This is a genomic window from Kribbella steppae (assembly GCF_004342025.1).
GTDB classification, from domain to species: Bacteria; Actinomycetota; Actinomycetes; order Propionibacteriales; family Kribbellaceae; genus Kribbella; species Kribbella steppae.
Genome location: NZ_SLWN01000008.1, coordinates 1 through 110,069 on the forward strand (window position 1 = coordinate 1; position 110,069 = coordinate 110,069).

At 68.1% G+C, this 110,069-nt stretch carries 121 protein-coding genes and 1 riboswitch (1 of these 122 running past the window's edge); of the genes, 48 read left to right on the forward strand and 73 right to left on the reverse strand.

Translation table 11 applies throughout. The features are described 5' to 3' along the window. Positions 1-443: 443 nt before the first annotated feature. The gene (locus tag EV652_RS45840) at positions 444-1,139 is read right to left on the reverse strand and encodes a DUF433 domain-containing protein (RefSeq protein WP_132211323.1); all 696 of its coding nucleotides are present in this window, start codon (positions 1,137-1,139) and stop codon (positions 444-446) included. Between the two features lie 236 nt (positions 1,140-1,375). On the opposite strand from EV652_RS45840, the gene EV652_RS23195 reads away from it, so the two are divergent. From EV652_RS23195 to EV652_RS23205, 3 genes are all read left to right on the forward strand, one after another. Next, the gene (locus EV652_RS23195) at positions 1,376-1,912 is read left to right on the forward strand and encodes a DinB family protein (protein ID WP_132211324.1); all 537 of its coding nucleotides are present in this window, start codon (positions 1,376-1,378) and stop codon (positions 1,910-1,912) included. Next, a complete protein-coding gene (locus EV652_RS23200) occupies positions 1,909-2,409 on the forward strand; it encodes a DinB family protein (protein WP_132211325.1) in 501 nt (166 codons plus the stop codon). Before EV652_RS23195 ends, EV652_RS23200 begins: the two co-directional genes overlap by 4 nt. Positions 2,410-2,546: 137 nt before the next feature. Next, entirely contained in the window at positions 2,547-3,173 is a 627-nt protein-coding gene (locus tag EV652_RS23205; RefSeq protein WP_132211326.1) for a TetR/AcrR family transcriptional regulator, read from the forward strand. Here the strand turns inward: EV652_RS23205 and EV652_RS23210 are convergent. Then, positions 3,160-6,405: an ATP-binding protein gene (locus EV652_RS23210; protein WP_158441227.1), complete on the reverse strand. Its 3,246-nt coding sequence runs from the start codon at positions 6,403-6,405 to the stop codon at positions 3,160-3,162. The two genes, EV652_RS23205 and EV652_RS23210, sit on opposite strands and share 14 nt — an antisense overlap. 73 nt (positions 6,406-6,478) lie before the next feature. Between EV652_RS23210 and EV652_RS23215 the strand changes: the two genes are divergently transcribed. Then, positions 6,479-7,828: a serine hydrolase domain-containing protein gene (locus EV652_RS23215; RefSeq protein ID WP_132211328.1), complete on the forward strand. Its 1,350-nt coding sequence runs from the start codon at positions 6,479-6,481 to the stop codon at positions 7,826-7,828. 44 nt (positions 7,829-7,872) lie between these two features. On the opposite strand, the gene EV652_RS23220 is transcribed toward EV652_RS23215, so the two are convergent. The 4 genes from EV652_RS23220 to EV652_RS23235 form a co-directional block, all read right to left on the reverse strand. After that, entirely contained in the window at positions 7,873-8,688 is an 816-nt protein-coding gene (locus EV652_RS23220) for an ABC transporter permease (protein ID WP_132211329.1), read from the reverse strand. Continuing rightward, complete coding sequence (locus EV652_RS23225; protein ID WP_132211330.1) at positions 8,685-9,674, reverse strand: ATP-binding cassette domain-containing protein; 990 nt, start codon at positions 9,672-9,674, stop codon at positions 8,685-8,687. The genes EV652_RS23220 and EV652_RS23225 overlap by 4 nt, the downstream gene beginning before the upstream one ends. Before the next feature lie 99 nt (positions 9,675-9,773). Beyond that, positions 9,774-11,090: an MFS transporter gene (locus EV652_RS23230; RefSeq protein WP_132211331.1), complete on the reverse strand. Its 1,317-nt coding sequence runs from the start codon at positions 11,088-11,090 to the stop codon at positions 9,774-9,776. Beyond that, positions 11,087-11,812, reverse strand: coding sequence for a GntR family transcriptional regulator (locus EV652_RS23235; protein WP_242001944.1), 726 nt, complete (start codon positions 11,810-11,812; stop codon positions 11,087-11,089). The genes EV652_RS23230 and EV652_RS23235 overlap by 4 nt, the downstream gene beginning before the upstream one ends. Positions 11,813-12,093: 281 nt before the next feature. On the opposite strand from EV652_RS23235, the gene EV652_RS23240 reads away from it, so the two are divergent. Next, positions 12,094-13,524 carry a S8 family peptidase gene (locus EV652_RS23240; protein WP_132211332.1) on the forward strand — a complete coding sequence of 477 codons (1,431 nt, stop codon included), beginning with the start codon at positions 12,094-12,096 and terminating at the stop codon, positions 13,522-13,524. Between the two features lie 42 nt (positions 13,525-13,566). On the opposite strand, the gene EV652_RS23245 is transcribed toward EV652_RS23240, so the two are convergent. The 6 genes from EV652_RS23245 to EV652_RS44690 form a co-directional block, all read right to left on the reverse strand. Further along, entirely contained in the window at positions 13,567-14,400 is an 834-nt protein-coding gene (locus EV652_RS23245) for an EamA family transporter (RefSeq protein ID WP_199238359.1), read from the reverse strand. Positions 14,401-14,506: 106 nt separating this feature from the next. Beyond that, a complete protein-coding gene (locus EV652_RS23250) occupies positions 14,507-15,919 on the reverse strand; it encodes a dihydrolipoamide acetyltransferase family protein (protein ID WP_199238360.1) in 1,413 nt (470 codons plus the stop codon). Continuing rightward, positions 15,919-16,896, reverse strand: a complete 978-nt coding sequence (locus EV652_RS23255; protein WP_132211333.1) for an alpha-ketoacid dehydrogenase subunit beta — start codon at positions 16,894-16,896, stop codon at positions 15,919-15,921. The genes EV652_RS23250 and EV652_RS23255 overlap by 1 nt, the downstream gene beginning before the upstream one ends. Beyond that, entirely contained in the window at positions 16,896-18,062 is a 1,167-nt protein-coding gene (pdhA, locus tag EV652_RS23260; protein WP_132211334.1) for a pyruvate dehydrogenase (acetyl-transferring) E1 component subunit alpha, read from the reverse strand. Before pdhA ends, EV652_RS23255 begins: the two co-directional genes overlap by 1 nt. A 342-nt stretch (positions 18,063-18,404) precedes the next feature. Then, a complete protein-coding gene (locus EV652_RS44685) occupies positions 18,405-18,584 on the reverse strand; it encodes a phytase (protein ID WP_199238361.1) in 180 nt (59 codons plus the stop codon). Between the two features lie 20 nt (positions 18,585-18,604). Next, entirely contained in the window at positions 18,605-18,745 is a 141-nt protein-coding gene (locus EV652_RS44690) for a phytase (RefSeq protein ID WP_199238362.1), read from the reverse strand. A 154-nt stretch (positions 18,746-18,899) separates the two neighbouring features. On the opposite strand from EV652_RS44690, the gene EV652_RS23270 reads away from it, so the two are divergent. Together EV652_RS23270 and EV652_RS23275 are read left to right on the forward strand one after the other, a co-directional pair. After that, positions 18,900-19,844: an EamA family transporter gene (locus tag EV652_RS23270; RefSeq protein ID WP_132211335.1), complete on the forward strand. Its 945-nt coding sequence runs from the start codon at positions 18,900-18,902 to the stop codon at positions 19,842-19,844. Between the two features lie 480 nt (positions 19,845-20,324). Further along, complete coding sequence (locus EV652_RS23275; protein ID WP_132211336.1) at positions 20,325-20,927, forward strand: hypothetical protein; 603 nt, start codon at positions 20,325-20,327, stop codon at positions 20,925-20,927. Positions 20,928-21,089: 162 nt separating this feature from the next. On the opposite strand, the gene EV652_RS23280 is transcribed toward EV652_RS23275, so the two are convergent. Together EV652_RS23280 and hisC are read right to left on the reverse strand one after the other, a co-directional pair. Continuing rightward, positions 21,090-21,824 (reverse strand): SDR family NAD(P)-dependent oxidoreductase, encoded by a 735-nt coding sequence (locus EV652_RS23280; RefSeq protein ID WP_158441228.1) that lies wholly within the window; start codon positions 21,822-21,824, stop codon positions 21,090-21,092. Further along, positions 21,821-22,900: a histidinol-phosphate transaminase gene (gene hisC / locus EV652_RS23285; protein WP_132211338.1), complete on the reverse strand. Its 1,080-nt coding sequence runs from the start codon at positions 22,898-22,900 to the stop codon at positions 21,821-21,823. The genes EV652_RS23280 and hisC overlap by 4 nt, the downstream gene beginning before the upstream one ends. A 176-nt stretch (positions 22,901-23,076) precedes the next feature. Here hisC and EV652_RS23290 point away from each other — a divergent pair, with 176 nt between their 5' ends. Then, positions 23,077-23,949 carry a dimethylarginine dimethylaminohydrolase family protein gene (locus EV652_RS23290; protein ID WP_132211339.1) on the forward strand — a complete coding sequence of 291 codons (873 nt, stop codon included), beginning with the start codon at positions 23,077-23,079 and terminating at the stop codon, positions 23,947-23,949. Between the two features lie 3 nt (positions 23,950-23,952). On the opposite strand, the gene EV652_RS23295 is transcribed toward EV652_RS23290, so the two are convergent. Together EV652_RS23295 and EV652_RS23300 are read right to left on the reverse strand one after the other, a co-directional pair. Next, the gene (locus tag EV652_RS23295) at positions 23,953-24,555 is read right to left on the reverse strand and encodes a PEGA domain-containing protein (RefSeq protein ID WP_132211340.1); all 603 of its coding nucleotides are present in this window, start codon (positions 24,553-24,555) and stop codon (positions 23,953-23,955) included. After that, complete coding sequence (locus EV652_RS23300; protein ID WP_242001945.1) at positions 24,555-26,153, reverse strand: phage tail tip lysozyme; 1,599 nt, start codon at positions 26,151-26,153, stop codon at positions 24,555-24,557. The genes EV652_RS23295 and EV652_RS23300 overlap by 1 nt, the downstream gene beginning before the upstream one ends. Before the next feature lie 183 nt (positions 26,154-26,336). Here EV652_RS23300 and EV652_RS23305 point away from each other — a divergent pair, with 183 nt between their 5' ends. Then, complete coding sequence (locus EV652_RS23305; RefSeq protein WP_132211341.1) at positions 26,337-27,005, forward strand: GntR family transcriptional regulator; 669 nt, start codon at positions 26,337-26,339, stop codon at positions 27,003-27,005. A 26-nt stretch (positions 27,006-27,031) separates the two neighbouring features. On the opposite strand, the gene EV652_RS23310 is transcribed toward EV652_RS23305, so the two are convergent. From EV652_RS23310 to EV652_RS23345, 8 genes are read right to left on the reverse strand one after another with little or no spacing between them, the layout of a single operon-like run. Beyond that, positions 27,032-29,071, reverse strand: a complete 2,040-nt coding sequence (locus EV652_RS23310; protein WP_132211342.1) for a glucosidase family protein — start codon at positions 29,069-29,071, stop codon at positions 27,032-27,034. Then, positions 29,068-30,282 carry an enolase C-terminal domain-like protein gene (locus EV652_RS23315; RefSeq protein ID WP_132211343.1) on the reverse strand — a complete coding sequence of 405 codons (1,215 nt, stop codon included), beginning with the start codon at positions 30,280-30,282 and terminating at the stop codon, positions 29,068-29,070. Before EV652_RS23315 ends, EV652_RS23310 begins: the two co-directional genes overlap by 4 nt. After that, a complete protein-coding gene (locus EV652_RS23320; protein ID WP_132211344.1) occupies positions 30,279-31,037 on the reverse strand; it encodes an SDR family NAD(P)-dependent oxidoreductase in 759 nt (252 codons plus the stop codon). The genes EV652_RS23315 and EV652_RS23320 overlap by 4 nt, the downstream gene beginning before the upstream one ends. 9 nt (positions 31,038-31,046) lie before the next feature. After that, positions 31,047-31,871, reverse strand: a complete 825-nt coding sequence (locus tag EV652_RS23325) for a carbohydrate ABC transporter permease (protein ID WP_132211345.1) — start codon at positions 31,869-31,871, stop codon at positions 31,047-31,049. After that, on the reverse strand, positions 31,868-32,797 hold the full coding sequence (locus EV652_RS23330) for a carbohydrate ABC transporter permease (RefSeq protein WP_242001946.1): 930 nt from the start codon (positions 32,795-32,797) through the stop codon (positions 31,868-31,870). Before EV652_RS23330 ends, EV652_RS23325 begins: the two co-directional genes overlap by 4 nt. Continuing rightward, positions 32,794-34,083, reverse strand: a complete 1,290-nt coding sequence (locus EV652_RS23335) for an ABC transporter substrate-binding protein (RefSeq protein WP_199238363.1) — start codon at positions 34,081-34,083, stop codon at positions 32,794-32,796. Before EV652_RS23335 ends, EV652_RS23330 begins: the two co-directional genes overlap by 4 nt. A gap of 17 nt (positions 34,084-34,100) precedes the next feature. Beyond that, a complete protein-coding gene (locus tag EV652_RS23340; RefSeq protein WP_132211347.1) occupies positions 34,101-34,808 on the reverse strand; it encodes a FadR/GntR family transcriptional regulator in 708 nt (235 codons plus the stop codon). Next, positions 34,805-35,977, reverse strand: coding sequence for a DUF5005 domain-containing protein (locus EV652_RS23345; RefSeq protein ID WP_199238364.1), 1,173 nt, complete (start codon positions 35,975-35,977; stop codon positions 34,805-34,807). The genes EV652_RS23340 and EV652_RS23345 overlap by 4 nt, the downstream gene beginning before the upstream one ends. Positions 35,978-36,114: 137 nt before the next feature. On the opposite strand from EV652_RS23345, the gene EV652_RS23350 reads away from it, so the two are divergent. Then, positions 36,115-36,504, forward strand: a complete 390-nt coding sequence (locus EV652_RS23350) for a phage holin family protein (protein WP_132211348.1) — start codon at positions 36,115-36,117, stop codon at positions 36,502-36,504. Between the two features lies 1 nt (position 36,505). Then, the gene (locus EV652_RS23355) at positions 36,506-36,931 is read left to right on the forward strand and encodes a low molecular weight protein-tyrosine-phosphatase (RefSeq protein WP_132211349.1); all 426 of its coding nucleotides are present in this window, start codon (positions 36,506-36,508) and stop codon (positions 36,929-36,931) included. Positions 36,932-36,935: 4 nt separating this feature from the next. Here EV652_RS23355 and EV652_RS23360 read toward each other — a convergent pair whose 3' ends face one another. Together EV652_RS23360 and EV652_RS23365 are read right to left on the reverse strand one after the other, a co-directional pair. Then, the gene (locus EV652_RS23360) at positions 36,936-38,147 is read right to left on the reverse strand and encodes a pyrophosphate--fructose-6-phosphate 1-phosphotransferase (RefSeq protein ID WP_132211350.1); all 1,212 of its coding nucleotides are present in this window, start codon (positions 38,145-38,147) and stop codon (positions 36,936-36,938) included. Positions 38,148-38,320: 173 nt separating this feature from the next. After that, positions 38,321-38,782, reverse strand: coding sequence for an Lrp/AsnC family transcriptional regulator (locus tag EV652_RS23365; protein WP_132211351.1), 462 nt, complete (start codon positions 38,780-38,782; stop codon positions 38,321-38,323). A gap of 63 nt (positions 38,783-38,845) precedes the next feature. Between EV652_RS23365 and EV652_RS23370 the strand changes: the two genes are divergently transcribed. After that, positions 38,846-39,760 carry a DMT family transporter gene (locus tag EV652_RS23370; protein ID WP_132211352.1) on the forward strand — a complete coding sequence of 305 codons (915 nt, stop codon included), beginning with the start codon at positions 38,846-38,848 and terminating at the stop codon, positions 39,758-39,760. Here EV652_RS23370 and EV652_RS23375 read toward each other — a convergent pair. Continuing rightward, positions 39,695-40,675: an acetamidase/formamidase family protein gene (locus EV652_RS23375; protein WP_242001947.1), complete on the reverse strand. Its 981-nt coding sequence runs from the start codon at positions 40,673-40,675 to the stop codon at positions 39,695-39,697. The two genes, EV652_RS23370 and EV652_RS23375, sit on opposite strands and share 66 nt — an antisense overlap. A gap of 158 nt (positions 40,676-40,833) precedes the next feature. Here EV652_RS23375 and EV652_RS23380 point away from each other — a divergent pair, with 158 nt between their 5' ends. From EV652_RS23380 to EV652_RS23390, 3 genes are all read left to right on the forward strand, one after another. After that, positions 40,834-41,526 carry a response regulator transcription factor gene (locus EV652_RS23380; RefSeq protein WP_132211354.1) on the forward strand — a complete coding sequence of 231 codons (693 nt, stop codon included), beginning with the start codon at positions 40,834-40,836 and terminating at the stop codon, positions 41,524-41,526. After that, on the forward strand, positions 41,523-43,103 hold the full coding sequence (locus EV652_RS23385) for a sensor histidine kinase (RefSeq protein WP_242001948.1): 1,581 nt from the start codon (positions 41,523-41,525) through the stop codon (positions 43,101-43,103). The genes EV652_RS23380 and EV652_RS23385 overlap by 4 nt, the downstream gene beginning before the upstream one ends. 140 nt (positions 43,104-43,243) lie before the next feature. Continuing rightward, complete coding sequence (locus EV652_RS23390; RefSeq protein WP_132211355.1) at positions 43,244-44,677, forward strand: S1C family serine protease; 1,434 nt, start codon at positions 43,244-43,246, stop codon at positions 44,675-44,677. A gap of 88 nt (positions 44,678-44,765) precedes the next feature. On the opposite strand, the gene EV652_RS23395 is transcribed toward EV652_RS23390, so the two are convergent. Both EV652_RS23395 and EV652_RS23400 read right to left on the reverse strand, forming a co-directional pair. Further along, positions 44,766-45,554: a HEPN domain-containing protein gene (locus tag EV652_RS23395; RefSeq protein ID WP_132211356.1), complete on the reverse strand. Its 789-nt coding sequence runs from the start codon at positions 45,552-45,554 to the stop codon at positions 44,766-44,768. Between the two features lie 6 nt (positions 45,555-45,560). Next, positions 45,561-46,778, reverse strand: a complete 1,218-nt coding sequence (locus EV652_RS23400) for a DUF262 domain-containing protein (RefSeq protein ID WP_132211752.1) — start codon at positions 46,776-46,778, stop codon at positions 45,561-45,563. A gap of 68 nt (positions 46,779-46,846) precedes the next feature. Here EV652_RS23400 and EV652_RS23405 point away from each other — a divergent pair, with 68 nt between their 5' ends. After that, positions 46,847-47,050 carry a mycothiol transferase gene (locus tag EV652_RS23405; RefSeq protein WP_132211357.1) on the forward strand — a complete coding sequence of 68 codons (204 nt, stop codon included), beginning with the start codon at positions 46,847-46,849 and terminating at the stop codon, positions 47,048-47,050. Between the two features lie 11 nt (positions 47,051-47,061). Continuing rightward, positions 47,062-47,769 (forward strand): pirin family protein, encoded by a 708-nt coding sequence (locus EV652_RS23410; RefSeq protein WP_132211358.1) that lies wholly within the window; start codon positions 47,062-47,064, stop codon positions 47,767-47,769. Here EV652_RS23410 and EV652_RS23415 read toward each other — a convergent pair. After that, on the reverse strand, positions 47,766-48,098 hold the full coding sequence (locus EV652_RS23415) for an L-rhamnose mutarotase (RefSeq protein WP_132211359.1): 333 nt from the start codon (positions 48,096-48,098) through the stop codon (positions 47,766-47,768). The genes EV652_RS23410 and EV652_RS23415 overlap by 4 nt on opposite strands. Before the next feature lie 395 nt (positions 48,099-48,493). Here EV652_RS23415 and EV652_RS23420 point away from each other — a divergent pair, with 395 nt between their 5' ends. Then, positions 48,494-50,404 carry a penicillin-binding transpeptidase domain-containing protein gene (locus tag EV652_RS23420; RefSeq protein WP_132211360.1) on the forward strand — a complete coding sequence of 637 codons (1,911 nt, stop codon included), beginning with the start codon at positions 48,494-48,496 and terminating at the stop codon, positions 50,402-50,404. A gap of 41 nt (positions 50,405-50,445) precedes the next feature. Here the strand turns inward: EV652_RS23420 and EV652_RS23425 are convergent, their stop codons facing one another. Next, complete coding sequence (locus tag EV652_RS23425; RefSeq protein ID WP_132211361.1) at positions 50,446-51,786, reverse strand: FAD-binding oxidoreductase; 1,341 nt, start codon at positions 51,784-51,786, stop codon at positions 50,446-50,448. 229 nt (positions 51,787-52,015) lie between these two features. Here EV652_RS23425 and EV652_RS23430 point away from each other — a divergent pair, with 229 nt between their 5' ends. Continuing rightward, complete coding sequence (locus tag EV652_RS23430; protein ID WP_132211362.1) at positions 52,016-52,363, forward strand: TFIIB-type zinc ribbon-containing protein; 348 nt, start codon at positions 52,016-52,018, stop codon at positions 52,361-52,363. A gap of 27 nt (positions 52,364-52,390) precedes the next feature. On the opposite strand, the gene EV652_RS23435 is transcribed toward EV652_RS23430, so the two are convergent. After that, positions 52,391-52,582 (reverse strand): PaaI family thioesterase, encoded by a 192-nt coding sequence (locus EV652_RS23435; RefSeq protein WP_132211363.1) that lies wholly within the window; start codon positions 52,580-52,582, stop codon positions 52,391-52,393. Positions 52,583-52,615: 33 nt separating this feature from the next. Continuing rightward, on the reverse strand, positions 52,616-52,930 hold the full coding sequence (locus tag EV652_RS23440; protein ID WP_132211364.1) for a WhiB family transcriptional regulator: 315 nt from the start codon (positions 52,928-52,930) through the stop codon (positions 52,616-52,618). A 74-nt stretch (positions 52,931-53,004) separates the two neighbouring features. Here EV652_RS23440 and EV652_RS23445 point away from each other — a divergent pair, with 74 nt between their 5' ends. Beyond that, positions 53,005-53,469 carry a GNAT family N-acetyltransferase gene (locus EV652_RS23445; protein ID WP_132211365.1) on the forward strand — a complete coding sequence of 155 codons (465 nt, stop codon included), beginning with the start codon at positions 53,005-53,007 and terminating at the stop codon, positions 53,467-53,469. A gap of 55 nt (positions 53,470-53,524) precedes the next feature. Continuing rightward, positions 53,525-54,628: a DNA polymerase IV gene (locus tag EV652_RS23450; RefSeq protein ID WP_132211366.1), complete on the forward strand. Its 1,104-nt coding sequence runs from the start codon at positions 53,525-53,527 to the stop codon at positions 54,626-54,628. 41 nt (positions 54,629-54,669) lie between these two features. Here EV652_RS23450 and EV652_RS23455 read toward each other — a convergent pair whose 3' ends face one another. After that, a complete protein-coding gene (locus EV652_RS23455; protein WP_132211367.1) occupies positions 54,670-55,512 on the reverse strand; it encodes an SDR family oxidoreductase in 843 nt (280 codons plus the stop codon). A gap of 151 nt (positions 55,513-55,663) precedes the next feature. Between EV652_RS23455 and EV652_RS23460 the strand changes: the two genes are divergently transcribed. Continuing rightward, positions 55,664-56,590, forward strand: a complete 927-nt coding sequence (locus EV652_RS23460) for a helix-turn-helix domain-containing protein (RefSeq protein WP_132211368.1) — start codon at positions 55,664-55,666, stop codon at positions 56,588-56,590. Here the strand turns inward: EV652_RS23460 and EV652_RS23465 are convergent. Together EV652_RS23465 and EV652_RS23470 are read right to left on the reverse strand one after the other, a co-directional pair. Further along, the gene (locus EV652_RS23465; protein WP_132211369.1) at positions 56,578-57,417 is read right to left on the reverse strand and encodes an amidohydrolase family protein; all 840 of its coding nucleotides are present in this window, start codon (positions 57,415-57,417) and stop codon (positions 56,578-56,580) included. The two genes, EV652_RS23460 and EV652_RS23465, sit on opposite strands and share 13 nt — an antisense overlap. A 52-nt stretch (positions 57,418-57,469) precedes the next feature. Beyond that, the gene (locus tag EV652_RS23470) at positions 57,470-58,561 is read right to left on the reverse strand and encodes a mandelate racemase/muconate lactonizing enzyme family protein (RefSeq protein ID WP_242001950.1); all 1,092 of its coding nucleotides are present in this window, start codon (positions 58,559-58,561) and stop codon (positions 57,470-57,472) included. A gap of 106 nt (positions 58,562-58,667) precedes the next feature. Here EV652_RS23470 and EV652_RS23475 point away from each other — a divergent pair, with 106 nt between their 5' ends. Genes EV652_RS23475 through EV652_RS23490 form a run of 4 tightly spaced genes read left to right on the forward strand, consistent with a single transcriptional unit; the run spans position 58,668 to position 61,259 of the window. Then, entirely contained in the window at positions 58,668-59,363 is a 696-nt protein-coding gene (locus EV652_RS23475; protein WP_132211370.1) for a GntR family transcriptional regulator, read from the forward strand. A gap of 25 nt (positions 59,364-59,388) precedes the next feature. Further along, complete coding sequence (locus EV652_RS23480) at positions 59,389-60,240, forward strand: fumarylacetoacetate hydrolase family protein (RefSeq protein WP_132211371.1); 852 nt, start codon at positions 59,389-59,391, stop codon at positions 60,238-60,240. 37 nt (positions 60,241-60,277) lie between these two features. Continuing rightward, positions 60,278-60,871, forward strand: coding sequence for a class I SAM-dependent methyltransferase (locus EV652_RS23485; protein ID WP_199238366.1), 594 nt, complete (start codon positions 60,278-60,280; stop codon positions 60,869-60,871). Between the two features lie 10 nt (positions 60,872-60,881). Then, complete coding sequence (locus EV652_RS23490) at positions 60,882-61,259, forward strand: VOC family protein (protein ID WP_132211373.1); 378 nt, start codon at positions 60,882-60,884, stop codon at positions 61,257-61,259. On the opposite strand, the gene EV652_RS23495 is transcribed toward EV652_RS23490, so the two are convergent. The 4 genes from EV652_RS23495 to EV652_RS23510 all read right to left on the reverse strand — a co-directional run bounded on the left by EV652_RS23495 (position 61,260) and on the right by EV652_RS23510 (position 63,253). Further along, the gene (locus EV652_RS23495) at positions 61,260-61,643 is read right to left on the reverse strand and encodes a hypothetical protein (protein ID WP_132211374.1); all 384 of its coding nucleotides are present in this window, start codon (positions 61,641-61,643) and stop codon (positions 61,260-61,262) included. Between the two features lie 110 nt (positions 61,644-61,753). After that, on the reverse strand, positions 61,754-62,305 hold the full coding sequence (locus EV652_RS23500; RefSeq protein WP_132211375.1) for a histidine phosphatase family protein: 552 nt from the start codon (positions 62,303-62,305) through the stop codon (positions 61,754-61,756). After that, a complete protein-coding gene (locus tag EV652_RS23505) occupies positions 62,302-63,051 on the reverse strand; it encodes a CbtA family protein (protein ID WP_132211376.1) in 750 nt (249 codons plus the stop codon). Before EV652_RS23505 ends, EV652_RS23500 begins: the two co-directional genes overlap by 4 nt. Before the next feature lie 4 nt (positions 63,052-63,055). After that, complete coding sequence (locus tag EV652_RS23510) at positions 63,056-63,253, reverse strand: CbtB domain-containing protein (protein ID WP_132211377.1); 198 nt, start codon at positions 63,251-63,253, stop codon at positions 63,056-63,058. Positions 63,254-63,287: 34 nt separating this feature from the next. Further along, positions 63,288-63,425, reverse strand: a riboswitch (cobalamin riboswitch). Positions 63,426-63,508: 83 nt separating this feature from the next. On the opposite strand from EV652_RS23510, the gene EV652_RS23515 reads away from it, so the two are divergent. Continuing rightward, positions 63,509-64,150, forward strand: coding sequence for a LysE family translocator (locus EV652_RS23515; RefSeq protein WP_132211378.1), 642 nt, complete (start codon positions 63,509-63,511; stop codon positions 64,148-64,150). Here the strand turns inward: EV652_RS23515 and EV652_RS23520 are convergent. Both EV652_RS23520 and EV652_RS23525 read right to left on the reverse strand, forming a co-directional pair. Then, on the reverse strand, positions 64,131-65,513 hold the full coding sequence (locus tag EV652_RS23520; RefSeq protein WP_132211379.1) for an MFS transporter: 1,383 nt from the start codon (positions 65,511-65,513) through the stop codon (positions 64,131-64,133). The genes EV652_RS23515 and EV652_RS23520 overlap by 20 nt on opposite strands. 41 nt (positions 65,514-65,554) lie before the next feature. Then, positions 65,555-65,923, reverse strand: coding sequence for a DUF1304 domain-containing protein (locus EV652_RS23525; RefSeq protein WP_132211380.1), 369 nt, complete (start codon positions 65,921-65,923; stop codon positions 65,555-65,557). A 107-nt stretch (positions 65,924-66,030) separates the two neighbouring features. On the opposite strand from EV652_RS23525, the gene EV652_RS46210 reads away from it, so the two are divergent. Next, entirely contained in the window at positions 66,031-66,135 is a 105-nt protein-coding gene (locus EV652_RS46210; protein ID WP_199238367.1) for a CGNR zinc finger domain-containing protein, read from the forward strand. A gap of 17 nt (positions 66,136-66,152) precedes the next feature. On the opposite strand, the gene EV652_RS23535 is transcribed toward EV652_RS46210, so the two are convergent. Beyond that, positions 66,153-67,679 carry a DEAD/DEAH box helicase gene (locus EV652_RS23535; RefSeq protein WP_439649075.1) on the reverse strand — a complete coding sequence of 509 codons (1,527 nt, stop codon included), beginning with the start codon at positions 67,677-67,679 and terminating at the stop codon, positions 66,153-66,155. Positions 67,680-68,009: 330 nt separating this feature from the next. Between EV652_RS23535 and EV652_RS23540 the strand changes: the two genes are divergently transcribed. Next, entirely contained in the window at positions 68,010-68,522 is a 513-nt protein-coding gene (locus tag EV652_RS23540; RefSeq protein WP_132211381.1) for a DinB family protein, read from the forward strand. Here EV652_RS23540 and EV652_RS23545 read toward each other — a convergent pair whose 3' ends face one another. Genes EV652_RS23545 through EV652_RS23555 form a run of 3 tightly spaced genes read right to left on the reverse strand, consistent with a single transcriptional unit; the run spans position 68,523 to position 70,040 of the window. Then, the gene (locus tag EV652_RS23545; protein WP_132211382.1) at positions 68,523-69,191 is read right to left on the reverse strand and encodes a TetR family transcriptional regulator; all 669 of its coding nucleotides are present in this window, start codon (positions 69,189-69,191) and stop codon (positions 68,523-68,525) included. Next, positions 69,163-69,630 carry a thiol-disulfide oxidoreductase DCC family protein gene (locus EV652_RS23550; protein WP_132211383.1) on the reverse strand — a complete coding sequence of 156 codons (468 nt, stop codon included), beginning with the start codon at positions 69,628-69,630 and terminating at the stop codon, positions 69,163-69,165. The genes EV652_RS23545 and EV652_RS23550 overlap by 29 nt, the downstream gene beginning before the upstream one ends. 2 nt (positions 69,631-69,632) lie before the next feature. Further along, positions 69,633-70,040, reverse strand: a complete 408-nt coding sequence (locus EV652_RS23555; protein WP_199238368.1) for a hypothetical protein — start codon at positions 70,038-70,040, stop codon at positions 69,633-69,635. Between the two features lie 119 nt (positions 70,041-70,159). Between EV652_RS23555 and EV652_RS23560 the strand changes: the two genes are divergently transcribed. After that, on the forward strand, positions 70,160-70,525 hold the full coding sequence (locus EV652_RS23560; RefSeq protein ID WP_132211384.1) for a YybH family protein: 366 nt from the start codon (positions 70,160-70,162) through the stop codon (positions 70,523-70,525). 142 nt (positions 70,526-70,667) lie between these two features. Beyond that, positions 70,668-72,110 (forward strand): ankyrin repeat domain-containing protein, encoded by a 1,443-nt coding sequence (locus tag EV652_RS23565; RefSeq protein WP_132211385.1) that lies wholly within the window; start codon positions 70,668-70,670, stop codon positions 72,108-72,110. Here the strand turns inward: EV652_RS23565 and EV652_RS23570 are convergent. Then, positions 72,076-73,221: a calcium:cation antiporter gene (locus EV652_RS23570; protein WP_132211386.1), complete on the reverse strand. Its 1,146-nt coding sequence runs from the start codon at positions 73,219-73,221 to the stop codon at positions 72,076-72,078. The two genes, EV652_RS23565 and EV652_RS23570, sit on opposite strands and share 35 nt — an antisense overlap. A 72-nt stretch (positions 73,222-73,293) precedes the next feature. Between EV652_RS23570 and EV652_RS23575 the strand changes: the two genes are divergently transcribed. Both EV652_RS23575 and EV652_RS23580 read left to right on the forward strand, forming a co-directional pair. After that, positions 73,294-73,797 (forward strand): GNAT family N-acetyltransferase, encoded by a 504-nt coding sequence (locus EV652_RS23575; RefSeq protein ID WP_132211387.1) that lies wholly within the window; start codon positions 73,294-73,296, stop codon positions 73,795-73,797. Further along, positions 73,797-74,642 carry an SCO6745 family protein gene (locus EV652_RS23580; RefSeq protein ID WP_132211388.1) on the forward strand — a complete coding sequence of 282 codons (846 nt, stop codon included), beginning with the start codon at positions 73,797-73,799 and terminating at the stop codon, positions 74,640-74,642. Before EV652_RS23575 ends, EV652_RS23580 begins: the two co-directional genes overlap by 1 nt. Before the next feature lie 2 nt (positions 74,643-74,644). On the opposite strand, the gene EV652_RS23585 is transcribed toward EV652_RS23580, so the two are convergent. Continuing rightward, complete coding sequence (locus EV652_RS23585) at positions 74,645-75,532, reverse strand: LysR family transcriptional regulator ArgP (protein ID WP_132211389.1); 888 nt, start codon at positions 75,530-75,532, stop codon at positions 74,645-74,647. A gap of 74 nt (positions 75,533-75,606) precedes the next feature. Between EV652_RS23585 and EV652_RS23590 the strand changes: the two genes are divergently transcribed. The 3 genes from EV652_RS23590 to EV652_RS23600 all read left to right on the forward strand — a co-directional run bounded on the left by EV652_RS23590 (position 75,607) and on the right by EV652_RS23600 (position 78,188). Continuing rightward, entirely contained in the window at positions 75,607-76,203 is a 597-nt protein-coding gene (locus EV652_RS23590; protein WP_132211390.1) for a LysE/ArgO family amino acid transporter, read from the forward strand. Positions 76,204-76,404: 201 nt separating this feature from the next. Beyond that, positions 76,405-77,367, forward strand: a complete 963-nt coding sequence (locus tag EV652_RS23595) for an Abi family protein (RefSeq protein ID WP_158441229.1) — start codon at positions 76,405-76,407, stop codon at positions 77,365-77,367. A gap of 20 nt (positions 77,368-77,387) precedes the next feature. Further along, a complete protein-coding gene (locus tag EV652_RS23600) occupies positions 77,388-78,188 on the forward strand; it encodes an MBL fold metallo-hydrolase (RefSeq protein WP_132211392.1) in 801 nt (266 codons plus the stop codon). Here EV652_RS23600 and EV652_RS23605 read toward each other — a convergent pair. Next, positions 78,185-79,096 (reverse strand): SDR family oxidoreductase, encoded by a 912-nt coding sequence (locus tag EV652_RS23605; protein ID WP_132211393.1) that lies wholly within the window; start codon positions 79,094-79,096, stop codon positions 78,185-78,187. The genes EV652_RS23600 and EV652_RS23605 overlap by 4 nt on opposite strands. A 46-nt stretch (positions 79,097-79,142) precedes the next feature. Here EV652_RS23605 and EV652_RS23610 point away from each other — a divergent pair, with 46 nt between their 5' ends. Then, the gene (locus EV652_RS23610; protein ID WP_132211394.1) at positions 79,143-79,838 is read left to right on the forward strand and encodes a TetR/AcrR family transcriptional regulator; all 696 of its coding nucleotides are present in this window, start codon (positions 79,143-79,145) and stop codon (positions 79,836-79,838) included. On the opposite strand, the gene EV652_RS23615 is transcribed toward EV652_RS23610, so the two are convergent. From EV652_RS23615 to EV652_RS23625, 3 genes are all read right to left on the reverse strand, one after another. Then, positions 79,757-80,689, reverse strand: coding sequence for a DMT family transporter (locus EV652_RS23615; RefSeq protein WP_132211395.1), 933 nt, complete (start codon positions 80,687-80,689; stop codon positions 79,757-79,759). The genes EV652_RS23610 and EV652_RS23615 overlap by 82 nt on opposite strands. 10 nt (positions 80,690-80,699) lie before the next feature. Next, positions 80,700-81,926: an MFS transporter gene (locus tag EV652_RS23620; RefSeq protein WP_369410041.1), complete on the reverse strand. Its 1,227-nt coding sequence runs from the start codon at positions 81,924-81,926 to the stop codon at positions 80,700-80,702. A 61-nt stretch (positions 81,927-81,987) separates the two neighbouring features. Beyond that, positions 81,988-82,557 carry a DUF4865 family protein gene (locus EV652_RS23625; RefSeq protein WP_199238401.1) on the reverse strand — a complete coding sequence of 190 codons (570 nt, stop codon included), beginning with the start codon at positions 82,555-82,557 and terminating at the stop codon, positions 81,988-81,990. A gap of 98 nt (positions 82,558-82,655) precedes the next feature. Between EV652_RS23625 and EV652_RS23630 the strand changes: the two genes are divergently transcribed. Beyond that, complete coding sequence (locus tag EV652_RS23630; RefSeq protein WP_132211398.1) at positions 82,656-83,531, forward strand: hypothetical protein; 876 nt, start codon at positions 82,656-82,658, stop codon at positions 83,529-83,531. Here EV652_RS23630 and EV652_RS23635 read toward each other — a convergent pair. From EV652_RS23635 to EV652_RS23645, 4 genes are read right to left on the reverse strand one after another with little or no spacing between them, the layout of a single operon-like run. Then, on the reverse strand, positions 83,518-83,916 hold the full coding sequence (locus tag EV652_RS23635; RefSeq protein ID WP_132211399.1) for a GNAT family N-acetyltransferase: 399 nt from the start codon (positions 83,914-83,916) through the stop codon (positions 83,518-83,520). The two genes, EV652_RS23630 and EV652_RS23635, sit on opposite strands and share 14 nt — an antisense overlap. Beyond that, complete coding sequence (locus EV652_RS44115; protein ID WP_158441230.1) at positions 83,916-84,062, reverse strand: hypothetical protein; 147 nt, start codon at positions 84,060-84,062, stop codon at positions 83,916-83,918. The genes EV652_RS23635 and EV652_RS44115 overlap by 1 nt, the downstream gene beginning before the upstream one ends. Positions 84,063-84,103: 41 nt before the next feature. Continuing rightward, positions 84,104-85,090, reverse strand: a complete 987-nt coding sequence (locus EV652_RS23640; protein ID WP_242001952.1) for a pyridoxal-phosphate dependent enzyme — start codon at positions 85,088-85,090, stop codon at positions 84,104-84,106. Between the two features lie 3 nt (positions 85,091-85,093). Beyond that, the gene (locus EV652_RS23645) at positions 85,094-85,450 is read right to left on the reverse strand and encodes a helix-turn-helix domain-containing protein (protein WP_132211400.1); all 357 of its coding nucleotides are present in this window, start codon (positions 85,448-85,450) and stop codon (positions 85,094-85,096) included. A 126-nt stretch (positions 85,451-85,576) separates the two neighbouring features. On the opposite strand from EV652_RS23645, the gene EV652_RS23650 reads away from it, so the two are divergent. Then, entirely contained in the window at positions 85,577-86,155 is a 579-nt protein-coding gene (locus EV652_RS23650) for a ClpP family protease (RefSeq protein WP_132211401.1), read from the forward strand. 4 nt (positions 86,156-86,159) lie between these two features. On the opposite strand, the gene EV652_RS23655 is transcribed toward EV652_RS23650, so the two are convergent. After that, a complete protein-coding gene (locus EV652_RS23655) occupies positions 86,160-87,314 on the reverse strand; it encodes a trans-sulfuration enzyme family protein (RefSeq protein WP_132211402.1) in 1,155 nt (384 codons plus the stop codon). Between the two features lie 163 nt (positions 87,315-87,477). On the opposite strand from EV652_RS23655, the gene EV652_RS23660 reads away from it, so the two are divergent. Then, on the forward strand, positions 87,478-87,996 hold the full coding sequence (locus tag EV652_RS23660) for an Lrp/AsnC family transcriptional regulator (protein ID WP_132211403.1): 519 nt from the start codon (positions 87,478-87,480) through the stop codon (positions 87,994-87,996). Here the strand turns inward: EV652_RS23660 and EV652_RS23665 are convergent. From EV652_RS23665 to EV652_RS23675, 3 genes are read right to left on the reverse strand one after another with little or no spacing between them, the layout of a single operon-like run. Beyond that, a complete protein-coding gene (locus EV652_RS23665) occupies positions 87,983-89,002 on the reverse strand; it encodes an LLM class flavin-dependent oxidoreductase (RefSeq protein WP_242001953.1) in 1,020 nt (339 codons plus the stop codon). The two genes, EV652_RS23660 and EV652_RS23665, sit on opposite strands and share 14 nt — an antisense overlap. Positions 89,003-89,032: 30 nt before the next feature. Then, positions 89,033-89,560: an NADPH-dependent FMN reductase gene (locus EV652_RS23670; RefSeq protein ID WP_132211404.1), complete on the reverse strand. Its 528-nt coding sequence runs from the start codon at positions 89,558-89,560 to the stop codon at positions 89,033-89,035. A gap of 34 nt (positions 89,561-89,594) precedes the next feature. Then, positions 89,595-90,692: a M4 family metallopeptidase gene (locus EV652_RS23675; protein WP_132211405.1), complete on the reverse strand. Its 1,098-nt coding sequence runs from the start codon at positions 90,690-90,692 to the stop codon at positions 89,595-89,597. A 157-nt stretch (positions 90,693-90,849) separates the two neighbouring features. Here EV652_RS23675 and EV652_RS23680 point away from each other — a divergent pair, with 157 nt between their 5' ends. Continuing rightward, entirely contained in the window at positions 90,850-93,096 is a 2,247-nt protein-coding gene (locus EV652_RS23680) for a HelD family protein (protein ID WP_199238369.1), read from the forward strand. Here the strand turns inward: EV652_RS23680 and EV652_RS23685 are convergent. Continuing rightward, positions 93,093-93,665, reverse strand: a complete 573-nt coding sequence (locus tag EV652_RS23685) for a hypothetical protein (protein WP_132211407.1) — start codon at positions 93,663-93,665, stop codon at positions 93,093-93,095. The genes EV652_RS23680 and EV652_RS23685 overlap by 4 nt on opposite strands. Before the next feature lie 7 nt (positions 93,666-93,672). Further along, positions 93,673-95,424, reverse strand: coding sequence for a histidinol-phosphatase (locus EV652_RS23690; RefSeq protein WP_132211408.1), 1,752 nt, complete (start codon positions 95,422-95,424; stop codon positions 93,673-93,675). A 131-nt stretch (positions 95,425-95,555) separates the two neighbouring features. Between EV652_RS23690 and EV652_RS23695 the strand changes: the two genes are divergently transcribed. Next, complete coding sequence (locus tag EV652_RS23695) at positions 95,556-96,224, forward strand: excalibur calcium-binding domain-containing protein (protein ID WP_132211409.1); 669 nt, start codon at positions 95,556-95,558, stop codon at positions 96,222-96,224. Positions 96,225-96,436: 212 nt separating this feature from the next. Beyond that, positions 96,437-96,952: a M23 family metallopeptidase gene (locus EV652_RS23700; RefSeq protein ID WP_199238370.1), complete on the forward strand. Its 516-nt coding sequence runs from the start codon at positions 96,437-96,439 to the stop codon at positions 96,950-96,952. A gap of 42 nt (positions 96,953-96,994) precedes the next feature. Here EV652_RS23700 and EV652_RS23705 read toward each other — a convergent pair whose 3' ends face one another. The 6 genes from EV652_RS23705 to EV652_RS23730 are packed head-to-tail and all read right to left on the reverse strand — an operon-like array spanning position 96,995 to position 100,527. Continuing rightward, positions 96,995-97,414, reverse strand: coding sequence for a hypothetical protein (locus EV652_RS23705; RefSeq protein ID WP_132211410.1), 420 nt, complete (start codon positions 97,412-97,414; stop codon positions 96,995-96,997). After that, on the reverse strand, positions 97,411-98,043 hold the full coding sequence (locus EV652_RS23710; protein WP_132211411.1) for a nucleotidyltransferase domain-containing protein: 633 nt from the start codon (positions 98,041-98,043) through the stop codon (positions 97,411-97,413). Before EV652_RS23710 ends, EV652_RS23705 begins: the two co-directional genes overlap by 4 nt. Before the next feature lie 60 nt (positions 98,044-98,103). Then, a complete protein-coding gene (locus EV652_RS23715; RefSeq protein ID WP_132211412.1) occupies positions 98,104-99,063 on the reverse strand; it encodes a GNAT family N-acetyltransferase in 960 nt (319 codons plus the stop codon). A gap of 18 nt (positions 99,064-99,081) precedes the next feature. Next, a complete protein-coding gene (locus EV652_RS23720) occupies positions 99,082-99,438 on the reverse strand; it encodes a YciI family protein (RefSeq protein WP_132211413.1) in 357 nt (118 codons plus the stop codon). Next, positions 99,438-99,887 (reverse strand): YdeI/OmpD-associated family protein, encoded by a 450-nt coding sequence (locus EV652_RS23725; protein WP_132211414.1) that lies wholly within the window; start codon positions 99,885-99,887, stop codon positions 99,438-99,440. Before EV652_RS23725 ends, EV652_RS23720 begins: the two co-directional genes overlap by 1 nt. Beyond that, positions 99,871-100,527: a DUF998 domain-containing protein gene (locus EV652_RS23730; RefSeq protein WP_132211415.1), complete on the reverse strand. Its 657-nt coding sequence runs from the start codon at positions 100,525-100,527 to the stop codon at positions 99,871-99,873. Before EV652_RS23730 ends, EV652_RS23725 begins: the two co-directional genes overlap by 17 nt. Positions 100,528-100,586: 59 nt before the next feature. Here EV652_RS23730 and EV652_RS23735 point away from each other — a divergent pair, with 59 nt between their 5' ends. Beyond that, on the forward strand, positions 100,587-103,241 hold the full coding sequence (locus EV652_RS23735; RefSeq protein WP_132211416.1) for an alpha/beta fold hydrolase: 2,655 nt from the start codon (positions 100,587-100,589) through the stop codon (positions 103,239-103,241). Between the two features lie 57 nt (positions 103,242-103,298). Beyond that, the gene (locus EV652_RS23740) at positions 103,299-103,664 is read left to right on the forward strand and encodes a VOC family protein (RefSeq protein WP_132211417.1); all 366 of its coding nucleotides are present in this window, start codon (positions 103,299-103,301) and stop codon (positions 103,662-103,664) included. Positions 103,665-103,891: 227 nt separating this feature from the next. Here EV652_RS23740 and EV652_RS23745 read toward each other — a convergent pair whose 3' ends face one another. Both EV652_RS23745 and EV652_RS23750 read right to left on the reverse strand, forming a co-directional pair. Beyond that, the gene (locus tag EV652_RS23745; RefSeq protein WP_012924486.1) at positions 103,892-104,122 is read right to left on the reverse strand and encodes a hypothetical protein; all 231 of its coding nucleotides are present in this window, start codon (positions 104,120-104,122) and stop codon (positions 103,892-103,894) included. 199 nt (positions 104,123-104,321) lie between these two features. Further along, positions 104,322-105,089, reverse strand: a complete 768-nt coding sequence (locus EV652_RS23750) for an SDR family NAD(P)-dependent oxidoreductase (RefSeq protein WP_132211418.1) — start codon at positions 105,087-105,089, stop codon at positions 104,322-104,324. Positions 105,090-105,205: 116 nt separating this feature from the next. Between EV652_RS23750 and EV652_RS23755 the strand changes: the two genes are divergently transcribed. Beyond that, a complete protein-coding gene (locus tag EV652_RS23755) occupies positions 105,206-105,787 on the forward strand; it encodes a winged helix DNA-binding protein (RefSeq protein WP_132211419.1) in 582 nt (193 codons plus the stop codon). Between the two features lie 109 nt (positions 105,788-105,896). After that, a complete protein-coding gene (locus tag EV652_RS23760) occupies positions 105,897-106,262 on the forward strand; it encodes a VOC family protein (RefSeq protein WP_132211420.1) in 366 nt (121 codons plus the stop codon). Here EV652_RS23760 and EV652_RS23765 read toward each other — a convergent pair. After that, complete coding sequence (locus EV652_RS23765; RefSeq protein WP_242001954.1) at positions 106,253-107,050, reverse strand: DUF3152 domain-containing protein; 798 nt, start codon at positions 107,048-107,050, stop codon at positions 106,253-106,255. The genes EV652_RS23760 and EV652_RS23765 overlap by 10 nt on opposite strands. Positions 107,051-107,170: 120 nt before the next feature. Beyond that, the gene (locus EV652_RS23770; protein WP_132211421.1) at positions 107,171-107,650 is read right to left on the reverse strand and encodes a GNAT family N-acetyltransferase; all 480 of its coding nucleotides are present in this window, start codon (positions 107,648-107,650) and stop codon (positions 107,171-107,173) included. A gap of 94 nt (positions 107,651-107,744) precedes the next feature. Here EV652_RS23770 and EV652_RS23775 point away from each other — a divergent pair, with 94 nt between their 5' ends. Beyond that, complete coding sequence (locus EV652_RS23775; RefSeq protein WP_132211422.1) at positions 107,745-109,298, forward strand: LCP family glycopolymer transferase; 1,554 nt, start codon at positions 107,745-107,747, stop codon at positions 109,296-109,298. Between the two features lie 21 nt (positions 109,299-109,319). Here the strand turns inward: EV652_RS23775 and EV652_RS23780 are convergent, their stop codons facing one another. Continuing rightward, positions 109,320-110,069, reverse strand: the 3' portion of a protein-coding gene (locus EV652_RS23780; protein WP_132211423.1) for an SDR family NAD(P)-dependent oxidoreductase. 18 nt of this gene lie beyond the right edge of the window; the window shows 750 of its 768 coding nt (coding positions 19-768); the start codon falls outside the window, past its right edge; it ends in the stop codon at positions 109,320-109,322.

Here is a 110,069-nt window from a genome sequence, read left to right on the forward strand (position 1 = left end):
TCCTTCGAACACGTGTTCTATCTTAGGTCATTCCGAGGGATCGCCCAACTCCGTGAGGTCGCAGAATCCCTTATCCACAAGGGGAAACGTCACACAAGGACTGCATGCGTTGGATGGTAGGCGCAGCGGACCGTCGTCGGGGTGCACGGCTACCTGTGGGCCTTCCGAGGCGGCCGAGCGCTCCTCCCGGCTCTCCGGGATGTCGGATCTGGGATCGGCATGCAAGCCACTCCCTGACGGGGATGCTCGATCAGCGATAGGCCCGGTGTGGGCGGCCAGGGTCGGGACTCAGCGCGTGCTGGCGCGATGCAGGTTGGTTGCTGGTGTGGGTGCTCGGCAATGTCGACCGTCCGCTGGTGCATGGCGGTTACGCGGCGGTGGGTGGGGCTGGCGGGCGAGCTCGCGACGGCGGGGCGGGCGTAGCTGGCTGTGGGGTCGCCTGGCTAGTCCTGGGGCAGGGGTTCGGAGTGGGTTTGGGGGTGGCGGGTTCGGCGGAAGGCTGGGGGGCGGATGTGGGGGCGGACCAAGGCTTCTACCTCGAAGTCCTCGAGGGCGAACTTGGTGGCGAGTTCGCGGTACGACGTGCCTGAGCGGACCCCGTCCACCACGTCCTCGACGCGTACGTCGGAGCCGTCGACGAGAGGTTGGCCGGAGGAGCGTGAAGGATCCACGATCACGTCGATGTCGTGGTAGATGACAAGGCGAAGGGTCGCGGCGTAGCCGTCGTCGGACCAGCCGATCGCGGCCGAGCCGCGGCGCAGTACGCCGGGCAGACCGCCTTGGCTGTCGCGGATACGTTCCCAGCCCTGCTCTCGGCCCTCGGCGGCGATCTCGACGAGCAGGTCGCGCCCGTCATGGGCTAACCCGGACCAGGCGAGCGGGTAATGCCGACCAGCGCGGGATCGCAGTGCCACCGCGGCTTCGCCGATCGCTTGCAGCGACAGACCGGCGTACCGCAGTTGGCGGAGCATGTGCGTCTCGACCAGGCCGGCGAAGGTGATGGTCGGCTCACCACGGCCTCCGCTGCTGGCCTCGAGTGCACCCGACCGGAGCCAGTCGCCGAGCGTGGTGGCGGGTAGCCCAAGGTGAAGGGCTACGTCGGCACGCGTGTACAACGGCAGGTCGAACCGTGGATCCACGTCTCACCTCTTCGCGCGGTGCGGGCGCTGTGCTGACCACGAGCATGCCATTCCGAGGGTCGCAAAATCGGCTGTCCGGTGGGTGTTGTGCGTGTAGGGTTCTGGATGCCGGGCGGATCGACACCCCCGGCGGCGGAGAGGAGGTGAGCGCGATGTCGAGTCCGACAGTCGTGCTGCCCGTCCGCCGTACCCGCGGCTGAGACCGGGTGGCTCCAGCATTCACAGGAGCTTGAGAGATGACCGAAGTACACCGTCCGCCGCTGACCGCCGACGAGCGCACCCAGCTGACCGGATGGCTTGACCTGCAACGTTCCTTCGTCCGGATGAAGTGCGCGGGACTCTCCGAAGAAGATGCCCACCGCAAGGTTCTGCCGACCTCGCCGCTGATGACGATGGCGGGGCTGGTGGCGCATCTGCGCTGGAACGAGTACGCGTGGTTCCAGCTCAACCTGCTCGGCGTCCCTGACACCGGTCAGACCTCGTGGACCGAGGGCGGGCATCCGGACGCCGAGATGTTCGTCGACGACGTACCGCTGGCCCGACTGCTCGACGAGTACGACGCCGAGTGCGCCAGATCCAACGAGACGATCGCCCCGTTGTCGCTCGACGTCGTGGAGCAGGGACCGTACGCCGCCAAAGGCGAAGCGGCCTCACTGCGCTATGTCCTCTGCCACATGATCGAGGAGACCGCGCGCCATGTCGGTCATCTGGACATCATCCGGGAGATCGTCGACGGCAGGACCGGCTACGAACGCATGGAGGACCCCGCATGAGGCCGCCGTTGACCGCCGACGAGCGGACCCAGTTGATCGGCTGGCTCGATCACCAACGCTCGCTGGTCCGGCCGAAGTGCGAGGGGCTCAGCGAGATCGATGCCCACCGCAAGTTGTTGCCCACCTCACCACTGACGACGGTGGCCGGTCTGGTCGCACATCTGCGCTGGGTCGAGTACTCGTGGTTCCACTTCAACCTGGCCGGCGTCCCCGACACCGGTCAGACTCCGTGGACGAAGGACGGGCACGTGGACGCCGAGATGTTCGTCGACGACGTACCGCTGGCCCAACTCCTCGACGAGTACGACGCCGAGTGCGCGAGGTCGAACGAGATCGTTGCCGGATTCTCCCTGGACGACGTGGAACGTGCGGTCGTCCGGGACGCCGGTGCGGCCTCGGTGCGCTACATCCTCTGTCACATGATCGAGGAAACCGCACGCCACCTGGGGCACCTCGACATCATCCGGGAACTCCTCGACGGAGCCACCGGAGACTGAGCCTCACTCGTACCGGATGGTCTTCGCGCTGCGGAGACCATCCGGTACGTAAAGACGGCGCTAAGACCCGGCGACAGTAACGCCGAGTGGTGGATAGGATGTCCGACATCTGGCACGGGGTAGCGACAAGAGGTGCGATGAGGGAACCCTCTGTACGCCGTTATTCCGGGCGGTCAGTCGAGGAGTGGAAGGCTGCGCGACGCGAACGGTTGCTGGCTGCCGCGCTCGAGTTGTTCGGGACCGAGGGCTATCCGGCGACATCGGTGGAACGCCTGTGTACACAGGCGAAAGTGTCCACCCGGCACTTCTACCACGAGTTCCAGAACAAGGAAGCCGTGTTGCTCGCGGTGCACGCGCAGGTGATCGAGCTGGGCGTCCGCAGCACCGGCGACGCGCTGCGCCGGACCGCCGACCGGCCGGTGCGGGAGCGGATCGACGCGGCGGTCGACAGCTATCTGCGCACGATCATGGCGGACCTGCGCCGGGCCCGGATCTCGTTCGTCGAAGTGGTCGGTACCAGTCCCGCGGTCGAGGAACAGCGGATCGCGTTCCGGGAGCTGCTGATCGGCAGTGTGAAGGACCTCGGCGACACCGCGGTCGAGCGCGGTGAGATCAAGACCAAGGACTTCCGGTTCCTCGGGTTGTGCTTCTTCGGCGCCGTCAACACCGTCGTCTACGACTGGATGCTGGCCGATCCACGGCCGCCGGAAGAGACCGTCCAGCAGGCGTTGCGCGAGCTGGCCGTCCAGCTCATGACGAGCTGAACCGCTTACGCAGTTCGGCGACCGCCTCGTCCCGGGTCAGCGCCGCACCAGCGCCGTACGTCGTCTCGAACGCGTCCTCGCCCAGTACTTCGCGCAGCCGCTCGTAGGTCTTGCGGACATCGGCGTCCGCGACACTGCGCATCCCGCGCATGGCCGCTGCGAGTCCCAGTGTCCGCGCGGCCAGCTCGGTGTCACCGGACAGCAGGTCGACGTCCGCCGCGGCCTCGACGATGATCGAGGCCAGCGGCATGTCCTCGGTGCTCAGGCCGAGCTCCATCGCTTGCCGGCTCTGGCCCACCGCCTCGTCGAGCTCACCCCGGGCGACGCTCACCCGGCTCAGGTGGGACAGCATCATCGCCTGACCGTGCGGCGCCATCCGCTCGACCCTGAGGTCGAGCATCGAGTACGCGAGCTCAGCCAGTTCCTTTGCTTCGTCGAGCCGTCCGGTCCGAAGGGCGACCTTCGCCAGTCCCATGTGCGCCATCGCCTGGCCGTCGCGTGACCCGGTCTCCTCGGCCAGCCGCAACGCCCGCTGCAGGTCCGCGCGGGCACCGTCGAAGTCGCCCAGCTCGATCCGGCTGAGCGCACCCCCGCCGAGCAACTGCGACAGGCCCTCGGTGGTGCCGAGCTCCTCGAGCAGGCTGAGAGCCTCCTCCAGTGAGGCCAGCGCGCCCTCGTGATCGCCCCGGTTGGCCTGGTAGCTGGACAGTCCGCGCAGCGCCATCGACGTACCCCAGCGGTCGCCGATCGTCCGGAAGCCGTCGATCGCGACCGCCAGGTCGGCCGCCATCTGCTCGACCTCGCCTTCGTTCTCGCGGAACATCGCGGTCATCAACACGCCCAGGTTCCGGACCCACGGATCGGGGTGCCGGCGGGCCGTCCCGAGTTCGCGGAAGCAGGCGGCCTTGTCCCGTCGGATCGCCGCCCAGACCGCGTTCGTGAACAGGCCGACGCCGGACTCCGCCACCTGCGTGTGACGCCGGCTCAGCCAGCGGACCTGCGCCAGGCCGCGGGCCGCGCGGGCGAAGCTCTCGGTCGGGTCGTCGCCGCTGGACAACCTGCCGAGCGAGAGCAGCATCAGCGACGAGGCCCGGTCGAGCGGAGCACTCGGTCCCGGTACGTCGAGCGCCGCCTGCATCCACCCGACCGCCTCGGCGGGACGGCCGCTCATGTTCCAGTACTCGCCGAGCACCGAGACGAGCTGCACCGCGGTCCGGGCCGAGCCGGTGTCGATCGCCGTACGCAAGGCGTCGAGCAGGTTCTCGTTGTCCGCGGTCAGCCGGGCGATCCACTGGATCTGCTCGCCGGTGCGCAGCTTCGGCCGGGCCTGCCGGAGCAGTCGGCTGAAGTACATCGTGTGCGCGTGCCGGAAGCGCTCGTACTCACCAGACTCCTTCAGCTGCTCAGCGCCGTACGCCCGGACCGTCTCGAGCATGCGATAGCGCACCGACCGGTCGTCGGCCGCGGCCTCGACGAGCGATTTGTCGACAAGGGACGCCAGTACGCCGAGCACGGACTCGGACGGAAGGTTGTCGTCACTGCAGACCTGCTCGGCGGCTTCGAGCGTGGCGCCGCCGGAGAACAGCGACAACCGCCGGGCGACCGCCTGCTCCTCCGGATCGAGCAGCTCCCAGCTCCACTCCACGACCGCCCGCAGGGTCTGGTGCCGGGGCAACGCGGTCCGCGAACCGCTGGTCAGCAAGCGGAACCGGTCCGCCAGCCGGTCGACGATCTGCAACGGTGTGAGCGCCCGCAGGCGAGCGGCCGCCAGCTCGATCGCCAGCGGCATCCCGTCCAGTCGCCGGCAGATCTCGGCGACCGCATCGCGGTTGGCGTCGGTGAGTTTGAAGTCCGGTCGTACGGCGCGCGCCCGGTCGACGAACAGCTGCATCGCGGGGTACTCGTCGTCGATGCTGTCCTCGGGCGGCAACCCCAGCGGCCCGACCGGATGCAGGTGCTCGCCGGGAATGCTCAGCGGCTCGCGGCTGGTCGTCAGCACCCGCAGCCGCGGGCAGGCCGCGAGCATCGAGTCGACCAGGCCGGCGACCTCGTGGACCAGGTGCTCGCAGTTGTCGAGGACGAGCAGGACCCGGCGGTCCGCGATCACCTCGACCAGGCGCTCGGTCGCGGCCCGGCTGGTCGGGAAGTGCTTGGCGATTGTCGTCGCCGGCAGGCCGACGTACTCACTCGCGCCCAGCGCCGACAGCACCGCGGGCGCCACATCGGCCGCGTCACCGAGTGGTGCGAGCTCGACGAACCAGATCCCGTCGCCGCTCTGCTCCACCAACGACCGTCCGGTCTCGGTCGCCAGCCGAGTCTTCCCGGCGCCGCCCGGGCCGACCATCGTCACCAGGCGGGTCCCGTTGGTCAGCTGCCGCGCGAGCTCGGTCACGTCCTCCCGCCGCCCGACGAAGCTGGTCATCGGGGCACGCAGGTTGCTCCGCGGCATCGGGGCGGCCGGGGCCGACACGACGGTCGTGGCCGCGGGCGGATCCACCGAGTCACCCCGCAGTACGGCGATATGCAGATCACGAAGCCGCGTCCCCGGATCCGCGCCGAGCTCGTCGGCAAGGGTGCCGCGGACTCGCTCGTACGCCGCCAATGCCTCAGCTTGGCGGCCATCGGCGTTCAGGGCTCTGATCAGGAGCTCGTGCAGTCGCTCGCGGAGCGGGTGTACGGCGGCGAGGCGTTCGAGCTCGACGATGAGTTCGCGGGCGTGACCGCAGCTGACCGCGGCCTCGGCGAGGTGCTCGGTCGCGGCGAGTCTGAGCTCGGCCAGGCGGTCGGCCTCGATGGCGGCGAACGGCAGGTCGCGGAGGTCGGCGAGGGCGTCGCCACGCCACAGTTTGTCGGCCTGGGTGAGCAGGGTCCACGCCTTCACCGGATCGGAGCCGATCAGCCCGCGTCCCCGCCGTACCAGCTCCTCGAACTGGAGAGCGTCGACACAGTCCGGGCCGATGGTCAGCGTGTAGCCGGCCGGTCCGGACTGGACCGAGATGCTCGACTCGGTGGCCGGAAGGCTGGCGCGCAGGCGGGAGACGAGGGACTGCAGAGCGTTCGCACTCGGGGCCTCACTGCCCCAGAGGCCGTCCACCAGGGTCTCGACACTCACCGGCCGGCCCGCGCTCAACGCGAGTCTGGCGAGCAGTCCGCGCAGCCGGACGCCCCGGGCGTCCAGCGGAGTCCCGTCGGCCGCCCACATCGCGAGAGGCCCAAGCACCGCTATGCGCACTGGTCCAGCCTCGCACATCGTCCCGTCCAAAACCCGTGCCTTTTGTCATCGTCTTGACTTAAGGTCAGCGGTCGTGACTGACATCGCCGCACAGACGCAGACAGCTCTCACCCGCATCGTCGCCGAACGTCAGACCAAGGCACGTGTCCCCGGAGTGGTGGGCGCCGTCGCCCGCGCCGGGTCGCTGGCCTGGTCGACCGGTGTCGGCTCGGCCGATCTGGAGGTTGCCGGCGCACCACCGACCGCCGATTCGCAGTTCCTGATCGCCTCGCAGAGCAAGACGCTGACCGCGGTCGCGATCATGGCGCTGCGCGACGAGGGCAAGCTCAACCTCGACGACACGGTCGAGCAGCTGATCAAGGAGAGCAAGCACGCGGGCATCACCGTGCGGCAGATGCTCAGCCACGCCAGCGGTATGCAGCGCGAACCGGTCGGCGACGTCTGGGACCTGATGAAGTTCCCGGACCGTGAGGAACTGGTGGCCGGCTGGAACGACGCGGAGCGGATCGGCAAGCCGCATCACCGGTTCCACTACTCGAACCTGGTCTTCTCGATGCTCGGCGAGATCGTCGCCCGGGTCGACGGACGGCCCTGGTACGACGCGATCAAGGCCCGCATCCTCGATCCGCTGGAGATGCGCCGTACGACGGTCGGCATGGACGGCGGACCGGCCGCGACCGGGTACTACGTGCCGCCGTTCTCCGACGTACCGGTGAAGGAGGAGTATTTCGACATCGGCTCTATGGACGCCTGTGGCGGTCTCGCGAGTACGGCGGAGGACCTGGCGAAGTGGGCGATGTTCGTCGCCGACCCGGTCGACGAGGTGCTGTCAAAAGACACCCTGGACGAGATGTGCCAGGTCCAGATCATGGCCGATGTGGACCGCTGGCAGCTCGCCTTCGGTCTCGGCTTCATGCTGCTGCGACGCGGCGACCGCGTCTTCGTCGGCCACGACGGCGGTATGCCGGGCCACATCACGTCGACCTTCGTCCACCGGCCCTCGGGTACGGCGGGCATCGCGCTGCAGAACTCCACCTCCGCCGGGGCACCGGGTCTGCTGGCCACCGACCTCATCATCAAGGTCCTCGAGGAAGACCCGCTCCCCTACCAGCCCTGGGTCCCCGGAACGCCGGTCCCGCCGGAACTCGAGGGAGTCCTCGGCACCTGGTTCACCGAGGGTTCCCCGTTCGTCTTCTCCGTCAAGAACGGCACCCTCCAGGCCAAGTCTCCGGCCGCGGCCGAACATCTGGCCCCGGCGGTCTTCGAGCGCGTCTCCGCGGATGTGTACCGCACCGTCTCCGGCCGCGAGACCGGCGAACTCCTCCGCATCACCCGCGACCCGAACGGCACCCCCACAAAGTTGCACTGGGCAACCTACCTCTGCACCCGCGACCCCCTCGCCTTCGGCGAGCACCTTCGCTGAGTCGGCAAAGGGGCCGGGGACATCCCCGGCCCCTTCAACTTGGATCAGGTACGGCGGCGGTAGGCGCGGATGGCTAGGGGAGCGAAGACCGCGACCAGGCCGACCATCCAGGCGAGGGTGATCAGGAGCGGCTTCTGGATGTCGCCGCCGAGCATCAGGCCTCGCATCGTGTCGACCAGATACTTGACCGGGTTCACGTTCACGAACGCCTGCAGGAAGCCCGGCAGGGTGTCGGTCTGGACGAACACGTTGCTGCCGAAGGTGAGCGGGAACATCACCAGGAACGCGATGCCCTGGACACCCTGGGCGGTGCGCAACTTCAGCCCGAGCCAGACCCAGATCCAGCACATCGCCAGCGCGAACAGCAGCACGATCACCAGCGCGAGCAGGCCGTAGCCGACCCGGTTCTGGAACCGGAACCCGAGCGCGAACCCGGTCCCCATCAGGATCACGATCGACAGCGAGTACCGGACCGCGTCACCGAGAACAGCACCGATCAGCGGTGAGATCCGCGCGATCGGCAGGCTGCGGAACCGGTCGAAGACCCCCTTGGCGAAGTCGTCGTTCAGTGCCACCCCGGTGCCCATCGTGGAGAACACCACGGTCTGCACCAACAGCCCCGGCAGCAGGTACGGCAGGTAGTCGTGCCAGGTCCCGCCCTGGGCGATCGCGCCGCCGAACACGAACAGGAACAGCACCAGGAAGATGATCGGCTGGAACGTCACGTCCGCCAGCGCTTCCGGGTTCTGCCGGATCCGGACGATGTTGCGCCAGGCAAGCGTCAGGCTCTGCTCGACCCAGGCGAACGGCCGGCTCCGGCGGGCCGCATGCGCCGGCCGGTCAAGAGTCGCGATGCTCATCGACCCACTCCTTCCAGGACTGCGTCCTGCTTCTTCTGTTCGGCGGTGTGCCCGGTCAGGGCGAGGAACACCTCGTCCAGGCTGGGCAGCCGCAGGGACAGTTCGGTGACGGCAATGCCTTCCTCGTCGAGGCGGCGGACCACCACCGGCATCGGCGTACCGTCGCTCACCGGCGCGCTGACCAGCGTGTTCACCACATCGACACTCGGGCGTACGCCGACGGCCTCGGCAACGATCGCGGCGACGCGCTCGAGGTGCGCGGGCTCGGACGGACGAACGTCCAGCGACTGCTTGCCGGCCTGCGCCTTGAGCTCGGCCGGCCGCCCGGAGGCGACCACCCGGCCCTTGTCGAACACCATGATCGAGTCGGCCAGCGCGTCGGCCTCCTCCAGGTACTGCGTGGTGAGCAGCACCGTGGTCCCGTCGAGCACCAGGTTGCGGATCGTCTCCCAGACACCGTTGCGGGCATGCGGGTCGAGACCGGTGGTGGGCTCGTCGAGGTAGAGGATGCTCGGGTCGCCGACCAGGCTGGCGGCGAGGTCGAGACGCCGGCGCATACCGCCGGAGTACGTCTTGGCGATCCGCTCACCGGCGTCGGTGAGCTCGAACCGCTCCAGCAGTTGGTCCGCCTTGGCCCTGGACTGCTCCCGCGAGTACCCGAGCAGCCGGCCGATCATGATCAGGTTCCGGCGGCCGGACATGTCCTCGTCGACCGAGGCGTACTGCCCGGTCAGGCCGATGATCTCGCGCACCCGGCCGGCCTCGCGGACGACGTCGTACCCGCCGACCGTGGCGTGCCCGGCGTCCGGGCGGAGCAGGGTGCCGAGGATGCGGACCGCGGTGGTCTTGCCGGCGCCGTTCGGGCCGAGGACCCCGAGGACCGTGCCGGTCGGCACACTCAGGTCGACACCGTCCAGGGCCGTGGTGTTGCCATATTTCTTGACCAGACCAACAGCGTCGATGGCGACCTGGTTCGTTGTAGTCATCGGTTCCTCCCAGTGGACTCACTTCACTGGGATTACCGTCCAACGACCTGCTGGCACCGCCCTGGCACTCACCTGGCAGCGCGTGCCAGCCCGCTGGCGTCAGCCTTTCAGCGGGACGACCTGGTTGGCCAGGAGGGCTTGATAAGCCTCGGGGTTGTAGCGGGCCAGGTTGCCGCGGGCCTTGCGGCGGTACTTGAGGATCTGGCGGGTGCCGATCGCCCACAGCACGTACTGGAAGGCCAGCGCCCACTTGAAGTCGGTGATGGTCTGCGGCGCACCGCCCGACGACGCGTCGAGCAGGATGCCGACCATGCCGATGCAGATCAGCATGGCGATGAACCCGCCGGTGTTGACCATCCCGTTGGCCGCGCCGAACCGGGTCGACGGGTTGAACGTCCGGGCGTAGTCCAGCCCGAGCATCGAGCCCGGCCCACCGGCCGCCTGTACGACGATCAGCAGTAGAAGCACCGGCATCGGCGCCTGACCAGGCCAGAGCAGTACGACGGTCCACATCAGCACCGAGCCGCCGATCACAGCCAGCACGATCCAGGACCGGTAGAACGGGAACCGAGCGGCGTACCTGCCGACGAGAGGCCCGTAGCAGAGGCCGGCCAGCACCGGCAGGATCAGCATCGCCGCAGCCGTGGTCGGAGCGACCCCTTGACCCTGGACGAGGAACGGATAGCCCCACAGCAGACCGAACGTGCCTCCGGCGAAGCTGGTGGTGAAGTGTGTCCACAGCCCGAGCCGAGTCCCCGGCTCCTGCCAGGCGCGACGCAGGTTGTTCCGCACCTCGCCGAGCGACTGCTTGGTCCGCCGCAACGGCTCGTCGTACGGCGTGTCCTTGATCAGGAACAGTACGGCGACGCCAGTCAGCAGACTAAGCACACTGGCACCGGCGAACGTGCTGGTCCAGCCGAAAGCGTGGAACGCGGCAGCCATCGGCACGGTCGAGACGATCGCACCGACACCACCGAGCATTCCGGTGGCCTGCGACATCACCGGCTGCCGCAGCGCGGGGAACCACGACATGACGACGCGCAGCACGCTGATGAACACCAGTGCGTCACCAACACCCAACACCGCACGTGCAGCGAGGGCAGCCGGATATGAATCGACCAGACTGAACGCAGACTGTGCTCCGAAGAGCAGCACGGACGCAGCGATCAGAAGCCGCTTGGAGCCGTACCTGTCCAGCAGTACGCCGACCGGCACCTGCATGACGGCGTACACAGTCAGCTGTACGACGGTGAAACTGGCCAGCGCGGATGCGGAGATGTCGAAGCGCTCGGCGGCCTGAAGGCCTGCCACGCTCATCGAACCGCGGTGCAGAACCGTCACGAGGTAGGTGAAGACAGCAGCGGCCCACACCGCCCAGGCACGACGACCGCCCAGGGGGAAGAGTAGTTCGGTCAACGCGTACTCCGCAGATCCGTCGCGGCTTCGTTGATATGCGTGACGACCAACTCGCGGAAGCGCTTGACGCTGTTGCCGCCGAGCGCGTCGATCATCTCCTGGTGCGCGGCGATGGACTTGTCCATCCGGGCCGGCTGCACCTCGATCCCCGGTACGCCCATCCGGACCTGGCGGTCGCGCAGACTGTTGTAGAGCTTGGCCAGGATCTCGTTGCCCGCGGCACCGACGATGGCCTCGTGGAAGGCGCGGTCCGCCTCCAGGAACGTCTTCGCGTCACCGGCCTGGCGGTGTGCGCGCATCTCCTCGACGCGCTGGGTGAGCGTCTCGACCAGCTGCTTGCGCCGCGGCCAGACCTTGGCGGCCGCGTGTGCCTCGATCAGCTCGCGGGCCTCGAGGACGTCGTCGATCTCCTGCGGCAGCACCGGCAGGACGAGGGCGCCCTTCTTCGGGTACAGCTTCACCAGGCCGGACTCCTCCAGCCGGAGCAGCGCCTCGCGCACCGGGGTGCGGGACACTCCGACGGCTGTGGCCAGCTCACCCTCGGTGAGCAGCTCGCCGCCCGGGTACGTCCGCTCCAGGATCGCGGCCTTCACGTAGGCGTAGACGCGCTCGGCGGCCGGGATCTTCTCCACCCCCGGCGCCGCCTCGACCACTACCCGGGCGATCTCCGCGGTCGCGTCCCCCAGCTGGATATCTACACTCGCCGGCCGATGCTCCGGCACCCCGCTTACCACTGAACTCCTCACATACGACTGGTATCTCTGTTGTATCTATCTTACACACACAGGCAATCCACCGGTCGTCCCCATCTTGTCCACCAGTTATCCACAGGCCAATCCACAGATGTGGGCAACTCACTGTGAACAACCGGACCCTCCGTAGTGACCGGAGGAGGGTTTCCCCTGTCTTGTGGATGAAGAATCACGCGGGTCCGGAAACCGGCCTAGAGTCCGGGGTGATCAAGCTCTTGGGCCTACCCGGCCCCCGCCCTGGAGGAGTCAGCGTGATCCGACGCTCCCGCACCTACCGGCTGTCGGCAGGCCTGGCCGCCGCCGCTCTGGCCCTGACGACACTCGGTGCCGCCACGGCGAACGCCGTACCGGCCGCCGACCAAAGCACGGCGGCCACGCCTGGGCCGCTGATGAACTACGTCGTCAACAGCAAGGCCTCGCCCGGACACGTCCGCAAGGTCGAGCAGGCGGTGACGGCGGCCGGCGGCAAGGTGCTCCAGTCGTACGCCCAGCTCGGGGTGGTGGTCGCGCAGTCGACCAACGCGGACTTCCGGGCGGACGTTCGCGCCGGTCGGTACGGGCGTGAGGTGCAGTCCGTCGGCGCCACCAGGACGGCCGCGGTCAGCGAAGGCCCGGCTGCGTCCGGGCTGAAGTCGCTCGGGGTGGTGGAGGCGGCGCCGGTGCCGGATCCGCGTGAGGGCGAGCAGTGGGACATGGTCCAGATCAAGGCGGACCAGGCGCACGCGGTCACCGACGGCTCCCGCCAGGTCCTGGTCGGCATCAACGACAGCGGTGTCGACGACGCCCACCCCGACCTCGCGCCGAACTTCGACAAGGCCAACTCGGTCAGCTGCGTGGACAACGGCGTACCGGACCAGACCGAAGGCGCCTGGCGACCGACCACGAGCTCGCACGGCACGCACGTCGCCGGGACCGTCGCGGCTGCCCGCAACGGCGTCGGCATCGTGGGTGTGGCTCCCGGCGTCCGGATCGCCTCGGTGAAGGTCGTGAACGACGACGGCTTCATCTACCCGGAGTACGCGATCTGCGGCTTCGTCTGGGCCGCGCAGCACCACATGGACGTCACCAACCACAGCTACTTCATCGACCCGTTCGAGTTCTGGTGCAAGGACAACGGTGACCAGGGCGCCGTGCAGGAAGCCGTACGCCGCGCAGTCGACTACGCGACGGGGCGCGGCGTATTGTCCGTCGCCGCGGCGGGTAACTCGAACTACGACCTGGCCAACAAGACCACCGACGCGAACAGCCCGAACGACTCGACGCCGGTGACGCGGACCATCAACAACGACTGCCTGGACATGCCGACCGAGCTCCCGGGCGTGATCACTGTGGCGAGCACCGATCAGGGCGGCGCGAGGAGCAGCTTCTCGAACTTCGGGCTGAACAAGATCGATGTGGCCGCACCGGGCCGGCGCATTCTGTCGACGCTGCCGAACAACGCCTACGGCCTCTCGAGTGGCACGTCGATGGCGTCGCCGCACGTCACCGGTGTCGCCGCACTGATGAAGTCCGTCCACCCGTGGTGGGGGCCGCGCCAACTGGAGGCGGCGCTGCGCGCGCAGGCCGACGATGTCGCCTGCCCGACCACCACCCCGGACGCCCGTTGCACCGGAACGACGGCGGACAACTCCTTCTTCGGCGAAGGCAACACCGACGCCCTGGACGCGGTCCAGCGTCGCTGATCACAGACTGAGAGGGGGTCCTCCGCCCGGGACCCCCTCTCCTCAACTCGTACTGATCAGCACGATCCCGGCCACCACGACCGCCGCGGCGATCGCCCGGCGCGGGCCGAAGCGCTCACCGAAGAAGATCGCCCCGATGATCGCGCCGAAGATGATGCTGGTCTCCCGCAGCGCCGCGATCGCCGCGAGCGTCCCGCGCGTCTGCGCCCACAGCACCAGCCCGTACGCCGCCATCGACACGATCCCGCCGCCGAGACCGGTGAGCACCGCGGATCGCGGCTGCGGGAAGACACTCGGACCGCGCCAGCACAGCGTCGCCACGGGCACGAGGAACCCCTGGATCATGAAGACCCAGCCCATATACGTCGTCACCGGCATCTTGTGGACCGCGATCCCGTCGACCACGGTGTAGGCCGCGATCGCCAGACCGGTCCCGACGGCGGCGAGCAGAGCCACAGTCTGCGTACGCCCGGCCGTCCGTCCGATGAACACCAGCCCGATCAGTCCGGCCGAGATAAGCAGTACGCCGGCCAACTCGGCCGCGGCCAGGCTTTGGTGCAGTACGACGATCGACACCACGGCCACCACCCACGGCGACGTACCGCGGGCGAGTGGATACATCTGACTGAACTGACCGAGCTGGTACGACGCGAGCAGGCCGGTGTAGTACACACAGTGCAGGACGATCGAGGCGGCGATGTACGGCCACGTTCCGGCCGGTGGTGGACCGCTGATGACAACAGCGACGAGCCCGACGACGCCCGATGACAGGCCGAGCAGCGCAAACCCGGCCAGCCGGTCCGGCACCCCATGCGCCATCGCGTTCCAGGTCGCATGCAACACAGCCGCACCGAGCACCACCATCAGGACCAGCACGGCTACACCCTCTCACCGGGGCGCGAGGCGGTCAGGCGGTTTTCACCACCGGGCAGACGAAGGCCCGGGCGACATCCCGCCCGGGCCTTCACCTACGTCGTACTGCCTAGAACATCAGCGCGCGGGCCGGGTCCTCGAGGATGCCGGCGACGTCGGCGAGGAAGATGGAGCCCTTCTCGCCGTCGATCATCCGGTGGTCGAAGGAGAGCGCGAGCGTGGTGATCCAGCGCGGCACGATCTCGTCGTCCACCACCCACGGCTGCTTGCGGACCGCACCGAAGGCGAGGATCGCGGCCTCACCCGGGTTGATGATCGGCGTCCCGGCGTCGACCCCGAATACGCCCACATTGGTGATCGTGAACGAACCGCCTGCCTGGTCGGCCGGCTGCGTCTTACCCTCGCGGGCGGTCGCGACCAGCCCGTTCAGCGCCGCGCAGAGGTCGGGCAGCGTGAGCGAGTCGGCGTTCTTGATGTTCGGCACGATCAGGCCCCGCGGGGTGGCCGCGGCGATGCCGAGGTTCATCGAACCCTTGTAGACGATCTCCTGCGCCTGCTCGTCCCAGGCCGCGTTGACGATCGGCGTACGACGGGCTGCCAGGGTGACCGCCTTGGCGACGATCAGCAGCGGGGACACCCTGAGATCCCGGAACGCCTTGTCGCCCTTCAACCGGTCGACCAGGTCCATCGTCTCGCTGACGTCGACGGTGATCCACTCGGTCACATGCGGTGCGGTGAACGCGCTGGCCACCATCGCCTGCGCCATCACCTTCTGCACACCCTTGATCGGCACCCGGGTGTCACCCTGCCCGCTGACGACCGGCGCCGCCTCAACCACAGGAGCAACCGGCGCGGCCTCAGCCGGAGCCGTCGTATGCGCCTCGACATCAGCCCGCGTGATGACTCCACCTGGCCCGGTGGCCGTCACCGTTGCCAGGTCGATGCCCAGATCCTTGGCCAGCTTCCGCACCGGCGGCTTGGCCAGCACGTGCGCCGCCGCTCCGTTGCCTTCGGCAACGGAGGTGGGGAGCGAAGCGGGCTCGGCGTGGGCGGCAGGCGCAGCCACGGCTGCGGGCGCCGAGGGTGCTGCGGAAGCAGCCGGAGCAGCCGCGGGACCGCCCTTGCGGGGGCGACGCTTGGCTTCGGTGGTGCGGGGGCCGTAGCCGACGAGGACGGCGGTGCGGCCGCCCGGGGCTTCGCCGCCGATCTTGCCCGCTTCGGGCTCGTCGGGGATGGTCGGGACCAGGTCCTCGGTCAGCACTGTTTCGTTTCCGGCGGCGGCCTCGGTTTCGACGGCGATGATCGGCGTACCGACCGGGACCGTCTCGCCTTCGGGCACCAGCAACTCGGTGACCGTTCCGGCGAACGGCACCGGCAGCTCGACCAGCGACTTCGCCGTCTCGATCTCCACCACGGTGTCGTTCAGCTTGACCGTGTCGCCCGGCTTGACCTTCCAGCTGACGATCTCGGCCTCGACCAGACCTTCACCGACGTCAGGGAGCCTGAACTGCTGGATGCCCATCAGTACCCCATCACCCGGTCGACACCGTCGAGCACCCGGTCCAGGTCGGGCAGGTACTCCTCCTCCATCCGCGACGGCGGATAGGGGGTGTCGTACCCGGCCACTCGCAGCACGGGCGCCTCGAGGTGGTAGAAGCACTCCTCGGTGACCCGGGCCGCGATCTCCGCGCCAGGGCCGAGCGAGAACGGCGCCTCGTGCACGACGACCGCCCGCCGGGTCTTCTTCACCGACGCGAAGATCGCCGCCAGGTCCAGCGGCGCGATCGTGCGCAGGTCGATGACCTCGAGCTGCCGACCGTCCTCGACCGCGGCCTCGGCGGCCTGCAGGCAGGTCTTCACCATCGGGCCGTAGCAGAACAGCGTGGCGTCGGTGCCCTCGCGGAGCACCTTCGCCTGGTGCAGCGGGAACGCCGGCGGCACGGACTCGTCCAGCTCGGCCTTCTCGTGGTACCGGCGCTTCGGCTCGAAGAACACCACCGGGTCGTCCGAGGCGATCGCCTGCTGGATCATCCAGTAGGCGTCGACCGGGTCGCCGCACGAGACCACCTTGAGGCCGGGGACATGCGCGAACAGCGCCTCCGGCGACTCGGAGTGGTGCTCGACCGCGCCGATGCCGCCGCCGAACGGGATCCGGATCACGATCGGCATCCGGATCTTGCCGAGCGACCGGTAGTGCATCTTCGCGACCTGGTTGATGATCTGGTCGTACGCCGGGAAGACGAAGCCGTCGAACTGGATCTCGCAGACCGGCCGGTATCCGCGCAGCGCCAGGCCGACCGCGGTGCCGATGATGCCGGACTCGGCCAGCGGGGTGTCGATCACCCGGTCCTCGCCGAAGTCCTTCTGCAGACCCTCGGTGACCCGGAAGACACCACCGAGCTTGCCGATGTCCTCACCCATCACGACGACCTTCGGGTCGGCCTCCATCGCCGCCCGCAGGCCCATGTTGATGCCCTTGCCGAGGCTGATCTTCGCCATCAGTGAGCCTCCCCTTCGAACGAGGCGGCGTACGCGGCGTACTGCTGCTTCTGCTCGGCCAGCTGTGCGGTCTGCTCGACGTACACGTGGTCGAAGAAGTCGGTCAGGGTCGGGTCCGGCATGGACAGGCAGCCGGCCCGCAGCTCGGCGGCGATCTTGTCCGCCTCGGCCTCGAGCTGGTCGAAGAAGTCGTGCTCCACTCCGGCCGAGCGGGTCAGATAGGCCCGGACCCGTTCGATCGGGTCCTTGAGCTTCCAGTGCTCGAGGTCCTCGTTCAGCCGGTACTTGGTCGGGTCGTCGGAGGTGGTGTGCGCACCCATCCGGTACGTGTACGCCTCGACCAGGGTCGGGCCGCTGCCCTCGCGAGCCCGCTTGAGGGCCTGCTGGGTGACGGCGTACGTCGCGAGGACGTCGTTGCCGTCGACCCGGACGCCGGGGAAGCCGAAGCCGGCCGCGCGCTGGTAGAGCGGGATCCGGGTCTGCCGGTCGATCGGCTCGGAAATGGCCCACTGGTTGTTCTGGCAGAAGAACACGACCGGCGCGTTGAAGACCGAGGCCCAGATGAACGCCTCGTTCACGTCGCCCTGGCTGCTGGCGCCGTCGCCGAAGTACGCGATCGTCGCCTCGCTGTCCTCGGCGTCGCCGATCGCGTGGTCGCGCTGCTGGCCCATCGCGTAACCGGTCGCGTGCAGCGTCTGCGCGCCGATCACGATCGTGTACAGGTGGAAGTTGTTGTCGCGCGGGTCCCAGGCACCCTGGTCGACACCGCGGAACAGACCGAGCAGCCGCAGCGGGTCGACGCCCTGGCACCAGGCGACGCCGTGCTCGCGGTAGGTCGGGAAGACCATGTCCTTGCTGTTGAGGGCGCGGCCGGAGCCGATCTGCGCGGCCTCCTGGCCGAGCAACGACGCCCAGATGCCGAGTTCACCCTGCCGCTGCAGGGCGGTCGCCTCGGTGTCGATCCGGCGAACCAGGACCATGTCCCGGTAGAGGCCCTTGACCGCCTCGTCGTCGAGGTCGAACGAGTAGTCCGGATGCTCGACGCGCTCGCCTTCGGGCGTCAGCAGCTGGACGAACTCAACCTCCTCGGAGGCCTGGGAGGGACTGACCGGCGCCTCGACGGGCGCGAACACTTCCGGGGCAATGCCCGGCACCGACTCACTCACATGCACTCCTCGGGTTCGAGCGCGGGATCGCCGCGACCGCAACGTTGCACGGGGGCCGGCCCTTCAGCCGGGTGAGGCTTCGCAGGCAGGACCGCGTGGATCCAGGGGTTGATGCACTGGCTCAGTACCAGTAGACCTCCTCACCGGCCTCACTGGCTGTACTACTTGCCGGACACCGTACCCAGCAGTTGCCTGATCCGCTAACTGTCTGGACGCTCGCGGGTACGGCGGTACCGAAACCGGTCCTCGGCTGAGACACCAGTCCATGCAGTGGTCATACCGTCCCGCTCATGTGACAGGCAATCGCTGAGTCGTGCGACAAGTGTCACAACTGGGTACCGATTACGGCAGTTTCTCGAGCCGGACCAGCTTGAAGTTGGTGCCCTCCCGGTCGCCGTCACCAGGCGTGTTCTCACCGTCATGCACAGCGAACAGACCGTGCGGGAACAGCGGCCCGAGTGGCTGGGTCGTCACCGCCGCACCGTCACTGTGCTGTACGCCGTCCACGGGACCGTCGGCCACCTGGAACCCGGCGCGGTAGATCAGCTGGCCCCGTTGATCAGGTAGCTCGCGAACGTCGAGTCACCCTGGCTGGACGCGTACAGCGTCCGTACGCCGTTCTTGTAGGCGATCGTGAGTCCTTCGGCGTCGGCGCTGAGGTGCTTCCCGGCGTCAGCGCTCACCGGTCCGCACGGTGAATCCCACGCTCCGGCTGTGGCGGCCGGCGTGGTGGCTGGATCGCGCGGCTCCCTGGCCGGATATCACCTTGCGCCGGTCCCGCCGTGGGCTTAGCGTAATTACTGTTCTTGCATTACACCCCTGACAGTGAGGACGAGGATGGCCGCCGCTTCCCCCGCCGTACTGCCCGAGGCCGGTGGCCGTGAGGCGTCTACGGCGATGATCTGGTCCGCGCTGGCGGTCGTGTACGTCGTCTGGGGTTCGACGTACCTCGGTATCCGGGTCGTCGTCGAGGCGGAGATCCCGCCGATGCTCGGCATGTCGGCCCGGTTCCTCGCGGCCGGCGTACTGCTGGCTGCCTTCCTGGCGCTGAAGTCGGGCTGGCGGCGGCTGCGGATCACCCGGCAGGAGGCGCTCGGCGCGGCCGTCGTCGGTCTGCTGCTGCTTGCCTTCGGCAACGGTGCGGTCGCGATCGCGGAGCAGACCGTGCCGTCCGGACTGGCCGCGCTGCTGGTCGCCGCGATCCCGCTGTGGGTGATGCTGCTGCGCGTCGGCGGCGGCGATCGACCGCGCGCGCTCACGTGGGTCGGCGTACTGATCGGATTCGCCGGTGTGGCGCTGCTCGCCCTGTCCGGCGGCAACACGAGCGCGAAGCCGTTGTCGGTGGCGATCCTGGTGGTGGGCACGATCTGCTGGGCGACCGGTTCGCGCTTCTCCCCGCGGCTGGGCCTGCCGCGCGATCCCCTGGTCGCGGCGCTCTACGAGATGCTCTTCGGCGGTACGGCGATGGTGCTGATCGGCGTACTGCGGGGAGAGCCCGCGCGACTGCACCTCGACCGGATCGACACGTCAGGGTGGATCGCGCTCGCGTATCTGATCGTCTTCGGGTCGCTGCTCGCGTATTCGGCGTACAGCTATCTGCTGGCGAACGCGCCGATCTCGCTGATCAGCACCTACGCGTACGTGAACCCGGCGGTCGCCGTACTGCTGGGATGGCTGATCCTGGACGAGCACGTGACGTGGCAGATCCTGTTCGGCGGCACCGTGATCATCCTCGGCGTGGCCGTGGTGGTGTCCGCCGAGCGCCGACGGCGGACTCCCTAGAGCGGAAAGGAAGAACCCGGGCCCCTGAGGACCCGGGTCTCCCACCGCTGCCGATGCGCGCGGCAGCGGGACCTTGTTGCCTGTGCGCGCCCTGCCCCGAAAAAACACGGCGCGAAACTCCGGCAATGGTTCCAACGATATTCCGATTCATCATGGTATTGCCAATTCGGCGACCACCGAGCCCACCGAAAACAATCTTCCGAATCACCGGGTTCATCCGTCACCCGCGCAGACTCAACGACGAACTCCGGCATCGGTTACGGGCCGCTGCCGGCAAAAGTGAGGATCGCTCCAAGACCGCCTGGTTACCGGCAAGTTGCCTGGTCAGGGCGGATTCGTTGCTCCGTCAGCAAAGTCATCACGCGTCGGCTATGAGGGCCCGCGTGGATCAAATAGTTGACGAAAAAGTTTGTAACCGGCCCCTCCAGGTGTCGTTACCACTAAGACGAATCCGTCAAACCCGAAAGGAAACCTGGCATAATGCAGGTAACTCGCAAGATCGCCGCTGCCGCGGCCGTGGCGACCGTCGCCACGCTGGGCCTGGCCACCGTCGTGAGCGCGAACGTTCTCGACGACACCCAGAAGAAGGCTGCGGGCACCGGCCTGGCCGACGCCGCGTCGCTGGCCAGCAAGGGCTACGAGAAGGGCGGCAAGCACTGGTACTGGGTCAAGGGCAACGGCTCCTTGGTCTCCGTGGACCAGAACAACGTCGGCCCGTTCCAGGCCTGCCACAACTTCATCCCGGTCAACGCGGTCGGCGGCCAGGTGCCCGTCACGGACATCACCGGCATCGTCGGCCTGGACAACGACGGCAACAGCGCGACCGCCGTCAAGACCTGCGAGCTCGACTCGGAGCAGACGAACCACGGCCACAAGTGGTACAAGGTCGGCGACGACGGGCTGGTCTCGGTCAGCCGCAACAACGTCGGCCCGTTCCAGGCTTGCCACAACGACGTTCCGGTGAACGCCGTCGGCGGGCAGGTTCCGGTCAGCGACCTGGCCGGCATCCTGGGCCTCGGCAACGACGCCAACTCGGTCGACGTTCTGAAGACCTGCGAGCTGGACTCCGAGCAGGACAACTGACCCCTCCCTGGTCAGTGATGCAGGACCCGAAAGAGTCACCTCGGTGGGGTGACTGATTCGGCAGCACCACCCGCGGCGCCGGGAGAAAGCCTCACTCCTCCCGGCGCCGCATCACGCCCGGCCCCGTCCCAGCGCGGGCCGGGCGTTTTCGCTGTCCCCCGGCTAGAGCTGACGAAGGTCGACGCAGGAGCCGTTGGGGAAGGGGCGGTCGAAGAGTGACCAGATGCCGGCGGCAGCGTCGGCCGGGGTGCTGAGAGCGCCGGTCTTCTTGAGCTCATGGAAGCGCCCGACCGCGGGGAAGTCCTGCTCATCGGTGGCGCGGATCTCGGTCTGCATCGCGGTGTCGACGACCCCGGGCGCGACCGCGATCACCCGGCATCCCCCGCCCGAGCGCTCGTCCTGCTCGGCGCCGACTGAGCGGACCCAGTGCTCGACGGCAGCCTTTCCGGCGTTGTACGACGACCAACCGGCGTACGCGGTCTTGGCCGCACCGGACGACAGCATCACCAGGTGACGCTCGCACGTGAGCTCGGCGGTCGCCTGAAGGAAGGCTCGCCCGAGTACCTGTGGCGCCGCGGAGTTCAACAGCACCGCGCGGGTGTACGCGTCCCCGTCGACCCTGTCCGCCGGACCGATCGGCGTGATCGTGCCGGCGTTGTGGATGAACACCACCCGCTCACCGTCGTACCCGGCCGTCTCCTCGCGGAAGTGCTGCTCCACGCGTACCCAGTCCGCCGGGTCTGACAGGTCGGCCTTGAAGTGTTCGGCCGGCCCGCCGCCTCGCCGCGACAGGTCGATCACGCGGGCATCGCCGTACGGCGCCGTCGCAGCCAGGGCCGCCCCGATCCCGGCCGATGCTCCGGAGATCCAGATCAGCGACTTGGCCGCCGTACTCACTGGTGCCAGGCGCGAGCGACGGACAGGAAGACGTCGTTCGCCTCGCGCTCGCCGATGCTGACCCGGGCACCGTCACCCGGGAACGGGCGGATCGACACACCCTCCGCCTGCACCGCCTCGGCGAACGCGACGGTGTCGTCGCCGAGCGGCATCCAGACGAAGTTCGCCTGCGTTTCCGGTACGTCCCAGCCGGCCGCGCGCAGCTCATCGACCACGCGCGTCCGCTCGGTCACCAGCGCGTCGACCCGCTCGAGCAGCTCCTCCTCGGCGGCGAGCGACGCGATTGCGGCTGCCTGCGCGACGTGGCTGACCCCGAACGGCAACGCGCACTTGCGGATCGCCGCTACCACCGGCTCGTGGCCGACGGCGTATCCGACCCGGAAGCCGGCCAGCCCGTACGCCTTGGAGAAGGTCCGCAGTACGACAACGTTCGACCGGTCCCGGTACACGTCGATCCCATCGATGACGTCGGGCTCGCGAATGAACTCGCGGTACGCCTCGTCGATCACGACCAGCACGTTCCGCGGTACGACGTCCAGGAACGCCAGCAACTCGTCACGGCGTACCACCGGGCCGGTGGGGTTGTTCGGCGTACACACGAGGACGACCTTGGTCCGCTCGGTCAGCGCGGCCTCCATCGCCTTGAAGTCGTGGCGCGCGTCATCGGTCAGCGGCACCTGGACCGACGTCGCGCCGGTCAGCTGGACCGCGATCGGGTACGCCTCGAACGAGCGCCACGCGTAGACGACCTCGTCACCTTCGGTGCACGAGGCCTGCAGCAGGTGGTAGAGCAGCGCGACGGACCCGGTCGCGACGGCGAGATTGCTCGCCGGGACGCCGAACCGCGCCGACAGCGCCTCGAGCAGGTCGACCGCGCCCATGTCCGGGTAGCGGTTCATCTGCGCCGCGGCCTCGGTGGCGGCGGCGAGGACGCCCGGCAGCGGCGGGTACGGGTTCTCGTTGCTGGACAACTTGTACGTCGGCCGGCCGTCGGTGCGCGCGGGTGGACGACCGGGCTTGTAAGCCGCCACATCGTCCAGGCACGCGCGGAACCGAACCTCATCCTCTGCGCTCATGCCCGCAGGCTAACCCCAACCCCACCCCCGAACCACCCTCCCCCGAGCGACCTCGATCACTCGAAACCGCGGTGGACCGGATCGTTTGACTCCGGCCATTGTGGGCTGCAAACTGACTGATTGTCGGACAATCAGGGGATCTGGCAATAGGTCTCAACGGTCAGTAAGGGGTGTTCATGAGTCAGCCGCTGGAGTGGGGTCGCCGGTATCTGATGGTCCGCCCGGACCACTTCCGGATCGACTACGTGATCAACCCGTACATGTCGACCCAGGACCAGCCGGACCCCGAGCTGACGCTGAAGCAGTGGGACTCGCTACGGCAGGCGATCGTCGACGCCGGCGGTGAGGTCGAGGTGCTCGCGCAGCGGCCGGACTCGCCGGACATGGTGTACGCGATGAACCTCGGGTTCGCGACCGCGGACGGCCGGGCGATGCTGTCGCACATGCGGTTCGAGCCGCGCCGGAAGGAGTCGCTCACGGCGGCCGACTGGTTCACCGGGCACGGGTTCGCGCTCGGGCGGCCAGGGTCGGACGGGGTGGGGCCGCACTTCGAGTCCGGCGACGCGTTCGTGTTCGGCGACAGCCTGGTCGTCGGATACGGGCCGCGCACCGAGGCGGAGGCGCTCAAGCACCTGGCGATCGAGTGGGGTATCCGGGTCCGCGGGCTGCGGATCACGCACGAGGGGATGTACCACCTCGACCTGCCGTTCTGCCCGGTCGACAGCACCCACGCGCTGGTCTACCCGGCGGCGTTCGACGCGGCCAGTCAGGCCGAGCTGTTCGGCATCGTGCCGGATCCGATCGTGCTCACCGACGACGAGGCGTTCGCGTTCAGCGCCAACTCGATCGTGGTGAACGAGACGATCATCATGCCGGCCTGCTCCCCACGCCTGCACGAGATCCTCACCGGCCTCGGCCTCCGCGTCGTCGTCCTCGACCTCACCGAGTTCCACAAGGCCGGCGGCTCCGCCCGCTGTCTCACCAACCCGCTGGACTTCGACCTCACCGCCATCACCGCACCGGGCGGCGAGGTCATCCTCCCCACCTGAGCGCTACTTGGTGTAGATGAGTTCGAGGGTTTCCGGTTTGTAGCCGTGGCCGGTCAGCCACTCCAGCGACTTCTTCCTGCCCTCGGAGTCGGTGACCTTGATGTAGAAGGCGAGGAACTCGGGGTCGCCGGGGTGGGCCTGGGAGACGCCCTGGTTCACGGTGAAGCCGGGGCCGATGTACGGAAGCTCCTGGAGGATCGGGTACTTCGCGGTGAGCCGGGCATTGAGCTCGTCGAAGCGGCGGCCCGCCTCCCCCTCGGCCTCGAGCTGCTCCTCCGGGTGCGACTTCTCCCAGGCACGGCCCTCGGCGCTGTTGGAGAACAGGAACATCTTGTACTGCGAGTCCTCCGTCACCTGGACGGTCTGGGTGTAGCTCTCGAAGCCGCTCCGCTCACCGGTCAGCGTGTGCTTGCCTTCCTTCACCTTGATCTCACCGTTGGCCGGAACCTGCCGGCCGTCCAGGGTCAGCGTGAGGTCGTTCGGGATCGACTTCACCGTCAGCGTGTGCTCGGGGTTGCCGCGGAAGACCAGGTACCCACCCAGCACGACCAGCGCGATCACCACGACGGTGCCGCTGAGCATGAACAGCCGCCGGTTCTCATCCATCAGTCGGAACTCCCAGATTGCTTGAGCCGGGCCACCGTGTAGTGGCCGCGGTAGTCGGTGAAGTACACCCGCGTCGCCTCCGGCACGTGGCCGCGCCACGACGCCGACGCCGCGTTGTAGGTCCGCCCGTCACTACCTTCGTAGTTGCCGGTGTAGAGGTAGGTGTGACCGTCGATGATGAAGATGTCCCCGGGCTGCAGCTGTCCCTCGTTGTTCAGGTTGTCGAACAGGTCGTACTTCCCTGAACTCCGCAGGTAGTCCATCTGGACACTCGTCCCGCGGGGGGCGTACTCCGGGTCGGCACCGCTCATCCTCATCACCGTCGCCACGAACACACCGCAGTCGGTCAGCTCGTCCTGGCCGGAGGAGCCGTTGTGCTCGCTCACGGCCTGCGCGTACGTCGGATTGATCGGCTTGGGATCGTGACCGTGCCCGGGGGTGTCCCAGGCCAGCTGGAGCGCGGTCTCGACGATGGTGCCGCCGCCGCACCCACCGCCGCCGTCCTCGCCCCCGGCGCCCCCGCCGAAGGTGGCCAGCACCTCGCGGGCAGCGGTCTTGCGCTGGGTGTAGCGCGGGTTGCTGAGGTCCTCGGAGCCGGCGAAGCGTTCGAAGTACCGGCCGAAGGCGACCGCGGCGTCCTCGGCGGTGGTGGCCCGCTTGAGCATGTCGCCGGCGTGCCCCTCGGCGATCGCCGTCTCCCCGGCCAGCTGTTTCTTCAGGAACTCCAGCTGGTACTCCAGCGACCCGATGACCGCGTCGTCGATGCCGGCGGCGCGGGACGGGCTGATCATCTTGCCGGCCGGGGTCCACTGGACGATGCCCCAGCCGAGCGGGCTCGCGACCGCGTCGGACGGGTTGGTGACGTGGCCGGGCGGGGTGTTCTGCAGCCGGCCCGGCTCGACGCCGGACTCGTGGATCATGTTGCCGACGATCCCGGCGGCCTGCTCCTTGGAGTACCCGTTCGAGGCGAAGTAGTTGAACGCCTTCTGCTGGTTGTTCGACCCGACCAGGGTGCTGCAGCCACAGCTGCCCGGGTCGTCCTGGGCCTCCTCGCCGAAGGTGTCGTCGTCGGGATCGGGGTCGACGGCCTCGAGGTCGCCGCCCTCGTCCTTCTTGACCCACAGCTCGAAGTGCAGATGCTCGCCGCCCAGCCCGGGGCTGGCCTCGGAGCCCGATCCGGACGTGCCGATCTGGTCACCGCGCTTGACCTCTTGGTCGACCCGGACGGAGATGTCCTTGAAGAACTTGTAGCGGGTCTCCACGCCCTCGTCGTGCTGGATCCGGATCTGGTTGTCCGAGATCGAGACGACCTTGCCGTCCTCGGCCGCGTAGACCTTGCTGCCCTCGTCGACGTCGAAGTCGATGCCGCGGTGCGGGCTCTGCCCGCGGCCGCCACCCTCCGACCAGTCCTGGTCGATTTCGTGCCGGTCGGTCGGCCAGGCGAGGGCCTTGCCCTCGCTCTGGGTGGGCACACAGCCGGCCGCGGCGGAGTCCGTGCCGGCCAGGCCGCCGATGATCAGCGCGAGCACGATCAGCAGCGGAAGGAACAGCACCAGCATGACGCCGCCGAGGATCGGCAGAGCTTTGCTGTCACCCACGATCGGCTCCTCGCTGGTTCAGCGGCCCTCCAACGGCGGATCGTGGAGAGGGGCGGCCACTGGGGAAATGCTGCCCGAAACCCGGGTCATCATGTCGGGAGTTATCCACAGGCCGGGCGGCCAATGGGGTGTCAACACCGGGTCGCGCGCGACAACGGACCTTGACTGGACGAGAATCCTCCCATGTACGAACGGCTGCGGGTGGACCGCTCGACCACGGTGGACCGGGTGGTCGACGCACTGCGTGCCGCCCTGTTCGCCGGCGACCTCGAACCCGGTACGCCGTTACGCGAACAGCCACTCGCCGAGGCGCTGGGGGTCGCCCGGAGCACCGTTCGCGAGGCGATGACCATGCTGGTCACCGAGGGTCTCGCGATCCGGGAGCCGAACAAGGGTGTCAGTGTCGCGATCCTGCACCCCGACGCGGTGGCGGACATCTGCCGGGCGCGGTTCGTGCTGGAGTCGGCCGGCATCCGGGCCTGGTTCGACGCCGACGAGGCCGCCCGGGAACGGGTCCGGGAGGCGATGCGGACGTTCGCCGCGACCGCCAAGGACGGCGCGGATCCCGAGGCGATGACCGAGACGCACCTCGCCATCCACCGCAGCCTGGTCGCCCTGACCGGCAGCGAGCGGCTGATCGCGACCGCCGACTCGGTCACCGGTGAGGCCCGGCTGGCGCTGGCCCGCGTGGACGCGCTGCGCCAGGACGCCCGCCAGCAGGTCGCCTCCCACCGCAAGCTGGTACGCCTGCTGGAGCGCGGCGAGCTCGACGAGTGCGTCGACGAGCTCCGCCGCCACCTGGCCGGCGCCAAGGAGTCCCTCCTCGAAGCCATCGCCATGCCCCACACCTGATCCACGGACCTCCGACGCGGGGGGAGTCAGGTGGGGGTGACGCCGGTTGCGGTGATGGTGTAGGTCGCGGGGCCGACGCGGAGGCCGGTCAGGCGGGCGTCCGGATCCAGGGCGCTGACCTGGGGGTTTGCGGTGACGGTGCCGTCCAGGGCGACCTCGATGCCGAAGACACCCTCCAGGATCAGGCTGACCCAGGAGCCGGACGACGAGCAGGACCAGTCGATCAGGTAAGGGAACTGCGGCGGCGACTTCCGCGCGCCGCCGGCCATCGCAGGCACCGCCTCCTCGACGAAGTGCGCCTGACCGCACGGCCCTTGGTTGGCCGAGCGTGCCAACCCCGGCAGCCAGTCCAGTACGACGTCGCCACGCCCGAGCGCGAACAACGCCCGCCCAGCGTCCGCCGGCCAGGCCGGGTAGGCACCGTTCCACTGGTGATCCGGCCGCAGGCTGAAAGCAGCATCCGCGTCGTACGGCGAGAGCGCGCGCATCCAAGTGGGTGTCTGCAGCTCCCGCTGGAAGAACGAGACCATCTCCGTCCGCTGCTCCGCGGAGAGGTCCGACGCGAACGTCGTACCCACGATGTTGAAGTCGTAGCAGTGCCGCACCGGGACCAGTGAGCCGTCCGGCTGCCGCGCGTGCCAGAAGCCTTCGCCCTCGACGTAGAGCTCGTTGACATGACCCGCCTGCTCGTCAGCCTCTTTGAGCAACAGCGAGGCCCGGTCGTCGTCGCCCGACCGCGAAGCGACCTCGGCTGCGACCCGCATGCACCACACGTTGGCGGCATTGAAGCTGGCCACCTCGTGCACGTAGCTGCTCACGCACTCCATCAGGTTGTCGATACCGCCGTAGTCCGCCAGCGCATGCTCACCACGCAGCCCACGCCAGGCGGTCGCCCAATCGTGCACGTGCTCCGACATCGGCTTCGCACCCACTGGCGCGTCCAGGAACGGGGTATCTCCGGTGAAGCGGACGTAGTCGCGCACCAGCCGCGTCATGGCGAAGTCGTTGACCGAGTACCAGTAGCCGACCGGTCCGCCGGTCAACCACTCGGTCCCGAAGTGCTTGTGGGTATCGAGGCCGACCCAGTGCTCGATGTGCTTGCGCATCGGCTCCGGGTCGAGCAGCGCATGGGTCAGCGAGGACAGGCTGTAGTCCCAGATGAACGTGGTGGTCTGCCAGTACCGCGGCATCAACGTGTCGTACGTCCGCCCGATCACACTCGCCGGGTTGTCCCGCCGGAACCACACCACACCGAGAACGCCCCACCAGTACAGCTTCCGCAACGCCTCGTTCGACGTCTCCAGAATCGGCAGCGACCCACTGAACCCGTCACCCGCCGGATCGAACGCATCCGCCAGCGCCTTGTCCCAAGCCTCCTCGGCCCCAGCAAAGACAGCCGGTACGTCGGCCACACACGCGTCGTAGTGGGTCGTCGCCTCAGCCAGGTCCCCAGTCAGCACGTGCACATAGCCAACGCGCGCACGCCCCGAGCCATCCAGCACAACTGTTGCCTCAAGCATCGAGCGATCGACAGACGCCGGTACGTCGAGACCCTGCAAGCTCACCGCGGATCCGGACTCCCCGGTACCGACCACGCGATCATCGACCGTGGTCAGTGTGTTCGGCTCCGACGGCGGCTCAGGCTTCAACCACCCACTCGGCGAGCGAGTCGCCGTACTGTCCAACGCAAAACCCAGCCGCACCGAGCGACCCGGTGCGCCGGAAACCTCCAGTTGTACGACGACAGCCGGCCGGCCCGGCGCACACGCGGTCACCGACCGCAGCGTCAACCCGTCGACGACCGTCGACCGCACCACGTGGTCCGGACGCCAGACGACGTCGACCGAGCCGCCGTACGAGCGGGCCAGCCGCCCGTCGACGTACAGCTGTCCGGTGATGCAGTCGCCGTGCGAGTACGGCGGGAAGTTCACCGAGCGAATCGCGAACACGTCGAGGTCGACCTGCGCGGTGCCCAGGAAATTGGTCAACCCGGGCGGGTTGAACATGTCGTCGTACGTGTGGGTCAGGACGTCGCTCGCCAGATCGGCGGAACGAGGGATGCTCATGAGGGGTCGGCCCAATCGGTGTTCGGGAGCAGGGGGTACCAGTCCGGTCTGGCCGGGTCCCGGTCGTAGGGATAGGGGCCGAGTTCGCGGAATAGTTCGGCGTACTCGGCGAGTTTGTCGCGGTCCAGTTCGACACCGAGCCCGGGTCCGTCCGGTACGGCGATCGCGCCGCCGTCGTACGGAATCTTGCCGCCGGCAATGATGTCGTCGCGCAGGTGGTGGTAATGCGCGTCGGCGGCGAAGGACAGGTTCGGTACGACGGCGCCCAGGTGCAGCATCGTCGCCAGCTGGATGCCGAGCTCGCCGGAGGAGTGCACGGCGACGCCGAGCTGGAAGGTCTCGCAGACGCCGGCGGCCTTGATACACGGCCGGATGCCGCCCCAGAACGTGGTGTCGAGCAGGATCACGTCGACGGCGGGGTCGCGGATGTTCGCGGCGAGCTGTTCGAAGTTCACCACCACGGTGTTGGTGGCGAGCGGGATCGAGGTCTTCTCGCGGACCCGGCGCATCCCGTTCAGGCCCCAGGTCGGGTCCTCGAGGTAGTCGTTGTCGAGGTCCTCGATCCCGCGGGCGAACCGGATCGCCTCCTCGACACCGAAGGCGCCGTTCGGGTCGAACCTCACCCGGTGCCCGGGGAACGCCTCGGCCAGCGCGCGGAAGCACTCACGCTCGTAGTCCGGCGGGAAGACGCCGCCCTTCAGCTTGTGCACGCTGAACCCATGCTCGTCGACGAGGTCTCGCGCGTGCTTCACCAACTGCTCGGCCGTCCGGATCTCACCGGTCCCGTCGTCAGCTGGATGGCGGAAGAACAAGTAGCTCGCGAACGGCACCCGGGAGCGGACCTTTCCGCCGAGAAGCTCGTGCACAGGGACGCCGAGATTCTTGCCCTGCAGGTCGAGACAGGCGAATTCGACCGCGGCCAGCAGCTGGGTCCGGTTGTTGTAGAGGCTCGCGGTCGGGTTGGCGAGCATCCAGCGCAACGCCTCGGTGCGGGCCGGATCATGGCCGACCAGATACTGCTTCAGACCGGTCACGGCAGCCTCGGCACTCTGGCCGCCGCCACCCATCTCCCCCAGTCCGATCAGCCCGTTGTCGGCCTCGATCTCGACCACGGTCCGCACGAAGCGGCCCCAGTGCGCGCCGTTGCTGTGCCGCAGCGGTGCCTCGAGCGGCATCGTCACGGTCGTCGCCCGGATGTCAACGATTTTCACTTCTGATCCTCCGGCAGTACGACGGCCAACCCAGCGGTCAGCCCACCATCGACCTTCACGTCCGCCCCGGTGACGAAAGCCGCAGCCGGAGACGCCAGGAAATGGATGACCTCGGCAACTTCTCCCGGGGTCGCCACCCGGCCGAGCGGATGCGACCGACCCCATTCGGCGACCACCTCGTCAGTCGACCGCCCGCCACCGAACTCGGCGGCCGACGTCCGCAGCATCGGCGTGTCCACCGAACCCGGGCAGACCGCGTTCACGCGAACCCCATCGGGAGCATGATCCACCGCCATCGCCCGGACCAGCGACAACAGCGCACCCTTCCCCATCGAGTACGCCGCCACACTCTTCTGAGCCGCATACGCCTGCACCGACGCGACCACCACGACGCTCCCACCCCGCGGGAGCTTCGGCACGAACGCCTGGCAGGCGAAGAACACCCCGCCGACGTTGACCGCCATCACCTCGTCGTAGACGGAGTAGGACGTGTCCACCACGGTCCCGTAGCGCTGGACGCCTGCGGCACACACGAGCGCGTCGACCTGGTCGACTTCCTGTGCGGCAGCGGACAACGCCTCCCGGTCGCCCACATCCACGGTGATGCCACGAACATCCAGCTCGTCCGACAGCGCGGCCAGCGCGTCCGCGTCCCGGTCGAGAGCGACGACTTGGTCGCCCCCGGCAACGAACCGCTCCACCGCACCGCGGCCGATGCCGGCGGCTCCCCCGGTGACAACAACTGTGCGACTCATATCCGCCTTTCAGAACTGACCGAGGGCCAAGCCTCGGGAGAAGAAGCGTTGTGCAGCCAGGAACAGGACCACGGTCGGAAGCGAGACCAGGAGGCCGCCCGCCAACACCGTGGGCAGTGCGGCGCCGCCGTACGTGCTCTGGAGACCGGTCAGGGCCGGCATGATCGGGCGGACCGACTCGGACTGGCTCAGCGTCAGGCCGAGCAGCAGGTCGTTCCAGACGAAGGTGGCCTGCAGGATGAAGATCGCGGCCAGCGCCGACCCGGCCATCGGCAGGTAGATGCTGCGGAAGATCCGGAACATGCCACCACCGTCGACGATCGCCGCCTCGAAGACGCTGCGCGCGATCCCGGTGAAGAAGTTGCGCATCACGAAGGCCGAGAACGGCACACTGATCGCGGTGTAGACGATGATCATGCCGACCCGGGTGTCGTAGAGGCCTGAGTCGGCGTACCCGGAGAACAGCGGCATCAGCACCATCTGCAGCGGGAAGATCGTGCCGCCGAAGATGAAGATGAACCACAGGAAGCCGTAGCGCAGCCGCAGCACCACGATCGCGTACCCGGCCGCGGCGCCGATCAGCACCGCGAGCACCGGAGACACCACGCTGTACAGCGTCGTCGCCACCAGGGTGTCGCCGAGCGCGGCCTTGTCCCAGGCCTCCGCGAAGTTGCCGAACAGCGAGAACCCGGCCGGCTTCCACACCGACGCCGCGTCGTACCCGTCGACGGACTTGGACGCGTTCACGATCAGCAGGTAGACGGGTGCGAGCCAGATCAGTCCGAGGACGACGAGCACCGCCGTACGGATCGGGCCGGAGGAGGTCTTGTTCATCGCGAGTCTCCGTCCGAGAGCTGGTAGCGCAGGTAGAGGATCGACGCGGCGAATGTGACCAGGCTGAGGAACAGGGCGATCGCGGAGCCCTGGCCGTAGTCGTTCAGCACGAAGGTCTCCTTGTACATGGAGAGAGCGAGCGTCTCCGACGACGTACCGGGACCGCCCTGCGTCATCACCCAGACCACGTCGAACGTCTTGAGGCTGCCGACGATCGACAGCCCGATCACCACAGTGGTGATCGGCCGGAGCTGCGGCCAGAGGTGGTGCAGGAACAGCCGGAAACCCTCCGCGCCGTCCAGCCGGGCAGCCTCCAGCGGCTCGGCCGGAATGGACTGCAACCCGACCACGAACAGCAGTGCGTTCACACCGGCCGCCTGCCAGGTCACCGCCACGATCATCATCAGCGTGTTGCCCGGACCGGCCTGCAGCCAGCCGGTGTGCTCACCCGGCAGCCCGAAGAAGCCGAGTGCCTGGCCGAGCGCGCCGTCCGGCTGCAGCACGAACCCCCAGATGACGCCAACGGCCACACCGGAGATCGCGTACGGCAGCAGGAACGGCAACCGCAGCCACGTGCCCCACTTGTGCCCATAGGTCAGTACGGCGACCAGCAGCCCGAGCACCACCGGGAGCGTCACCATGCCGACGACCCACAGCAGCGTGTTGACCAGCGCCCCCACCAGGTCCGGGTCGCTGAACATCGCCTTGTAGTTGGCCAGCCCGGACCACACCGGCGACGCGAGGCCGTCGTAGTCGGTGAAGCTGACGTACGTCGTCCACAGGAACGGCAGGTAGAGCAGCAGTGCAACCACGGCCGCGGCCGGCAGCCCGAACAGCGGTGCCGACCGGCCACCGGTCTGCAACGAACGCCCGCGGACCGGCGCCCGCTTCACAGGCGCCGGTCGCTGGAGAGTGGAGGAGGTCACTTCTGCTTGGCCCAGTACGCGTCCGCCTCGGCCTGGATCTTCTGCAGGCCCGGCATCGGGTCACCCGGCTTGGTCACGAACGCACCGAACACCTCGAGCGCCTTGTTCGCGACCGGTACGGGCGTCGCCTCGAACCAGCGGTTGATCAGCCGGTAGCCGTCACCGCCGACATCCTTGTTCAGGGAGGCCAGGCTCGGGTCCTTGACCTCGGCCTTGGGGTTGAAGGACAGGTCGCCGCGGGAGTTGGCCCAGGCGGTCTGCGCCTGCGGGGTGACCCACCACTCGGTCCACTTCTTCACCGTGGAGGTGTGCTCACTCTGAGCCGCCGAGCACACCGGGCCGGTCTCGAAGATCATCGAGGTCTTCGGCAGACCGGCGTTCACGTTCGGGATGATGAAGAAGTCGTAGTCGGTCCCGGCCTTCATCTTCAGCGAGTTGAGGTTGCCGCTGAACCAGGTGCCGAAGTTGATCATCGCGACGTCACCGTTCTTCAGCTGCGCCTGCGGCTCGGTCTTCGAGCCCGGGTCGCTGAAGTAGCCGGCGTCGATCATCATCTTCCACTCGTTCATCACCTCGACCACGCCCGGGTCGGTGTACTTCGCCTTCCCCGCGGCGAGGGCGTCGTACAGGTCCGGGTCCTTGCCGGCCAGCAGTGTCTCGAACCAGACGAAGCTGAACAGGATGTTGGTCTGGTAGAACGGCTTCACGCCGGCCGCCTTGACCTTGTCGGCGACCGCGAGCAGCTCCGGCCAGGTCTTCGGGGTCTGGGTGATCCCGGCCTTCTTGAAGACGGCCTTGTTGTAGTACATCACCCAGTAGCCGGCGTTCAGCGGTACGCAGTACTGCTTGTCGTCGTAGGTGAAGTACTGCTTGAGCTGCTCCGGCACGTTGCCGTCGGCAACCGCCTTGGTCCACTGGTCGGTGGTCTCGGCGACCAGCTTCTGGTCGACCAGGTCCTCCAGCTCCTTGCCGGTGTGCCAGGTGAACAGGTCCGCCTTCTCCTTGGTCCGGAACGACGACCGGATGAATGCGGTGTAGGTGTTGGAGTCGGAGTACCCGACCGGCTCCATCCCGACCCCGATGTCCTTCTTGCTGGCCGCGCCGACCTGGACGAAGGCGTCCTTCCAGCCGCCCTTGTCGTTGTAGAACTTCAGCGAGTCGACCGGCTTGTCCTCGCCCTTGGCGGCCTCCGAGCCGCCACCGCCGCCGCCCCCGCAGGCGGTCAGCACGAGCGCGCCGGCCACCGCCAGAGCGGTCAGTGCTTTCCGGTTGGTGATGCGTTGCATGGTGCGTCCTCTCAGCTTCAGGGGTGCTGAAGTCGGTTGTTGATGACGGCAAGGACTCCGTCGAGGTGTTCGTGGGTGAGGCGTTCGGCCAGCTCCGGGTCGCCGGCCAGCACCGCCGCGTAGATGGCCCGGTGTTCGTCCAGGTCGGTCTGCCGGTCGCCGTGGATGTGCAGGATCTCCAGCTGTTCACGGACGTTGACGACGGTGACGGACTCGACGACCTCAGCCAGCGTCGCGTTCCCGGACGCCTGCGCGAGGGAGCGGTGGAAGTCCATGTTGACCTCCGCCAGCTGGGCGTGGTCGCCGGATGTGACCAGCTCGGCCGCGGCGGCCAGGTCGCCGGCCATCCGTTCCAGTGCCGCCTCGGTGCGAACACGCGCGGCCAGGGCGGCGACCGGCGGCTCGATCAGGGCTCGCGCCTGGAGCAGCTCGATCAGGCGGTCGGATGACGGCGTCGGTGCCAACGGGTTGGCGAGTATCAGCCGGCCGATGTGCTGACCGACGTACACACCGGACCCGTGCCGCAGCTCCACGGCACCGGTGGCCTCCAGGCGGCGCAACGCTTCCCGCACCGTCGGTACGGCGACCTTGAACCGGTCGGCCAACGACCGCACGGACTCGAACTGGTCGCCCGAGGACAGCTTGCGGTCGGCGATCAGCGCCAGCATCGAGGTGGCGAGGTCGTCGAGGAGACTCCGCCGTACGACGCCACCGGACGTACTCATCGAGCTGCCACCAGGGTGACGGCGACGAAGCGGGGGCGGTAGATGCTCACGTCGGCGTACAGGTCGGTGTTGGCGTCGAGGCTGTTGACGTTGTAGCTGACCAGGAGCTGGTTGCCACGGCGCTGGTCCGGGTGGTCGTGGGAGTTGTACGTGATGATGTTGGCGTTCCCGTAGCTGCCGTCCGCCCCGGTCTCCGGAGTCTGATAGAGCTCGACCGGCTTGACCCACGGGCCGGTCGGCGAGCAGGAGAAGTACCCGAGGACCCGCTTGCTGAACAGCTCGGTGGTGTCGTGCGTGACCAGCAGATAGCCGTCACGCCAGCGGCTCACGCTGTGCTCGTTGGCGACACCCTCCAGCACACGTGCCGAGGCCGTCTCGTTCGCTGACCAGCCGTTGCCGGTCCAGTACTCCCACGGCTTCGCGGTCAGGTCGTCACCGCGGACGCGAGCCACGTGCTGGTACTTCGAAGCACCCAGGTCCTCGACGCCGTAGATGTAGGTGTAACCGCCGTCCCGCTGCAGCCACCCCGACCACTGCACGTTCGCGGCCGAGGGGATCGCGATGAGCTTCTTCAGCTTGAGGGTCTTGCTGTCGAACCTGGCGATGTAGTTGCTGGCCCAGCGCCAGTCCCACTGACCCGTCCCGGTCTTCTCGAATCGCAGTGCGACCACATCGAGGTTCCGGCCCGCGTTGCTGGTCTGTGCCGCACCGAACCAGTACCAGCCGTTGGCCGGCGGCGGGACGAGTGCGGTCGGGTTCGCCGGCGTACCTCCGGTGACGGTCTTCACGGAGTTGCCGCGCTGGACGACGAAGGAGTTGTTGATGAACGGCGTGGTGGTCGGACGGCTGCCGTCAGGGTTCACCGGGCCGAGGAACGTGTCGGAGAAGATCCACACGGTCCGGCCGCCGGAGAGCTTGACCGAGTAGGTGCTGTCCCCGCCGGTCCAGCCCTTGCCGGTGTTGCTGTAGGCGTTGAGCAGACGCTCCGGGTCGGCCTGCGGCCGCGCCTGAGCCGTCCAGTTGGTCCGCACCGCGTCACACTCGGCCGCGCCGGCAGCAGCACCCGGCTCGGCCGCCTGGGCGGCTGGGACTCCGGTGGCGACCAGAGTGAGTGCGGTCGCTGCGATCCAGAGTCGTCTTGTGACCGGTCGTGACTTTTTGGCTCCCACGGTTGCCCCCTCGGCAATCATTGACCTCACGAATGAAAATGATCAGATCACTTGGTCATTAGCGTGTCAAGACTCAGGGTTCGTTCAGGGCGCGTGCGGGGCCACGGCGCTACCGGTGGGATGGCAGGATCGACGGCATGAAGAACTTGATCATCAAGTTGCTCGCCAACGCGGTCGCGCTGGCGGCCGCGGCCTGGCTCATCAGCGGCATCACCATCCAGGGCGCGACCACCGGCCGGCGGATCCTCACCCTGCTGATCGTGGCGGCGATCTTCGGCCTGGTGAACGCGGTGGTGAAGCCGATCGTGAAGCTGCTGTCGCTGCCCTTCATCATCCTGACGCTGGGGCTGCTGATCTTCGTCATCAACGCCGTGATGCTGCTGCTCACCTCGTGGATCACCGGGCAGCTGGACGTCCAGTTCCATGTCGAGGACTTCTGGCCGTCCGCACTGCTCGGATCGCTGGTGATCACGGTCGTCGGCATGCTGCTGAACGCCGTACTCCCGGACAAGGCGGAGATCAAGTGACGTGAGGCGCGTCGAGATTGTCTGCTCGGGCAACATCTGCCGGTCGCCGATCGGCGAGGTGGTACTGCGCGCGAAGCTGGCCGACGCCGGGATCGACGACGTGGTCGTGACCAGCTCAGGGACCGGCGGGTGGCATCTGGGCGACCCGATGGATCCGCGGGCCGCGGCGGCGTTGCGCCGGCGCGGGTACGACGGCAGCGCGCACCGGGCGCAGCAGTTCCGGACCGGCTGGTTCGCCGAGCGGGACCTGGTGCTGGCGATGGACTCGGGTCACCTGTCGGAGCTGACCCGGCGGGGCGGAGCCGTCCAGTTGTTCGCCGAGGTCGACGTACCGGACCCGTACTACGGCGAGGACGAAGGCTTCGACGACGTCCTCGACCAGATCGAGAAGGCGGCCGACGAGTGGGTCGACCGCCTTCGCGACTGAGGTACTACGCCTGGCCGATGTCGGCCTTCAGCCTGGTGAACCAGTCGACGCCCGGGTCGAACTCCTTGCCGCCGGCGATCCGCGGGAACTCGATCGCGCGCAGCTCGTCGCCGCGCTCCTCGTCGTGGCCGACCACGCCGCTCTCACCCCGCAGCGCGGCGTCGACCGCGTGGTCGGTGCACTCCTTGATCAGCGCGAGGTCGCGGTCGTTGGCCGCGGCCGAGCGGCTGAAGTAGCCGCTCTTCTGCACCATCGTCTTCTCCGCGCCGATCCGCTCGCCGAACTGCTTGGCGAACCAGGCACCCGGGTTGATGGTGTCCAGCTTCACGTGACCGAACGGGTCCCGGCCGACCTCCTCGCCGCGGGCCTCCAGCTCGGCGACGATCGACTCCACCCCGGCACCCTCGGACAGGAAGATGTTGACGCAGTCGGTCTCGTCCATCACCTTGCGCAGCCGGTCCGCCTCGGCGTCCAGGTCGATCGTTGCCTCCGGCACGTACACCGCGTGCACGTCCCAGCCGGCCTTGGTCAGCCCGATCCCCGGGTTCCACTCCTGCTCGTCGACCCACTGCTGGTAGGCCTGTGCCGTTGCCGCGGTCAACCATCCGCAGTTGCGGCCCATCACCTCGTGGACGATCAGCATCCGCGGGTTCGACGAGTGCTCGGCGATGATGTTGCGGGCGTACAGCGCACCCTGCTCGGCCGCGGTCCAGGCGCCCAGGCTCTGCCGGATCGGGATCACGTCGTTGTCGATCGTCTTCGGCAGGCCGACCACGGTCAGGTCATAGTCGTGCTCATGCAGGTACGCCGCCAGGTCCGCGGCGGTGGTGTTGGTGTCATCGCCACCAATCGTGTGCAGTACGTCGACACCGTCGGCGACCAGCCGCTCGGCCGCGACCTGCAGTGCGTTCTGGCCGTCGGAGATCAGGCCACGCTTCACCAGGTCCGCGGTGTTGGTCAGCTTCACCCGGCTGTTCCCGATCGGGCTGCCACCGAACTTGTGCAGCAGTGCGGCCTTCTCCCGCACCTCGGGTGTCACCTCTAGGTGCCGGCCGCTGAGCAGGCCGTGGTAACCGTTCAGGTAGGCGATGATCTCCACGTCGGGAGCCACCTCGGTGTAGCGCTCGATCAGCCCGCCGACGGCGGACGACAGGCAGGGCGCGAGCCCGCCGGCGGTGAGCAGGGCAACTCTGCGGACAGACTTGTCGGCAGCCATGGGTCGGGGTCCTTCCGAACGTCGCTGAAGTCGCCACCAGACTAGTGATGCAGACCACCCTCAGGAGTGGTTGGGGTCGCGGACCGCCACGCCATCACAACCGCGGCCGGAGCGGCCGATCACGCCGGCCGAGGCCACGAGGGCACGATTGTGATGGGCTGGCGGACCGCCATTTATCCGAGCGGGACCGAGCGGGGCGGGACCGGGGTGGAGACGACGAAGGAACTGTTGGTCCGGCCGTACGGCGCGAAGCGGTCGAGGAGTGCTTCGAGTTTGTCGATAGCCGGGACCTGGACCCGCATCAGGAAGCAGTCCTCGCCGGAGATGCGGTGGCATTCGACGACTTCCGGCGTGCTCCGGGCCATCTCGGCGATCCGGGAGACCTGACCGGGCCCCGGCTGGAGCCGGACCCATGCGGCCACCGGCCGGCCGAGCGCGGCCGGATCGATGTCGAGCCGGTAGCCGCGGATGACCCCGGACTCATCGAGCCGGGTGATCCGCTCGCGCACGGTCGGCGTGGAGACGCCCAGCCGGCGCGCCAGCTCGGTGGTCCGCAGCCGGGGGTCGGCGGTGAGCTCCTCGAGGATCCGGATGTTCAGCTCATCCAGCAATGGGCTTGTCGTTTCGGTAAGCATTTCGACCTCCCAGGCTCCGTTCCGACATGGTAGCGCAGGCCGAAGCTTTCTACCGTTGTCGTCATGAAACCCACCGCCCTCGTCGCCGCCGGCGTGACCGTCGTCCTATGGGCCTCGGCCTTCGTGGCGATCCGGCACCTCGGGACCGAGTTGTCGGCCGGTCCGCTGTCCCTCGCCCGGCTGCTGGTCGGCAGCGTGCTGCTGGGGTTGCTGCTGCTGGTCAAGCGAGAGCGGTTCCGGATGGCGCAGCGACGGGACTGGCCGCTGCTGCTGGCCTGCGGTCTGCTGTGGTTCGGCGTGTACAACGTCGCGCTCAACTCGGCCGAGCGGCGCCTCGACGCAGGTACGGCGGCCATGCTCGTACACATCGCACCGCTGCTGGTCGCTCTGCTGGCCGGACTGACCCTCGGCGAGGGTTTCCCGCGGCAGGTACTCATCGGCAGCTTCGTCGCATTCGGCGGCGTGCTGTTGATTGGTCTGTCGACCTCGACCGGTCGGGCCGAGACCTGGGGTGTGATCCTCTGCGTGACGGCCGCCATCTCCTACGCGGTTGGTGTGGTCACTCAGAAACCACTCCTGAGCCGACTGCCCGCTGCACAGGTCACCTGGCTAGCCTGCGTCATCGGCACCGTCGTCTGCCTGCCCTACACGTCCGGTTTGATCCAGGAGATCGGTGCGGCTCGTCCGGCGACGCTCTGGTGGGTCTTCTACCTCGGTGCGTTCCCGACCGCGCTGGGCTTCACCACTTGGGCGTACGCGTTGTCCCGGACCACTGCGGGTCGGATGGGAGCGACGACGTACCTGGTGCCGATGGTGGCGATCCTGCTGGCGTGGGTGTTCCTCGGCGAGACTCCTGCGGGCCTTGCCCTGGTCGGTGGAGCGCTGTGCCTGGTGGGCGTTGCGGTCAGCAGGTCAGAGCGTCGCCGCAAGGTCGCGGAGGTGGCGGTGGATGCCGCTGTAGACGTCGGCCGCGGGTAGCAGGCGCTTCGGGACCTTGGTGACCACGCTGTAGTTGGCGTCGACCACGTTGGCCAGCGGTACTTCGCTGACCTGACTGAGCAACTGGTACGCGTCCAGCTTGTCGAGGCCGTAGAGCGAGCCGAGCCAGCCGACCATGTCGACCTGACCGGCACGCCACGCGTCCTCGAGCGGCCGGCTCGACCCGACCACCGCCAGGTAGTCGTCATTCTCGATCCGCGGCCAGGCGGGTCCAGGCGTCTTCACCAGCTCCACGATCAGTACGACGTTCATCGCGCCCTCGACCGCGGTCCCACAGGACTCGCCCTCGCCCTGGCGATAGTGACCGTCTCCGACCGAGAACAGCGCACCCTCGACGTTCACGTTGAGGAAGCAGGTCGCACCGGCCCGCATCTCCGGCGTGTCCATGTTGCCACCGAACGTGTCCGGCACCAGCGACGAGCGGACCTCGCCGGCGGCCGGGGCGAGACCGACCGTGCCCAGCATCGGCTCGATCGGCAGCGCGATCTCCAGGTCGCTGCCCTGCGCCTGGAACCCGACGGTCTGCTTGTCGGTGTCCACCTCGTAGATCCAGGTCCGCTCGGGCAGCGGATCCTGCAGCGTGGCGGTCCGATCGGTGCTGGTCAGGCCGCCGAAGAACGGGATGGTCGCGGACGCACCCCAGCTCCGGGCCGGGGTGACCTCGACGAAATGCAGCACCAGGGTGTCCCCCGGCTCGGCTCCCTCGACGTAGAACGGGCCGGTCTGCGGGTTGACGAACGGCATCGTCAGCGATGCGCTGGCCAGGTCCGCCGTACTGCGCAAGGTGCCGCAGAATGCGTCCTCGGTCCACAGCCGCAGGGCCGTTCCGGGCTTGATCCGGCGGAGCGGAGCAGCACCGCCGAAGGTCCAGGTGTACTCGTTGGGCTCAGGCATGAATTCGAGGATGTCCACAGGTCAGAAACCTAAGGTGTCCAGGAGGTGTTCGGCGAGCGATCAGCGGGTTCTCAGGCGATTCTCAAGCGGACGGCCTAATCTCGCGGGTAGTGGAACTTTCGGCGGTGACGGACCTTCGAGCGGAGCGGGGAACGAGAATGCGCGTATTGGTGGTGGACGACGACCGGGCCGTCCGGGACTCGCTGCGCCGTTCGCTGGAGTTCAACGACTTCGAGGTGGTGACCGCGTCCGACGGCGCCGAGGCGCTCGCGGTGATCGGCAACGTCGAACCGGACGTCGTGGTGATGGACGTGATGATGCCGCGGCTGGACGGGCTGGAGACCACCAAGGCCCTGCGGGCCGCGGGCAACAACGTGCCGATCCTGGTGCTGACCGCGCGGGACGCGGTGGCCGACCGGGTGGACGGCCTGGACGCCGGCGGCGACGACTACCTGACCAAACCGTTCGCGCTGGAGGAGCTGCTCGCCCGGCTGCGCGCCCTGCTCCGGCGCAGCACCGTGCCCGGCGAGGGCGGCCAGCGCGGCGAGGTGCTCCAGTACGCCGACCTCGTGGTCGACGTGGACGCCCACGAGGTGCACCGCGGTGACACCCCGATCCCGCTCACCCGGACCGAGTTCTCGCTGCTCGAGCTGCTGATCCGCAACCCGCGCCGGGTGCTCGAACGCGCGGTGATCCTGGACGCAGTCTGGGGTTACGACTTCCCGACCACCGCCAACTCCCTCGAGGTCTACATCGGCTACCTGCGCCGCAAGACCGAGGTGAACGACCTGCCGCGGCTGATCCACACCGTCCGCGGCATCGGCTACGTCCTGAGAGACACCCCACCGTGAGTTCGTCCGACCCCGACTTCCCGTCGTACGCCGACCGCGCGAACCAGCCGGCCGGCCCGCAGCACCCCGATCCCCCCGGCCGGCACCCCTCTCCGGCCGGTGGGCAACCTCTTGCCAATGGCAACGGAAACCGGGTGACCGCGACGGCGGCCCGGACGCAGAGCTGGGCGCAGCAGAAGCTGCACCACCTGAGCCTGCATGCCCGGGTGACCTTGCTGGCCGCGGTCGCGGTCGGCCTGGCGGTCGCGTTCGTGAGCGTGGCGGCGTACCTGACCGTCCGGCAGCAGATGTACCGGAACCTGGACGACAGCCTGATCCAGCGCACCACACTCGCCGCCAAAGGCCCCGTCCTGACCGATCCGGAGATCATGCAGGGCTTGCCACCGGAGGCGTTGGGGCTGGTCGACATCCGGATGGGCCTGCTGGCCGCGAACGGCCGGACCGCGGGTAGCCCCAAGTCGTATCTGCCGCCCATCGGCCCCGAAGAGCTGGCAGTGGCACGATCCGATCTCGGGACCGAGCCCAACATCCGCACGGCGGGCTCGCCGAACAACCAGCACTACCGGGTCGTCGCCGTCCCACTGGGTGATGACACCGCACTCGTCGTGGCTCAGTCGCTCGCCCCGATCGACCACACGCTGCACAACCTCGGCATCGTGTTGTGGGCGGTGGGGCTGCTCGGCGTGATCGGTGCCGCGATAGCGGGCAACACCGTCGCCGCGTCCGGCCTCAGACCCTTGGCGCGATTGACCGAGGCCGCTGAGCATGTGGCCCGGACGGAGGACCTGCAGCCGATTCCGGTCACCGGGTCCGACGAGATCTCCCGGCTGGCGCAGGCGTTCAACGCGATGCTGGCGGCGCTGGCGCGGTCGCAGGACCGGCAGCGACGGCTGGTCGGCGACGCCGGGCACGAGTTGCGTACGCCGCTCACCAGCATCCGGACCAACCTCGACCTGCTTGCCCAGGCGGACAAGCGTGGTGGCCTCCGGCCGGAGGACCGGCAGCAACTGCTGGACGACGTACGTGCTCAGATGGACGAGCTGACCACGTTGATCGGTGACCTGACCGAGCTGGCGCGGGACACCCCGCAGGTGCGCAACGCCGAGCTGATCGAGCTGTCGAACGTGGTCGAGGACGCGGTGATCAAGGTACGACGCCGCGCGCCGGGACTGGAGTGGGACGTCCAGCTCGCTCCGTTCCCGGTGTGGGGTGACGAACGGCTGCTCGGGCGGGCGGTAACGAACCTGCTCGACAACGCCGCGAAGTACAGCGTCCCGGAGGACGTGTCGGTGCGTGCGGACGGTCAGCCGATCGGCCGTGTCACGGTGCGGCTGCTGGACGGCGTACTGACGGTGACGGACTCTGGGCCGGGTATTTCCGACGCGGATCTGCCGCATGTCTTCGAGCGGTTCTACCGTTCCAGCGAGGCGCGCGGCCGGCCCGGTTCCGGGCTGGGTCTCGCGATCGTGAAACACGCGGCCGAGCAGCACGGCGGGATGATCTACGCCCGCAACGCGCCTGGTGCCGGCGCCCAGTTCACGCTGTGGCTGCCGCACGCCGCGACCCAGACCCGCTGATGTCCTAGCGCGCGATTCGCCGTACCCCAAGCAATCTGAAGACGAGCTGACTGGACCTTCAGGGGATCTTCATAGAGTTCTTCGGTAGCTCTGACGGGATCTTCAGGGGCTTCTCAGGTCCAGCCCGCAGAGTATTGGCCATGACCGAGAACCAGCCGCACCAGCCGCAGAACCAGCCCGGGTCCGACACCCCCGCGCAGGGTTCGACGACGCCCAGCCAGCCCCAGGGCGGGCAGCCGTCGTACGGCGCCAACCCGCAGGAGCGGACGCAGCAACTGCCGATGGGTGGCTACGGCCAGCACCAGCAGCAGCAGTTCGCACCGCAAGGTGGGCAGCAGCGGCCGGGTCAGCACCCTTCAGGTGGGGGCACATACCCCCAGTTCGGGGCGCCGGGGGCGCATCAGGGGACGTCTCCGGGCCCGAGCTGGCCCTTCGGTCCGCAGCCTGCGCAGGCCGCCGCACCGGCCAAGCCCAAGCGGCTTGGTCTGGCTCTGGTGGCCGCCACGGCCCTGCTCGTCGGCACCGCCGGCGGTGTGGGCGGTGCGGCTGTCTACTCGGCGACGAACGACTCCGGCGGCAACAGCCCGTCGGTGACGGCCCCGCTGAACGGCAACCAGGCCGCGCCCGCCGCGGCACCGGACGGCTCGGTGCAGAGCGCCGCCGCGAAGGTGCTGCCGAGCACGGTGAAGATCGCGGTCGCGACATCGCAGGGTGCGGGGACCGGCTCGGGCATCGTGATCAGCAAGGACGGCCTGATCGTCACCAACAACCACGTGGTGGCGGGCGCCGGCAGCGGCGGCAACATCTCGGTGATCCTGAACGACGGCCGGACGGTTTCGGCCACCGTCAAGGGCACCGACCCACTCACCGACCTCGCCGTGATCAAGGCGGACGCGACCGACCTGACCCCGGCCACCCTCGGCAGCAGCGGCGACCTCGCCGTCGGCCAGGGTGTGGTCGCGATCGGCTCGCCGTTCGGCCTGGAGGCGACCGTGACCAGCGGCATCGTCTCGGCCCTGAACCGCCCGGTGACGTCGGGCGACGAGCAGCAGGACAGCACGACGGTTTTCCCAGCAGTTCAGACGGACGCCGCGATCAACCCCGGTAACTCGGGCGGCGCCCTGATCGACCTCGCCGGCCAGGTGGTCGGAATCAACAGCGCGATCAAGACCGCCGGAGGATCGGGACAATCCGAAGGCGGCAACATCGGCCTGGGCTTCGCAATCCCGATCGACCAGGCCAAGCCGATCATCGACGAGCTGGTGGCCAAGGGCAAGGCCACGCATGCGCGGCTCGGAGTGCAGGTCGGCGACGCGCAGTCTTCCGGCGGGCTCTCGAGTGGAGCACGCCTCGGCGAGGTGACGTCCGGCGGTGCGGCGGACAAGGCCGGTCTGCAAGCGGGTGATGTGGTGACCGCTGTAGACGGCAAGGCGATCGCGTCAGGGGACGCGTTGGTCGCCGCAGTCCGTTCGCACCGCCCGGGCGACGACGTGAAGATCACGCTGACCCGCGACGGCAAGACCCAGACCGTGACGGCAACCCTCGGCTCGGACAACGGGAACCCGACCGGCTGATCCACTCGTTCCTCCCTGGTTGGGACTGCGGCCGCCCACCGAGCGGCCGCAGTCCCTTTTTCATCTGTCCAAATCGCGACCGCGCTGATCACTGACGAGGAACGCGGACAACGTCGATTATGACCTGCGAGAGCACCCTTAGAAAGGCCACCGACTCAAGAACTTGATCTGGATCGGGAAAAGTATTCGCACCTGTCGGATGCGCGACACCATTCCGATCTTTCATCATTGAATCCAGCCTAACTTTGGCCTCCAACATACTTTCCTTATCATTTCCGATTGATAAGTAGCTCTTCAGCGGAGCCTGCTTTCCGAGATCAGTCCAAACATCAATGACTCCAACCCTCTTGAGAACCTCAACCAACGTATTTGAATTCATGTTGGACTCTGTTATCGAAAGCACCCGCGAGGAAATGGTGACCGCGCCCACGGATCCAGCTCCGCCCAGATTCTGCCCAAGAGCTATCAACATCTGCTCTGCATCGGGGGATGTGAAACCAAAACGGCTTGGACTCTGAGCTACCTCCAGCGTCTTATGCTTCAGTTCAGCTCGCAGCTTGTCAGGCAGATCCGCATATTCGCTCACTTGAGCAGCTGCCTCGTCAGCCAATGCTACGACGATCTCACGAGCGAAATACTCAAAACGTCCGCATACGTACAAGAGGATCGAGCCAGCTAGTATAGGTAGGTCTGTCCGTACGGCAGGCGCCACATCAGCAAGGTCACTCGCCTCGAGCCAGGCGACAGTGCCGTCAGTAACTTCGACAGGTGGCTTACTCCCGGCAAACCGTCGAAACTCCTTAATCAGTCGCAAAAGGTGACCGGCTCGCTCCAGGTCTTCGTGGAATTGGTGCAGGACCTGTTCTAATTGGGCCATGCCCGATCACTTGCTTCCGGCAGAGAGTATCGAGACCGCAAGCTCGACACGCTCATGCACAGAACCTATCGTGTTACCACGACCAACGAGCACCTCATATGAGTCATCATCGCCCAAAGCGCGGTCGAGCGCCTGACGCACCGCTTTCGAGTTCACCTCGATGTTCAGACTCTGATTAGAACTCAGGGCGACCATCAGCGCGTCGTAGAGGGGCCTACTTAGGCGACCGTTCGCCTTCAGGCGGAAGGTTTCCGCGCCGAAGACATCATTGAGTCGAGATAGGTTCCTGGTGAAGAGGCCTTCCATCCTCTTCAATTCGGCTCGCTCAATGTCTGCTTGCGCCGCCATATAGCGATCAAGTATGACCCGCAAGGAACCTTGCTTATCGTGAAGAATCGCGTCGCGCAGTGCGAAGAACCTTAAGACCAACTCAGCGTCGGCCAATGACGCGTACAGCACATTTCGCGCCAGTGAGTCCGGTGGACTCGATTCTTCACCCTCGCTGTATGGCGGGATACCCCAGATATCAGTAAAGGGCTGCGACCGCGCGAGTCGGATGAGGAGCGCGTTGAACCTACCCGGGTAGAGAGCGTTTCTCAATTCCTGCGGATTCAGCCGAATACCGCCAGTGTTCAGACGATCAAACAAGACGCGCCGTACATCAAGAGTGCCACGGCTAGCGCGTTCAGTCTCCGCCAGGAGAACTATGGCCGGAAGACTTCGGCGATAGAGGCCCTTCTGCAGAACTGTTGGCAGATCACGAAACCTCTTGCGATTCAATTCGGGCCAGTATTCCAGCCCGCTCAGAGCATAATCATTCGAGAGGAAGGAGCTAATCGCATCCAAACGCTGCCGTCCATCAATTACTTCGTATTCGTTATAGTCTCGCTCGAATAGGAAGATCGGCGGAACCGGAATATTCAAGAGCAAGGACTCTATAAGCAACGATCGCTTCCTATTCGGCCAGCGAAGCCGCCGTTGATAAGTCGGCGAGATATCGATGATCTCCCGGCCAGGCTGAAGCGCGTGCTGCAAGTAGTCCAACTGATAATCTTTGGTTTCCCGGACGACCCGTAACTGACTGATTGCGTACTTCTCTGCCGGATCGATCGGTCGATCGGAATCATCCGACCATTCTGTGTCTGAATCCTCGTCTTCAAACCACTCATCGATGTCTTCTTTGTCAAGCTCCCCGCCATCGACGGTCTGCCCTAATGCATCCATACCCACCCCAATACTCTGCCTTGCTGATTCTCTGATTTCACCGAAGCAGCGCCCCACCACATGCTGACTTGGCGGATAGGATAGCGAGTTCAATTGTCAGCGTGAAGGAGGTGATCGCGACGCACTCGCTGGACGAGGTCGGCAAGCATCCCGATTTCGGCTCGGCCCAGGCGACGCTGCGCTGGATGCTGATCTACATGGTCGAGGAGACCGCCGGCCACGTCGGCGACCTGGACACCCGGCGCGAGGTCCTGGACAGCGAGAAGGGGTAGTACTAGGTGTCATGAGTGTGGAGATCCGGCGGGCGGACGAGCGGTTCCAGACAGCGAGTGAGTGGCTGGACTCGCGGCATTCGTTCTCGTTCGGGCCGCACTACGACCCGGCGAACGTCGGGTTCGGGTTCCTGCTCGCGCACAACGACGAGACCGTTGCCCCTGGCACCGGCTTCGACACCCACCCGCACCAGGATCTGGAGATCGTCACCTGGGTACTGCGTGGTGCCCTGGCGCACCGGGATTCGGAAGGCCACAGTGGCGTCGTCCACCCGGGCCTCGCACAGCGGATGAGCGCCGGCTCGGGCATCCGGCATTCCGAGTGGAACGACGGCGGTGAGCCGGTGCACTACGTGCAGATGTGGGTCCGCCCGGAGAAGTTCGACCTCGAGCCGTCGTACCAGCAGGCTTCGGTTGATCTGTCGTCGGGCGAGCTGGTTCCGATCGCATCCGGTCTGCCGAAGCACGCGAGCAGCACCGCGATCTACATCAACCAGCGGTCCGCGGGCATGTCGGTGGCCCGGCTGGCTCCGCGACGTACGGTGGATCTGCCGTCAGCGCCGTACGTCCATCTCTTCGTTGCCCAAGGCACCGTGAGCCTCGAGGACGCCGGCGAGCTCGGTACGGCGGACGCCGTCCGGCTGACCGGGGTCGACGGACCGCGTGTGACCGCGGGGCCTGACGGCGCTGAGCTGCTCGTGTGGGAGATGTACGACTAGTCCGGCTGCTCGCTCATCGTCCAGACGTGGCGGAGCGACTGGCCCGCCACACCGTCCGGGTTCTGGGCGAAACCCTCGACGAACTGGCTCATGTGCTGCTGCCAGCGCTGGTCGACGGCGTCGTCCTTGAGTTTCGCAACGGCGGCCTCGAAGTCGTCGCACTCGACCACGTGGAAGAGGTCGCGGCCACTGCGCCAGATGGACCAGTCGGTGATACCGGCGGCGCGCATCACGGTGATCAGTTCGGGCCAGACGCGGGCGTGCTCGATCTCGTAGGCCTCTTCGGTCCCCGGGATCAAGCGGCTGTGGAGAGCTAGGCGGTTCGTCACAAGGGAGCAGAATACGCCGGTGATGTGGTGGTCGGGGTGACCGAACCGTTACGCAGTCCGCTGGCTGGATCGGTCGACGGACGCGGGCGATGGGGTGGTTTGCGAGCCGTTCGACACCGACTTCGGCCGGATGGCGATCCTTCGTGATGCCGAGTCCGCGCCGTTCTCGGTCATTCAGCTGGGCTGAGCTGTCGATTCGTCCTGCGTCTTGGCGGTGATTCATCGCGGCGATCAGTACCTGCCTGATCAGGCGATTCCGCCGATGACTGCCAACTCAGGCGGCTCAGCGCGCGTCGTACCTTGAGTGGCTTGAGTAGTTTCGCCCTCGTGGGCTTGGAGCCACACGCCGAAGACTGTGCCAGGTCTCCATCCGTCATCATGCGAGAGTTGGGAACGTGAAGCGAACCACCACTGCGATCGTCTGCCTGAGTAGCCTGCTGATCACCGCCGGTTGCTCCGACAGCAAGGCCGGCACCGACGGCAAACCGGATCCGAACGACGAGAAGGAAGCGTCCGCCGAGGTGGTGAAACAGTTCGCCGCCGCCTGGGTCGCCGCCTGGGCGCCCGAGGGAAAGCCGGACGCGGCCGGGGCGCTGACCGACAACCCGACGGTGTTCGCCAAGCGGCTGGACGACACCGACTCCGCCCTGGTCGCGAGCACCGTGAAGGTGACGCCGCAGGACGAACCGGACTGCAGCGACGGCAACACCTGCACGCAGGACCTCGCGGTCGAGGCCGACCTGCGCGGGATCGGCACGATGAAGTGGACCAGTACGGCGACCGCGACGAAGGTCGGCGACGCCTGGAAGATCAAGGCCTCCGGCGACACGATCTACCCCGGCCTCGGCGACGCGAACTACCTCAAGCGGGTCCGTGCCCTCCCCGCGCGCGCCTCGATCACGGACCGCAACAACGTCGCGCTGACCACGAACCGCCCGGTCGTGATCGTCGGTGTCGCCGCGGGCACCAAGGCGACGGCAGCGACGTACGCGGCGTTCACGAAGAATCTCGAGGTGGACGGCGCGAAACTCGCCGCCCGGGCGAAGGCCGCACCGGCCGGCCAGTTCGTCGACGCGATCACCATCCGCGCCGAGGAGTGGGACAAGCTGCGGCCGACGATGGGCAAACTGCCCGGCGTGCTGACGATGGGCGGCACCCAGTCGCTGCCGGAGACGTCGGCGTTCGCGCGGTCGGTGCTCGGAACGATGAAGACCGCGACCGAGGACACCTTGAAGAACGCGGGACCGACCGCGTCCGCGCAGGACGAGGTCGGGACAACGGGTCTGCAGTACGCCTTCCAGCAGCAGCTCGCCGGTACGCCGGGTGGCACGGTGACGCTGCGGGACGGCAAGACCAAGCTGACGATCAAGACGGTTTTCAGCCAGAAGGGCACCGCCGGGAAGCCGGTGAAGACCACCCTCGACGTGAACCTCCAGCGTGCCGCCGAGGCCGCGCTGGCGACGAGCAAGTTGCCTGCGTCGCTGGTCGCCGTACAGGCATCGACCGGTCAGATCCTGGCGGCGGCGAACGGGCCGACGCCGACCAACTACAACCGCGCCTTCCAGGGTCGCTACGCACCGGGGTCGACGTTCAAGATCGTCACCTCGGCGGCGCTGCTGGGCAGCGGTGAGACCGCGGCGACCGCGCTGCCGTGCACGAACACGATCACCGTGTTCGGCAAGTCGTTCAAGAACTACGACGGACTCGCGGCGTACGGCGCGGGGACGATGCAGAAGGCGTTCAACGAGTCCTGCAACACCGCGTTCATCTCCCAGCACGGGCGGCTCCCGAAGGACGGGATGACGAAGGCGGCCGCGATGTTCGGCCTCGGACCGGACCTGAAGCTGTCGATCCCGGCGTACGGCGGTGCGGTGCCGGCGCCGAAGGACGACGTCGCCGAGGCCGCGTCGATGATCGGCCAGGGTACGGTCACCGCGAGCCCGCTCGGGGTCGCGATGATCGGTGCGGCGGTCGCCAAGGGCACGGCGATGAAGCCGGTGCTGGTGCCGGCCAAGGACGCCGCCGGACCGGCCGCCTCTCCGTTGCCCCCGGCAACTGCCGCTGCGCTCCGCACCTTTATGCGCACTACCGTCACCGGCGGCACCGCGCATGTGCTGGCAGCCAACGGCGCCGTCGCCGCCAAGACCGGCACCGCCGAGGTGGTCCAGAACGGCAAGGTCGTCACCAACGGCTGGATGGTCGGCTACCGCGGCGACGTGGCCTTCGCCGTCATCGTCGAAGGCGGTGCCTCCGGCGCCAAGGCCGCCGGCCCGGTTCTGACGAACTTCCTGGGTCGCTTCAAGTAGTCACAGAGAACGGCGGCCCCGTGTCGGGGCCGCCGTCCTGCTTAGTGCGGCCGGACGTTGTGGTTGCCGGCGAACAGGTTGCCGGGGTCGTACCGACGCTTGACCGCGGCGAGCCGCCGATACGTCTCCGCTGGATAGGCCGCGGCGACGTCCTCCTCGGTGGCGGTGGAGAGGAAGTTCGCGTACGCGCCGTTGACGTGCGGTGCGAGCCTCCCCCAGATCGCGTCCAGACCCGGCCGGGCAGCGTCGAGAACCGGCTTCGGACCCACGGTGGTCGTCACGAACATCAGTTCCGCTCGGCGATGTGCGTAGGCGGTCGCGTCGTCGGGAACTCGGGACACCGCACCGCCGACGCTGCGTACGGAGATGACCGGCGACCCTTGTGAGGTCCCGACCTCGGCCAGGATCTGGAGCACCTCGGACACCGATTCCCTGTCCACAAAGGCACTTCGGGTGACCAGCTGGATGCCAGGCGGCGGGATCATCCCGTCCACGAGCAGGTCCGCAGCGGATGCCGGCGCGACATCATCGTCGATCACCGTGCCGAGCCGGCGGATCGGGTCGAGCGCCTTCTTGGCCAGTTCCGGGTCATCGCTGTCGAACACGATGTGAATCTCGACCGGCGCCTCGGGTCCGCCGAGGAAGGGGTTGGCGAAGTTCGCGATCGAGGTGAGTTCCTCGGGAGCTGTGCGAACGTAGTCCGCCCACCCCTGGAGCACAGTGGCCGCCTCCGCTGCCGGGAAGGCGAGCTTGCCGTGGAACACATCCGTTGTCGGGTGTGCCGCGAAATCGAAGGCGGTCACGATCCCGAAGTTGCCGCCGCCACCGCGAAGCGCCCAGAACAGCTCCGGGTTCTCCGCTGCGTCGGCCCGCACGACCTCTCCGGCGGCAGTGACCACCTCGGCGGCGACCAGGTTGTCGAGGGCCAGACCGTACTTCCTGACCTTCCAGCCGATGCCGCCGGTCAACGTCAGCCCGCCGACACCGACGCTCTTGGTGTCACCCGAGGAGATCGCCAGACCGTGTGGGGCCAACGCGGCCGCGACGTCACCCCAGATGGCGCCGCCGCCGATCCGCACCAGATGACGTTCGTCGTCGATCACCTCCACGGTCGCGAGCTGGCCGAGGTCGATCACGACGCCGCCGTCGTTGGTGCCGAAGCCGGGGAACGCGTGACCGCCGCCTCGCACGGACAGCGCCAGCCCTGCGCCGGCAGCGAATCTGACCGCTGCTTGCACGTCCCCGACGCTCTTGGGCCGGAGAACACAGGCCGGACTGCCCTCGACCAACACCGAGCGACTGGCCGACTCGTACTCCGCTCCGCCCGGTTCGATGATGTCGCCGCCGAAGTCACGGCGAAGGGTTTCAAGCGCTGACCTCATGACGTCCTTCCACAGGGAGAATCCGCATCTATACACAGCACTGACGAGGCGGACCGCCCAGATGTGAGATCCCCATCCTGTGACCTGCATCACAACAACGAGCTTTGCCGGTGGGTCGGTTGCAAGGCCCAACCATTGCGGCGAGGCACCCTGAGAGTTCCGCCGCGAACAACCTGAGAGTTCCCTGAAGTCCCGTCATTTCGGGGATTTCGTCACTTAGGGTGGCTGGATGGAGAGCCTGACCTGTCCCAAGTGCCGAGGCGCGATGCGCACCTACGAACGCAGCGGCGTCACCGTCGACCAGTGCACCGAGTGCCGCGGAATCTTCCTCGACCGCGGTGAACTGGAGCGGCTCGTCGATGCCGAGCTCGAGTACAACGCGCCTCCGCCGCCGCAGCAGCAGCCTCGCTACGAGGAGAAGCGGCGCGACGACGACCGGCGCTACGACAACGATCGCCGGTACGACAACGACCGCCGCTACGACAAGGACGACAACCGTCGTTACGACCCGCGGTACGGCAACCAGCAGTACCCGCGCAAGAAGAAGAAGTCCTTCCTGGAGGAACTCTTCGACTGATCGTCAGCCCGGCGCTGTGATCGCCCGTCAGCGACGCGCGGCGATCACAGTGCCCTGCGCGACGGCGCACAGCGTGGCGGTGCCGTCGCCGTCGATCGTCGACAACTCGCAGGTGCAGGTCGCCTGCCGGCTGCCCGCGTGCGCAACCTTCGCCTCGGCCCGCAGTACGACGCCCTCACCCGGGCGCAGGTAGCTGATCGTGAATCCGCCGGTCAGCACCTCGGGGCCGAGCGCCGAACCCGCCGCGAAGGCTCAGTGGTGGCGGGTGTGCAGGACGGGTTCGCGTTCTTCCTCGGTGGTGCCGCCCCAGACGCCGTACGCCTCCCCGACGACCAAGGCGTGCTCGCGGCACTCGCGCCGTACCGGACAGGTCCCACAGAGCGACTTCGCGAGGACCTCGCGGGCGTGTTTGCGCAGGCCGCGCTCGGACTCGGCGGCGAAGAACAGTTCAGGGTCGACGTCGCGGCAGGCGGCCCGGTCCTGCCACTCCCAGTTCTCGATCAGTGGGTACGGCAGGCCGACCGGCGCCTTCGCGACCGCCCCAGCTGGCGGTTTGCGCCGTCTCATGTCGAATTCCTCGACCGTGACGTCATCACGTGTTCTGGTACCCGCCGCGCAAACCCGAGGACTATGGTCGGCAGATGACCACGCCGCCCGTGACGCTCCGCCCGATGACCGAGACAGAGTTCGAGGTCTGGAGGCACCGCAACGCCGAGTCGTTCGCCGCCGGGATGGGGCCGACGCGCGGGCTGAGCCCCGAGGAGGCCATCGAGGTCGCTCACCGTGAGGTGGAGAAGTTGCTGCCCGACGGCCGGGACACCGAGAACCACGTGATCTGGATGGCCTGCGACGGTGACGAGCCGGTCGGCAGCCTGTGGATCACCACCAAGCCGCGGATCCCGTTCATCTATGGCCTCGAGGTCGACGAGAAGCATCGCGGCAAGGGCTACGGCCGCTCGATCATGCTCGCCGGCGAGGAGGAGTGCCGCCGCCGCGGCCACAGCCAACTGGATCTGAACGTGTTCGGCAACAACACCACCGCCATCAACCTGTACACCTCCCTCGGCTACACCGTCACCTCCCAGCAGATGCGCAAAGAACTCTGACGGCGTTGTCGGACGGCTGTGATAGCTGTGGGATACCGAACGTCGGAGGGACGCGATGAGCTGGTGGGTCCTGCATCTGGACATGGATCAGTTCATCGCGGCTGTGGAGATCCGGCGCCGGCCGGAGCTGAAGGGCCTGCCGGTCGTGGTCGGTGGGTCGGGCGATCCGACGCAACCACGGCAGGTCGTTGCCACCGCGTCGTACGAGGCCCGGGAGTTCGGTGTGCACTCGGGGATGCCAGTGCGGGCGGCGTACAAGCGGTGTCCGCAAGCGATCTACCTGCCGTCTGATCCGGCCGCTTATGAGGCGGCGTCGACCGAGGTGATGGACACCCTGCGGTCGTTCCCCGTGGTGGTCGAGGTCTGGGGCTGGGACGAGTGTTTCGTCGGGGCGGAGACCGACGACCCCGAACAACTCGCCGCCGACCTGCGCGCGGCGGTGTTCGAGCGTACGACGCTCACCTGCTCGGTCGGCATCGGCGACAACAAGGTCCGGGCCAAGCTAGCGACCACGTTCGCGAAGCAGGCGCGATCGCACGCCGTCCCCTTCGAGGAGGCAGGTACGCCCGGCCGGCGCGACGTCGAAGGCGTCTACCGGCTGACCGGTGACAACTGGCGCGAGGTGATGGACCACCGGGCCGTGCGCGAACTCTGGGGTATCGGCAGCCGGATGGAACGCAACCTGAACGAACTCGGCGTCTTCACCGTGGCCGACCTCGCCGCCGCGGACCTCGACGTACTCCGCAAACGCTTCGGCCCGAACATGGGCACCTGGTACGCCGCCCTCGGCCGCGGACTCGGCGACACCGAGGTCACCGACGTACCTCGCGAGCCGGTGTCACGCAGCCGCGAGGAGACCTTCCCTCAGGACTTGGTCGAACGCGCGGAGGTCGAGGAACAACTCCGCCGGATCGCAGTCGAGGTCACCCGCGACGTGGTCGCCGAGGGCCGCAGCATCCAGCGCATCTGGGTAAAGGTCCGCTTCACCACCTTCTACACCCCCGTCAAGAGCCGCAAACTCCCCGAAATCACCCAAGACCCCGAAGTCATAGCCACCACAGCCCTCGCTCTCCTGGAGAAGTTCGAACTCCGCAGACCGGTCCGCCTCCTGGGCGTCCGCGTGGAATTCGCCCCGCCGGACCCCACCGGGCCGGCGTAGGCGTCAGACCTGGTCGGTGGGCATGTTCGGCGAGGTGGTGGTCAGGCGTCGGTGTGGGCGAGGTTGCTGGACAGGTCGCGGTAGGCACCAGCCTGGGCGAGGAGATCCTGTGCCTTCTGCTCGACGGTGGCGATCGCGTCGGCACCGGCGACGAAGCGCCGTGGCGGCTCGTCCTGGGTTGCCAGCCGGACCATCGCAGCAGCGAGTTTGGCGGGGTCTCCGCCCTGCCGGCCGTTCATGCTCTTCCACCCGGCGATGGTCTGCTCGGTGCGCTCCGCGTAGTCGTCCAGGGTTGCCTCGGCGTACTGCGTCGACTCCGGGCTGAGCAGCTCGGTACGGAAGAAGCCGGGCTCGACGACCATCGTGCGGATCCCGAACGGTGCGACCTCGGGGCTCAGCGACTCCATCCATCCCTCGACGCCGAACTTCGAGGCGGCGTACGCGGTGCAGAACTCCTGGCCGGCGATCCCGGCGGTCGAGGAGATCGTGATCACGAGCCCCGAACGCTGCCGACGCAGGACAGGCAGGACGGCGCGGGTGACGTCCACCGGACCGAACAGAGTGGTCTCGAGCTGTGCCCGGAACTCCTCCGGGCTGAGCTCCTCGAAGAACCCCGCGTTGAAGTTCCCGGCGTTGTTCACCAGTACGTCGATCCGGCCGAACCGGTCGACCGCGTCGCGCACGGCGTCCCTGACACTCGCCGGATCGGTCACGTCGAGCTCGAGCACCAGGAGATCGTCGTGGGCGCCGACCGCGGCTCGCACTCTTTCGGGGTCGCGTCCGGTGGCGACGACGGCGTGGCCGGAGGCCAGTGCTGCCGTGGCGATGTCGACGCCCAGACCGCGCCCGGCGCCGGTGATGAGCCAAACCTTCTTGTCAGTCATGCGATGCACATTCCTTGTCAGCTGTGTCGAGTACCGCCCAGTCGCGGTGACACGTCCAGGGAACCAGTGGGCGCGAGCCTGCGGGAGACTCTGCCTGAGGGGTACTGAGAGGGACCCCCACCGCGTCGGGAACGCTCGTATCGTGGAAGGCATGGCAGGCGGGAACGGCCAGCGCGACATCCGGGGCAACGTCCGCACGGACATCCGCGAGTTCCTCAGCACCCGACGGGCACGCATCAGTCCCGAACAGGCCGGACTGCCCGTCTACGGCGGAGCCCAACGGCGGGTCTCCGGCCTCCGCCGCGAGGAGGTCGCCCTCCTCGCCGGCATCTCGACCGAGTACTACACCCGGCTCGAGCGCGGCAACGCCGTCGGCGCTTCAGACAGCGTGATCGCCGGGATCGCGCACGCGCTCCAGCTCGACGAGGCCGAGCGGATGCACCTGCTCGATCTCCTCCGCACTGCCGGACCGAGTCGCCGGCCGCGTCGGCGCCCCACGGTGCAGCGAGTTCGGCCGACCGTACAGCGGGTGATGGACTCGATGGCCGGCACACCCGCGCTCGTGCTGAGCGGACGGCTCGACATCCTGGCCGCCAACGCACTCGGCTCCGCGCTTTACTCGCCGGCGTACGCCGCTCCGGTCAGGCCGCCCAACAACGCCCGGTTCGTCTTCCTCGACCCGCACGCGACCGAGTTCTTCCGTGACTGGGACACGGTCGCCGACGACACCGTGGCGCTGCTCCGGGCCGAGGTCGGCCGGGACATGTACGACCGGCAGACCTCCGACCTGGTCGGAGAGTTGTCCACCCGCAGCGACGAGTTCCGTGGGCGCTGGGCCGCCCACAACGTCCGCATCCACACCACCGGCGTCAAACGCCTCCATCACCCGGTCGTCGGCGACCTCGAGCTCTCCTTCGAGTCTTTCCCGATAGCGTCGGATCCGAGCCAGAGCCTCCTCACCTACACCGCCGAGCCCACCTCCTCGTCACAAGATGCCCTGAACCTCCTGGCCAGCTGGGGTGCGACCAGCGACAGCGCGCCGTCGACCGAGGAGGCCGAGCAGTCTCACAGGTTGTAGGTGCGGGTGGCTGTGTTGGCGAAGACTGCTTCGCGGTCGGTGGGGGTGAGGGTGGCGGTGAGGGTTTCGGCGGTTTGGACTACGTCGGGGTAGGTGGCGGCCAGAAGGCAGACGGGCCAGTCGGAGCCGAACATGACTCGGTCGGGGCCGAAGGCGTCGAGGACCACGTCGGCGTACGGCTGGAGGTCGGACGGTTTCCAGTCGGTCCAGGACGCTTCGGTGACCATGCCGGAGAGTTTGCAGGTGACATTGGGGAGGGCGGCCAGTTGGCGGAGGTCGGTGGCCCAGGGGTCCAAGGGGTCGCCGATGACCGGTTTGGAGATGTGGTCGACGACGAACGTCAGGTCCGGGAGGGACCGCGCGGTTTCTATCGCGGCGGGGAGGTGTGGGGACTTGGTGAGGAGGTCGTAGACGAGACCGGCGTCGGCTACGGCGGCCAGGCCGCGCTGAACGTCGGGGCGCAGGAGCCAGTTGACGTCTGGCTCGTCGTGGACCTGGTGGCGGATTCCCTTCAGATACGTGCCATCCGGGCGCGCCAGCAAGCCGGCCAGCGCGTCGGCCACGTCGGGAGCGGTCAGGTCCACCCAGCCCACCACGCCCGCTACAAGGTCGTTGCTGGCAGCAACCTCCAGGAACTCGACGGTCTCGTCGACCAGGCCGACGGTCTGGACCAGGACCGTCGCGGTGATATCGGCGGCCGCGGCCTGTGGAGCCAGGTCGCCGATGGAGAAGTTGCGCCGGATCGGATCCAGCTCCGGCCCGACCATCCAGCTCTGCTCGCGAACGGTCAGGTCCCAGATGTGATGGTGCGCATCGACTCTGCTCATGCGACTGTGGTCCTTTCCGAGATCACCTGACACCGTAGTCGTCGGCCGACAGTCATCCGACGCGCCGGTCGTCGATCGCGTCCCGGTCCCACTCGATGCCGAGTCCCGGTGTGTCCGGAGCCACCGCATGACCGTCGGCCACGGCCATCTCGGACCGCGTGATCGCCCGCAACTGGGGGATGTGCTCGACATACCGGCCGTTCGGGATGGCAGCCGTCAGGCTGACATGCAGTTCCATCAGGAAGTGCGGGCAGACCTCGAGGTTGAACGTCTCGGCCAGATGCGCGACCTTCAGCCACGGTGTGATCCCGCCGACCCGGGCCACGTCGACCTGGACGATCCCGGCTCCACCGGCAGCGACGTACTCCCGGAACTGCGAGACGGAGTACAGCGACTCACCGACTGCGATCGGGATCGACGTGGACGACGCGAGTCGCACGTGTCCGGTCACGTCGTCGGCCGGCAACGGCTCCTCGAACCAGGTCAGGTCCACCGCCTCGAACGCCGCGGCGCGACGGCGAGCCTCGGGATAGGTCATCGACTGATTGGCGTCGACCATGATGTCCAGCCCAGGTCCGACCGCGTCCCGCACGGCCATCAGCCGCTCGAGGTCCTCGTGCACCCGGGGCTTGCCCACCTTCAGCTTGACGCCGGGCCAGCGCGCCTTCTGCGACGCCAGCGCGCCCGCGACCAGTTGGTCGGTGCTCAGGTGCAACCATCCGCCCTCGGTGTCGTACAGCGGAACTCGTTGCCGGTAGCCGCCGGCCAGCCGCCACAACGGCTCGCCGGCCCGTAGGCAGCGCAGATCCCACAGCGCGGTGTCGACGGCCGCGAGAGCGAGCGAGGTGATCGCCCCGACCGTGGTCGCATGGGTCGACCAGAACAGGTCCGACCAGACCGCCTCGACGTTGCGCGCGTCCTCGCCGACCAGGCGCGGCAGCAGATGGTCCCGCAGCAGTGCGAGTACGGCGGTGCCGCCGGTGCCGATCGTGTAGGAGTACCCCAGTCCGCCGAGCCCGTCGGCCGTCTCCAGCGAGACGAAGATCGTCTCCTGTTTGAGGAACGACTGCACCGCGTCGGTCCGGACCGTCTCGACCTCGAGGTCGACCAGGAACGCCTCGGCCCGGACGATCGCCGTACTCACCGTTGTGCCTCCCAGATCCTATAGGATATTGCGAAGCTGATGCTGCCGCTTCACACTGGAGCCGTCAAGAGTGGGGCACAATGAGGGCTTCCCGGGAGGAGCGATTGTGACGGATGCGCATGTGGGTCTGGCGGGGCAGCTCACGCGCCTGCCCCAGCGACAGGTACTGAGCGATGACGTCTACGAGACGGTCAAGGGCCTGATCATGGACAGCGTGGTCGAGCCGGGCACCCGGCTGAACATCGACGCGCTGACCCGCGAACTCGGCATCTCGCAGACCCCGATCCGGGAGTCGCTGGCCCGGCTCGAGTCCGACGGCCTGGTGATCAAGGAGCCGCTGCGCGGTTACCGGGTGTCATCCCGGCTCACACCGGCCGAGTTCGAGGACCTGTTCGAGTACCGGTTGCACATCGAGCCGTGGGCGGCCGGTCGCGCCGCCGAGCGGGCCGGCACCGAGGACCTGGCCCGGCTCAAGGCCGAGATGCTGAGCTACACCGACGTACCGGACCGGCCGGCGTACGAGAGCTACAAGGCGATGGCGGCGCACGACCAGCGGTTCCACGACCTGGTTCTGGAGCTGGCCGGGAACGAGACGGCCCGGCTGTCCTTTGCCCGGACACACTGCCACCTGCACCTGTTCCGGCTGTACTACGGTGGCGGCATCGCGACGAAGGCATTGCGTGAGCACAAGACGGTGGTGACCGCGGTCCGCAAGGGCGACCCGAGTGAAGCGGCCGCCGCGATGCGGGCGCATATCGAGGCCTCCAGGGCCAGGTTGCGGCCGATGTTCGACAAAGAGTGATCCGTCCTCATCCAGGGAGATACCTGTGGAACTGCTGCGCCTCGGCGCGGTCGGCGAGGAGCGCCCGTACGTGCGCGCCGCCGACGGCACCGTTCACGATCTGAGCTCCATCACCGCTGATATCGACGGCACCTTCCTCGCATCCGACGGCATCGCCCGCGCCCGGGCAGCTCTGGAGTCCGGTGACCTCCCGGCCGTCGACGTCGAGGGGCTGCGGATCGGTGCTCCGATCGCCCGGCCGACTGCGGTCGTCTGCATCGGCCAGAACTACGCCGCCCACGCGGCCGAGTCCGGTGCCGAGCCGCCGAAGCAGCCGATCGTCTTCTTCAAGCACCCGAACACCGTCGTCGGCCCGTACGACGAGGTGCTCGTGCCGCGTGGGGCGACCAAGACCGACTGGGAGGTCGAGCTCGCCGTCGTCATCGGCAAGGAGGCCCGGTACGTCGACTCCGACGAGGAAGCGCTGGCCTGCGTCGCCGGGTACGCCGTCTCGAACGACGTGTCCGAGCGCGCCTTCCAGATCGAGCAGTCCGGCGGGCAGTGGTCGAAGGGCAAGTGCTGCGAGACCTTCAACCCGCTCGGCCCGGCGCTGGTCCCGGCGGACGAGGTCGGCGACGTCCAGAACCTCGACCTGAAGTCCTGGGTGAACGGCGAGCCGCGCCAGGCCTCGAACACCCGGGACATGATCTTCTCCGTGGCGGCGCTGATTCGCGACCTGTCGCAGTACATGACACTGAGCCCGGGCGACATCGTGAACACCGGCACCCCGGAAGGCGTCGCGTTGTCCGGGCGTTTCCCGTACCTGGCCCCCGGCGACACGATGGAGCTGGAGATCCAGGGTCTCGGCAAGCAGAAGCAGTCCCTCGGCAAGGCCTGAATCAAAACTGTCCCCGGCCGGTCCTAGGGTCGGCCGGGTGACAGACTTTCTCGACGACATCCGGACCTCGTACGACACCGTCGCACCCTCGTACGCCGAGCTCGTGCAAGACGGCGCGGCCGTCGAGCCCGAGACCTTCGACCTGTTCGCGAAACTGGCGTCCGGCCCGGTCATCGACGTCGGCTGCGGGCCGGGGCGAACGACCGGACTGCTGCACGAACGCGGCCTCGAGGTCATCGGGATCGATCTGTCGCCGGGGATGATCGAGATCGCCCGGCGTGACCACCCGGAGCTCGACTTCCGGGTCGGGTCGATGACGGAGCTGGATCTCCCCGACGGCGAGGTGGCCGGCGTCCTCTCCTGGTGGTCGATCATCCACCTTCCGCGCGACGTGGTCCCCCAGGCGTTCGCCGAGTTCCATCGGGTGCTCGCCCCTGGTGGCGTCCTCATGCTCGGCTTCCATCTCGGGGAGGAGTCCACCCACAAGACCTCCGGGTACGGCGGCCATCCGATGAACATTCACGTCCACCGCTGGACTCCCGAGGCCCTCACCGCGATGGCGGAGGCCGCCGGCTTCACGCCGTACCTCGACCCGATCATTCCGGAGGACCGGCTGTGCTTCCGAAAGTAGGCTCGGGCGCATGACTTCGCGCGTGCGTACCGTGACCTTCGACGCCCACGACCCCTACGAGCTGGCCGGCTTCTGGCTGCAGGTGCTGAAGGCTCCCCGACCTGACGACGACGAGCCGGGCGACCCGTACGCCGCCGTCGTGACGGACTCGGTGACCTTGCTGTTCGAGCAGAACAACGACGAGAAGGCGGTCAAGAACCGGACCCACCTGGACCTCGAGCCGGACGGGCCGCGGGACGAGGAGGTGGAGTGGCTGCTCACCCTCGGCGCCACCATCGCCCACGACCGGCGCGAGCCTGACGGCAGCGGCTGGGTCGTCATGCTCGATCCCGAAGGCAACGAGTTCTGCGTACTGCGCAGCGCCGCCGAGCGGGCCGCTGCCGGTTGATCAGAGGTCGTCGACGTACGGCGTCTGGCCGGTGAAAGTGATGCGCCAGTCGGTACTGCGGGCTTCGACGGCGAGATCGTAGCCGTCGCGGCGGGCGATCACGCGGTACTTGCCGTCGTCGGCCGGCTCGGTCTCGACCTTCCAGCCGCGAGCCTCCAGGGTCTCGGCGGCGAAGCTGATCAGCGCCTCCGGATCCGGTGAGGTCGGATCGCCGGTCTCGACCGTGATCGTGCACACGGACTCCAGACCACGGTCGTCGGACAACGCACCCTGGCTCGCCGGCCCGACATCCTGTGTCACCGCGGGTGTCTGGGCCGGTACGACGATTTCCGCGACCGCGACCAGTTCCGAGCGGAGGAAGTTCCGGGCCTGCGTGAGCGTCATACGCGTGGGTCCTTTCGTTGACACCACCCGTCATACACCTTGAGCACGACTCCCCGCGACGTCGCGCCGCGAGTCCTACTCCACGATCTCCGGCGTATCGCCGCCCAGGGTCAGTGGATCACCAGTGACCAGGAGCCGTCGTGGTGGGTGAGGCTGAGTCTGGCGAGTGGGCGGACGTCCACGTGGCGGAGGGACTCGGCCGGTGCGTCGAGGACGTACAGGACGATCGCCCGGACCACCGACGGGTGGACGACGGCCACGACTCTACGGCGGTCGTCGTACCGCTGAGCGAGGTCGCCGAGCCAGTCCGCGACCCGGATCAGTACGTCGTTCTCGGTCTCGCCGCCGGGGGTGGCTGTGTGCGGCCGCTCGAGCCAGGCGGCAGCCCGCTCCGGCTCGGCGGCCAGCAGTTCCTCGAGCTCGCGGCCGGCCCATTCGCCGTACTCCCGGTCCCGGAGCGCCGGCTCGACCACCGGGGTCAGGCCGAGCGCTTCGGCCGTGCGTACGGCGGCGTGCTCCGGTCCGGCGTACGCGGCATCGGCCTCGAGTTCGAGCTCACTGGCCGCCGCCAGACCGGCCTGGTCCGGCGCGGCGTCACCACCGAGGACGAGGCCGCGCAACGCGGGAGTCAGAGCGTGGGCGACCAGCGTCAATACAGTCAAGCGGCTACCACCTTCTGTCGGGACAGCCGGCGGTCCACTGCGACGGCGTACCCGAACCCGAGTAGGAGCCACAGGGTCGCCTGCGTGCCGAGTGAGGCGAACCGGAACTGCCACAGCAGCGTAGCGGGGAACGACCCCGGAACCTCGTTGATCGACGGCAGGATCAGGTACGCCGCCACGATCGTCACGAGGAAGGCGGCGACCCCACCGGCCGGCCGGGCGATGTCGCCGTACCGGGCTGCCCACCGGGAGGCGGCGACACCGGCCCAGACCGCGAGCAGGCCGATCACCAGGGTCAGCAGGTAGGTGACCGTGCGACGAGTGATCGTCTCGGGGTCACCGACCGCCGGTGGGTTCGGCGGGTATTTCAGGAACGGCACGAGCACGATGCCGATGAATCCGGCCGCGGCCAGGCCGAGCGCGGCGTACGAGTCGTTGCCGGTCCGCAGCTTGCGCCGAAGCAGGGTGAAACCGACGGCGAAGATGCCACCGAGGGCGACGCCGTACAGGGTGGTGGCGAGGAAGAGTCCGGCTCGCTGGCCGTTGCGGCTGACGAGCGGTTCTTCCTCTTCAGACGAGGCAGCAGCGTCGCCGTGGTCGTGGGTGTGCGCGGCACCGGCTTCCTCGATCGCGATCGCGGCATCGATGTGCGGTTCGCCCATCGTGTACGCGAAGGCTCCAGCCAGCAGGCCGGCGAAAAGTCCGACGATCAGTCCGCGCACCAGGAGCGATCCGAAGGTGCGCACGCGTCTAGTGGCAGGGGACGCCGAGCAGGTGGCGGCCGTCGTGCATCAGCTCGTGCAGGTACATGCCCGACTGAGACACGGCGCCCTGGTCGAAGGCGACCAGATAGCCGAGCATGAGCATCAGACCGACGCTGAGCAGCGCCACGGCGAGCAGACGGGGTGAAACGGCCGGTACGGCGAGAGTGCGGGCAGGAGCTGCCATCTGAACCTCCTGGGGAAGTGCGCGTCCCCTTCGAAAGGCTGCGGTGCCCGAGCGTCCTGACTCACGAGCTGAGCTCGCTCACAGTGGCGCGGCCGTGCCGGATTTACACCGGCTTCCCTCTTGGCACCGCAGGTTGTCTCCCGCACCGTAGCGGTGGGCTTCCGCAGGGGTCAACGCGCTACGGCGCGCCGGTGACGTATCCCACCCGCCGGATTCTCCGCTGCGCCCGGGCGACCGGGCACCTACTCTGAGGAGATGCCGTCCGCTCAGCACCTCCTCGCGTTCGCGATCACCGCGTTCATCATCATCGTCGTACCAGGTCCGAGCGTGCTGTTCATCGTCGGCCGCGCACTGGCCGTCGGGCGGCGTGAGGCGGTCCTGACGATGGTCGGCAACACCATCGGCGCCGCGGTGATGCTCATCGCGGTGGCCCTCGGCCTCGGCACTCTGATCGCCGCCAGCGCGGTCGCCCTGACCGTGGTGAAGCTGGCCGGGGCGGCGTACCTCATCTATCTCGGCGTGCACGCCTTCCGCACCCGCAAGTCCCTGGTCGCGGCGATGACCAGCGAGGTGAAGCCGGGCAACAGCCGCCGGACGATGCGTCAGGGGTTCCTGGTCGGGGTCACCAACGCCAAGACGGCGGTCTTCTTCGCCGCCGCCCTGCCGCAGTTCGTGGACAAGAGCGCGAGCAGCCCGGCGTGGCTTCAGATCCTGCTGCTCGGCCTGATCTTCATCCTGATCGCGCTCGTCTCGGACAGTGTCTGGGCCCTCGTCGCCGGCACCGCCCGCGAGTGGTTCGCCCGCTCACCGCGCCGGCTGGAGCTGGTCGGCGGCACCGGCGGCCTGATGATCATCGGCCTGGGTGCGAGCATCGCGGTCACAGGCTCGAAGGAGTAGTACGCCGACCAGCCCGTACGCCGAGCAACGCGAGCAGAGCGGGGAGACCGAAGGCGACCAGGTACGCCGTCACGGCGGAGTGCGGCTCGAGTGCGGCGAAGAGGGAGCCGCCGACGGCCAAGACTGTTGCTGTGGACAACGAGTCGCTCAGCTGCAGCGCGGAGCTGTTGGCGCCTTGCTCGTCCCGCTCGGAGTACTCGAGCACCAGCACCGACAGGGTCGGGAAGACCGTGCCCATCCCCAGGCCGGTGAGGCTCCAGCCGAGGATGCCGACGACAACCGGGATGTTCTCGTTCAGGGTCAGGGCCGCCGTGACGATGCCGAGCAGGATTGCGACCATGCCCGCCTGCAGGAAGACCGCGTGGGAGAACGGCTGGTTCGGCCGGCCGCGGTACCAGGAGGCGGCGGTCCAGCTCAGCGCGCTGACGGTCAGCACCAGGCCGGCGTACGCCGGGGACAGGCCACGCTCCCGGGTGAGCATCAGCGGCAGGAACACCTCGGCACCGAATCCGGCCGCAGCGACGAGGCCTCGGAGTGCGACGACCGAGGGCAGGCCGGGCTTGAAGCCAAAGGTGCCGCTGGGCAGGAGCTTCGGAGCGAACGCGACAACACCGGCCAGACCGATGGCGAGCAGAACGAGCTGGAGTACGCCGTGCTGCTGGCCGCCGTAGTGGAGCAGGCCGACACCAACCGCGGCCGCTACCGCCCAGAGCGCCCGCTTGTCCCAGAGTCGACCCTGCCGGGCCTCATGCGCATTGGCGCGGGCCAGGCCCGGCCGCATCACGAGCGCCGCCGGGATCGCGATGGCCGGTACGGCGAGGAACACGATCCGCCAGTTGGCGTGCTCGACGATCAGACCGGCGATCGCGGGGCCGACCAAAGAGGGGACGACCCATCCGGTGGCGAACGCGGCGAAGATGCGAGGCCGCAGCCTGGCCGGGTACAGCTGGCCGACCACGACGTACAGCGCGACCGTGAGCAGGCCGGACCCGAAGCCCTGGATGATGCGGCCGACGACCAGGACCTCCATCGTCGGCGCGAGGCCGGCGATGATCAGGCCGGCCAGGAACCAGGCGGTCCCGTGCCAGAGCGGCCGGGTCGGGCCTTTGAGGTCGCTCCAGGTGCCGGAGACAACCATCGCCACCACACCGGAGGCGAGTGGTCCGCCGAACGCGAGGGCGTACAGGTACAGCCCGTCGAGCGCCTGGGCGACGGTCGGCATCGCGGTGGTGACCGCCAGGGACTCGAACGCGACCAGGGTGATCAGCGCGACCATCCCGATCGTCAGAGCGCGGTACTCCGGCGCCAGTACGCCGCCGGACGTGGTGCCCTGCTCGATCGAGGGCTCGGCTGTCGTGGTCATGCCGAGAACCTTCGGACATCAAGTGGACTTGAAGTCAACCCTCACAGCACGGCGGCCAGCACCAGCGCGATGATCGGCGGACCGGCCTGCGAGGCAGCGGCCTGAACCATCCGGCGGTCGGAGGCGACCAGCACGAGGCCGGCACCAGCCATACAGGCGCAGGCGAAGAGACTGATCGCCTCGCCCTTGTCGCCACCCCAGATCAGCCCGCCGAGTGCGCCTAGGGCGAGGAACAGGTTGTAGAAGCCCTGGTTGAACGCCCACGGCCGCGCGATCGCAGCCTCCGCGTCGTCCTTGACCAGGAACCGCCTGTACGTTCTCGGCTTCCGGAACAACAGGCTCTCCATCGCGAACACCGCCAGATGGAAAACCCCAGCCACCACGACGAACACCTGCGCGATCACACTCATGGCCGCACGGTACCGCCGGGGTGAGCCGCGTCAGGCTCGCCACTCCGCCGCGAAAGCACGCGCCGGGTTCGCCTCGAAGACAGCCTTCGCCACGCCGGCGCCGAGGCGTGTTCAGCGACCCCTCGGGCCGTCGGCGCTGGTGCCCCAACCTGGCCTGTGCCACCCGTGGCCGGGTCCGCGCCCATCGCGCGCGAAAGGCCCAGTCGGACTGACTGGGCCTTTCAACAGATCAGCGACCTCGGCGGGAGCTGCCGGCGCGAGAGCCGGCCGAGAACGCTGCCGCTCCAGCCGTGCGGGTGGCAGAACCCGGCGTGCTCGTGCTGTAGGTCTTCGGCGTGCTTGCGGACTTGGAGCGGCCGCCGCCGCGCGCCGGGCGGCCCGCCTTGGCGGCACCACCCTCGCCGGACCGCTGACCGCCTGTTCCTTGACCGCCGGACCGTTGCTTGGTCGGCTGAGAGCCGCCGCGACGGCGGCTGCCGCGGCCCGATCCGCGACCGGCGGACACCGTGTCGCGCTCCGGTTGCGCAGCCCTGGCCGGTGGCTCGACGAAGATGCGTTCGCCTGGAGCCAGCTTGGTCAGCAGCGGGTCGCCAGTCGTGAGCTTGGTGACCTTCGGGGCGATGCCGGCCTTACGAGTGAGGTCACGGACGTCGCGGACCTGGTCGTCGGTCATCAGGGTGACGACGGTGCCCTCGGCGCCCGCGCGAGCGGTGCGGCCGGAGCGGTGCAGGTACGCCTTGTGCTCGATCGGCGGGTCCGCGTGGATCACCAGCGCGATGTCGTCGACGTGGATACCGCGCGCCGCGATGTCGGTGGCCACCAGCGTCTTCGCCGTACCGTTGCCGAAGGCCTCGAGGTTCCGGGTCCGGGCGCCCTGTGACAGGTTGCCGTGCAGCTCGACGGCTGGGACGCCCTGGGCGATCAGCTTCTTCGTGAGCGCCTTGGCGCCGTACTTCGTCCGGGTGAAGACGAGCGCCCGGCCAGGCGCCGCGGTCAGGTCGACCAGCACCGGCAACCGGCTGTCGGCCTGGACGTGCAGCACGTGGTGAGTCATCTTCGCGACCGGCGACTGGGCCGAGTCGACGCTGTGCGTGACGGGATCGGTCATGAAGCGCTGCACGAGGACGTCGACACCGGCGTCCAGCGTGGCCGAGAACAGCAGCCGCTGGGCATTACCCGGAGTCGCCTCGAGGATCCGGCGTACCGCGGGCAGGAAGCCGAGATCGGCCATGTGGTCGGCCTCGTCGAGCACGGTGATCTCGACCGCGTCGAGTTTCACGTGACCGGCCTTGAGGTGGTCCTCGAGCCGGCCCGGGCAGGCGACCACGATGTCGGCGCCCTTGCGCAGACCGGTGATCTGCGGGCCGTGGCCGACACCGCCGAAGATCGTCATCGTGCGCAGGTCGAGCGCGTCGGTCAGCGGGGTGATCGACGCCTGGATCTGGGTCGCCAGCTCGCGGGTCGGGGCCAGGATCAGCGCCCGTGGGTGGTTCGGCCGGCGCTTCGAACGGCTCGCGGCGAGCCGGGCGAGCACAGGCAGTACGAACGCGTAGGTCTTACCGGAGCCGGTCCGGCCGCGACCGAGAACATCCTTGCCGGCCAGCGAATCCGGCAGCGTCGCCGCCTGGATCGGGAACGGCTTGGTCACTCCGGCAACGGACAGCGCCGACACCAACGGAGCCGGTACACCGAGATCGGCGAACGTCAGGTTGTCGGGGACAACCATCGGCGCGACGTCGGCGTACGAGGCCGTCACAGCGTTGTTGCTCTCAGCAACTTTCGGCTGGCCGGCGGCTGCGCCGCGACGGCGGCGTGGGCGCGACCGGGAAGTGGAAGGGGATTGGGCGGATTGGGGGGATGTGGACGTAGGGCGGCGGGCCGCCATGTGGTACTCCAAATGTCGGGTGGTCGTCCTGCCCGGCGCGGCTCCGGCCGCGGCGCGTGGTAGTCGACTGCTGGCGCAGTGTGTTTGCGCTCACCGGCCCGAGGCAGAACTGGGCGGGCCGTCACAGACAGTCTACGGTACCGGGGGCCGAACCCTCGCCGGTTGTGCACAGGAGACACGTCACACCGCTAGGTTCAGTGCGTGACTACGACGGAATCCCGGGTGGATCCACCCACGGCCGGCAGTGAACGCGAACTCCTCCAAGGCTTTCTGGACTTCCACCGCGGCACGCTGCTGTGGAAGATCTCCGGCCTGACCGCCGGGCAGCTGGTTCAGCGCAGCGTCGAGCCGTCCAGCATGTCGTTGATCGGTCTGGTCCGGCACCTGACCGAGGTCGAGAAGTACTGGTTCCATCGCGCCCTCGGCCAGCTCCCGGCCGAGCCGAAGTACTGGACCGCGGAACACCCCGACGGCGACTTCGACCTCGCCGACGCGGCGCAGGCCGAGCAGGACCTCAAGGACTTCCGGCAAATCGTCAAGGCCTCCGACGAGATCGCCGCTCGCTACGACCTCGACGACACGTTCCCGCGACCGGGATACGAGGGCGACTACTCGGTGCGCTACCTCTACATCCACATGATCGAGGAGTACGCCCGCCACAACGGGCACGCCGACCTCCTCCGCGAGCGGATCGACGGCCTCACCGGCGAGTAGTCAGGGCTTGATCGAGCGGATCAGGCCGACGATGTCGTTGACCACGCCATGCACACCCGGGATCCGGGTCAGCCGGAGCAGCCGGTCGACCAGCGGCACCGAGCGATCGATCAGCGCCTTGGTCCGGCGCAGATCCTCGCTGTCGTCGTGCACCCAGAACAGCACGATCCCCATCTGCATCAACCACAGCAGCTCCGGCAGTTCCGCCTTCAGATCGGCCGGCAGCTTGAGGTCCGAGCCGTCGATCACCCGGCGGAAAGTCTCGACACTCGCCTCCCGCGCCGGCCGGGACTGCTCGCTGAACGGCGACAGCGGGCTCTTCGGTTCTGCCGCGGTCTTGAAGAGCGTTCCGGCGAACTCGTGGTACGGCGCCGACACCTCGAGCCAGGTCCGCAGTACGCCGGTCAACCGCGGAACGAACGCCTTCTCCGCCGTCAGGATCGACTCCACGGCCTCCCGGTGCTGCTCCTGTAGGTGGTCGTAGTACGCCTGCATCAGATGCTCTTTCGAGCTGTAGTAGTAGTACGCGTTGCCGACCGAGACGCCTGCCTCGGTGGCGATCGCGCGCATCGTGGTCTTGCCGTACCCCTGCTCGCGGAACAGCCGCAGGGCGGTGGACAGGATCAGCTCGCGGGTCTGCTCACCCTTCGACGTCGCACTTTCCGTCACATCGGTCAGCGTAGTCACCTCCACCCCCCACGCTGGTCCAACTGCGCAACCCGGCCGCCGCCTGGACCATCGCCCGCGCCACCGGCCGCATCGCCGGGCTCGCCAGCCGTACGGCGGTGTGCCGGTGCTCCCAAGTTGTCCACAGGCAGACGATCCACGCCCGGTCGCCGACGTACACGGACCCGTCGTCGGCGACCACCGTCACCTCGCGCAGCGTGGCCGCGTGGTCCAGCTCGGGGTAGAGCGCCTTCGCGTACGTCGACCCCGCCGGGCGTTGAAGGTCGCCGGCCCGCCGACGGGACCACGTCGGCGCCGCGACGAACCTCAGGCGCACTACCCCTCCCTGCCCGTTCGGCGCCGGCCGCTGCGCCGCCAGCCACTCCTTGAACCGGCGGCACAGGCCACACTCCGCGTCGTACAGGACGGTCAACTCGCGCATGATCAGTAGCCGGGCTCGGTACCTGTCGCCAGCACAGTGTTCGGCGGGACCGGCGGGGCGGTCATCTCCTCGATCCGGCTGCGCCGGCGGATGGCGTTGAAGATCCACACGTTCATCAGGTGCAGCACACCGAGCACCAGCATCACGATGCCGAGCTTCACGCTCAGCTGCTCGAACACCCCACGAGCGTCCAGGACGGCGGCGTCGCTGCGCAGGAACAGTGTCACGAAGCCGAGGTTGACCAGGTAGAACCCCACCACGAGCAGCCGGTTCACCGCGTCGGCGAAGTCCTCGTTGCCGTGGAACACGTCGACCAGGAAGATCCGGCCGTTCCGGCTCAGCGTCCGGGCGACCCAGATCGTCAGCGGCACGGCGATCAGCAGGTAGATCAGGTACGTCGTCACCGTCATGCTCACCACGTCCTCACAATTTGAACACGTTCAGAATCAGTCACGGCTTGAGCCTACGACCGACTTTTGAACATGTTCAAGTCACCGGTGACGTGAGCTGGGTCTCGTGCTGCGGCAGGATGGCGACCGTGAAGGAGAAGGAGCTGGACCGATGGGTGGCCAAATACCGGAAGGCGTGGGAGTCGAACGATCCGGCGGACATCGCGGTGCTGTGGACCGAGGATGCCGCGTGGTACCGCCGCCCGGACGAGGAGCCGGTCCTCGGCCGGGACGCGATCGTGACTGCTTGGCTGGAGGTCTCGGACGCGCCGGGAGAGACGACGTTCGAGTACGAGGTACTCGGGTTCGGTGACGGCGTCGGGTTCGTCCGCGGCTGGACGACGTACCTGACCCAACCACCGGGCGAGTTCAGCAACCTGTGGGTGATCCGGCTCGACAAGGACCGCGCGCACGAGTTCGTCGAGTGGTGGATGGAGAAGCCTTGATGGGCTACGGTTTCGGTAGGCACAGGGTGCCACCGGTCCGCGGGAAGGGCTCAGCCCACCTGATCACGGAGATGTAGTGCACGTGTTCACCTCCTTTCTCGCCTGACGATGCGGACAGCAGGCTCGTAGAGAGGAGGTCGCGATGCCGACCCGGAATCTCCCGAACGACCCGCACCTGGACCACCTGCGCAAGCAGGCCAAGGCCTTGCTCAAACAGGTCCGTGCCGACGATCCCGAGGCCCTCGCGCTGGCGGACGAGTTCCGTCCGGTGCAATCCCTGGCCGATGCGCAGTTGGTGATCGCCCGGAGCTACGGATTCCCCAGCTGGCCGCGGATCGTGCGGCATCTGGAGCTGGTCGACCGCTACAGCCGTTCACCGCATCGCCAGGAGATCGGCGGGCCACTCGACACTCCTGAGCAGCGTGCCGACGAGTTCCTCCGGCTGGCGACCCTGCACTACGGGCAGGACGATCCCGCTCGGCAACGCTCGGCGCGGCAACTGCTCGACCGGTTCCCGGAGATTGCCCTGAGCAACATTTACACCAAGGTGGTGGCCGGCGAGCTGGACGCCGTACGGGAAGAGCTGCCGCTGCGTGCGAACGAAGAGGGCGGACCGTATCGGTGGGAACCGTTGCTCTACCTCACCTACAGTCGCCTCGACGCACCTCATCAGGTGCAGATCGCTAGCTTGCTGCTCGAGCACGGCGCGGATCCGAACGCGGGCTATCTGTGGCAGGGCCTGCCGTCGCCGTTCACCGCGTTGACCGGGGTCTTCGGCCGCGGTGAAGGCGATCAACCACCGCATCGCGAGCGCGTCGAGCTTGCCCGTGTGCTGCTGGACGCCGGCGCCGACCCGAACGACAGCCAGACCATGTACAACTGCGGTCCCGGCGCTCCCCCGCCGTACGACGACGTACACCTGGAGCTGCTGCTCGAGTACGGGCTCGGCCGTGGCGACGGTGGTCCGTGGCACGAGCGGATGACGACGGCACACCCGACACCGCAGCAACTCCTGGAGGACGAGCTGGTCTTCGCGTCATCGGAAGGCCTGCTCCACCGGGTCGAACTGGTGCTTGCCCAAGGCACTGATCCGGAGGGCCGCGGGACCGAGCATCCGGGGTTCGGTGGCCATCGGGCCTACGAGTTGGCCGCGGTCCAGGGACACACCGAGATCGCCGAGCTGCTCCGCGCTCGCGGAGCAGCGCCGCTGGACGAGGTGCACGAGGTCTTCGCAGCGATCATGCGGGGTGAGACCCCGGACATCAGCCCCGAGCTCGCCGCCCGGGCCGTCGCCCGCGAACCGCATCTGCCGTTCCGGGCCGGCGAGATCGGCCGGACCGAGGCGCTGGAACCGTTGAAGAACTTGGGCTTCGACCTCAACCTCATGGGTTGGTCCGCGCCGATCCACCAGGCCGCGCTCTACGGTCACCTCGACACAGTGAAGAAGCTCATCGAGCTCGGCGCCGACCCCGAACTGCGTGATCCGTCGTACGGCGGGAATGCGCTGGGCTGGGCCGAGCACAACCACCAGCAGGAAGTGATCGCCTACCTCAAGGGCTTACAGCAAGGAACAGGAACGCGCTGAACACCATCAGGTGTACGGCGCCCTGCAGCAGCGTGGCCCGACCGGTGGCCAGCGTCAGCATGCTGGTCACCACGGTCAGCGCGAACAGCACCATCTCCGTGCCGCCGAGGCCGAGCACCAGCGGTCCGCTGAGCCAGATGGATGCGATCGCGATGGCCGGGATGGTCAGGCCGATGCTGGCCAGCGCCGACCCGAGCGCGAGGTTGACGCTGGTCTGGAGGCGGTTCCGGAGTGCGGCACGGACTGCGGCAACCGTCTCCGGCAGCAGGACCAGCAGCGCGATGGCGACGCCGACCACGCCCAGCGGGGCGCCGGCCGATTCCACCGCGGACTCGAGTTTCGGCGAGACGGTCTTGGCCAAGCCGACGACCGAGACCAGGCAGACGAACAGCAGTCCGAGGCTGAGCAGCGCGACCTTCCCGCTCGGCGCGGCGGCGTGCTCCTCGTCGTCCTCGTCGACGGTCGCGACCGGTTCGTCGACATCGCCGTGCCGCTGCACGGACGGCTGCTCGGGGGAAACCGGCAGGAAGTAGTCGCGGTGGCGGACGGTCTGGACGAAGACGAAGACGCCGTACATCACCAGGGAGACGACACCGGCGAAGGCCAGTTGGGCCGAGCTGAACTGCGGACCGGGAGCGCTGGTCGTGAACGTCGGCAGCACCAGGCTGAGCGTGACGAGCGCGATCATCACGGTCAGGGCGCTGTTGGAGGCCCGGACGCGGAACTCTTGCACGTGATGCCGCAACGAGCCGACGACGAGAGACAACCCGAGGATGCCGTTGCAGGTGATCATCACCGCGGCGAACACGGTGTCCCGCGCCAAGGTCGACGCCTTGGCCCCGCCGGACGCCATCAGCGTCACGATCAGGGCGACCTCGATGATGGTCACGGCGAGCGCGAGGATCAGCGTGCCGAACGGCTCCCCGACCCGGTGGGCGACCACTTCCGCGTGGTGGACGGCCGCGATCACGGCGGCGCCGAGACCGGCGCAGACCAGGATCAGCAGGACTGTGCCCAGATCACGACCCCAGGACAGCACCAGGACGACGAGAGCGAGCGGGGGGACGGCCAGACTCCAGCGCGGCAACCCATGGACCACCGTGTTTGTCATCCCCAGCAAGTCTATTCGTTCCGCCGATATGCGCTTGGCATCCTCCACCGAACAGGTGATGCTTCTCGCACGATGACAGTGCAGATCAGGAACGCGGTAGGGACCGACTGGGCGGCGATCTGGCCGTTCTTCCGTGACATCGTTACCGCGCGTGAGACTTATGCCTACGATCCGGACCTGACCGAGGAGGAGGGGCGCGCGCTCTGGATGTCGCCGTCGGCGGATCCGCTCAGCCGGACCACGGTGGCGGTCGATGACGACGGCACGGTGCTGGGGAGCGCCAACATGTATCCGAACCGGCCGGGTCCCGGATCGCATGTGGCCAGCGCGAGCTTCATGGTCGGCTCGGCGGCCCGTGGGAAGGGCGTCGGGCGGCTGCTCTGCGAGGACATGATCGACTGGGCCAGGCGCGAGGGCTTCCGCGCGATCCAGTTCAACGCCGTGGTCGAGACGAACGAGGCGGCTGTCCATCTCTGGCAGGAGCTGGGCTTCGCGATCATCGGCACGGTCCCGGAGGCCTTCAACCACCCCAAGCACGGGTACGTCGGCCTCCACGTGATGCATCGGCCGCTCTGATGACCGACAACCGCGCGCGGCGGATGTGGAAGACCCTCGAGCCGTACCACGCGATCACGTACTTCTCCCCGGACACCAGGCGGGAGACCGACGCGTTGGGCCTGCGCGGCGGCTGGATGAGCTACTTCGGCTGCCGGGCCGCTCCACTCGGCCCGGTCGGTCCGTCACTGGTGGCGGCCGTGTTCTACAACTTCCATCCGGCGATGGTGGCTCGTGCTCTTCCGGAGGCCTGGAGTCATGCCTCGCCCGCGCAATTGCTCGACGCCAGGTTGCGCGCGGTCGATTCCGCCGTACGACGGCTCTTCCCTGATGCCACCCTTGGCCGTACGGCTGAAGTGGCTCGTCGCGCTGCCGAGTTGGCGCCAGTCGCGGGGAGGCCGATCGCGGCGGCCAACGCGGAGTTGGAGTGGCCGGACGAACCGCATCTCGTGCTGTGGCAGGCAACGACGATCCTCCGGGAGTCGCGAGGTGACGGGCATGTCGCCGCACTCGTCGGTGCGGGGCTGAGCCCGTGTCAGGCCTGCGTGACGATCTCAGCCGCGGGAGGACCGTCGAAGGAGGTGTTTCAGGTCAATCGCCGCTGGTCCGACGACGACTGGGCCGCCGCTTCGGACGATCTCCGGAGCCGTGGGCTGCTCGACGCAGCCGGTGCGCTCACGATCGCCGGGCAGGAACTCCGGCAGCAGGTCGAGGCGACGACGGACGCGTTGGCCGACCAGGGTTGGCGCGCCCTCGGTGAGGAGCTGACCGCGGAGCTCCACGACCTCGTCCATCCGTTGAGCGCGACCCTGATGTCGTCGGGTCTGATCCCACCCGACAATCCGATGGCCATGCGCTGGGACTGAGTTCAGGGTTGGCGGAGGCCCTTCGACGCTGCTCGCAGTACCGCCTCGGTGAGGGCGTCGAGGACCGTCGACTGCAGCTTCCAGTGCTGCCAGTAGAGCGGCACGTCGATGTATTTGCCTGGGGCAACCTCTACCAGCCGGCCGGCGGCCAGCTCGGGCTGGGCGACCTCGTCCTCGATCATGCCCCAGCCGAGGCCGATCCGGACCGCTTGATGGAACGCGCCCGGCGCGGGCACCGCGTGCGACGGCGGGTCGAGCTTGCGCCGGGTCACCTTGCGCATCAACCGATGCTGGAGCTGGTCCTTGCCGTTGAACACCATCATCGGCGCCTCGGCCAGTGCCTCCGGCAACGGCTTCCCGGTCAGCCAGCGGTCGGCGTACTCAGGTGTCGCGACCGGCAGATACCGCATCTCGCCCAGCGGTACGACGCGACAGCCTTGAACCGGCCGTGGATCCCCGGTCACCGCGGCGAGCACGGTGCCGTTGCGCAGGAACTCGGCGGAGTGCTCCTCGTCCTCCTGATGGACGACGAACCGCGCCGCGTGGCGCTCGGACAGGTCGAGCATCGCGGGCAGGAACCAGTTGTTGAGCGAGTCCGCGTTCACCGCGATCGGCAGCCGGAGCGTGTCCGCCCGGCCGCGCACCGCGGCGATCGCCTCCAGCTCCAGCAGCGAGACCTGACGCGCGAGCCTTCGGAGCGCCTCGCCCGCCTCCGTGGGCCGCGCGGGCTTGCCTCGCATCACCACGACCTGACCGAGCCGGCTCTCCAATGCCTTGATCCGTTGGCTGACCGCCGACGGAGTGATGTTCAGGCGTCGTGCGGCCGCGTCGAAACTGCCTTCGTCGACCACGGCCGCGAACGTGTCGAGCTGTGCGGAGTCGATCTGCATAATGAAGCAATGCTAATGGCACCCCAGAATCTTTAGCTGGTCTGACGGCGCCGGCCTTGCCTACCGTCGTACGCATGCCCCTTCTTGCCGGCTTTGCCACGACGCTGTCCCTGATCGTCGCGATCGGAGCGCAGAACGCCTTCGTCCTGCGCCAGGGCCTGCGACGCGAGCACGTCCTGCCGGTGGTCCTGGTCTGTGGACTGTCCGACGCCCTCCTCATCTCCAGCGGTATCGCCGGCCTCGGTGCCCTGCTCACCCGCAGCGAGCTAGCTCTCGACATCACGAAGTACGGCGGTGCCGCCTTCCTCTACGTGTACGCCGCCTTCGCCTTCCGGCGTGCGCTGAACCCCGGCTCGATCAACCCGGCCGACCACGCCCCGGCGGCGCTCCGCAGCGTCCTCCTCACCTGCCTCGGCTTCACCTACCTCAACCCGCACGTCTACCTCGACACCGTCGTCCTGCTCGGCTCGCTCGCCAACCAGCGCGGCACCGACGGCCGCTGGATCTACGGCCTCGGCGCCGTCACCGCCTCCTTCACCTGGTTCTTCGCCCTCGGCTTCTTCGCCCGCAAGCTCACCCCACTCTTCGCCCGCCCCCGCGCCTGGCAATTCCTCGACTCCACCATCGCCATCCTCATGGCCGCCCTAGCCACCTGGATGCTCCTCCCCTGACTCACCGGCAGGTTTCGAAGACTCCGCAACGCATGACGGCCCCGCTGGCCCCGGACTTCTTTGTTTGCAGAGGTTTGCGCCATCCACAGGCAGCAACTTGCCTGCCATCGGTCGGGGTGATCGGTGTAAGCTATTCACAACACGGCCAGCCCCTCTGCCCCGCAGGGCACGGGCTGGTTTTCTTTTCCCTGGGGGACTCTTGTGACTAGGTACACCAAGCCCCACCTTTCCTTCGCCGACCAAGTCAGCCTGCTGAAGAGCAGGGGGCTGATCATCGATGACGAAGCTGAGGCGGAGCACCTGCTGAGCGTCATCGGCTACTACCGGTTGAGCGGCTACTGGTACTCCTACCGCCGCCAACTCGGTGGCGCGCAGCGCGACGATCTGTTTGCCGAGGGCGCCAGCTTTCGGCAAGTGGTCCGGCTGTACAACGCGGACCGCCGCCTGAAACTCGCCGTGCTTGATGCGATCGGACGCATCGAGATCGCGGTCCGCGTCCAGATCGGCTTCACCCTGGGACGGCGAGGCCCCTACGCCCACCTGAGCCCAGGCAACCTCGACGGCCAGTTCACCCGATCGAGGAGCCCGCAGCCGAGCACGTACGACCGGTGGCTGGGCACGGTCTTGGCCGCGCAGACAAGGTCGTCCGAAGACTTCGTGCTCCACTTCCAGCGCAAGTACGACGGCCGACTCCCGGTCTGGGTCGTCACCGAGATCCTCGACTTCGGTTCGATGAGCTACTTGTTCCAGGGGCTGAAGGCTGCCGACCGGAACGTCATCGCCCGACGGCTGGGCGTCCTCGCCCACCAGGGCGGTGGCAACGGCGCAGCGCTGGCCAACTGGCTGCGGGTGCTCAACTATGTTCGCAACATCTGCGCCCATCATTCGCGGCTGTGGAACCGAAACCTGGCCAACCAGATCGCACCGAGTCACCTCGGCGCAATTCCCGACCTCCGGCACCTGCGCAGCGGAGGAGTCTCGCACTTCCGGATCTACTCGACGCTGTGCATTCTTGCGTTCCTGCTGACTCGGATCGGGCACGGACCTGGCTGGGCGAGGAACATCCGACACTTCGTCGGCGAAGAGATTCCCGCCTGCGGACGCGACCTTGACGAACTGGGGTTTCCAGCCGACTGGACGGCACACCGACCATGGACAGCCTGAGGACGACCGAGGAGATCTGAATGGATGTGACGGTGTTGTGTGATGCGGTGGCGGTGTTTCCGGAGGGGGTTGAGGAGGCGTTGCCGAGGTGGGGTGCCGAGCAGGCGGAGTGGACTGCTGAGGTGGCGCCGGGGAACGTGCGGTGTGGTGGGTGGTGGCTGCATTTCCATAGCTACTTGGTGATTGGGGATGCGGGGGTTGTGCTGGTCGATGCGGGGGTGGGGCCGGCGGGTGGGGAGGCGGCTGAGTGGTTGGGGGTGAGTGGGCGGTTGCCGGCATTGCTGGAGAAGGTGGGGGTTCGGGAGAGCGACATCGACACCGTGGTGCTGACACATGTGCACCTGGATCACGTGGGGTGGAGTGCGGAGGGTGAGCGGCCGCGGTTCGAGAACGCCGAGTACGTCGTACAGCGGGATGAACTCGAGCATGTGCGCGGCGGGGCGACGTACGAGCGGATGATCCGGCCGATCGTCGAGGCCGGGCAGCTCAGGGTGGTGGAGGGTGAGGCCGGGTTGCGCGGGATGCGGTTGCTGCCGACGCCAGGGCATACGCCTGGGCATCAGTCGGTGGTGACCGAGCGGGCGGTGCTCGGCGGTGATGTGCTGGTGCATCCGGCGCAGGCTCGGTGGCCTGAGCTCACTTACGTGTACGAGCGGGATCCTGCGCGGGCCGTGACGTCGCGACGGGAAGTCCTCGCGTTGGCGGCCGCGTCGGGGATCCCGATCGCGGCCGCGCATCCGCATGCGGCATTGCAGAGCGACGCACGTCCGCTGGCGACGCCCGGGCCAGGCGATGAGCTCTGCCCGCCGTACAGGCTCTAGCGGTAGCCGCTCGTGTCGGCCGGCTTGCCGGGGTCCTGGACCTCGACCATGTAGCGCCACGCGTCTGGCCGGCTGCCGTCCAGGTCGGTGAAGTCGTAGAGGTGCGCGAGTTCGCCGCTCGAGGTGGATTTGCCGTTCCAGCGCCGTACGTCGGGGTCCGCGGCCAGGGCTGCCACCGCGCGGCCGACGTACGACGGACTCTCGGAGATCGCGAAGTGCGGGATCCGCTCGGTCGCGTCCTGCCAGTTGGCCTCGGTCACGCCGAATCCGTCGAGCATCGACTCGGACCGCAGCCAACCGGGCGTGAGCAGTACGGCGGTCGCGTCGTACTTGTCGAGTTCGTGCGCGAGCGCGAACGCCATCCGGCTGACCGCGCCCTTGGCGAGGTCGTAGAAGAACGAGACGCGGTAGTTGTCCGCGTTGTACTCGTTCGTGCCGTCGGTCATCTCGATGACGAGGCCGCCGGGTGACTTGATCAGCAGCGGCAACGCGAAGTGGCTGGTGATCACGTGGGTGTCGATGCCGAGGCGGAGCAGTCGCAGACCGTTGTCGAGGTCGCTCTCCCAGACGGTCTTGTCCCACTCGGGTTCGCCGAACTGACCCCAGATGTCGTTCACCAGGATGTGCAGCGCGCCCTGCTCCCGCTCGATCCGGTCGATCAGAGTGCGGACCTGCTCGGCATCCAGATGGTCCACCGGTACGGCGATGCCGTGACCGCCGGCCTGGTCGACCAGTGCCGCGGTCTCCTCGATCGTCTCCGGCCGGTTCATCTCCGACCGTCGCGCCTGCGTGCTGCGCCCGGTCACGTAAACGGTCGCACCGGCGGCGCCGAGCTGGACCGCGATTCCCCGCCCGGCGGCCCGGGTCGCCCCCGTCACCAACGCCACCTTCCCCGCCAACGGCTTCATGCTGAGTTCCTTTCCATACGTTGTATGGTTATGTACCATACGTCGTATGATTAATGCTGGCAAGCGGTCCGGTCGGCCTCGCGCCGGCGAGGAGCGGCTGAGTCGGGAGGCGATCCTGACGGCGGCGCTGCGGATCGTCGACGACGAGGGCATCGACGCGCTGACCATGCGCCGGCTCGCCTCGACGCTCGGGGTCAACCCGATGTCGCTCTACCACCACCTGCCGAACAAGGCCGCCGTACTGGCCGGGCTCGCGGAGCTGGTGTTCGCCGGACTGGAGCAGCCCGATCCGGGCGAGGCGGTGCCGTGGCAGGAGCAGTTGAAGCACGCCGCGCGGGCCTATCGCAACGCGTTGCGGGCGCATCCGAACCTGGCGCTGCAGGTGCTGTCCGACACGTCGGCGGTGTCCGAGGTCGTGGTCGTCGTCGTGGAGCCGTTCTACCGCGCACTCGACCGGGCCGGGTTGTCGCCGCGACAGATCTTCGAGTCGGTGAACACGCTGGTCGACTTCCTTCACGGCTTCGCGCTCGGTGAGACCTCGGTGCGCGCGGAGAGTTTCGACCTGGCTCCCGATCTGATGACCCGGGTGCAGGCACTGCCCGAGGGCAAGGCGCCGACCCTCGCCCGCGTGGTCGGCGAGTTGGGACCGGAGGGTCTCGCCTACGACTTCGACAGCGGGTTCGAGTCCGGGCTGACCGTGCTGACGGCCGGTATCGGCGCCTGGGTCCGGCGCGACCGATAGCGCGAGATCGCGACACCGATCAGGCAGAGCACACCACCGAGGTAGGCCAGCGGCGCGGGGCTCTCGTCGAGGAGAAGCCAGCCGAGAAAGATCGTCAGCGGCGGGACCAGGTACGTCGTGGCGCCCATCCGGCCGGCCGTCGTCCGCGCCAAGGCGTAGGCCCAGGTCGTGAAGGCGATCGCGGTCGGGAACGCACCGAGGAACACGATCCACCAGATCGTCGACGGCCGCGCGTCAGCGGACTCCCGGACCAGCGCGGGAGCGAACTGCAGACAGCTGACCGTGCCGATCACACAGGCCAGCCAGGTGACCTCCAGCGCGGGCAGCCTGGCGAGCAGCGGCTTCTGCGAGACGACCCCGATCGCGTACGCCGCTGCGGCGACCAGGCAGAGTACGACGCCCCACGTCTCGGCCCGCCCTTCGGACGACGACAGCCCGATCAGGACGACCCCGCCGAACGCGGCGATACTGCCGAACACGAGCTGACGCGGGAAGCCCTCGTGCAGAAGCAGCCCTGCCAACACTGCGATCAGCAGAGGGCCGATGTTGACCAGCATCGCGGTCGTGCCGGCGTCGAGGCGCTGCTCGGCCTCGTTCAACGCGAGGTTGTAGACGCCGAACCACAACAGACCGCAGAGCAGCAGGAACTTCCAGTCACTCTTCGCCGGCCAACGGCGCGGCCGGGTGAACACGAACACCCCCAGCAGCACGCTGCCGACCAGCAGCCTGCCCAGCGACAGCGCACCGGCCGAGAACTCCTGGCCGACATGACGGATCGCGACGAAGGCCGAGGCCCACAGCACAACCGTCACAGCCGCCGCGCCCGCTGCCAGCACGCCCTGTTTCCTCATGCCCGTGAGGCTAGGCCTCCGATACTTCGGTGGACACCGAATTCTTCGCCGGCGGCAGCGCGAACGGTACGACGAGTGCCGTCAACAGGACCGGAATCGTCAGGGCGGCGACCAGGATCGACATGCTGAACCAGAGCGACCCGAGTGCGAACCCCGCGTAGACCGCGACGGCGAAGACCTCGGCGAAGAAGCCGGACACCGACGTCACGGTCGCCCGGGCCGGACCGGTGATCGAATCCTGCAGCCGCGCCTCCGCGACGACGATCACCAGCTGCATCACGCCGTACCCGATCGCGATCGGGGCGAAGCCCCAGGCCGTTCCGCTCAACGCTCCCCAGGCGATCAGGCCCGCCGTCGCTCCGAGACCGACCGCGAATGATGCTGCTGGCAACCTGTACGCCGGTCCGGCCAGCGCACCGCCGATCGCCTGTGCGGCGACGGTTCCGGCGATCAGCAACGGCACCCAGGTTGTGGACGCGCCGGCATCTCTGGCGAGCAACGGGAAATACTCGTCGAACGCCAGGAAACCGCCGAGCAAGGCAACCAGCGCCACGGCTCGTCGGACCGGACGGCTGGTCAGGGCTTCGGTCACACCGGCCCGCAGCATCGACCAGTACTCCGCAAGCGCGACCCGGGTGGAGGTCGGTTGCGGCTCGTCCTCCTCGGGCTGTGCAGGCTCCACCGGTGGAGCTTCCGGGAGAGTCAGCGCGACAGCGGCCTGGACCAAACAGCTGAGGACGCTGACGACACCCGCCAGAATGTAGCCGCCGAGGTCGAACAGCGGCGCGGCCAACGCGGTCGCGGCCAGGTTGGCGACCAGGCCGGCAGACCTGGCCCGGCCGAGCAGTCCGGCGTACTTGTCGGTGCAGTCGCGCGCGGCCAACTCGTCGTACACGAAGGCCTCGAACGTGCCGGAGATCAGCGCGGACGACGTACCCCACAGGACGAAGCCGATCGCGAAGCCGGCGAACGACGGCACGGTGATCCAGGCCGCGTACCCGAGCCCGCTGAGCAGCGCGCCGAGGACCAGCAGCTTGCGCCGCGAGTACGTGTCGGCCCAGGCACCTGACGGCACCTCGAGGACGAACGCGGTCGTCGACCAGATGACGAACAGGATCGAGATCTGGGCGGGCGACAACCCGTGGTCGGTGAACAGCAACTGGTACAGCGGATACAGCGGGATGAAGTCCTGCAGCGCCTCGTACGCGACGATGCGGCTGGACAGGCTCTTCGGCAGGCGGTCAGGGCGTCAAAGGTGCGGGCTCGTGTACCTCATGTCTTGAAAGATACCGGGGAAATCAGTGCCCGAGCAGCTCTTTTGTTCCAGCTGTGGACAAGTGCAGGACCTGATACCGCGTGCCCGGCACCGCACCCGGCTCCGGCGACGACCACAAGGTGAAGTGCACAATCTCCCAGCGCGTGGGATCCACAGCGATCGCGGAGCTGTGGACATCCGCGCCGGCCGCGGTCTTCCGCAAGGTCTCGACCGCCTCGGCGACCGGATCGGCCGGATCCACATCGGATGACAGCTGCCAGGTCTGCTTGGTCGCGCTCAGCGCCGGCTGGTCGACGTCCAGACCGGCCAGCGCCTCCACCCCGGTCCAGTGCCGGACCGGCGGACGGCCGAACGACGTACAGATCGCGGTGAAGAACCCGCCGCCCCACAGGAAGCGGCCCATCCCCGCCGAGTCGTTCCACAGGTAGAAGGGCGCGTACTGATTGACCATCGCGCCGTTGGCCCGGTCCTGGATCAGGTACGCCTTGATCCCCAGCCCGTCGAAGTCGTCCAGCCGGTGCCCGGTGGTCTCCACCCGCCGCCGGATGATCCCCATGTCGTAGTCCGTCGGCAACGTGATCTCGTACTGCATCGCGTCCACGGCTCACCCTCTCGTCGATTGCCGAACATACTAGTAGGTACAGACTAAATGAGGAGCGGGCTCGACCGCGATTCGGTCAGAGTAGAGCGATGGGCGATGTGAGCGAGCGAATCTGGTCGAAGTTGCCGGCGGGCAGCCGGGAGGCGCTGATCGACGGGCTGAGCCCGACCGATCTGCAGTCCGTGCTGCTGGACGTGAGCCGCGGGCGGGCCGCCAAGGTGACGCCGGCGCGGCTGCTGCAGCGCTGGAAGCAGGACCGGTTCGTGCAGCCGTCGACGACCGATCCGCGGCAGCTCGTGAAGACCCAGCAGCGGCTGTGGGAGCTGCTGCCGGAGCAGTTCGCGGGGGTGGAGTTGTCGCCGGTGACGCCGCTCGGCACGTGTTCGGCCGTTGCCACGATCAACCAGAACCAGGTGCTCAGCACCACCCGCAGCACCGAGGTCGCCAGCGATCCGACGAACGAGCTCGCGATCGAGGCCGCCGTACGACGTCGTGCCGGCCAGCCGAGGGTGGACCTGGCCGCATGCCAGCGGGTCGTCCGTGCGCAGGCGGTCGACGGTCCGGGGATGTTCGCGCATTTCCAGCTGTTCGTGCTGGTCTCGAGTGCACGGGACACCGGCTCAGGCCGGACCGAGGCCGAGCTGCTGACCGATCACCTGCGCTACTGGCACGACGTACTGGGTGACGCGGCCGAGCTCACCTTCACCACGTTCACACCGACGGCCGTGCGGGAACGGATCGACGACACGGTTCGCCCGGCGCTGAAGGTCGCCTTCACCGAGGACGTCGACCGCACCCAAGGCATGAACTACTACTCAGGTACGGCGCTGGGCATCGGCTGTGGTGGGGCAGGGCTGGGCGACGGCGGCTTCACCCAGTGGACCGCGGACCTGCTCGGCGACGCCAAGGAACGCTGCCTGATCTCGTGCATATCGACCGAACGGCTGACGGCTATCTCAGTTTGATGAGCCCCGCGTCGGTCGGTCGGAATCCACAGGCGTCGAGGTAGAAGGCGGTCAGGTGTGGCTCGAAGTCGACATGCAACCACTCACACCCGGCCGCCTTCGCCTCGTCCGCCGCGGCCAGCACCAGCCGCTTCCCGATGCCCTGCCGGCCATGGTCCGGATGGACGGCGGTGTCCAGCACGAACGCATGCGCGCCACCGTCCCAGCAGACCTGCACGAACCCGACCAACTGATCGTTGCTGAAGGCCCCCACCCACGTCAGCGCCCACCGCCCCAACCGCTCCCCCCACGCCTGCACCTCGACCTCACCACCGAAGGCCAGCGCGTGCAGCGTCGACAGCTCCCGGTCATCAACCGGGAACCGCACCACGAGCTCGACCGGCATCACAGCATCACCGCCGCTGCCGCGAGGCGGCCGTTCCAGCCCGCGGCCTCGTCGGAGTCCTGCGGCCAGTCCGACATGCTGAGGTACCCCTGGACCATCGTCGACGGCATGACCTCGACGAGGCGGCGCTTCACGTGATGCTGCATCCGGTCAGGCTAGGACGCAGTCGCTGTCTAGTCGTCTGCTTTTAGGTCTGCGCAGCCTCAGTGCTGATGAGGATGACCGTGCTGTCAGGGGTGAGGTCGAGGCGGTCCCTGGCCGCGCGGAGGCCGGCGAGGGTGGCGGCGCCGCTCGGTCCTGACGAGATCCCAAGAGCCCTGAGATCAGCCGTCGCTTGCAGGGCTGCGTCGTCTTCGACTGTCACGGAGTAGTCGAGGCCTGAGCGCAGTACGGGCCAGGCGAGGGTGGACGCCGTACCGCAGTTCAGGCCGGCCATGACTGTCTTGCCGGTGGGGACTGTGACTAGCTCACCGGCCAGGAGGCTTGTGGTGACGCAGGAGGCGCTCGCGGGCTCTACGCCGAGTAGAGCGGGTGCGGACGAGCCGCTGCGGTAGTGGGTGACGGCAGCCTGGGCTATCGAGCCCACTCCCATCGGTACGACGACCAGGTCAGGCTGTACGTCGATCTCCCGGAACAGCGTGGAGTAGCCGTCGACGATGTGCTGTGGCACCTCCTCGTACCCAGGCCACGCGGAGTCCTGGATCAGCAACCGGTTGTCCACGGCGTACGACGCGGCCTCGGCGACTGCGGCGTCGTACGAGTCCGGTACGACGGTCACCGTCGCACCCTCCGAGCGGATCGCGTCGATCGCCGCGTCGCTCACGACGTCCGGCACGAACACGTGAGACGGCAGACCGAGCATGGCGGCCCGGCGAGCGACGGCCCGGCCGTGGTTGCCATCGGTGGCGGTGACGAGCTCAACCGGTCCCGGGTGGTCCTGCAGCGTGCGGTGGATGGCCCACCACGCGCCGAGCGCCTTGAAGGCGGGCAGGCCGAGTCGCTGCGACTCGTCCTTCACCAGGACCCGGCCGACACCCAACTCCGCCGCCAATGACGGGACAGGTGTCAGCGGCGTCGGGCGGTAGCCGGGCAGGCTCTGGTGGAACGCCAGCACCTCCTCCGGTGCAGGCGTCGTACGCCAGGCCCGTGCGGCCGGGTTGTTATACCAACGCACCAGCTAGGCGACGAGGCAGAAAGCCTGAGCCGAGCCGGAGTACGCGCGCGGGGAGGAGGCGATCCGCTGCGACGCCGACTCCTCGACGCGGATCGCGGCGGTCTGGAGGCGGATCGGCAGCGTGGACCGGACCGCGGTGGCCAGGTCGAACTGCACCTCGGTCAGCAGGTCGGTCAGCTCGAGGTCCAGCGCGCGGCAGATCGCGGCGAGGATCTCGGACGACGGTTCCTTGCGGCCGCGCTCGATCTCGGACAGGTAGGGAACCGACACTTGCGCCAGCTCGGCGAGCTCGCGCAGGGTGATCCCCCGCTCGCGCCGCAGCCGGCGGAAGACGTTCCCGATCACCTGGCGTAGCAACACGTCTGGCCCTCCTCGCCTCCGGATGTCCTGTACCGAGTGTGCCATCCCGCCGAGGTCTGCGGTGGGCAGATCTGCCACGGGCAGATTCCCGGGTGCTCCCGGGCGGTGGCGCGCAGGCTGGATCGTATGAGTGAGTTTCAGCTTCCGAACAACCTCGACGGCCACATCTACCAGCGCCTGCTCTGGCAGCGCATCCTCGTCCTCGGCGACGAGATCAAGGACGAGAACGCCAACGCCCTGTGCGCCCAGCTGATCCTGCTGAACGCCGAGGACCCGAAGGCGGACATCTCGCTCTACATCAACTCCCCCGGCGGCTCGGTGTCGGCCGGGCTGGCGATCTACGACACGATGAGCTTCATCAGCAACGACGTGGCGACGTACGCGATGGGCATGGTCGCGTCGATGGGCCAGGTGCTGCTGACCTCTGGCGCACCCGGTAAGCGGTACGCGCTGCCGCACGCGCGGATCATGATGCACCAGCCGACCGGCGGCATGGGCGGTACGGCGTCCGACATCAAGACGCAGGCGGAGCAGGCGATCAAGGCGCGGGCGGACCTGGCGCAGTTGATCAGCCAGCGCACCGGTCAGTCGGTGGACCGGATCGAGACCGACTTCGATCGCGACCGCTGGTTCACCGCTGAAGCGGCACTGGACTACGGCATCGTCGACCGCGTGCTCACCCGTCCCACCCCGGTGGCGGCCTGACAGGTCAGAGCGTGGCGAGGGCCTGGGCCAGGTCTGCGGTGAGGTCTTCGGGGTCTTCCAGGCCGAGACTGAGGCGGAGTAGACCGGCGACGGGCTTGGCTTCGGGCGCGACCAGGCGGTGAGTGAGTGCGGCGGGGTGCTGGATCAGGGTGTCCACACCGCCGAGCGACACCGCGTGCGTGACGAGCTTCAGCCCACCGGCGACCCGGGCGGCGGCGTCGTGCCCGCCGGCGACGGTGAAAGCGAGTACCGCGCCCGGTCCGGCCTGCTGGCGGCCGATCAGCTCCTGCGGATCTGACAGACCTGGGTAGTAGACGGCCTCCACAGCGGGCTGGGCACTCAGCCAGTCCGCCACCTTCATTGCGGTCGCCTGCTGCGCCCGCACTCGCACCGGCAGCGTCTGCAGTCCCCTGTGCAGTTCGTACGCCGCCAACGGGTGCAGCAGGCCACCAGTCACAGCCCGGATCTGGCGGAGCCGGGCGATCCATTCCACGCCGGCCGCGACGACGCCGCCCATGACGTCGCCGTGGCCGCCGAGGTACTTGGTTGCCGAGTGCAGCACCAGGCTCGCCCCGTGACGAGCCGGCTGCTGCAGGACCGGCGTCGCGAACGTGTTGTCCACAAGCACCGGTACGTCACTTGCCTGCCGAGCCACCGCCGCGATGTCCACCAGTTGCACGGTCGGGTTGGCCGGCGTCTCCACGATCACCAGCCCGGTCTCCGGCCGGATCGCCGTCGCGACCTCGGTTGCCTTCGCCCAGCTGACCGTCGTCCCCAGGAGGCCTGTGGACAACAGGTGGTCCGAGCCTCCGTACAGGGGCCGTACGGCGACCACGTGGGGGCGGCCGGCGGCGACGGTGGCGAGCAGGCAGGCGGTGAGCGCGGCCATACCGGAGCCGAACGCGACCGCGCCGTCCGTGAGCTCGAGCTCCGCGAGGGCGTCCTCGAACCGGGCGACAGTCGGGTTCCACAAGCGCTGGTAGACGAGGCTGCCGCCGTCTGGGCCATTGCCCTGGGTCAGTTCGTCGTACGACGTCCCACCGGCGGCCACACCGGGCAGCGGGTAGGTGGTGGACAGGTCGATCGGCGGGACGTGCACGCCGAGCGCGGTCAGGTCGTCGCGTCCGGCGTGCACCGACCGGGTGTCGAGCTGGGTCATGCCTGCCTCCTCGGGGCCACACGGGGCTGCTTATGCCTGCTCATGGCTGCTCGGCGACGAGGATGGAATGTTCTGCGGATTGACCGCAATAGTTCCGAAGAAAATTCATCCACAGGCTCATCCACATGCTGTGGATTCTGTGGAGGAGATCTACAGTGGTGTCATGCCGAAGGATCGTCGGACGCCTGGACCGGCTCCGCGGGCAGCGCCGGGCACACCGGCCGGCGGGCTCGACGAGGTCGATCGGGAGCTGGTCCGGCTGCTGACGGCCGATGGCCGGATGCCGAACAACGCGCTCGCGGAGGCGACCGGGATCGCCCCGTCGACGTGCCTGATGCGGGTCCGGTCGCTGCGGGACCGCGGCGTGATCAAGGGCTTCCACGCCGATGTGGACCTGGGCGCGCTGGGGCAACCGTTGCAGGCGCTGGTGGCGGTGCGGATCGGGGCGCACTCGCGCGACGAGATCAACCGCTTCCGGACCAAGGTGCCGGGGCTACCTGGGGTGTTGTCGCTCTTCCACGTCAGCGGCGCCAACGACTACTTGCTGCATGTGTCAGCGGCGTCGCCGGACGCGCTGCGAGAGTTCGTGCTGGATCACCTGACCGCCGACCCGGCGGTCGTCCATGCAGAGACGAGCCTGATCTTCGAACACGTCCGCGGCGGGCCGGCTAGCGAGGGTTGAGACCCCAGGTGGCTGCCAGCTGGGTGAAGGAGTGGCGGCGTTCGGTGGGGTTGTGGATGTTGGTGGTGATGATCAGTTCGTCGGCGTCCGCGGCTTTGGCTCGGTGGGACAGGTCGGCGACTACCTGGTCGGCGGTGCCGACGGACACCAGGCCGGACCACTCTTCGACGGCGGCGCGTTCGGCGTCACTCCAGGGGTAGGCGGCCGCTTCCTCAGGTGACGGAAGTGGGCCGGGGCGGCCGGAGCGGAGGCGAAGCATGGAGAGGGCGTTGGCCTGGGCCAACTCCTGCGCACGTTCCTCGGTGTCGCCGATGATCGCGGCCAGCGCGAGGATGACGTGCGGCTCCGACTGGTGGTCCGACGGCTGGAAGTTCTCCCGGTACGACGCGATCACGCCCGCCGGGTCCAGCGTTCCGAAGTGACCGGCGTACGCGAAACCCGTCCCCAGTGCGGCTGCGGCCTGACCGCCGTACGTGCTGGAACCGAGGATCCAGACCGGCGGCAGCGGTACGTCGTCCGGTTGGGCAGAGATCGGCGCGAACGGGTGGCCGGCCGGGAAGCCTTCGGCGTATGCGCGGAGCTCGGCGTACTGCTCGGGGAAGTCGTCGGCACCGAGTGCCTCACGGCTGCGGCGCAGAGCGAGCGCGGTCCGCTGGTCGGTGCCGGGTGCGCGACCGATGCCGAGGTCGATGCGGTCGGGGTGCAGACCGGCCAGCACGCGGAACGTCTCGGCGACCTTCAGCGGTGAGTGGTTCGGCAGCATGATGCCGCCGGAGCCGATGCGGATGCTCGAGGTGGCGGCGGCAACGGCCGCGATCATCACCTCGGGACTCGAGCTGACCACGCTCGGGATGTTGTGATGCTCCGCCAGCCAGTAGCGGTGGTACCCGGCAGCCTCGGCGGTCCGGGCCAGTTCGAGCGTCTCGTGCAGCGCCTGGGACGGACGCGAGCCCGTCGGCACCGGCGAGAGGTCGAGCACGGACAGGGGCATCGCTTCAGCGCTCACGTCCAACCAGCAACCGCGACCGACCGCAGGCTATTCCGGGTATGTCGTTTGGGTGCGGGCGTCACGTAGTGGCCGGGCCCACCAGGCGAGTTGGCCGAGGAGTGCGGACGCGGCGGCCGGGGTCGTCGGATCGGTCGGCTCACCGTCCACCGTGAAGTCGGTCTCATGGAAGCCGAGGGTGTCGCGGATCGTGACCGCGTGGAGCTCGCCGAAGACCAACCGGAGTTGCTCGGCGGCACGCAGTCCGCCGGATCGGCCGCCGTACACGACGAAGCCGATCGGCTTTCCGTACCAGGGCCGCCGTACCGCATCGATCGCGGTCTTGAGGTCGCCCGGGTAGGCGTGGTTGTACTCGGCCGTGACGATCACCGCGGCGTCGGCCTCGTCGATCCGGGCCGGGAGAGCATTCAGCGGTACGGCGCTCAGATCGATCAGATCGAGTTTGAAGTCGTCGGACCGCTCGACCTCACGAGCGAACCAGTGGGTGACCAGAGTGCCGAAGCGACCGGCGTCGACGTTGCGGGTGAGCAAGGCCAGCCGCAGCGGATGAACGGTCACGCGGAGGACGCTATTACCTCAACTCGACTTGAGGTCAAGCGTCGATCGGCGGCGGTGGACTGGAGGGTTCGAGCTCGGACTTGGCCGCGCGCAGCAGATCGCCATTCGCGGTCGCCAGGACGCCGACGGTCTGCCAGGCCTTGGTGACGGCGGCGAGTTGGGTCGAGTCGGGGCCGAAGAGGTCGCTCGCCGCTGTCTGGGTGGCATTAGCGAAGTCGGTGAAGGTGGCAGTTCCGGAGAGGGTGCCGGAGGTGAGGGTCGCATACCAGATCCGGCCCGGTTCGTCGTACGCATTGCCGCCGAGCTCGGCCGCGGCCAGGTAGAAGGCGCGATTCGGGATGCCCGAGTTGAGGTGGACGCCGCCGTTGTCGTCCTCGGTCTCGATGTAGCCGTCCATGTGGGCCGGTTGCGGATCACGGCCGAGCCGCGGGTCGTCGTACGCCGTCCCCGGCTCCTTCATCGAGCGCAGCGCGACGCCCTGGACGCCGGGGCGGAACAGGCCGGCGCCGATCAGCCAGTCGGCCTCGGCGGTGCTCTGGCCGAGGTGGTGCTGTTTGGCGAGCGAGCCGAACACGTCGGCGAGGCTCTCGTTCAGTGCACCCGACTGGCCTTCGTAGGCAAGGTTCGCGGTGTACTGCGTGACGCCGTGGGCCAACTCGTGTCCGGTCACGTCGCTCGCACCGGTGAGCGGGCCGAAGATCTCGCCGTCACCGTCGCCGAACACCATCTGCGCGCCGTCCCAGAACGCGTTCGCGTAGCCGCGGTCGTAGTGCACCGACGACGTCAGGATCAGGCCCGCACCGTCGATCGAGTCACGACCGAAGCACTCGCTGAACATGGTCCAGGTCGCGCCGGTTCCGTCGTACGCCTGATTCACCGCCTCGTCCTGGACGGCGTCCTCACCCTCGGCACGCGCCGGACGACCGGGCAGTGCGGTCCTGTTCTCGGCGTCGTACACGGCTCGCTGCAGTCCACCGGCTTCGGTCGCCCTGGCAAGCCCCGCGGCCGGGCGGGTTCGCAGTACGGCGTCGTGCTGCAGCGACTGGCGAAACCGCGCTCGCAGGCTCGGGTCGTCCACGGTCTGCTCGAGGTGCTCGAGCAGGTACGGCGGGACGATGGAGTGGAAGGCCATGCGGACAGCCTGCCCAATCGGGTCGTCCGGATAACAGGACGCAGTTCAGAAAAACTGGGGATGGGGATAAACTCAACGATTTGTGGCTGCCACCAGAGGAAATGCAGAAATGGTCTCTGGGAACCAACGCGGCACATTTTATCACAAGGGGTTTGAATTGCCGAATCCGGTCCAGGCTGAGCAGCTTCACCTGACGACTTTCTACGCCGCGCTCGACGCCGAGCGCGAGCGCGCCGAGGCCCGCAAGCAGGACGAGCAGCAGGTCCAGACCCGCAACGCTCAGGCCCTGCACCAGCGCGACGGCCGGATCCGCGAGCTTAACGTCCGGTTGGCCCGGCTCAACTCCGCCGAGGAAGGTCTGTACTTCGGCCGCCTGGACGCTGCCGACGGCGAGACCCTGCACCTCGGCCGGATCGGACTGCACGACGCCGACTACGAACCGTTGCTGGTCGACTGGCGCGCGCCCGCGGCTCGCCCGTTCTACATCGCGACCGCGGTCGCCAACGAGGGTGTGGTTCGGCGTCGCCACATCCAGAGCCGGTTGCGCAAGGTGATCGATGTCCAGGACGAGCAGCTCGACCTGGAGCGGGACGCGCCGGACGCGTCCAAGCCCGGCACCGGCGTGATGGGCCAGGCCGTCCTGCTGAAGGCGCTCGACGCGCGCCGGACCGGCCGGATGGAGTCGATCGTGCAGACGATCCAGGCCGACCAGGACCGGATCATCCGCGCGGACCTGCCCGGAATCCTGGTCGTCCAGGGCGGCCCGGGGACCGGTAAGACCGCGATCGCACTGCACCGCGCCGCCTATTTGCTTTATACGCACCGTGAACAGCTGGAAAAGCGCGGAATTCTGGTCGTCGGGCCGAATCCGGCGTTCCTGCGGTTCATCGGTGAGGTGCTGCCGTCACTCGGTGAGGACGGTGTCCGGCTCGTCACCGTCGCCGAGCTGTTCCCGGGCCTGACCGCGACCCGGCCGGAGGACGCGGAGAGCGCTGAGGTGAAGGGCCGTGCGGTGATGGCCGAGGTGATCGCCAAGGCGGTCGCCGACCGGCAGTGGGTCCCCGACCGCTCGCTCCACGTCACCGTCGAACAGACCGTGCTCCGCGTCGACCGTGAGATCTGTGTCGACGCACGCGAGCGGGCGAGGCGCCGGCAGCTCACCCACAACCAGGCCCGGCCGTTCTTCCTGACCGAGATCGTCGATTTCCTGACGAACCAGTACGCCGACATCATCGGCGCCGACCCGCTCGGCGGCGAGAACCTGCTCGACGAGTACGACCTCGCGGAACTGCGTAAGGAGGTCCTCGCCGAGCCGGCCGTCCAGGCTCTGCTCGACCAACTCTGGCCGCTGCTCAGTCCGCAGAAACTCCTCGAGGATCTGTACGGCGACGAGGACCGGCTGGCCCTGGCCGCGCCGCAGTTGAGCGTCCTCGATCGCGAACACCTGCTGCGGTACGGCGATGACTGGAGCCCGTCCGACGTACCGCTGCTCGACGAAGCGGCCGAGTTGCTCGGTGACGACGGTCGTGAGGCGGCGCGGGAGAAGGCGGCGCGGGCGCGGGCGATCGCGTATGCCCAGGGCTCGCTGGACGTGTTGACCGGCTCGGCGTCGACGGACTTCGACGAGGACGACGAGTCGGAAGTCCTGACCGCAAAGGACCTTCTCGATGCCGAGATGCTCGCGGAGCGGTACCAGGCCGAGGACGATCGGACGCTGGCGGACCGGGCCGCAGTGGATCGCCGGTGGACCTATGGGCACGTGATCGTTGACGAGGCGCAGGAGCTGACCCCGATGGCGTGGCGTGCGATCGCGCGGCGGTGCCCGCTGCGTTCGATGACTGTGGTCGGGGATGTGGCGCAGACCGGTGCAGTCGGTGGCGGGACGAGCTGGGACGGCGCGCTGGGCTCCACCTTCGGCGATCGGTGGCGGTTAGCCGAGCTGACGCTCAACTACCGCACACCGGCCGAGGTGATGGAGCTCGCCGGCGACGTACTCCGCGAGGTCGACCCACGGGCGAAGGCACCGCGCTCGGTTCGGTCGACCGGGGTGAAGCCTTGGCACGCGGACATCGGGGCTGCCGATCAGGCGGCGTACGTCCAGAAGGTCGCTGCGGAGGAGATGCAGCACGGGCAGGTCGGCGTCATCACGTCACGCAGCCGCCTGGAGCTGGTGCAGGAGGCTGTGGCTCACCTGAGTGACGTCACGGTGCTGAACGCCGCCGGCGCCAAGGGTCTCGAGTTCGACTCAGTCCTGGTCGTCGACCCCGACGGGATCCTGATCGAGTCCCCCCGCGGTCTCCGCGATCTGTACGTCGCTTTGACCCGGTGTACTCAACGACTCGGGGTGGTCGGTCCGCTTCCCGACGTACTGCGGTCCTCCGTTGCGTGGGACGACCGGCGTTAGTGGTCCGCGCAGCACTTCTGTTGATGTTGGAGCTCGAACGGGACCAGCACGTTGCCGGCGGCGGGCTGGACCTGGAGGACCAGACGGCTGCCGCGGCGGAGCGGTCGGAGGAAGTCTCGCGTGTCGATCAGTGAGTCGTCGGTGACGGCGAGGCCACCGACGGCTTCGAGCTGGTCGATTCCGCAGCGGGTGCGGAGTTCTGCTGCGGGCAGGACGCCGTGGGCCTGTTCGTGTCCAGGCCAGCGGACCGCGCGTCCCGCCGTACCCAGGGCTGCTTCGACGGCGGCGACGTACGCACCGCGGACGAGGTGGCTCGGGCCGGCGAGTTCGGGCTCGGATGCGCCCGGGCGGGTGATCGCGAGGCCGACGGTGTGGTCTGCGAAGTGGTCGCGGATGTCGTCGGCCAGATCCGCCGCACTCATGAGCGAGACGGCGACGTGCGGGCGGTCGCCGCCTGACACCATGTGGGTGCAGGCGACGACCGGCTGGTCCACGACGTCGAACAGGTCGTACAGCAGGTGATCGGCCTCGGCCGTGTCCCGGCTGTCCGCATCGATCGCGATGATCATGGTCGGCTTACTTCGGGAGCACCCAGATCGGGTTCGTGTAGAACCACAGGTCGACCCACGGGTCCGCGTCGCCGACCACGTCGAGCTGCGGGCCGACCGGGTCGATCGAGGCGCCCAGGTACCCGGGCTGGCTGCGGTTCCCGTCGGTGCCGCGGACGCGGACGTAGAACGGCGCCTCCGCCTTGCCCAGCGGGTACACCAGCTCGAACGTGCCGCGGCGACCCGAGGTGTCCCACTGCCGGACGACCTTCGTGTTCGGGGTCGTGAACGTGTCGCGGTCCGCGACCGGTCCCGTCACCGCGCCCTGGATGACGTCGACGCGATTGAGGGTGGGCACGAAGTTCGCCCAGTTCGGCATCGTCTGTGCGGTGATCCGTACGACGAGCTCGAGCGCGCGGCCCTTGCGGGTGATGAGGGCGCCGCCGAGTGGTTCGCCGTACCGCTTGCCGACCTCACGGACCTCGACCTCGACACCCTTGACCAGCGCGCCGTGGTCGACCCAGACGCGACCGTTGCGCAGGCCCTCCATCACCGCGAGGTAGTCGCGCCGGTCTGCGCCGACGTGCGTGCGGCTGTAGAAGCCGGGCCAGAAGTCGCCCGCGGTGGAGTTGAGCGTGTTGCCGTAGACCGGGTCCATGTAGCGGCCGTCGCGGTCGAACTGCGCCTGGCTCGACCCGTCGGGGCGGCGGGCGGTCTCGTTCCAGTTCACGTGCGAGTCAGAGTTGGCGCTGATCCACCACGGCTTGCCCTCGGCGAGCAGGCTGTCCCAGAGGCCGCCGACGGTCGCCGTCATCCAGTCGAAGCCGCCCCAGGTCCGGTAGCTCTCGGCCGGGTAGCCGGGGAAGGAGTTCGCGTTCGGCGAGTTGCCGTAGAAGCCGCGGGCGCTCGCACCGCCGATCCCCTGCGGTAGGCCGGCCGCCTGGTGACCCGGTGCCCCCTCGAAACCGACCGCGATCCGCGGGTCGGCGTCACGCCAGCTGCGGATCTCGTGCGGGCTGTCGATGCCGTTGCGCGCCGGGTGGTTGGCCAGGAACAGCGCGTCCGCGACCCGGCGCTGGTCCACCTGCTGACCGAGCCACTGGATGCCGGACACCGCGAGCGCCTCGTTGACGGGCGTGTTCGCCCCGGCGCCCTTCACGCTGCCGTCGTAGCTGTTCTCGAACTGCTTGAGTACGTCGACCTCACGGCTGCCCGGCGCAACGAAGACCGTGCCGTGCTCGGCGGCCGGGATGTTCCACTCCAGCCCCTGGAAGATCAGCGTGTTGCGCAGCTCCGAGCGGGCCGCCTTGATCTGTGGGTTGACCAGGTCGACACCGATCCGGGCGTGCGTCGCGCCACCGTGGTCGGTGATGACCAGCCAGTCCAGCCCGAACGCCGCCGCATGCCGAGCCTGGTCGATCACCCGGTACATGCCGTCGGAGCTCAGCTGCGTGTGGATGTGGTGGTCGCCGGCCAGCCAGACGTTCGGGCGGTTGCCCGGCCGGAAGATCCAGCCGTCCTTGGCGGCGGCGGTCGCTGGGGTCGTGGCCGCGGCGACCTGGGCTCCGGTGGCCGCCAGAGCCGCCGTACCGCCGAGGATGCCGGCCGACCGCAGCAGCGCCCGCCGGGACACCTCACTCGGCGAGAGATCGCTGTCCGGCACCGACTCGTCCAACGCGGCCAAGGTGGCCGCGTCCAGCTCGGTGTTCGGGTGGTGATGATCGTGCCCGTGCGCGTGGTCATGGCCGTGGTCATGCCCGTGGCCGTGGGTGTGGCCCATCGTGTGTCCTCTCGGATGGCGGAATCCGCCGCGATCATCACCCTTTTCCATGACCACCAGATGTTGTCCCGGTGAACGCCACCCATGGACAACGCAGAGCGACGACGCTTCAATGGGCGCGGGGGGAAACCATGAATGGAGAACTACGCTCTGTCACAAACCATCGCAAGCTCACCGGATCGGATCGCGGCAACGCGACCCTGGCGGCCCTGGCCGGAGTCGCGGTCGGGGTCTTGCTCGTCCTGCTCACCTGGCTGGTCGTGCTGCTCAACCGGACTGATCCGGCCGACCGTGCGGCCAACACACCGACCGCAGCGCCGGCCACAGCTTCGGCTCCGGCGACGGCTCCGGCGCCGGTGAAGACGGTGACGGTCGCGCCGTCGGTCAAGGGCACCGCCACGGCACCGAAGGCTGTCGGTGACGTCCGGGCGCTGCCGGCTGGGCTGTTCTGCCGGGATCTCAAGGCCAAGGGATTCAGCTACGTGGCGGCGATCGACTACTGGCGACTGCACGGTCAGACGAACCAGATGGATGCCGATCGCAACGGAATCCCGTGCGAGACCGTCTATTCGCGCAGCGATGTCGCGCTCTACTGGCACGGGCGTGAGATCTCGGGCACCACGCCACTGGCGGCGGGGCTGTTCTGTCGCGATCTGGCTGCTCGCGGAGCGACGTACGGAGAAGCCGTTGCCTACTGGTGGTACTACAACCTGCCGGCCCGGATGGATGCCGACAACAACGGTATCCCCTGCGAGACGGTGTACTCGACCGCGACCGTGAATGCCTTCTGGTTCTCGTGAGGCGGTCTGTCCTGGCGGTGTTCCTCGCAGTTGCGGCTGTGGTCACAGTCGGTGGTCTGATCGCACTCTCGTCGGCCGGCACGTTCGACAAGACTGAGTCGGACGCGCCGGTCATGAGTACGTCGCCAGCTACCAGAACTGCCACCGTCACGACTGAACCGTCCAGGACGCCAAGTCCGTCCACCGTGTCGCCGACGGCAAGGACTGTGTACGTGTTTCCGATCCGCGGTTGCAAGGCGTCCGCGTCGCAGAGTCATCATGACTATCCGGCGTCGGACATCTTCGCGGACAAGGGATGCAGCTTCGTCTCTCCGGTGGACGGTCGGGTGGACGAGGTGATTCGGGTGGACAGTTGGGCCCCGAAGACCAATGTCGGACGGGATCGTGGCGGGCTGTCGGTCTCGGTGGTCGGGGTTGATGGGGTGCGGTACTACGGCTCGCACTTGTCGGCGATCGGCAACGGAGTCAGGCCGGGACTGCGCGTTCGGGCCGGACAGGTGCTCGGGTCGATCGGGAACACCGGCAGCGCCCGCGTCACGCCGTCTCATCTCCATTTCGGCATCAGCTGGCCGACCCCGGCAGGCAAGTGGTGGATCCGCCGCGGGTCGGTATCGCCGCAGGCGTACCTGAACGCGTGGCGGCACGAACAGCAACTCTCACCTGTCCCCGCAGTCGCCAAAGCCCGCCGCACCTACGGCACCGACCACGGCTGCCGCTCTTATTGCTAACGACCGCCCAAACTTCGAACGTCAGTGGGTCACAAGAGCCGCTCAACTCCTGAGCACGGTTTCGGCACCGTCCACCAGGACCTGCGCCTGTTTGACCGCGGCTTTGGCTTTCTGCGATCCGACGTACACCATGCCGTAGTGCGCGCCGTCCTTGATGTCCAGCAGCCGGTCCAATGCCCTTGCCATTGCGTTGCCGTCGCCGGCGAGCTTCCGAACCAGTTCGACCGCCTGCCGGTGGTCCTTGCCTCGTGAACGCTCCCCCAGGGCGACGCAGCAGGCAGCGTCGGCCGCAGCAATTCCGGCCAGGACGGCCAGGGAGGCCGCCACACCAGGATGCGCGAGGTCGTCCTCCTCGCCTTCGACGAGCGCGGCGACCTCGAGAAATGCACGGGCTTGGGTGATACGGACTCGCGCCTGCTCCCGACCGCACGGCTGGGTCCGGCCTAGAGCTCGCGGCGTCATCGGGCGGTCCTGCGCGCGCTCCGGAGGTGACGGAACTCGACGCCGGCCACCGTGACGGCATCGCGGTACCACTCCTGGACGATCGGCTCTTCGGCAGCGAGGTGCTCGTCCAACTGCGAAAGGCTGAGCTCGTACAGCTGTGCATGGTTCCCAGTCCAGCGGAACACCTGGTCGGCGAGGTCACCGACCAGGTCCGCCCACTCGGCAGGCGGTGAGCCAGGGAAATCCCGGTGAATCAAGAGGATGTCGATATCACTGTCGAGTCCTCCATCGCCACGAGCGACCGAGCCGAACAGGCTCGCGTGTACCGGCACGATCGCCCAGTCGTCGATAGCAGCGCGGATCCGATCGACCAGTCGTTGCCGCATGGTGGTCAACTGCTCTACCGCGGCGGCGGCGAGGTGCTGCCTGTTGAGCGTGTACAAAATACTTGCGCCGGCCTGTGACGCGCCGACCAAGCCGGTCGACGTCAACCGCTGCAGCACCTTCCGCACGCCAGGCTCGCTGCCCACTCCGGCCAACTGCTGGACCCGCCGGCCGGTGAGCGGCTCAGTGGTCCGAGCCAGCACGGCCAGGACCGGGCCGTCGAGCGACGGGACAACGGTGCTGATCGGCCGTGACAGATCCATCAGAATCCCAACTATAGCTTCTATATCACAACTATAGTATCAGCATCGCAACTTTACTTGCTATTCCTCCTGGGCGAAGGGCGTCAGTTCGCGCGCGGCTCGCTGCAGGATCTTGGTCGACACGGATGAGAAGCCGAGTGACTCGTAGAGGCGGGAGGCGCCGGTCGGGTTGTCTGCGTCTACGCCGAGACCAGCTCGCTGATAGCCGTTCGTCTGACCAGCTCGCAGTACGGCGCTCATCGCGGCGCGCGCCACGCCGCGACCGCGGTACTCCCGCCGGGCGCCGACCTGGCCGATCCACACCTCGCGTATGCCGGTCTTCTCGGTGTCGACCGGGTGCTCGTACGCCAGCGCGTACGCCGCGATCCGGTCACCGTCGAGGACGAGGTACGACGAGGCTGCCCGGAACGCACGGTTCCCGGTGAACCACGTTCTCCAGTCGTCCTCGTCCTTCGTCGTCACGCCCCAGTGGTCCCGGAAGATCTCGTTGTGGGCCAGCCGCAGTGCCTCGTCGTACTGCGGATCGAACAGGATCGCCGTCAAACCATCCGGAAGCGGCACCGCAGCGACCGGGTCGCTCAGCGACCGCTGCATCACGCTGAAGTACCGCACCGGCCGGAAGCCGCGAGTCCCCAGCAGGGCGATGCCGCCCGCGTTGACGGCTTGGACCTCGACATCAATCACGTCGGCTCGTTCCCGACCTCGACGGAGTTGCCAGTCGAGCAGCGGACCACCAAGACCCCGGCGGCGCGCGTCAGGATGGATACCGCCCTTCACCTTGACGATCGTCCGACCATCAATGACGTCCGGCGAAGGGACGAGACCGTAGCCGACCAGCCTGTCGTCGAGCCAGACGGCCAGCGAGTCCACGGCCGGGTCGAGTCCTGGTGCACCGAGGACGGCGGTGAGGTCGGCGAGGTCGACGTACTCGCCGCTCTGTTCCGCGGCGGCGATCGCGTTGGCCAACTCCACCGCGGCCGCCGTCTGCGAAGGCCGCAGAGGTCCCGTGTTCACCGCCATGGGCGCAACGGTAGGTGGTCAGGATTCGGGGCCGAAGATTTGGCGGATTTCGGATTCGCCTTCCCAGCCGGGCCAGGTGCGGCGGTGCAGGTCCATGAAGCGCTTGGTCCAGTGGACGACCTCGTCGCGGGTGGCGACGTCGTACACGGCGTAGGCGCCGAGTGGGGCCGGGTCGTCGAAGGGGCCGTCGGTGATGGTGAGGCGGCCGGCGGACACACCGACGCGGGTGGCGGTCGCGATCGGGAGCAGGCCGGCCGTGTCGACGAGGACACCGCTTCGGGCGGCCTCCGCGCCGAGGGCGGCGATGCCTTCGTGCAGCGCGGGCGGCGGGAAGCCGTGAGACTCGGAGGTGCGCAGTACGGCGATGAATCGCATTACCGTGCCCGCCCTTCGCGCAACATCCCGATCGACTTCTCGACCCGCCGGTCCCGGGTCTCCTCGGTCTTCGCCGACGTCACCTGCAGCGTGTGCCACTGCTGCTTGCTGTAGCTCAGCGTGTCCCAGAACTCCTTCGCCTTGGCATCCGCCGCGAGCGCCGCGGCCAACTCCTCGGGTACGTCGACCTCACGCGGAGCCGTGTCGAGTTCGACGTCGACGTCCAGCACGTCTCCGGCCGAGACCCCGGCAGCGGTACGACGTTCCGCGCTGACGCCGAGCATGAAGCGCCCACCCATCCGGGCGATCGAGGTGCGAAAGGTGTACCCGTTCACCGTCACGCTGACCTTCGGGTGTCCACCGCCGCCGAGCCCGTCGACGATCTCGGCGGGAACCTCGAACCCAGCCGTGTTCTTGCCACTGGACTCGAGCTCAGCCTTGAACTTCATCAGAGACTCCCTCCGCGCGAGCGCGCAGCATCAGCAGGGTGATCCAGGTCCAGCCCAGGATGACAGCGACGGTGAATCCGAGATTGACGGCGGCGGTGCCGCTGCCGGCGCCGAGGCCGACGAGGCCGAGGAGGTAGACGACACCGGTCACCAGCGAGAACCGCGACCAGCCGGTCGAGCCCCGTCGCCCGAACCACCGGCTCAGCACGAAGCAGGCGACGATCAGGCCGATGAAGCCGAGGAACCCGGCGATCACGTGCCCGACCCCGTGCCAGCTGATGGTCTCCGGCATCGCGTCCGGCGTACCGGGCGGGAAGCCGAGGGCAGGATCGGCTCGCATCAGACCAGCCGCGGCGACGCCGGCGCCGTACGCGACGAGACCGCCGATCGCCCACCGGGATCGGAGTCCCGCCCGCCGCAGGCCGAGTACGCCGATGACGGTGAGCAGGCCGGTGACGACCATCATCGTGGAGTGGATCCAGCCGCCGGTGCCGTTCGCGAGCAGGCTCAGGGAGTGCTTGCGGATGTCGAAGCCGTCGCGAACGATCGCTTCGAGCGTGCCGATGCCGACGTAGAGCGGGCCGGCGAGTGCGCCGGCGAGCAGGAGCGGTGGTGCCGATTGCTTCGTTGTGGTTGTCATGCTGAACAGCCTCGGTCGGACTCCTTCAGAAAGACTTTGGAAGTTCTAGGCTGAGCCGCATGCGATTTGGCGTGCTGGGGCCGGTCACCGCGTGGACCGACGACGGCCAAGCGGTGCGGATCCCGGATCGCAAGGTGCGGGCGCTGCTGGCCGATCTTCTGCTGCACGCGGGCCGGCCGGTCGCCGCGGCCACGATCATCGACGATCTGTGGGGCGACGAGTTGCCGGTCAATCCGACTGCGACGCTCCAAACCCGGGTCTCCCAGCTGCGCAAGGCGCTCGACGAGGCCGAGCCGGGTGCACGCGAGCTCGTTCAGACGACGCCCGCCGGCTACCTCATCACCGTTGCCGCGGAGGCCGTCGACTCCGGTCGGTTCCGAGCACTCGCCGCCCGGGCCCGGCAGACCGGCAACGCGCGCATGCGCGCCGCGACACTGGCCGACGCCCTCACGCTCTGGCGTGGTCCGGCGTACGCCGATGTCGCGCAGGACGCGTTCGCCCGGGCGACCATCGACCGGCTCGATGAGGAGCGCCTGGCCGTGCAGGAGGCGTACGCCGAGGCGCGGTTGGTGCTCGGTGAGTACGACGAACTCGTGGCCGAGCTGGCCGAGCTCGTGGCCCGGAATCCGTTGCGGCAGCGGCTGCGCGCCGTACAGATGAGGGCGCTGCATCAAGCGGGCCGGCAGGCTGAGGCGTTGGAGAGCTACGCCGACCTGCGGCATCGGCTGGCCGATGAGCTCGGGCTCGATCCCGGTCCGGACCTAGTCGCGCTGCAGCATGAGGTCCTCACCGAGGCACCGGCAGCCAGGGAGCCCGAGAGGACCAATCTGCCGGCCGAGATCGAGTTGATCGGCCGGGACGCCGCTGTAGATGAGGTGGTCGAAAGGCTGGCGTCGGCGCGACTGGTGACGTTGACCGGAGCGGGCGGTGTCGGCAAGACGAGCCTCGCGCTTGCGGCCGCTCGTCGTACAGGCGACGAGGCCTGGCTGGTCGAGCTCGCCGCGCTGGGCGCTGGGGCCGGCGCGGACGAGGTATCGGCATTGCTCGATGCAACGACCGGGCTGCTGGTCCTCGACAACTGTGAGCACGTGATCGAGGCAGCCGCGGAGGTGGCTGCCCGGTTGTTGCGCGAGTCGCCGGGCCTGCGGATCCTCGCCACGAGCCGAGAACCACTCGCGGTCGCCGGCGAACACCGTTGGCCGGTGCCTCCTCTGGATCTACCGGCAGCTGAGGCCGACGCAGCCGCGAGTCCGGCCGTTCAGCTCTTCGTTGCGCGCGCGTCAGCGGCGGATCCGCGCTTCAGCCTCACTGCGCACAACACCGCAGCGGTGGTTGCGTTGTGCCGTCGGCTCGACGGGCTTCCGCTCGCACTGGAGCTGGCCGCGAGCCGGGTGGCGGCGATGGACGTCCGCGACCTGGTCGACCGCTTCGACGATCGTTATCGCCAGCGCGGTCTGCCCGATCGGCAGCAGACGTTGTCGGCCATGGTCGAGTGGAGTTGGGATCTTCTCGGCGAACCGGAACGCGCGGTGCTGCGCCGGCTCGCTCCACATCCCGGCGGCTGCACGCTGGCCGCGGCCGAGGCTGTGTGTGCCGGCGACGACGTACCGGTGGCTGATGTCGCGGAGTTGCTGAGCCGGTTGGTCGATCGGTCGCTCGTCGTACGCGTGGACGGGACGTCCGGGTCGCGGTATCGCCTGTTGGAGACAGTGCGCGCGTTCTGCCTGCAGCGACTGGAGGAAGCGGGCGAGCTGGAGACGACCCGGCGACGGTACGAGCGGTACTTCGAAGGGTTGGCGCGGCACACCGAGCCTCGGCTCTACGGGCACAGCGAGCTGTTCGCCTACCTCGGTGGCTTGTACGGCGACGCGCTTCCGCGCAGCTCCGGACCGCCGACAATGTTGCCTCGGACAACGACCGTGACCTCGGCCGACGGCACGCCGATCGTGCTCGAGAGCTACGGCGATGGCGGTCCGGCGATCGTCCTCGTCGGCGGCGCGCTGAACGACCGGCGGACGTTCATCCCGCTGGCGAAGCGGCTGGCCGGGCAGTTCACCGTGGTGACCTACGACCGGCGCGGTCGCGGAGACAGCGGCGAGGTGCTGCCGTGGGCGGTCGAGCGGGAGTTCGAGGACCTGGCCGCGGTCGTGGACGCGGTCGGTGGTTCGGCGTACGCGTTGGGTGTCTCGTCCGGCGCGGTGCTCGCGGCCGAGGCGGCTGTGTACGGCGTACCGATCCTCGGGCTGCTGCTGATCGAGCCGCCGTTCATCATCGACGACACCCGGCCGCGGCTCGCGGCCGACTTCGCGGATCGGCTGCAGGAGTTGGTCGAACAGGACCGGTACGGCGACGCGACCGAACTGTTCCTGGTCCAGGCGGTCGAGATGCCGGCCGAGGTCCTCGCACCGATGCGGTCCGCCCCACTGTGGAAGGACCTGGAGGCACTGGCACCGACCTTGGCGTACGACGTCATCGTGATGGGCGACTTCACCATTCCGGACCATTGGGCGACCGCGATCACCGTGCCCACGCTGGTGATCGACGGCGGCGAGAGCCGGGACTGGCGTCGCAACACCGCGCAGGTGGTCGCCGATCTGCTCCCGGACGGCCGCCGGCTGACCATGGACGGTCACCCGCACGACGTCGAGCCCGATGTCCTCGGTCCGATCGTCGAGGCCTTCGTCGCCGAGACCATGTCGAGCCGGCCCGAGTAGTTCCGACGTACCGGATGTGTGAGCTGATCGGCAGCTCTCCGGACGAAGGACGTACGCATGGGACAGCCCGTTCTGAACAGTATGTTGCTCGGCAGCACCGACCCGGAGCGGTTGAAATCCTGGTACCGCGACGGCTTCCACGCGGAGGTCGACGGCTACGGCAATCTGAACCTCGGCGGCTTCGGCCTGGTGATCGAACAGCGTGACGACGTCGCCGCGAAGACCGCGGAACCCGGCCGGTTCGTGGTGAACTTCGCCGTCGACGACATCGAGGCGGCGGCCGCGCACCTGCGCACCCTCGACGTCGAGTGGCTGGTGCACCCGGAGGACCGCGGGGTCGGCTGGTTCGCCACCCTGGTCGACCCGGACGGCAACTATGTCCAACTCATCCAGATGAAGCCGGAGTACTACGCCGGCCTCTGAACAGAAACGTCCGCACCGGCCTTGGGGAACCGGTGCGGACGGGGTCTTCTGTTCAGTTCGTGCAATCAGGCGCATTCAGGGGAGATGGGCGGCAAGCGGGGAGCAGAGCGCCAACGCCCGCTTGCCGCCAACGGCACCTTTGGTGATCGAGGTGAGGTTCTCGACCGGTCACGTTTCCGGGTGGGTTGTCTGGTGAGATACGGAACGCGAAAGGTACCGGTTGCTTCTCAGCGGGGTGCTACGTCCCACATGCGCTCGCCGGGCAGGGGGTCGGGGAGCCGGTCGACGGCAGGCATCGGGTCGTTGGTGACCCGGAGGCCTGCGAACCGACGGCTCATGGCGTGTGCGTACCGCTCGGCCAACGCCGGCTCGGCGTTGTAGTCGGCGATCACGTGCTCACCGAACCAGACTCGGACGCGTCGGCGCTCAGACGTCTGGGTGGCGGTGGCGGTTGTCACTTTTCCTCCTGGCTGTTGCTCAAAGGGTGGTCGGCCTGGAAGCGCGGAGCGAGCGCGGTGTCGGTGCGCCGTGTGTTCACCGTCACGTCAGATCCAACGGAGGACGCAGACCCTAAGTCACGCGCCGATCGCGATTCGGGCAACTTTTTCGAGACCATCCAGAACCGAATTCTTCGAGCTTTTGTTCGAATACGGAAATTCAGCTGAAGGGGCCGCGGGTCGAGACGCCGCCGTCCAGGACGATCTGCTGGCCGCAGATGTACGCCGAAACGTCCGAGGCGAGGTAGACGACCGCCTCGGCCACCTCCTCCGACCGGCCGAGCCGGCCCACCGGGATCTCGCCGACCCACTCACCGCCGGCGTCAGGGGCCGTGTTTGCCACCGCCGTCGCGATCGCACCGCCCGCCGCGACGTTCATCCGGATCCCGTCGGCGGCGTACTCGGCGGACACGGTCCGGGCCAGACTGAGCAGGCCGGCTTTCATCACCCCGTACGCCGCCTGCTGCGGCGCGGCCATGAAGCCGGTCACCGAACCGACACTGACGATCGTGCCGCCGCCATCCTGGTCGAGGAAGACGCGGAGCGCCGCGCGGACCGCGCGCATCACGTAGCGGAGATTGACCTCGTAGATGGTGTCCCAATCCTCGTCGGCCATCTCGTGCAGCTTGACTGCTGGAACGAAGGCGACCTGCCCGCCGACCACGGTGACCAGGACGTCGAGTCCGCCCAACTTCTCCACCGCCCCGGCGACCATCGCCTCGACGTCGTCCCGCGAGCGGACGTCGCCGCTCACCGGGTACGCCGTGGCACCTCGCTCCTGCAGGCCGGCCACCGCCTCTTCGGCCCGGGCAGCGTCGATATCCGCCACCACCACCGCTCCCTCGACCCCGAAGGCGTCGGTGACAGCCCGTCCGATCCCGGCGCCACCTCCGCCGATCACCAGCGCTCGTTTCCCGGTCAGTCGCATGATCCGGAGCGTAGACGATCGTTCATCGCTTCGAGGTTGTGTTCGATTACCAATTCACAGCGTTTCCTCAGGAACGACACGCCGGGCTGTCGGCGGGACTCCGTACGCTGGATTACGTGACCATCGAAGACGCTGGAACGAAGTCCTTGGCGGTGCCCGAACGGGTGACCAACGGGGTCGTGCAAGCACCCGATCGGGTCCAACCCACCGGCCTCGCCGCCGTTCAGACCGAGCAGCTGATCAGCGACGTCGGCGACGCGCTCCGCCTGCTGGACGCGGTCGAACGCGTCCGCGGCCACGCCCATCCACTCGTCCTCGGCCTGCAGGACGCGGTCGGGATGAAGATGCCGGCGGCGCTGACGCTGAGCGCGATCGCGAACGGCCGGACCACCGCCGCGGAGGTCGCCGACCAGGTCGGTACGACGACAGGCGAGGCCGAGCTCGCGATCGCCGAGTTGGAGGGGCTCGGCATGGTCCGGACCAGCCCACGCCTGGTCGTCACCTCACTGGGGCAGGCCCGCCTGTCGCAGCTGGACGGTCTGACCGTCCGCGTGCTCGACGTCGTCACCGGCATTCTCGGCCCGACCGACGCCGCTCACCTGGTCCGGCTGCTGCACACCGTCGCCGACGGCCTCGAGTCCGCCGCCGTCACCGAGACCGTCACCCAGTCCTTCCCCCAGACCGCTCTGCACAACTGACCCGCATCGGCGCGCCGCGCGACCACCTCTGCGCGGCGCGTCACCGTGTCGAACCATCCATTCCTGCCTCGACGTACCGGTGTCAGAATCCGATCGAGGGAGGTATGTCATGTTCAAGGACACCAAGGCCTTCAGTTCGTTCTCCGTCGACGATCTCGGGGTGGCGAAGGAGTTCTACGGCGACACGCTCGGGCTCGACGTGAGGGAGGAGAACGAGTTGCTCCGGGTGAACGTTGCCGGCGGCAACCCGGTGATGATCTACCCGAAGCCGAACCACGTGCCGGCCGAGCACACCGTGCTGAACTTCCCGGTCACCGACATCGACGCGTCGGCCCGCGAACTGGCCGGCCGGGGGATCACGTTCGAGCGGTACTTCGACGACCACGACGAGCTCGGGGTCTACCGCACCGAAGGACCAGCGATCGCCTGGTTCAAGGACCCGGCGGGGAACACCCTGTCGATCATTCAGGAGTGAGGGATCGGGTCGTCGTACTGACCTAGGCGACCATTGTAGCGGACGCCGTTGACGTAGGGCCAGGAGTACGGCGTACAGCCGTGCAGGCCGAGCGTCTGCTGCTGCATGACCGGCGCCGGCTGGCCGGGACCCGGGCACAGCTCGTGGGCGCGGCCGAGCCGGTGGCCGGTCTCGTGGTTGATCATGTACTGCCGGTACGCCGCCAACGATGCACCGTGGTTCGGTATCCCGTGCACCCAGCGCGCGATGTTGAGGACGACGCGATCGCCGATCCGGCAACTGGTGTAGCGGTCGTACCCGCCGCCGCAGATGATGTCGCGCGTCGCCGGCGTCACCAGCATCAGCTTGAAGTCGGCGTCCTGCCCCGGACCGACCTGCTGGAAGCGCCACAGCCCGCCGGACGCCCAGCCCTGCGGTGCGCTGTACGTCGCCCGGACGAACTCCGCCAAGGCGGTCCGGTCGATGCCGTTGATGCCGCCCTCGATCGCGATCTGGAACGTGATCAGGCGGCCGGAGCGGCCGATGACCGCGGAATCCCCGGGCAGGACGGCGTACGAGACGGTGCCGCGGGCCGGGTAGGTGATCGCCGGCTGGGGTCGCACGGGCCTCGACGCGGACCGGTCGGCGGGCTCGACGGGTTTGACGGGCCGCTGGACGCCTTGGTCGGCCGCAACTGCCTTCGTGGATGGGGCCGGGCGGTCGGGGTAGCCGTGGCGCGCGAACGGGCTGGCCGGTAGCTGGTACAACGCACCGATCGCGACCACGACGGCGATCGCCAACCCGGTCATCCTGACAACACTCCAACGGCGCATCTGGTGAGCTCCTCACAGCGCCCCTCTGGGCGCATCCTCACCCACTTCTTGCCCGTGTGCCCACTTACCCTTCTCCACTCACGTGGACCTGGTGGGTCAGGCCAGATGCAGACGCAGCGTGGGGTGGCTCGCCTCGATGAATCCGAGCGCTCGGTAGAGGTCGATACCGTCCGGAGTGGCGTGCAGTTCGATCTGACCGACGGCGGTCTCGTCACGGAACCAGTCCATCAGCGCGACCACGCAGGCCCGGGCCAGACCACGGCGACGGAAGTCGGGCTCGGTGCTGACGTTGTACAGGTGGCCGCGCAGCGTGGTGATGTCCTTCGGGCCCGGCGGGTGGACGTACACGTTGCCGGCCGCGCCCGCGACCACGCCGACGGCTGGGTCGTCGACGACGTACGCCGCGAACGTCTCCGGCGATGCGAGTTGCCCGGCGAACCACTGCCGCGCGACCTCACGCCACGGAGCGTCCGGTCCGCCGATGTCGGCGCCCATCGCCGCGAGCATGAGTCCCCGGAGCCGGACCAGCGCCTCGGCGTCGTCCGGCTTGGCCCGCCGTACCTGAATGTCGGTCACCACCACATCCTGCCAGCCGGAAATCACTACCGAACTTTTTGTCCGGTCAGTGAATCGAACAAGTGGACGCGCACCGGGGAGGCGTCCACCTGTCATGCCGCCGACCGCCGAGTGGAGCGCCGTGTCCCCGAGCAGTAGAGCCCGTCGCGCCGCCCGACCCGGTCGAGCCCGGCGGCCGAAGCCTCGGCAACGGTCCTCGTTCGGCGCGCTGGCGCTCGCGGTCCTCGGTGTGCTCCTTCCCGGTACGGCGTACCTGGCCGCGCGGCGGTTCCGGCTCGGCTGCCTGGTGACGACGATCAGCCTCGCGCTGTACGGCGCCGCGGCGTACGTCGGACTGAAGCGCCGGGACGACGTGATCGCTTGGGCTCTCGATCCGGACTTGTTGCTGTGGATGGTCGCTGGGCTGGGTGCGGTCGCACTGTGCTGGGTCGTCGTACTCGTGACGTCGTACAAGATGCTCCGGCCGCTGGCAGTGGGGCCGGCGTCGCGGCTGTTCGGTGCGGTGGTGATCGGACTCGTGTGCTTCGCCATGGCGTCGAGTACGGCGCTCGGCGCGCAGACGCTGATGGCGCAACGCAGTCTGGTGCGGAAGGTGTTCGGGAACGACAAGTCGAAGAGCCAGACGCGGCCGACGATCACCAACACCAAGGACGTGTGGGCGCAGTTGCCGCGGCTGAACCTGCTGCTGCTCGGCGCGGACGACGGCGAGGGCCGGGACGGGACGCGGACCGACACGGTGATGGTCGCGAGTATCGACACCAAGACCGGGGACACCGCGCTGATCTCGCTGACCCGGAACTGGATGCGGATGCCGTTCCCGAAGGACTCGCCGCTGTACAAGATCTACCCGACCGGCTTCTGGGATCCGAACGGCCCGAAGGAGCAGTCGGACTTCTACCTGGACGCGATGTACCGGAAGGTGCCGGAACTGCATCGCGGCATCCTCGGGCCGTCGGACAACGAGGGCGCCGATGTACTCAAGCTGTCGGTCGGGGAGGCGCTCGGGCTGCAACTGCACTACTACGTGCAGATCAACCTGGCCGGGTTCGAGCAGATGGTGGAGGCGCTGGGCGGGATCACGGTGAACATCAACTACCCGGTCCCGGTCGGTGGGAACGACGACAAGAAGATCCCGCCGAGCCGCTATCTCGAACCGGGCCCGAACCGGAAGCTGAACGGCACCGACGCCCTCTGGTTCGCCCGCGGCCGCTACCGGGTCCCAGGCGCCGACGTGGCCCGCCAGGCGCGCCAACGCTGCACGATCAAGGCGATCGTGGAACGCGCGACTCCGCAGAACGTCCTCGCCAACTACCAGTCCATCGCCAAGGCCGGCGAACAACTCATCCGCACCGACGTCCCGCCGGACATCCTCCCCCACCTCATCACCCTCGGCCAGAAGGTCAAGTCCGCCAAGATCACCAACATCGACCTGGACAAGAAACGCAACTACCCCAACGGCCGCAACCCCAACTACGCCGCGATGCGCATCCTCATCGCCAACGCCCTCAACCCACCCACCCCCAGGCCCAACCCCAGCCCCACCACCACCCCAACCCGCCGCCCCACCACCACCAAACCAACCGCGAACCCAACCACCCCGACAAACCTCACCGAAGCCTGCGCCTACACCCCCGGCCCACCCAACTGAACAGGCGGGCCGGGCGCGGCGTCAGGCGTAGCGGACGCCGAGGCCGCCGTCTACGGACCAGTTGGCGCCGGTGACGAAGGCGGCGGCGGGGGAGGCGAGGAAGCAGACGACTTCGGCGACGTTCTCGGGGGTGCCGATGCGGCCGAGGGGGTGGACGCTGAGCGCCTTCTCGCGTTCGCCGGGGATGGTGTCGAAGAACTCCTCGAGCAGGTCGGTGCCGATGTAGCCGGGACTGACGGCGTTGACGCGGACCTGGTGCGGGGCGACGTCCAGGGCGAGGCTGCGGGTCATCCCGACGAGTCCGGACTTGGCTGCGGCGTACGGGAACATGCCGGCGGTGGTCAGACTGGAGTGGATCGAGGCGATGTTGACGATCGAGCCGTGCCGGTTCTCGATCATCGCCGGCAGCACCTGGCGGGCCATCAGCCAGGCGCCCTTGAGGTCCACGTCGAAGACGCTGTCCCACTCCTGCACGGTCATCTTGGTCGCGTCGGCGTACGCGTTCTTGCCGGCGTTGTTGACCAGCACCGTGATCGGCCGGCCGAGGTCGTCGGTCAGCTTCTCGACGGCCTGGCGGACGGAGGTCTCGTCGGTGATGTCGCCGACCGCGGCCGCGACCTTGGCACCGGTCTCCTGGAGTTCCGCGGTCGTCGCGGTGAGCTGATCGGCCAGTACGTCGATCAGTGCGACAGCGGCACCTTCTTCCGCGGCCTTCGCTGCCACCGCCCGCCCGATGCCCCGCGCGGCCCCGGTCACCAGCACGACCTCGTT

Bases quoted from the DNA above. Each gene is read 5' to 3' on its own strand.
- EV652_RS23455 (WP_132211367.1), bottom strand. From the start codon at position 55,512: ATGACTGACAAGAAGGTTTGGCTCATCACCGGCGCCGGGCGCGGTCTG.
- EV652_RS23625 (WP_199238401.1), bottom strand. From the start codon at position 82,557: ATGCAGTACGAGATCACGTTGCCGACGGACTACGACATGGGGATCATC.
- EV652_RS23515 (WP_132211378.1), top strand. From the start codon at position 63,509: ATGCCGTCCGCTCAGCACCTCCTCGCGTTCGCGATCACCGCGTTCATC.
- EV652_RS23730 (WP_132211415.1), bottom strand. From the start codon at position 100,527: ATGACAACCACAACGAAGCAATCGGCACCACCGCTCCTGCTCGCCGGC.
- EV652_RS23555 (WP_199238368.1), bottom strand. From the start codon at position 70,040: ATGACGGTGACGACGTACCTGATCTACCTGCTGATCGCCGTGCCGCTG.
- EV652_RS44115 (WP_158441230.1), bottom strand. From the start codon at position 84,062: ATGCAGCATCACGTGAAGCGCCGCCTCGTCGAGGTCATGCCGTCGACG.
- EV652_RS23585 (WP_132211389.1), bottom strand. From the start codon at position 75,532: ATGCAGATCGACTCCGCACAGCTCGACACGTTCGCGGCCGTGGTCGAC.
- EV652_RS23295 (WP_132211340.1), bottom strand. From the start codon at position 24,555: ATGGATGAGAACCGGCGGCTGTTCATGCTCAGCGGCACCGTCGTGGTG.
- EV652_RS23695 (WP_132211409.1), top strand. From the start codon at position 95,556: ATGAATGGAGAACTACGCTCTGTCACAAACCATCGCAAGCTCACCGGA.
- EV652_RS23200 (WP_132211325.1), top strand. From the start codon at position 1,909: ATGAGGCCGCCGTTGACCGCCGACGAGCGGACCCAGTTGATCGGCTGG.
- EV652_RS23460 (WP_132211368.1), top strand. From the start codon at position 55,664: ATGGCAGGCGGGAACGGCCAGCGCGACATCCGGGGCAACGTCCGCACG.
- EV652_RS23205 (WP_132211326.1), top strand. From the start codon at position 2,547: ATGAGGGAACCCTCTGTACGCCGTTATTCCGGGCGGTCAGTCGAGGAG.
- EV652_RS23630 (WP_132211398.1), top strand. From the start codon at position 82,656: ATGGGCGATGTGAGCGAGCGAATCTGGTCGAAGTTGCCGGCGGGCAGC.
- EV652_RS23360 (WP_132211350.1), bottom strand. From the start codon at position 38,147: ATGGCTGCCGACAAGTCTGTCCGCAGAGTTGCCCTGCTCACCGCCGGC.
- EV652_RS23255 (WP_132211333.1), bottom strand. From the start codon at position 16,896: ATGGCGAAGATCAGCCTCGGCAAGGGCATCAACATGGGCCTGCGGGCG.
- EV652_RS23685 (WP_132211407.1), bottom strand. From the start codon at position 93,665: ATGATCATCGCGATCGATGCGGACAGCCGGGACACGGCCGAGGCCGAT.
- EV652_RS23250 (WP_199238360.1), bottom strand. From the start codon at position 15,919: ATGGGCATCCAGCAGTTCAGGCTCCCTGACGTCGGTGAAGGTCTGGTC.
- EV652_RS23580 (WP_132211388.1), top strand. From the start codon at position 73,797: ATGACCGACAACCGCGCGCGGCGGATGTGGAAGACCCTCGAGCCGTAC.
- EV652_RS23335 (WP_199238363.1), bottom strand. From the start codon at position 34,083: ATGCAACGCATCACCAACCGGAAAGCACTGACCGCTCTGGCGGTGGCC.
- EV652_RS23195 (WP_132211324.1), top strand. From the start codon at position 1,376: ATGACCGAAGTACACCGTCCGCCGCTGACCGCCGACGAGCGCACCCAG.
- EV652_RS23425 (WP_132211361.1), bottom strand. From the start codon at position 51,786: ATGAGGTCAGCGCTTGAAACCCTTCGCCGTGACTTCGGCGGCGACATC.
- EV652_RS23560 (WP_132211384.1), top strand. From the start codon at position 70,160: ATGGCGACCGTGAAGGAGAAGGAGCTGGACCGATGGGTGGCCAAATAC.
- EV652_RS23650 (WP_132211401.1), top strand. From the start codon at position 85,577: ATGAGTGAGTTTCAGCTTCCGAACAACCTCGACGGCCACATCTACCAG.
- EV652_RS23615 (WP_132211395.1), bottom strand. From the start codon at position 80,689: ATGAGGAAACAGGGCGTGCTGGCAGCGGGCGCGGCGGCTGTGACGGTT.
- EV652_RS23525 (WP_132211380.1), bottom strand. From the start codon at position 65,923: ATGAGTGTGATCGCGCAGGTGTTCGTCGTGGTGGCTGGGGTTTTCCAT.
- EV652_RS23220 (WP_132211329.1), bottom strand. From the start codon at position 8,688: ATGAGCATCGCGACTCTTGACCGGCCGGCGCATGCGGCCCGCCGGAGC.
- EV652_RS23610 (WP_132211394.1), top strand. From the start codon at position 79,143: ATGATTAATGCTGGCAAGCGGTCCGGTCGGCCTCGCGCCGGCGAGGAG.
- EV652_RS23450 (WP_132211366.1), top strand. From the start codon at position 53,525: ATGAGCTGGTGGGTCCTGCATCTGGACATGGATCAGTTCATCGCGGCT.
- EV652_RS23445 (WP_132211365.1), top strand. From the start codon at position 53,005: ATGACCACGCCGCCCGTGACGCTCCGCCCGATGACCGAGACAGAGTTC.
- EV652_RS23565 (WP_132211385.1), top strand. From the start codon at position 70,668: ATGCCGACCCGGAATCTCCCGAACGACCCGCACCTGGACCACCTGCGC.
- EV652_RS23660 (WP_132211403.1), top strand. From the start codon at position 87,478: ATGCCGAAGGATCGTCGGACGCCTGGACCGGCTCCGCGGGCAGCGCCG.
- EV652_RS23750 (WP_132211418.1), bottom strand. From the start codon at position 105,089: ATGCGACTGACCGGGAAACGAGCGCTGGTGATCGGCGGAGGTGGCGCC.
- EV652_RS23340 (WP_132211347.1), bottom strand. From the start codon at position 34,808: ATGAGTACGTCCGGTGGCGTCGTACGGCGGAGTCTCCTCGACGACCTC.
- EV652_RS23275 (WP_132211336.1), top strand. From the start codon at position 20,325: ATGCAGGTAACTCGCAAGATCGCCGCTGCCGCGGCCGTGGCGACCGTC.
- EV652_RS23325 (WP_132211345.1), bottom strand. From the start codon at position 31,871: ATGAACAAGACCTCCTCCGGCCCGATCCGTACGGCGGTGCTCGTCGTC.
- EV652_RS23690 (WP_132211408.1), bottom strand. From the start codon at position 95,424: ATGGGCCACACCCACGGCCACGGGCATGACCACGGCCATGACCACGCG.
- EV652_RS23725 (WP_132211414.1), bottom strand. From the start codon at position 99,887: ATGAAGTTCAAGGCTGAGCTCGAGTCCAGTGGCAAGAACACGGCTGGG.
- EV652_RS23410 (WP_132211358.1), top strand. From the start codon at position 47,062: ATGAGTGTGGAGATCCGGCGGGCGGACGAGCGGTTCCAGACAGCGAGT.
- EV652_RS23575 (WP_132211387.1), top strand. From the start codon at position 73,294: ATGACAGTGCAGATCAGGAACGCGGTAGGGACCGACTGGGCGGCGATC.
- EV652_RS23550 (WP_132211383.1), bottom strand. From the start codon at position 69,630: ATGCGCGAGTTGACCGTCCTGTACGACGCGGAGTGTGGCCTGTGCCGC.
- EV652_RS23310 (WP_132211342.1), bottom strand. From the start codon at position 29,071: ATGAGCATCCCTCGTTCCGCCGATCTGGCGAGCGACGTCCTGACCCAC.
- EV652_RS23760 (WP_132211420.1), top strand. From the start codon at position 105,897: ATGTTCAAGGACACCAAGGCCTTCAGTTCGTTCTCCGTCGACGATCTC.
- EV652_RS23510 (WP_132211377.1), bottom strand. From the start codon at position 63,253: ATGGCAGCTCCTGCCCGCACTCTCGCCGTACCGGCCGTTTCACCCCGT.
- EV652_RS23350 (WP_132211348.1), top strand. From the start codon at position 36,115: ATGAAGAACTTGATCATCAAGTTGCTCGCCAACGCGGTCGCGCTGGCG.
- EV652_RS23465 (WP_132211369.1), bottom strand. From the start codon at position 57,417: ATGAGCAGAGTCGATGCGCACCATCACATCTGGGACCTGACCGTTCGC.
- EV652_RS23440 (WP_132211364.1), bottom strand. From the start codon at position 52,930: ATGAGACGGCGCAAACCGCCAGCTGGGGCGGTCGCGAAGGCGCCGGTC.
- EV652_RS23705 (WP_132211410.1), bottom strand. From the start codon at position 97,414: ATGACGCCGCGAGCTCTAGGCCGGACCCAGCCGTGCGGTCGGGAGCAG.
- EV652_RS23720 (WP_132211413.1), bottom strand. From the start codon at position 99,438: ATGCGATTCATCGCCGTACTGCGCACCTCCGAGTCTCACGGCTTCCCG.
- EV652_RS23490 (WP_132211373.1), top strand. From the start codon at position 60,882: ATGACTTCGCGCGTGCGTACCGTGACCTTCGACGCCCACGACCCCTAC.
- EV652_RS23400 (WP_132211752.1), bottom strand. From the start codon at position 46,778: ATGGATGCATTAGGGCAGACCGTCGATGGCGGGGAGCTTGACAAAGAA.
- EV652_RS23375 (WP_242001947.1), bottom strand. From the start codon at position 40,675: ATGCCTGAGCCCAACGAGTACACCTGGACCTTCGGCGGTGCTGCTCCG.
- EV652_RS23740 (WP_132211417.1), top strand. From the start codon at position 103,299: ATGGGACAGCCCGTTCTGAACAGTATGTTGCTCGGCAGCACCGACCCG.
- EV652_RS23570 (WP_132211386.1), bottom strand. From the start codon at position 73,221: ATGACAAACACGGTGGTCCATGGGTTGCCGCGCTGGAGTCTGGCCGTC.
- EV652_RS23380 (WP_132211354.1), top strand. From the start codon at position 40,834: ATGCGCGTATTGGTGGTGGACGACGACCGGGCCGTCCGGGACTCGCTG.
- EV652_RS23305 (WP_132211341.1), top strand. From the start codon at position 26,337: ATGTACGAACGGCTGCGGGTGGACCGCTCGACCACGGTGGACCGGGTG.
- EV652_RS23710 (WP_132211411.1), bottom strand. From the start codon at position 98,043: ATGGATCTGTCACGGCCGATCAGCACCGTTGTCCCGTCGCTCGACGGC.
- EV652_RS23270 (WP_132211335.1), top strand. From the start codon at position 18,900: ATGGCCGCCGCTTCCCCCGCCGTACTGCCCGAGGCCGGTGGCCGTGAG.
- EV652_RS23715 (WP_132211412.1), bottom strand. From the start codon at position 99,063: ATGGCGGTGAACACGGGACCTCTGCGGCCTTCGCAGACGGCGGCCGCG.
- EV652_RS23775 (WP_132211422.1), top strand. From the start codon at position 107,745: ATGCCGCCGACCGCCGAGTGGAGCGCCGTGTCCCCGAGCAGTAGAGCC.
- EV652_RS23430 (WP_132211362.1), top strand. From the start codon at position 52,016: ATGGAGAGCCTGACCTGTCCCAAGTGCCGAGGCGCGATGCGCACCTAC.
- EV652_RS23390 (WP_132211355.1), top strand. From the start codon at position 43,244: ATGACCGAGAACCAGCCGCACCAGCCGCAGAACCAGCCCGGGTCCGAC.
- EV652_RS23320 (WP_132211344.1), bottom strand. From the start codon at position 31,037: ATGAGTCGCACAGTTGTTGTCACCGGGGGAGCCGCCGGCATCGGCCGC.
- EV652_RS23600 (WP_132211392.1), top strand. From the start codon at position 77,388: ATGGATGTGACGGTGTTGTGTGATGCGGTGGCGGTGTTTCCGGAGGGG.
- EV652_RS23765 (WP_242001954.1), bottom strand. From the start codon at position 107,050: ATGACCGGGTTGGCGATCGCCGTCGTGGTCGCGATCGGTGCGTTGTAC.
- EV652_RS23395 (WP_132211356.1), bottom strand. From the start codon at position 45,554: ATGGCCCAATTAGAACAGGTCCTGCACCAATTCCACGAAGACCTGGAG.
- hisC (WP_132211338.1), bottom strand. From the start codon at position 22,900: ATGAGCGCAGAGGATGAGGTTCGGTTCCGCGCGTGCCTGGACGATGTG.
- EV652_RS23635 (WP_132211399.1), bottom strand. From the start codon at position 83,916: ATGCCGGTCGAGCTCGTGGTGCGGTTCCCGGTTGATGACCGGGAGCTG.
- EV652_RS23495 (WP_132211374.1), bottom strand. From the start codon at position 61,643: ATGACGCTCACGCAGGCCCGGAACTTCCTCCGCTCGGAACTGGTCGCG.
- EV652_RS23605 (WP_132211393.1), bottom strand. From the start codon at position 79,096: ATGAAGCCGTTGGCGGGGAAGGTGGCGTTGGTGACGGGGGCGACCCGG.
- EV652_RS23370 (WP_132211352.1), top strand. From the start codon at position 38,846: ATGAAACCCACCGCCCTCGTCGCCGCCGGCGTGACCGTCGTCCTATGG.
- EV652_RS23735 (WP_132211416.1), top strand. From the start codon at position 100,587: ATGCGATTTGGCGTGCTGGGGCCGGTCACCGCGTGGACCGACGACGGC.
- EV652_RS23520 (WP_132211379.1), bottom strand. From the start codon at position 65,513: ATGACCACGACAGCCGAGCCCTCGATCGAGCAGGGCACCACGTCCGGC.
- EV652_RS23290 (WP_132211339.1), top strand. From the start codon at position 23,077: ATGAGTCAGCCGCTGGAGTGGGGTCGCCGGTATCTGATGGTCCGCCCG.
- EV652_RS23590 (WP_132211390.1), top strand. From the start codon at position 75,607: ATGCCCCTTCTTGCCGGCTTTGCCACGACGCTGTCCCTGATCGTCGCG.
- EV652_RS23225 (WP_132211330.1), bottom strand. From the start codon at position 9,674: ATGACTACAACGAACCAGGTCGCCATCGACGCTGTTGGTCTGGTCAAG.
- EV652_RS23675 (WP_132211405.1), bottom strand. From the start codon at position 90,692: ATGGCCTTCCACTCCATCGTCCCGCCGTACCTGCTCGAGCACCTCGAG.
- EV652_RS23365 (WP_132211351.1), bottom strand. From the start codon at position 38,782: ATGCTTACCGAAACGACAAGCCCATTGCTGGATGAGCTGAACATCCGG.
- EV652_RS23655 (WP_132211402.1), bottom strand. From the start codon at position 87,314: ATGACCCAGCTCGACACCCGGTCGGTGCACGCCGGACGCGACGACCTG.